General features: G+C 61.5%; 98 protein-coding genes and 6 pseudogenes (2 of these 104 running past the window's edge). 53 read left to right on the top strand and 51 right to left on the bottom strand.

The window, feature by feature from the left end:
* Together putA and ACWHXD_RS02225 are read left to right on the top strand one after the other, a co-directional pair.
* A protein-coding gene (gene putA / locus ACWHXD_RS02230) for a trifunctional transcriptional regulator/proline dehydrogenase/L-glutamate gamma-semialdehyde dehydrogenase (protein WP_499083508.1) crosses the window boundary here: on the top strand, positions 1 to 859 show its 3' portion. It extends 3,095 nt beyond the left edge of the window; only the last 859 of its 3,954 coding nucleotides appear in the window; its start codon lies beyond the left edge, outside the window; its stop codon occupies positions 857 to 859.
* Positions 860 to 1,486: 627 nt separating this feature from the next.
* Positions 1,487 to 3,289 carry an acyl-CoA dehydrogenase gene (locus ACWHXD_RS02225; protein ID WP_138761703.1) on the top strand — a complete coding sequence of 601 codons (1,803 nt, stop codon included), beginning with the start codon at positions 1,487 to 1,489 and terminating at the stop codon, positions 3,287 to 3,289.
* A gap of 3 nt (positions 3,290 to 3,292) precedes the next feature.
* On the opposite strand, the gene ACWHXD_RS02220 is transcribed toward ACWHXD_RS02225, so the two are convergent.
* Both ACWHXD_RS02220 and ACWHXD_RS02215 read right to left on the bottom strand, forming a co-directional pair.
* A complete protein-coding gene (locus ACWHXD_RS02220; protein WP_003187971.1) occupies positions 3,293 to 3,586 on the bottom strand; it encodes a cell division protein ZapA in 294 nt (97 codons plus the stop codon).
* Complete coding sequence (locus tag ACWHXD_RS02215; protein WP_044270846.1) at positions 3,583 to 3,813, bottom strand: hypothetical protein; 231 nt, start codon at positions 3,811 to 3,813, stop codon at positions 3,583 to 3,585. The genes ACWHXD_RS02220 and ACWHXD_RS02215 overlap by 4 nt, the downstream gene beginning before the upstream one ends.
* A gap of 277 nt (positions 3,814 to 4,090) precedes the next feature.
* Between ACWHXD_RS02215 and ACWHXD_RS02210 the strand changes: the two are divergent.
* The 5 genes and pseudogenes from ACWHXD_RS02210 to selO form a co-directional block, all read left to right on the top strand.
* Positions 4,091 to 4,861: pseudogene (locus ACWHXD_RS02210) on the top strand (MCP four helix bundle domain-containing protein); the annotation flags it as partial.
* Positions 4,844 to 5,716: a methyl-accepting chemotaxis protein gene (locus ACWHXD_RS02205; protein ID WP_370694794.1), complete on the top strand. Its 873-nt coding sequence runs from the start codon at positions 4,844 to 4,846 to the stop codon at positions 5,714 to 5,716. The pseudogene ACWHXD_RS02210 and the gene ACWHXD_RS02205, both read left to right, overlap by 18 nt.
* Before the next feature lie 266 nt (positions 5,717 to 5,982).
* Positions 5,983 to 7,725, top strand: a complete 1,743-nt coding sequence (locus tag ACWHXD_RS02200; RefSeq protein ID WP_003187967.1) for a potassium/proton antiporter — start codon at positions 5,983 to 5,985, stop codon at positions 7,723 to 7,725.
* 49 nt (positions 7,726 to 7,774) lie between these two features.
* Positions 7,775 to 11,158: a mechanosensitive channel MscK gene (mscK, locus tag ACWHXD_RS02195; RefSeq protein ID WP_138761704.1), complete on the top strand. Its 3,384-nt coding sequence runs from the start codon at positions 7,775 to 7,777 to the stop codon at positions 11,156 to 11,158.
* A gap of 48 nt (positions 11,159 to 11,206) precedes the next feature.
* Entirely contained in the window at positions 11,207 to 12,670 is a 1,464-nt protein-coding gene (gene selO, locus ACWHXD_RS02190; RefSeq protein WP_138761705.1) for a protein adenylyltransferase SelO, read from the top strand.
* Between the two features lie 4 nt (positions 12,671 to 12,674).
* Here selO and ACWHXD_RS02185 read toward each other — a convergent pair whose 3' ends face one another.
* Together ACWHXD_RS02185 and ACWHXD_RS02180 are read right to left on the bottom strand one after the other, a co-directional pair.
* Positions 12,675 to 13,076 carry a helix-turn-helix domain-containing protein gene (locus ACWHXD_RS02185; protein WP_078466506.1) on the bottom strand — a complete coding sequence of 134 codons (402 nt, stop codon included), beginning with the start codon at positions 13,074 to 13,076 and terminating at the stop codon, positions 12,675 to 12,677.
* Positions 13,073 to 13,369: a type II toxin-antitoxin system HigB family toxin gene (locus tag ACWHXD_RS02180; protein ID WP_138761706.1), complete on the bottom strand. Its 297-nt coding sequence runs from the start codon at positions 13,367 to 13,369 to the stop codon at positions 13,073 to 13,075. Before ACWHXD_RS02180 ends, ACWHXD_RS02185 begins: the two co-directional genes overlap by 4 nt.
* A 216-nt stretch (positions 13,370 to 13,585) precedes the next feature.
* Here ACWHXD_RS02180 and trxC point away from each other — a divergent pair, with 216 nt between their 5' ends.
* Positions 13,586 to 14,020, top strand: coding sequence for a thioredoxin TrxC (trxC, locus tag ACWHXD_RS02175; RefSeq protein ID WP_032893915.1), 435 nt, complete (start codon positions 13,586 to 13,588; stop codon positions 14,018 to 14,020).
* 137 nt (positions 14,021 to 14,157) lie between these two features.
* Here the strand turns inward: trxC and ACWHXD_RS02170 are convergent, their stop codons facing one another.
* The 3 genes from ACWHXD_RS02170 to ACWHXD_RS02160 form a co-directional block, all read right to left on the bottom strand.
* Positions 14,158 to 14,376, bottom strand: a complete 219-nt coding sequence (locus ACWHXD_RS02170) for a DUF6124 family protein (RefSeq protein ID WP_014716607.1) — start codon at positions 14,374 to 14,376, stop codon at positions 14,158 to 14,160.
* A gap of 475 nt (positions 14,377 to 14,851) precedes the next feature.
* Positions 14,852 to 15,064: a DUF6124 family protein gene (locus ACWHXD_RS02165; protein ID WP_032893916.1), complete on the bottom strand. Its 213-nt coding sequence runs from the start codon at positions 15,062 to 15,064 to the stop codon at positions 14,852 to 14,854.
* Between the two features lie 881 nt (positions 15,065 to 15,945).
* The gene (locus ACWHXD_RS02160; protein WP_003187956.1) at positions 15,946 to 16,716 is read right to left on the bottom strand and encodes a ParA family protein; all 771 of its coding nucleotides are present in this window, start codon (positions 16,714 to 16,716) and stop codon (positions 15,946 to 15,948) included.
* A 315-nt stretch (positions 16,717 to 17,031) separates the two neighbouring features.
* On the opposite strand from ACWHXD_RS02160, the gene ACWHXD_RS02155 reads away from it, so the two are divergent.
* The 20 genes from ACWHXD_RS02155 (at position 17,032) to ACWHXD_RS02060 (ending at position 34,500) form a co-directional block, all read left to right on the top strand.
* Complete coding sequence (locus ACWHXD_RS02155; protein WP_032893917.1) at positions 17,032 to 17,751, top strand: beta-ketoacyl synthase chain length factor; 720 nt, start codon at positions 17,032 to 17,034, stop codon at positions 17,749 to 17,751.
* A complete protein-coding gene (locus ACWHXD_RS02150) occupies positions 17,727 to 18,539 on the top strand; it encodes a lysophospholipid acyltransferase family protein (RefSeq protein WP_032893918.1) in 813 nt (270 codons plus the stop codon). The genes ACWHXD_RS02155 and ACWHXD_RS02150 overlap by 25 nt, the downstream gene beginning before the upstream one ends.
* Positions 18,517 to 18,786: a phosphopantetheine-binding protein gene (locus tag ACWHXD_RS02145; protein ID WP_032893919.1), complete on the top strand. Its 270-nt coding sequence runs from the start codon at positions 18,517 to 18,519 to the stop codon at positions 18,784 to 18,786. Before ACWHXD_RS02150 ends, ACWHXD_RS02145 begins: the two co-directional genes overlap by 23 nt.
* Positions 18,787 to 18,795: 9 nt before the next feature.
* Positions 18,796 to 19,050, top strand: a complete 255-nt coding sequence (locus ACWHXD_RS02140) for an acyl carrier protein (RefSeq protein WP_003187949.1) — start codon at positions 18,796 to 18,798, stop codon at positions 19,048 to 19,050.
* Positions 19,047 to 19,592, top strand: coding sequence for a COG4648 family protein (locus ACWHXD_RS02135; RefSeq protein ID WP_032893920.1), 546 nt, complete (start codon positions 19,047 to 19,049; stop codon positions 19,590 to 19,592). The genes ACWHXD_RS02140 and ACWHXD_RS02135 overlap by 4 nt, the downstream gene beginning before the upstream one ends.
* Positions 19,589 to 21,259: an acyl-CoA synthetase family protein gene (locus tag ACWHXD_RS02130; RefSeq protein WP_138761708.1), complete on the top strand. Its 1,671-nt coding sequence runs from the start codon at positions 19,589 to 19,591 to the stop codon at positions 21,257 to 21,259. Before ACWHXD_RS02135 ends, ACWHXD_RS02130 begins: the two co-directional genes overlap by 4 nt.
* 149 nt (positions 21,260 to 21,408) lie before the next feature.
* Positions 21,409 to 22,143: a glycosyltransferase family 2 protein gene (locus tag ACWHXD_RS02125; RefSeq protein WP_138761709.1), complete on the top strand. Its 735-nt coding sequence runs from the start codon at positions 21,409 to 21,411 to the stop codon at positions 22,141 to 22,143.
* Positions 22,140 to 23,075: a lysophospholipid acyltransferase family protein gene (locus ACWHXD_RS02120; protein WP_138761710.1), complete on the top strand. Its 936-nt coding sequence runs from the start codon at positions 22,140 to 22,142 to the stop codon at positions 23,073 to 23,075. Before ACWHXD_RS02125 ends, ACWHXD_RS02120 begins: the two co-directional genes overlap by 4 nt.
* A complete protein-coding gene (locus tag ACWHXD_RS02115) occupies positions 23,059 to 24,600 on the top strand; it encodes an HAL/PAL/TAL family ammonia-lyase (protein ID WP_138761711.1) in 1,542 nt (513 codons plus the stop codon). Before ACWHXD_RS02120 ends, ACWHXD_RS02115 begins: the two co-directional genes overlap by 17 nt.
* Complete coding sequence (locus ACWHXD_RS02110; RefSeq protein WP_054896218.1) at positions 24,593 to 25,018, top strand: acyl-CoA thioesterase; 426 nt, start codon at positions 24,593 to 24,595, stop codon at positions 25,016 to 25,018. Before ACWHXD_RS02115 ends, ACWHXD_RS02110 begins: the two co-directional genes overlap by 8 nt.
* Positions 25,015 to 25,698 (top strand): outer membrane lipoprotein carrier protein LolA, encoded by a 684-nt coding sequence (locus ACWHXD_RS02105; RefSeq protein ID WP_138761712.1) that lies wholly within the window; start codon positions 25,015 to 25,017, stop codon positions 25,696 to 25,698. Before ACWHXD_RS02110 ends, ACWHXD_RS02105 begins: the two co-directional genes overlap by 4 nt.
* Positions 25,670 to 28,000 (top strand): MMPL family transporter, encoded by a 2,331-nt coding sequence (locus ACWHXD_RS02100; RefSeq protein ID WP_032893925.1) that lies wholly within the window; start codon positions 25,670 to 25,672, stop codon positions 27,998 to 28,000. The genes ACWHXD_RS02105 and ACWHXD_RS02100 overlap by 29 nt, the downstream gene beginning before the upstream one ends.
* A gap of 33 nt (positions 28,001 to 28,033) precedes the next feature.
* A complete protein-coding gene (locus tag ACWHXD_RS02095; protein WP_044270746.1) occupies positions 28,034 to 29,281 on the top strand; it encodes an NAD(P)/FAD-dependent oxidoreductase in 1,248 nt (415 codons plus the stop codon).
* A complete protein-coding gene (locus tag ACWHXD_RS02090) occupies positions 29,278 to 30,027 on the top strand; it encodes a class I SAM-dependent methyltransferase (RefSeq protein ID WP_138761713.1) in 750 nt (249 codons plus the stop codon). Before ACWHXD_RS02095 ends, ACWHXD_RS02090 begins: the two co-directional genes overlap by 4 nt.
* On the top strand, positions 30,024 to 30,506 hold the full coding sequence (locus ACWHXD_RS02085; RefSeq protein ID WP_138761714.1) for a hypothetical protein: 483 nt from the start codon (positions 30,024 to 30,026) through the stop codon (positions 30,504 to 30,506). Before ACWHXD_RS02090 ends, ACWHXD_RS02085 begins: the two co-directional genes overlap by 4 nt.
* Positions 30,503 to 31,669, top strand: a complete 1,167-nt coding sequence (locus tag ACWHXD_RS02080; protein ID WP_098949770.1) for a beta-ketoacyl-[acyl-carrier-protein] synthase family protein — start codon at positions 30,503 to 30,505, stop codon at positions 31,667 to 31,669. Before ACWHXD_RS02085 ends, ACWHXD_RS02080 begins: the two co-directional genes overlap by 4 nt.
* Positions 31,666 to 32,127, top strand: a complete 462-nt coding sequence (locus tag ACWHXD_RS02075) for a hotdog family protein (protein ID WP_044270738.1) — start codon at positions 31,666 to 31,668, stop codon at positions 32,125 to 32,127. The genes ACWHXD_RS02080 and ACWHXD_RS02075 overlap by 4 nt, the downstream gene beginning before the upstream one ends.
* Complete coding sequence (gene fabG, locus ACWHXD_RS02070) at positions 32,124 to 32,852, top strand: 3-oxoacyl-ACP reductase FabG (protein ID WP_032893932.1); 729 nt, start codon at positions 32,124 to 32,126, stop codon at positions 32,850 to 32,852. The genes ACWHXD_RS02075 and fabG overlap by 4 nt, the downstream gene beginning before the upstream one ends.
* The gene (locus ACWHXD_RS02065; RefSeq protein WP_032893933.1) at positions 32,852 to 34,078 is read left to right on the top strand and encodes a beta-ketoacyl-ACP synthase; all 1,227 of its coding nucleotides are present in this window, start codon (positions 32,852 to 32,854) and stop codon (positions 34,076 to 34,078) included. Before fabG ends, ACWHXD_RS02065 begins: the two co-directional genes overlap by 1 nt.
* A 26-nt stretch (positions 34,079 to 34,104) precedes the next feature.
* Positions 34,105 to 34,500: a hypothetical protein gene (locus ACWHXD_RS02060; RefSeq protein WP_032893934.1), complete on the top strand. Its 396-nt coding sequence runs from the start codon at positions 34,105 to 34,107 to the stop codon at positions 34,498 to 34,500.
* 202 nt (positions 34,501 to 34,702) lie between these two features.
* Here ACWHXD_RS02060 and ACWHXD_RS02055 read toward each other — a convergent pair whose 3' ends face one another.
* Both ACWHXD_RS02055 and ACWHXD_RS02050 read right to left on the bottom strand, forming a co-directional pair.
* Positions 34,703 to 35,089: a type II toxin-antitoxin system PemK/MazF family toxin gene (locus ACWHXD_RS02055; RefSeq protein ID WP_032893936.1), complete on the bottom strand. Its 387-nt coding sequence runs from the start codon at positions 35,087 to 35,089 to the stop codon at positions 34,703 to 34,705.
* A gap of 87 nt (positions 35,090 to 35,176) precedes the next feature.
* Positions 35,177 to 36,070 (bottom strand): LysR family transcriptional regulator, encoded by an 894-nt coding sequence (locus ACWHXD_RS02050; protein WP_032893938.1) that lies wholly within the window; start codon positions 36,068 to 36,070, stop codon positions 35,177 to 35,179.
* Positions 36,071 to 36,251: 181 nt separating this feature from the next.
* Between ACWHXD_RS02050 and ACWHXD_RS02045 the strand changes: the two genes are divergently transcribed.
* Positions 36,252 to 37,469, top strand: coding sequence for an MFS transporter (locus ACWHXD_RS02045; RefSeq protein ID WP_414478932.1), 1,218 nt, complete (start codon positions 36,252 to 36,254; stop codon positions 37,467 to 37,469).
* A 155-nt stretch (positions 37,470 to 37,624) separates the two neighbouring features.
* Here ACWHXD_RS02045 and hemE read toward each other — a convergent pair whose 3' ends face one another.
* From hemE to pilM, 10 genes and pseudogenes are all read right to left on the bottom strand, one after another.
* The gene (gene hemE, locus ACWHXD_RS02040; protein ID WP_499083494.1) at positions 37,625 to 38,689 is read right to left on the bottom strand and encodes a uroporphyrinogen decarboxylase; all 1,065 of its coding nucleotides are present in this window, start codon (positions 38,687 to 38,689) and stop codon (positions 37,625 to 37,627) included.
* A 244-nt stretch (positions 38,690 to 38,933) separates the two neighbouring features.
* Positions 38,934 to 40,352, bottom strand: coding sequence for an FAD-dependent oxidoreductase (locus tag ACWHXD_RS02035; RefSeq protein ID WP_003187920.1), 1,419 nt, complete (start codon positions 40,350 to 40,352; stop codon positions 38,934 to 38,936).
* A 32-nt stretch (positions 40,353 to 40,384) separates the two neighbouring features.
* Positions 40,385 to 44,830 carry a glutamate synthase large subunit gene (gltB, locus tag ACWHXD_RS02030; RefSeq protein WP_032893942.1) on the bottom strand — a complete coding sequence of 1,482 codons (4,446 nt, stop codon included), beginning with the start codon at positions 44,828 to 44,830 and terminating at the stop codon, positions 40,385 to 40,387.
* Positions 44,831 to 45,182: 352 nt separating this feature from the next.
* Complete coding sequence (locus ACWHXD_RS02025) at positions 45,183 to 46,799, bottom strand: SPOR domain-containing protein (RefSeq protein WP_138761717.1); 1,617 nt, start codon at positions 46,797 to 46,799, stop codon at positions 45,183 to 45,185.
* A 9-nt stretch (positions 46,800 to 46,808) separates the two neighbouring features.
* Positions 46,809 to 47,909, bottom strand: coding sequence for a 3-dehydroquinate synthase (gene aroB, locus ACWHXD_RS02020; RefSeq protein ID WP_032893944.1), 1,101 nt, complete (start codon positions 47,907 to 47,909; stop codon positions 46,809 to 46,811).
* 126 nt (positions 47,910 to 48,035) lie between these two features.
* Positions 48,036 to 48,554, bottom strand: coding sequence for a shikimate kinase AroK (aroK, locus tag ACWHXD_RS02015; RefSeq protein ID WP_003187914.1), 519 nt, complete (start codon positions 48,552 to 48,554; stop codon positions 48,036 to 48,038).
* Between the two features lie 4 nt (positions 48,555 to 48,558).
* Positions 48,559 to 49,812: pseudogene (locus tag ACWHXD_RS02010) on the bottom strand (type IV pilus secretin PilQ); the annotation flags it as partial.
* A gap of 141 nt (positions 49,813 to 49,953) precedes the next feature.
* A pseudogene (locus ACWHXD_RS02005) lies at positions 49,954 to 50,924 on the bottom strand (pilus assembly protein PilP).
* Complete coding sequence (locus ACWHXD_RS02000; protein ID WP_056782692.1) at positions 50,921 to 51,472, bottom strand: PilN domain-containing protein; 552 nt, start codon at positions 51,470 to 51,472, stop codon at positions 50,921 to 50,923. Before ACWHXD_RS02000 ends, ACWHXD_RS02005 begins: the two are co-directional and overlap by 4 nt.
* Complete coding sequence (gene pilM / locus ACWHXD_RS01995; RefSeq protein WP_032893951.1) at positions 51,469 to 52,125, bottom strand: type IV pilus assembly protein PilM; 657 nt, start codon at positions 52,123 to 52,125, stop codon at positions 51,469 to 51,471. Before pilM ends, ACWHXD_RS02000 begins: the two co-directional genes overlap by 4 nt.
* A 233-nt stretch (positions 52,126 to 52,358) precedes the next feature.
* Here pilM and ACWHXD_RS01990 point away from each other — a divergent pair, with 233 nt between their 5' ends.
* Positions 52,359 to 54,821 (top strand): penicillin-binding protein 1A, encoded by a 2,463-nt coding sequence (locus tag ACWHXD_RS01990; RefSeq protein ID WP_371861810.1) that lies wholly within the window; start codon positions 52,359 to 52,361, stop codon positions 54,819 to 54,821.
* Positions 54,822 to 55,003: 182 nt separating this feature from the next.
* Here ACWHXD_RS01990 and ACWHXD_RS01985 read toward each other — a convergent pair whose 3' ends face one another.
* The 3 genes from ACWHXD_RS01985 to rpmE form a co-directional block, all read right to left on the bottom strand.
* Entirely contained in the window at positions 55,004 to 56,272 is a 1,269-nt protein-coding gene (locus tag ACWHXD_RS01985; protein WP_098949779.1) for a malic enzyme-like NAD(P)-binding protein, read from the bottom strand.
* A 182-nt stretch (positions 56,273 to 56,454) separates the two neighbouring features.
* Positions 56,455 to 57,261 carry a thermonuclease family protein gene (locus ACWHXD_RS01980; protein WP_138761718.1) on the bottom strand — a complete coding sequence of 269 codons (807 nt, stop codon included), beginning with the start codon at positions 57,259 to 57,261 and terminating at the stop codon, positions 56,455 to 56,457.
* 14 nt (positions 57,262 to 57,275) lie between these two features.
* On the bottom strand, positions 57,276 to 57,509 hold the full coding sequence (gene rpmE, locus ACWHXD_RS01975; protein WP_138761719.1) for a 50S ribosomal protein L31: 234 nt from the start codon (positions 57,507 to 57,509) through the stop codon (positions 57,276 to 57,278).
* Positions 57,510 to 57,932: 423 nt separating this feature from the next.
* Here rpmE and ACWHXD_RS01970 point away from each other — a divergent pair, with 423 nt between their 5' ends.
* Positions 57,933 to 60,152: a primosomal protein N' gene (locus ACWHXD_RS01970; protein ID WP_032893961.1), complete on the top strand. Its 2,220-nt coding sequence runs from the start codon at positions 57,933 to 57,935 to the stop codon at positions 60,150 to 60,152.
* Positions 60,153 to 60,206: 54 nt separating this feature from the next.
* Here the strand turns inward: ACWHXD_RS01970 and ACWHXD_RS01965 are convergent, their stop codons facing one another.
* Positions 60,207 to 60,404 carry a hypothetical protein gene (locus tag ACWHXD_RS01965; protein ID WP_138761720.1) on the bottom strand — a complete coding sequence of 66 codons (198 nt, stop codon included), beginning with the start codon at positions 60,402 to 60,404 and terminating at the stop codon, positions 60,207 to 60,209.
* Between ACWHXD_RS01965 and argS the strand changes: the two genes are divergently transcribed.
* The 9 genes from argS (at position 60,375) to ACWHXD_RS01920 (ending at position 71,400) form a co-directional block, all read left to right on the top strand.
* A complete protein-coding gene (gene argS, locus ACWHXD_RS01960) occupies positions 60,375 to 62,111 on the top strand; it encodes an arginine--tRNA ligase (protein ID WP_138761721.1) in 1,737 nt (578 codons plus the stop codon). The genes ACWHXD_RS01965 and argS overlap by 30 nt on opposite strands.
* Position 62,112: 1 nt before the next feature.
* On the top strand, positions 62,113 to 62,814 hold the full coding sequence (locus ACWHXD_RS01955; protein WP_003187899.1) for an SPOR domain-containing protein: 702 nt from the start codon (positions 62,113 to 62,115) through the stop codon (positions 62,812 to 62,814).
* Positions 62,815 to 63,605: 791 nt separating this feature from the next.
* Entirely contained in the window at positions 63,606 to 64,136 is a 531-nt protein-coding gene (hslV, locus tag ACWHXD_RS01950) for an ATP-dependent protease subunit HslV (protein ID WP_003171209.1), read from the top strand.
* A gap of 37 nt (positions 64,137 to 64,173) precedes the next feature.
* Positions 64,174 to 65,511 (top strand): ATP-dependent protease ATPase subunit HslU, encoded by a 1,338-nt coding sequence (gene hslU, locus ACWHXD_RS01945; protein ID WP_032893966.1) that lies wholly within the window; start codon positions 64,174 to 64,176, stop codon positions 65,509 to 65,511.
* A 149-nt stretch (positions 65,512 to 65,660) separates the two neighbouring features.
* Complete coding sequence (locus ACWHXD_RS01940; RefSeq protein WP_032893968.1) at positions 65,661 to 66,038, top strand: gamma-butyrobetaine hydroxylase family protein; 378 nt, start codon at positions 65,661 to 65,663, stop codon at positions 66,036 to 66,038.
* Between the two features lie 249 nt (positions 66,039 to 66,287).
* The gene (gene phaC, locus ACWHXD_RS01935; RefSeq protein ID WP_032893970.1) at positions 66,288 to 67,967 is read left to right on the top strand and encodes a class II poly(R)-hydroxyalkanoic acid synthase; all 1,680 of its coding nucleotides are present in this window, start codon (positions 66,288 to 66,290) and stop codon (positions 67,965 to 67,967) included.
* A 165-nt stretch (positions 67,968 to 68,132) separates the two neighbouring features.
* A complete protein-coding gene (gene phaZ, locus ACWHXD_RS01930; RefSeq protein WP_003171205.1) occupies positions 68,133 to 68,978 on the top strand; it encodes a poly(3-hydroxyalkanoate) depolymerase in 846 nt (281 codons plus the stop codon).
* Between the two features lie 90 nt (positions 68,979 to 69,068).
* Entirely contained in the window at positions 69,069 to 70,751 is a 1,683-nt protein-coding gene (gene phaC, locus ACWHXD_RS01925; RefSeq protein ID WP_138761722.1) for a class II poly(R)-hydroxyalkanoic acid synthase, read from the top strand.
* A 28-nt stretch (positions 70,752 to 70,779) separates the two neighbouring features.
* Positions 70,780 to 71,400 carry a TetR/AcrR family transcriptional regulator gene (locus ACWHXD_RS01920; protein WP_138761723.1) on the top strand — a complete coding sequence of 207 codons (621 nt, stop codon included), beginning with the start codon at positions 70,780 to 70,782 and terminating at the stop codon, positions 71,398 to 71,400.
* Between the two features lie 187 nt (positions 71,401 to 71,587).
* Here ACWHXD_RS01920 and ACWHXD_RS01915 read toward each other — a convergent pair whose 3' ends face one another.
* From ACWHXD_RS01915 to ACWHXD_RS01905, 3 genes are all read right to left on the bottom strand, one after another.
* Positions 71,588 to 72,523, bottom strand: coding sequence for a phasin family protein (locus ACWHXD_RS01915; RefSeq protein WP_138761724.1), 936 nt, complete (start codon positions 72,521 to 72,523; stop codon positions 71,588 to 71,590).
* A 12-nt stretch (positions 72,524 to 72,535) separates the two neighbouring features.
* A complete protein-coding gene (locus ACWHXD_RS01910) occupies positions 72,536 to 72,958 on the bottom strand; it encodes a phasin family protein (RefSeq protein WP_032893974.1) in 423 nt (140 codons plus the stop codon).
* Between the two features lie 104 nt (positions 72,959 to 73,062).
* Positions 73,063 to 73,338, bottom strand: a complete 276-nt coding sequence (locus tag ACWHXD_RS01905) for a polyhydroxyalkanoic acid system family protein (RefSeq protein WP_032893975.1) — start codon at positions 73,336 to 73,338, stop codon at positions 73,063 to 73,065.
* 145 nt (positions 73,339 to 73,483) lie between these two features.
* On the opposite strand from ACWHXD_RS01905, the gene ubiE reads away from it, so the two are divergent.
* The 12 genes and pseudogenes from ubiE (at position 73,484) to ACWHXD_RS01845 (ending at position 83,637) form a co-directional block, all read left to right on the top strand.
* A complete protein-coding gene (gene ubiE / locus ACWHXD_RS01900; protein WP_003171186.1) occupies positions 73,484 to 74,254 on the top strand; it encodes a bifunctional demethylmenaquinone methyltransferase/2-methoxy-6-polyprenyl-1,4-benzoquinol methylase UbiE in 771 nt (256 codons plus the stop codon).
* Positions 74,254 to 74,877, top strand: a complete 624-nt coding sequence (locus ACWHXD_RS01895) for a ubiquinone biosynthesis accessory factor UbiJ (RefSeq protein ID WP_019820017.1) — start codon at positions 74,254 to 74,256, stop codon at positions 74,875 to 74,877. Before ubiE ends, ACWHXD_RS01895 begins: the two co-directional genes overlap by 1 nt.
* Positions 74,874 to 76,478, top strand: coding sequence for a ubiquinone biosynthesis regulatory protein kinase UbiB (gene ubiB, locus ACWHXD_RS01890; protein WP_032893976.1), 1,605 nt, complete (start codon positions 74,874 to 74,876; stop codon positions 76,476 to 76,478). The genes ACWHXD_RS01895 and ubiB overlap by 4 nt, the downstream gene beginning before the upstream one ends.
* A 41-nt stretch (positions 76,479 to 76,519) precedes the next feature.
* Positions 76,520 to 76,912: a phosphoribosyl-AMP cyclohydrolase gene (gene hisI, locus ACWHXD_RS01885; protein WP_032893977.1), complete on the top strand. Its 393-nt coding sequence runs from the start codon at positions 76,520 to 76,522 to the stop codon at positions 76,910 to 76,912.
* 2 nt (positions 76,913 to 76,914) lie between these two features.
* The gene (locus ACWHXD_RS01880) at positions 76,915 to 77,247 is read left to right on the top strand and encodes a phosphoribosyl-ATP diphosphatase (RefSeq protein ID WP_003187881.1); all 333 of its coding nucleotides are present in this window, start codon (positions 76,915 to 76,917) and stop codon (positions 77,245 to 77,247) included.
* 26 nt (positions 77,248 to 77,273) lie between these two features.
* Positions 77,274 to 77,552: a twin-arginine translocase TatA/TatE family subunit gene (locus ACWHXD_RS01875; RefSeq protein WP_003187877.1), complete on the top strand. Its 279-nt coding sequence runs from the start codon at positions 77,274 to 77,276 to the stop codon at positions 77,550 to 77,552.
* A gap of 10 nt (positions 77,553 to 77,562) precedes the next feature.
* Positions 77,563 to 77,970, top strand: coding sequence for a Sec-independent protein translocase protein TatB (gene tatB, locus ACWHXD_RS01870; RefSeq protein WP_032893978.1), 408 nt, complete (start codon positions 77,563 to 77,565; stop codon positions 77,968 to 77,970).
* Positions 77,967 to 78,758 (top strand): twin-arginine translocase subunit TatC, encoded by a 792-nt coding sequence (tatC, locus tag ACWHXD_RS01865; RefSeq protein ID WP_003187874.1) that lies wholly within the window; start codon positions 77,967 to 77,969, stop codon positions 78,756 to 78,758. The genes tatB and tatC overlap by 4 nt, the downstream gene beginning before the upstream one ends.
* Complete coding sequence (locus ACWHXD_RS01860; protein WP_138761725.1) at positions 78,755 to 79,462, top strand: 16S rRNA (uracil(1498)-N(3))-methyltransferase; 708 nt, start codon at positions 78,755 to 78,757, stop codon at positions 79,460 to 79,462. The genes tatC and ACWHXD_RS01860 overlap by 4 nt, the downstream gene beginning before the upstream one ends.
* Positions 79,463 to 79,677: 215 nt before the next feature.
* Positions 79,678 to 80,736: pseudogene (locus tag ACWHXD_RS01855) on the top strand (methyl-accepting chemotaxis protein); the annotation flags it as partial.
* Entirely contained in the window at positions 80,722 to 81,594 is an 873-nt protein-coding gene (locus ACWHXD_RS01850; protein ID WP_370694792.1) for a methyl-accepting chemotaxis protein, read from the top strand. The pseudogene ACWHXD_RS01855 and the gene ACWHXD_RS01850, both read left to right, overlap by 15 nt.
* A 135-nt stretch (positions 81,595 to 81,729) precedes the next feature.
* Positions 81,730 to 83,637, top strand: a complete 1,908-nt coding sequence (locus ACWHXD_RS01845; RefSeq protein ID WP_138761727.1) for a HAMP domain-containing methyl-accepting chemotaxis protein — start codon at positions 81,730 to 81,732, stop codon at positions 83,635 to 83,637.
* Between the two features lie 113 nt (positions 83,638 to 83,750).
* On the opposite strand, the gene ACWHXD_RS01840 is transcribed toward ACWHXD_RS01845, so the two are convergent.
* The 21 genes and pseudogenes from ACWHXD_RS01840 to hutC form a co-directional block, all read right to left on the bottom strand.
* Positions 83,751 to 84,485 carry an amino acid ABC transporter ATP-binding protein gene (locus ACWHXD_RS01840; RefSeq protein ID WP_138761728.1) on the bottom strand — a complete coding sequence of 245 codons (735 nt, stop codon included), beginning with the start codon at positions 84,483 to 84,485 and terminating at the stop codon, positions 83,751 to 83,753.
* Complete coding sequence (locus ACWHXD_RS01835; RefSeq protein WP_034134699.1) at positions 84,478 to 85,437, bottom strand: amino acid ABC transporter permease; 960 nt, start codon at positions 85,435 to 85,437, stop codon at positions 84,478 to 84,480. The genes ACWHXD_RS01840 and ACWHXD_RS01835 overlap by 8 nt, the downstream gene beginning before the upstream one ends.
* 135 nt (positions 85,438 to 85,572) lie before the next feature.
* On the bottom strand, positions 85,573 to 86,370 hold the full coding sequence (locus tag ACWHXD_RS01830; RefSeq protein WP_032893985.1) for a transporter substrate-binding domain-containing protein: 798 nt from the start codon (positions 86,368 to 86,370) through the stop codon (positions 85,573 to 85,575).
* Positions 86,371 to 86,589: 219 nt separating this feature from the next.
* Entirely contained in the window at positions 86,590 to 87,390 is an 801-nt protein-coding gene (locus tag ACWHXD_RS01825; RefSeq protein WP_032893987.1) for a transporter substrate-binding domain-containing protein, read from the bottom strand.
* A 179-nt stretch (positions 87,391 to 87,569) separates the two neighbouring features.
* Positions 87,570 to 90,148, bottom strand: a pseudogene (gene mdoH / locus ACWHXD_RS01820) (glucans biosynthesis glucosyltransferase MdoH); the annotation flags it as partial.
* The gene (locus tag ACWHXD_RS01815; RefSeq protein WP_032897635.1) at positions 90,141 to 91,877 is read right to left on the bottom strand and encodes a glucan biosynthesis protein G; all 1,737 of its coding nucleotides are present in this window, start codon (positions 91,875 to 91,877) and stop codon (positions 90,141 to 90,143) included. The pseudogene mdoH and the gene ACWHXD_RS01815, both read right to left, overlap by 8 nt.
* Before the next feature lie 267 nt (positions 91,878 to 92,144).
* Positions 92,145 to 92,582: a D-aminoacyl-tRNA deacylase gene (gene dtd, locus ACWHXD_RS01810; protein WP_032893990.1), complete on the bottom strand. Its 438-nt coding sequence runs from the start codon at positions 92,580 to 92,582 to the stop codon at positions 92,145 to 92,147.
* Positions 92,579 to 93,550, bottom strand: a complete 972-nt coding sequence (pip, locus tag ACWHXD_RS01805) for a prolyl aminopeptidase (protein WP_014716544.1) — start codon at positions 93,548 to 93,550, stop codon at positions 92,579 to 92,581. The genes dtd and pip overlap by 4 nt, the downstream gene beginning before the upstream one ends.
* 103 nt (positions 93,551 to 93,653) lie before the next feature.
* Positions 93,654 to 93,773, bottom strand: a pseudogene (locus tag ACWHXD_RS01800) (alpha/beta hydrolase); the annotation flags it as partial.
* 146 nt (positions 93,774 to 93,919) lie between these two features.
* Complete coding sequence (gene hutG, locus ACWHXD_RS01795) at positions 93,920 to 94,720, bottom strand: N-formylglutamate deformylase (RefSeq protein WP_138761730.1); 801 nt, start codon at positions 94,718 to 94,720, stop codon at positions 93,920 to 93,922.
* Positions 94,721 to 94,732: 12 nt separating this feature from the next.
* A complete protein-coding gene (hutI, locus tag ACWHXD_RS01790) occupies positions 94,733 to 95,938 on the bottom strand; it encodes an imidazolonepropionase (RefSeq protein WP_499083485.1) in 1,206 nt (401 codons plus the stop codon).
* A gap of 15 nt (positions 95,939 to 95,953) precedes the next feature.
* Positions 95,954 to 97,363 (bottom strand): amino acid permease, encoded by a 1,410-nt coding sequence (locus ACWHXD_RS01785; RefSeq protein ID WP_014716540.1) that lies wholly within the window; start codon positions 97,361 to 97,363, stop codon positions 95,954 to 95,956.
* Positions 97,364 to 97,527: 164 nt separating this feature from the next.
* The gene (gene hutH / locus ACWHXD_RS01780; RefSeq protein WP_102047763.1) at positions 97,528 to 99,066 is read right to left on the bottom strand and encodes a histidine ammonia-lyase; all 1,539 of its coding nucleotides are present in this window, start codon (positions 99,064 to 99,066) and stop codon (positions 97,528 to 97,530) included.
* A 26-nt stretch (positions 99,067 to 99,092) separates the two neighbouring features.
* Entirely contained in the window at positions 99,093 to 100,601 is a 1,509-nt protein-coding gene (locus ACWHXD_RS01775) for an HAL/PAL/TAL family ammonia-lyase (protein ID WP_138761732.1), read from the bottom strand.
* A 137-nt stretch (positions 100,602 to 100,738) separates the two neighbouring features.
* Positions 100,739 to 101,563, bottom strand: a complete 825-nt coding sequence (locus ACWHXD_RS01770) for a quaternary amine ABC transporter ATP-binding protein (RefSeq protein WP_003187840.1) — start codon at positions 101,561 to 101,563, stop codon at positions 100,739 to 100,741.
* Positions 101,560 to 102,411 (bottom strand): ABC transporter permease, encoded by an 852-nt coding sequence (locus ACWHXD_RS01765; protein ID WP_003187838.1) that lies wholly within the window; start codon positions 102,409 to 102,411, stop codon positions 101,560 to 101,562. Before ACWHXD_RS01765 ends, ACWHXD_RS01770 begins: the two co-directional genes overlap by 4 nt.
* 71 nt (positions 102,412 to 102,482) lie before the next feature.
* Positions 102,483 to 103,448, bottom strand: coding sequence for an ABC transporter substrate-binding protein (locus ACWHXD_RS01760; protein ID WP_032893997.1), 966 nt, complete (start codon positions 103,446 to 103,448; stop codon positions 102,483 to 102,485).
* A gap of 69 nt (positions 103,449 to 103,517) precedes the next feature.
* Positions 103,518 to 104,963 carry a purine-cytosine permease family protein gene (locus ACWHXD_RS01755; protein ID WP_138761733.1) on the bottom strand — a complete coding sequence of 482 codons (1,446 nt, stop codon included), beginning with the start codon at positions 104,961 to 104,963 and terminating at the stop codon, positions 103,518 to 103,520.
* A 130-nt stretch (positions 104,964 to 105,093) separates the two neighbouring features.
* Positions 105,094 to 106,767, bottom strand: a complete 1,674-nt coding sequence (gene hutU / locus ACWHXD_RS01750) for a urocanate hydratase (protein WP_078466532.1) — start codon at positions 106,765 to 106,767, stop codon at positions 105,094 to 105,096.
* A gap of 937 nt (positions 106,768 to 107,704) precedes the next feature.
* Positions 107,705 to 108,265 (bottom strand): HutD/Ves family protein, encoded by a 561-nt coding sequence (locus ACWHXD_RS01745; protein WP_032894002.1) that lies wholly within the window; start codon positions 108,263 to 108,265, stop codon positions 107,705 to 107,707.
* Positions 108,262 to 108,972 (bottom strand): histidine utilization transcriptional repressor HutC, encoded by a 711-nt coding sequence (gene hutC, locus ACWHXD_RS01740; protein ID WP_224796965.1) that lies wholly within the window; start codon positions 108,970 to 108,972, stop codon positions 108,262 to 108,264. The genes ACWHXD_RS01745 and hutC overlap by 4 nt, the downstream gene beginning before the upstream one ends.
* A 147-nt stretch (positions 108,973 to 109,119) precedes the next feature.
* Between hutC and ACWHXD_RS01735 the strand changes: the two genes are divergently transcribed.
* Positions 109,120 to 110,484, top strand: a complete 1,365-nt coding sequence (locus tag ACWHXD_RS01735; RefSeq protein ID WP_138761734.1) for a formimidoylglutamate deiminase — start codon at positions 109,120 to 109,122, stop codon at positions 110,482 to 110,484.
* A 126-nt stretch (positions 110,485 to 110,610) separates the two neighbouring features.
* On the opposite strand, the gene ACWHXD_RS01730 is transcribed toward ACWHXD_RS01735, so the two are convergent.
* The 4 genes from ACWHXD_RS01730 to ACWHXD_RS01715 form a co-directional block, all read right to left on the bottom strand.
* Positions 110,611 to 111,180, bottom strand: a complete 570-nt coding sequence (locus tag ACWHXD_RS01730; RefSeq protein ID WP_003187825.1) for a lipocalin family protein — start codon at positions 111,178 to 111,180, stop codon at positions 110,611 to 110,613.
* A 30-nt stretch (positions 111,181 to 111,210) separates the two neighbouring features.
* Entirely contained in the window at positions 111,211 to 111,465 is a 255-nt protein-coding gene (locus tag ACWHXD_RS01725) for a hypothetical protein (protein WP_003187823.1), read from the bottom strand.
* Positions 111,466 to 111,688: 223 nt separating this feature from the next.
* Positions 111,689 to 112,696: a class 1 fructose-bisphosphatase gene (locus ACWHXD_RS01720; protein WP_032894007.1), complete on the bottom strand. Its 1,008-nt coding sequence runs from the start codon at positions 112,694 to 112,696 to the stop codon at positions 111,689 to 111,691.
* Positions 112,697 to 112,929: 233 nt separating this feature from the next.
* A protein-coding gene (locus tag ACWHXD_RS01715; protein WP_032894008.1) for a glycogen/starch/alpha-glucan phosphorylase crosses the window boundary here: on the bottom strand, positions 112,930 to 115,343 show its 3' portion. It continues 37 nt past the right edge of the window; 2,414 of the gene's 2,451 nt are visible here — the last part of the coding sequence; its start codon lies off the right edge, out of view; the stop codon is at positions 112,930 to 112,932.

The raw sequence follows: 115,343 nt of genomic DNA, 5'->3' as shown, positions 1-115,343 counted from the left end.
CATCGGCCAGATCAACGCTTCCGGCTACGGCCTGACCCTGGGCGTGCACACGCGCATCGACGAGACCATCGCCAAGGTGATCGATAACGTCAACGCCGGTAACGTCTACGTCAACCGCAACATTGTGGGTGCCGTGGTCGGCGTGCAACCGTTCGGCGGCGAAGGCCTGTCGGGTACTGGCCCGAAAGCCGGTGGCCCGCTGTACCTGTACCGTTTGCTGTCGACTCGTCCTACCGATGCGATCGAGCAATCCTTCGTACGCGGCGACAAGTTGGCCGCGCCGGACGTACGCCTGCGTGATGCCATGAGCCAATCGCTGACCGCCCTGAAAACCTGGGCCGACGGCAATAAGTTCAGCGAACTGAGCGCCCTGTGCACGCAGTTCGCCGCCCAGTCGCAAAGCGGTATCACCCGCCAACTGGCCGGCCCGACCGGCGAGCGCAACAGCTATGCCATCCTGCCGCGCGAGCACGTACTGTGCCTGGCCGAGGTGGAAGGCGACCTGCTGACCCAACTGGCGGCGGTATTGGCCGTCGGTGGTTCGGCGGTATGGCCGGAAACCGAGCTGACCAAGGCCTTGTTCCCACGCCTGCCGAAGGAGATTCAGGCGAAGATCAAGCGCGTGGCCGACTGGACCAAGGATGACGTGGTGTTTGACGCCGTGCTGCATCATGGTGATTCCGACCAACTGCGTGCGGTGTGCCAGCAAGTGGCGCAGCGCGGTGGGGCGATTGTTGGGGTGCATGGTATGTCGCAAGGCGAAACGGCGATTGCGCTGGAGCGTCTGGTGATTGAGCGTGCGTTGAGCGTTAACACTGCTGCAGCGGGTGGTAACGCCAGCCTGATGACCATCGGCTAACTGACACAACGCGGTAAAAGTGTGGGAGCTGGCTTGCCTGCGATAGCGGTGAGCCAGTCACCGGATGAGTTGGCAGAGAGTCCGCCATCGCAGCATAGGTATCTACACAACTTTGTGGGCTGTAGCAGCAGACGGTAACCACGATGCGAAGCGAGCCGCTCTTGATCTTGATCTGCTTTTGATCTTGATCTCAGGCGCCCCGTTAAACCACGCTGGCCGGAATTCGACAGGGATTTGGGGGGTAAACCGGCAGGGATGCCGGTTTAGCCGCCCCGCGCCATGGATGGCGCGTGGCGGCGGCCCCCCAAATCACTGGCGGATTACGGGCACACCGAGCCTAGGCGAGGTGCCGAGTGGTGGGGCAAGAGCGTTTTGCTTACTTTTGCGCTTTTCAAAAGTGAGCCGCCGTCAGGGCGGAACCCTAAGTGGCCGTTACCGCAGGAATGGATATGTACCCGGTCCAACTGTGTTGACTGTTAGGCCGCCTTCGCAGGCAAGCCAGCTCCCACACTGATCGTGCTCCACCTTGCGCCAGCGTTCTGCCCTTCTATCACTTAAATCAATCTTGCTATCCAGCCTCCATTCGCGCACTTAGACTCAGGCCAATTCCTTCCAAGGTACGCCGCCATGTCCGAGACGCTGCTCAGTTCCCGCAATCTGGCTTTCGAGCTGTATGAAGTCCTCGATGCCGAGGGCCTGACCCAGCGCGAGCGGTTTGCCGAGCACAACCGCGAAACCTTCGATGCCGCCATCAGCACGGCCAGCACCATCGCAGAAAAATACTTCGCCCCGCACAACCGCAAGAACGACGAAAACGAACCGCGCTATGAGAACGGCCAGGCGATCCTGATTCCGGAGGTCAAGCCGGCGGTGGACGCCTTCCTTGAAGCCGGCTTCCTCAACGCAGCCCGCAGCTTTGAAGCAGGTGGTATGCAACTGCCGACGCTATTGTCCCAGGCCTGCTTCGCGCATTTCCAATCGGCCAACGCCGCGTCGACGTCCTACCCGTTCCTGACCATGGGCGCCGCCAACCTCATTGAGAGCTTCGGCACCGAGGAGCAGAAACAACGCTTCCTGCAGCCAATGATCGACGGGCGCTTCTTCGGCACCATGGCCCTGACCGAGCCCCATGCCGGTTCGTCCTTGTCGGATATTCGTACCCGTGCAGAACCAGCGGCTGACGGCAGTTATCGGCTCAAGGGCAACAAGATCTTTATCTCCGGTGGCGACCATTCGCTGTCGGAAAACATCGTGCACATGGTGCTGGCCAAGTTGCCGGACGCTCCCGCAGGCGTGAAGGGCATTTCGCTGTTTATCGTGCCCAAGTTCCTGGTCAACGATGACGGCAGCCTGGGCGCTCGCAACGATGTGCTGCTGGCGGGGCTGTTCCACAAGATGGGCTGGCGCGGCACCACGTCTACGGCGCTTAACTTCGGCGATAACGGCAACTGCGTCGGCTATCTGGTGGGCAAACCGCACCAGGGCCTGAGCTGCATGTTCCAGATGATGAACGAGGCACGCATCGGCGTGGGCATGGGCGCGGTGATGCTCGGTTACGCCGGCTACCTTTATTCCCTGGACTACGCCCGCGAACGGCCCCAGGGGCGCCTGCCCGATAGCAAAGACCCAAGCACCGCCCCGGTGGCGATCATCCAGCACGCCGACATCAAGCGCATGCTGCTGACCCAGAAAGCCTATGTGGAAGGCGCCTTTGACCTAGGCCTGTACGCGGCGCGGCTGTTCGATGACACCACCACCCTGGCAACCGACACCGAGCGCAAGCACGCCCACGAACTGCTGGACCTGCTCACGCCGATCGTCAAATCCTGGCCGTCGGAGTTCTGCCTCAAGGCCAACGAGTTGGCGATCCAGATTCTTGGCGGCCACGGCTACACCCGCGAATACCCGGTGGAGCAGTACTACCGCGACAACCGCCTGAACCCCATCCATGAAGGCACCCACGGCATCCAGTCCCTGGACCTGCTCGGGCGCAAATTGGCGCAGAACGGTGGTGCCGGCTTGAAGCAACTGATTCGCCTGATCGCCGAAACCGGAGCCCGGGCGCAAAAGCACCCTTCACTCACGGCATTGCGAGAGCCCCTGGAGCAACTGGTAAACCGGCTGCAAAGCGTCACGATTGGCCTGCTCACCGATCTCGCCCAAGGCAAGGTCAACAGCAGCCTGGCGAACTCGGCGCTGTACTTGAAAGTGTTCGGGCACACGGTGATTGGCTGGCGCTGGCTGGAACAGGCGATCCGCGCCGAAGAAGGGCTGGCCAAGGGCAACGCGGCCGATGCGGCCTTTTATAAGGGCAAGCTCCAGGCCGCCCGGTACTTCCTGACCTGGGAAGTACCGAGCTGCCATCATGAACTGGCGATTCTGGAGGCACGCGACGATACGTGCCTGGGCATGCAAGACGAGTGGTTCTAGCCCTCAGGGCTGACCGATCACCTTGGAAATCACATCGACCGTGGCGCTGACTTGCTCTTGGTAACGGTCGAGTTCCTGCTGGTGCGCCTGTTGCATTTCAATCTGCTCAGCGCACAGGTTCAGCGCGGCCAGTACCAATAGCTTGTCACCGATCAGGGTCGGGTACTTTTTCTTGGTAACGGCCAGGGAGGCCTTGAGCATGGTCACGGCATGCATCAGGGTCTGATCTTCGCCGGCCGGTGCCTTGATCGAGTAATCCTCTCCGAGAATCGAAACGACCTTTATGCCCTCACTCATGCGCTGACAGGCCCTGCACTCACACGCTCAACCAGCGCCTGGATGCGGGCGGCGGTGGCGCCGTGCTTTTCTTCCTGTTCCATCAGGTTCAGTTGCAGGCTTTCGTTTTCGTCCTTGGCGCGAGCCAGCTCGGCCTTGAGGGATTCGTTGCTGCCCAGCAGTTCTTGATTCTGCTGTACGAGGTCGCTGACCAGTTGTTCCAATTGGCTGAGGGATGCTTCTAACATTTTGATTTCTCGGGCGTTTAAAAAGGGCGGTGACGATAAAGAAAATTCACCTCGGATGCCAGGGTTATCCCTGGCCGCGCAGCCCGATGTTGCAAGGCCGGGCCGCACTTTCGAGCCTTAGTGACTGCATTTACCCGATCTGGTTCCTGAACTCACCCAACCCCTGGTCCGATGCGACAAAAGCGCGCGCCCCCTTAAGACTTTAGTCGCAGGGCCGATAAGGCGGGCACACCTCGTCTCATGGCCGCATGGATAGCGCCTCCCCCAGGACTCCAGCATGTCTCTTCGTAATATGAATATCGCCCCGAGGGCCTTCCTCGGCTTCGCGTTTATTGGCGCCTTGATGTTGTTGCTCGGTGTGTTCGCCCTGAACCAGATGAGCAAAATTCGTGCAGCCACCGAAGACATCACCTCGGCCAGCGTGCCCAGCATTCGCGCCTTGGATGAATTCACCCAACTCACCTTGCGCCTGCGCGTGCTGTCGTACCGCTTGCTGACCAACCGCGAGCCGGACGTACAGCAAAAGACCCTAGAAGCCTTTGAACTGCGCAATCAGCAGATTCGTACAGCCCAGGGCATCTATGAAAAACTGATTTCCAGCACCGAAGAGCGCAACGCCTACAACGAGTACGTGCGCTTGCTGGGCCAGTACCGCCAGATTGAAGAGCGCATGAAGAGCCTGTCTCGCGCCAATCAGGTCAACGAGCTGCGCACCCTGCTCAACACCGAGTTGCTGGACAACTCCGAGCAGGTCAACGCCGTGTTGACCCGCTTGCTGGATATCAATAACGACGACGCCAACGCCACCAACCAGCGCGCCAAAGACCAATACGACATGGCCTTTGACCTGGTGGTAGGCCTGCTGGTGGTTGCCACGGCGCTGACCTTGCTGTTCGCCTGGTTGCTGACCCGCAGCATCACCCTGCCCATCGCCCAGGCGCTCGAAGCCGCCGAAGAAGTCGCCGAAGGCAACCTGACGCGCCCGATCACCGTGGACGGCAGCGACGAAGCCGGGCGCCTGCTCGCGGCCATGGCCAAGATGCAGCACAAACTGCGCGACACCCTGCAACGTATCGCCGGCTCCGCCACCCAGCTGGCGTCTGCCGCTGAAGAGCTCAATGCGGTCACCGATGAAAGCGCCCGTGGCCTGACCCAGCAGAACAACGAAATCGAACAGGCCGCCACTGCCGTCAACGAGATGACCAGCGCGGTGGAAGAAGTCGCACGCAATGCGGTGAGCACGTCCGAAGCCTCGCGCAACGCCACTACGTCTGCCGGTGACGGCCGCGACCTGGTGCAGGAAACTGTCAGCGCCATCGAACGCATGAGTACCGACGTGCAGGCCACCGCTTCCCTGATTGGCGACCTGGCCAATGAGTCGCGGGATATTGGCAAAGTGCTGGACGTGATCCGCGGCCTGGCCGACCAGACCAACCTGCTGGCCCTGAACGCCGCAATTGAAGCAGCCCGAGCTGGGGAAGCCGGGCGTGGTTTCGCCGTGGTGGCCGATGAAGTGCGGGCGCTGGCCCATCGCACCCAGCAGTCCACCAGCGAAATCGAGCGCATGATCGGCAGCATCCAGACAGGCACCGAACACGCGGTAGATTCGATGCGCAACAGCACCGAGCGCGCCGAATCGACACTTAACATCGCCCGCGGCGCGGGCCTGTCGCTGGACACCATCAACACGGCGATTGTGGAGATCAACGAGCGCAACCTGGTGATCGCCAGCGCGGCGGAAGAACAGGCCCAAGTGGCGCGGGAAGTGGACCGCAACCTGGTGAACATCCGTGACCTGTCGGTGCAATCGGCCACGGGTGCCAGCCAGACCAGTGCGGCGAGCGGGGAGTTGTCGCGCTTGGCGGTGGACTTGAATGGGATGGTCGGCCGCTTCCGCCTCTAACCCTAAAACCCGCCCCACCCTTGTAGGAGCGAGCTTGCTCGCGAAAAACGCCAACGATAACGCGCGCTTGCTGAATGAACGTGGCGCCTGGGAGTTTTTCGCGAGCAAGCTCGCTCCTACAGAGGCAAGCCCTCTGCCACATTTACTTGTGCGCGAATCAGAAAAAGCTTTTTGACAGCGCAGCAATTCAACAGGTTAGAATCCCTGGCACGCAGACTGCATGGTCAGTTTGCGTCCTGTCCCCCCCCTGCCCTGGAGTACTGCCTTTGAATGCGACGACCATCAACAGCCTGTTCTTGATCGGCGCGTTGCTGGTGACTGCGAGCATTCTGGTGAGTTCGCTTTCGTCACGCCTGGGTATCCCCATTCTGGTGATTATCCTGGCCGTGGGCATGACCGCCGGGGTCGACGGCGGTGGCATCATTTTCGATAACTACCCCACCGCCTATCTGGTGGGCAACCTCGCCCTCGCCGTGATCCTGCTCGACGGCGGTTTGCGCACCCGGGTGGCGAGTTTCCGCGTGGCGCTGTGGCCGGCCTTGTCCCTGGCCACGGTGGGGGTGTTGATTACCACCGGCCTCACGGGCATGGCCGCGGCCTGGCTGTTTAACCTCAACATCATCCAAGGCTTGCTGATCGGCGCCATCGTCGGCTCCACGGATGCCGCGGCGGTGTTCTCACTGCTGGGCGGCAAGGGCCTCAACGAGCGGGTCAGCGCCAGCCTGGAAATCGAATCGGGCAGTAACGATCCGATGGCGGTGTTCCTCACCGTCACCTTGATCGACATGCTCGCCAGCGGCCAGACCGGCCTGCACTGGAGCCTGCTCACCCACCTGATCCGCGAATTCGGCATCGGCGGCCTGGTAGGCCTCGGCGGCGGTTGGTTGATGTTGCAACTGGTCAACCGCATCAACCTGGCCAACGGCCTGTACCCGATCCTGGTGATCGCCGGTGGCCTGTTCGTATTCGCCCTGACCAACGCCTTGCACGGCAGCGGCTTCCTCGCCGTGTACCTGTGCGGGCTGGTGATCGGCAACCGCCCGGTGCGCAGCCGCCATGGCATTTTGCATATGCTCGACGGCATGGCCTGGCTGGCGCAGATCGGGATGTTCTTGGTGCTGGGCCTGCTGGTCACGCCCCATGACCTGTTGCCCATCGCCGTGCCCGCCCTGGGCCTGGCGCTGTGGATGATCCTGTTTGCGCGGCCGCTGTCGGTGATGGTTGGCCTGCTGCCATTCAAGGCGTTCCACGGCCGCGAAAAGGCATTTATCGCCTGGGTCGGCCTGCGCGGCGCGGTACCGATCATCCTCGCGGTGTTCCCGCTGATGGCCGGCCTGCCCCATGCACAGCTGTACTTCAACCTGGCGTTCTTTATCGTGCTGGTCTCGCTGTTGGTGCAGGGCACCAGCCTGCCGTGGGTAGCCAAGTTGCTCAAAGTCACCGTACCGCCAGACCCGGCGCCGATCTCCCGCGCTGCCCTGGAAGTGCACGTCACCAGCGAGTGGGAGTTGTTCGTCTACCGCCTGGGCGCAGAAAAATGGTGCATCGGCGCGGCGCTGCGCGAGCTGAAAATGCCCGAAGGCACGCGCATCGCCGCGCTGTTTCGTGGCCAGCAACTGCTCCATCCGTCGGGTAGTACAGTGCTGGAAGTCGGCGATTTGCTCTGTGTGATCGGCCACGAACACAACCTGCCGGCCCTGGGCAAACTGTTCAGTCAGGCGCCGCAACGGGGCCTCGATTTGCGCTTCTTCGGTGACTTCGTACTCGAAGGCGACGCCCAGCTGGGCGCGGTTTCGGCCTTGTACGGGCTCAAGCTTGAAGGTATCGACCCGGACATGCCATTGAGCCGCTTCATTACCCAGAAGGTGGGCGGTGCACCGGTAGTCGGCGACCAGGTGGAATGGAACAACACTATCTGGACCGTCGCCGTCATGGACGGGAACAAGATTGGCAAAGTCGGCGTCAGATTCCCCGAAGGAAGTCGCCCGGGCCCCGGACTCTTCCTCTAAACTGCGGGACAACGACGCCCCGATTCTTCACTCTGCAAGACCGGTCTCTATGCCAACCCTGCGTACTTTTCTCGCCACTGCCCTGCTGGGCCTGACCCTTTGTGTTGGCAGCGTATACGCCGCCGACCCGCCCAGCGCCGAATCCGTCCAGCAAAGCCTGGATAAACTGCCCGACCGCAAGCTGCCTGACGCCGACATGAAGGCGCTGCAGGCGACCCTGCAACAGACCCTGACCTACCTGGGCAATCAGCAGGACTACGAGCAGCGCCTGGCCGACCTCAAGCGCCAGCTGGAAGAGGCCCCGCGCCAGACCAACGAGAACCAGCGTGAGCTGGCGCGCCTCAAGGCCACCAAAATCATCCCGGTGGCCCAACGCTACGCCAGCCTGCCGGTGCCGCAGCTTGAGCAATTATTGGTGCAACGCAGCACCCAGCAAGGCGATCTGCAAAAAGAACTGGCCGACGCCAACAGCCTGACCATCGCCGCCCAGACCCGCCCCGAGCGCGCCCAGACCGAAATCAGCAGCAGCCAGACGCGCATCCAGCAAATCAACGCGACGCTCAAGCTCGGCAAAGACAACGGCAAGCCCCTCAGCAGCGACCAGCGCAACCAGCTCAACGCTGAACTGGCGGCCCTGAATGCCTTGATTCCCCTGCGCCGCCAGGAATTGGCCGGCAACAGCCAGCTGCAAGATTTGGGCAACAGCCAGCACGACCTGATCCAGGAAAAAACCGCACGCCTGGAGCAAGAAATCCAAGACTTGCAAACCCTGATCAACCAGAAACGCCTGGCCCAGTCCCAGCAGACGGTGACCCAACAGTCCATCGAAGCGCAGAAAGCCGGTGGCAGTAGCATCCTGGCCAAGGAAAGCGCAGACAACCTCAAGCTGTCCGACTACCTGCTCAAAAGCACCGACCGCCTCAACGACCTGACCCAGAAAAACCTGCAGACCAAGCAGCAACTGGACACCGTGACCCAAAGCGATTCGGCCCTGGACGAGCAGATCAACGTGCTCAAGGGCAGCCTGCTGCTGTCCAAGATTCTCTATAAACAAAAGCAGGCCCTGCCGCGTCTGACCGTGGACAAAGACCTGGCCGACGACATCGCCAACATTCGCCTGTACCAGTTCGAGGTCAACCAACAGCGTGAGCTGATCACCTCCCCCAGCGCCTATGTGGACAACCTGCTGGCCAACCAGCCGCCAGATGAAGTCACCCCGCAACTGCGCCGCACCCTGCTGGAAGTGGCGATCACCCGCAGCGACCTGCTGGAACGCCTGAGCCGCGAACTGAGCGCACTGCTCAACGAATCCATCACCCTGCAACTGAACCAGAAACAACTGCTCAGCACCGCCAGCACCCTGCGCGCCACGCTCGACGAGCAAATGTTCTGGATCCCCAGCAACAAGCCGCTGGACACCGAATGGCTGGAAACCGTGCCGGCGCACCTGAGCAAGCAGGTCACCACCCTGCCCTGGGCGTCCAGCGTCAGCGAGTTGTATGACGGCCTGACCCAACGCCCGCTGCTGTTCCTGCCGTTGCTGTTGCTGATCGGCGCGCTGCTGTGGCGGCGCAATGCGCTGTATGTGCGCCTGAAAAAGGTTCACCAGGACATCGGCCACTTCAAGCGCGACAGCCAGTGGCACACGCCGCAGGCCATCCTGATCAACATCCTTTTGGCAATGCCCGTGGCCCTGGGCCTGGCGCTGTGCGGCTATGCCTTGCAGATCGACGCCCGCGGGCAAAACGCCAACCTGGGCGCGGCCTTGTTGCAGATCGCCCAGGCCTGGCTGGTGTTCTACACCGCCTACCGCATCCTCGCGCCGGGCGGCGTGGCGGAGCTGCACTTTCGCTGGGAAAGGCCCCAGGTCGAATTCCTCCAAGGCTGGATACGCAAGCTCGGGCTGGTGGTACTGGCGCTGGTGGCCGTGGTCGCGATTGCCGAACACCAGCCGGCGGCACTGGCTGACGACGTGCTGGGTATCGCCGTGGTACTGACCTGCTACGGGCTGATGGCCTGGTTGCTGGGCCGCCTGCTGCTGAACAGCCCAACCCACGAAAAGGCCTCGCTGTTTCGCAAAGCGATCGGCGTGGTGTTCACCGCCCTGCCCATCGCGCTGTTTATTGCCGTGTGCTTTGGCTATTACTACACCGCGCTGAAACTCAGCGACCGGCTGATCAACACTTTGTACCTGCTGATGTTCTGGCTGGTGATCGAAGCCACCTTTGTGCGCGGCCTGGGTGTTGCCGCACGGCGCCTGGCCTATGCCCGCGCCCTGGCCAAACGCCAGGCTGCCAAGGAGGCCGGTGACGGCGAAGCGGTGATCGAAGAGCCAACCCTGGACATCGAGCAGGTCAACGAACAGTCCATGCGCCTGATCCGCCTGGCCTTGCTCGGCGGCTTTATCGCGGCGCTGTACTGGGTATGGTCAGACCTGATCTCGGTATTTTCCTACCTGGACAACGTCACCCTGTACGAATACACCAGCGGCACGGGTACGAATATCAGCATGGTGCCGATCAGCATCGGCGACCTGCTGGGCGCGTCGATCATCATCGGCATCACCTTCGCCCTGGCGCGCAACCTGCCCGGCCTGCTGGAAGTCCTGGTACTGTCCAAGCTCGACCTGGCCCAAGGCAGCGCCTACGCCACCACCACCTTGCTGTCCTACATCATTGCCGGCGTGGGCTTTGTCACCACGCTCTCCACCCTCGGCGTGAGCTGGGACAAACTGCAATGGCTGGTCGCCGCGCTGTCGGTGGGCTTGGGTTTCGGCATGCAGGAGATCTTCGCCAACTTCATCTCCGGCATCATGATTTTGTTCGAACGCCCGGTGCGCATTGGCGACACCATCACCATCGGCAACCTGTCGGGTACGGTGAGCAAGATCCGCATTCGCGCCACCACCATCACCGACTTCGACAACAAGGACATCATCGTCCCCAACAAAACCTTCATCACCGGGCAACTGATCAACTGGTCGCTGACCGACACCATCACCCGCGTCACCCTGAAACTGGGCGTGGACTACGGCTCCGACCTGGACCTGGTGAAGGAATTGCTCCTCAAGGCGGCGCGCGAAAACCCACGGGTACTCAAAGAGCCGGAACCCCACGTGTACTTCCTCAACTTCGGCGAAAGCACCCTCGACCACGAACTGCGCATGCATGTTCGCGACCTGGGCGACCGCAACCCGGTGCTGGACGAGGTCAACCGCTACATCAACCGTGAGTTCAAGAAACAGCACATCAACATCTCGTTCCGGCAGATGGAGATCTACCTGAAGAACCTTCACGGCCAGGAATACAAATTGGTGCCGGCCGAAGACGAGCGCAAGACCATTGCCACGCCCCTCGACAAGCCCGACGCCCCCGAGCCTCCTGCAGGCAAAGTAGTGGATGCGCCGGAGCCGCCACCCAGCAAACTCGACTAAACGCCCTATCCCCAGCAGAATGCTCGGACATTCTGCTGGAGATGGCCGGTGAAAGCCCTCGACGAACTGACCTTCGACAACCGCTTCGCACGCCTGGGCGATGCATTCTCGACCCACGTACTACCAGAGCCCCTCGACGAGCCAAGCTTGGTCGTCGCGAGCAAGGCCGCCATGGCCCTGCTCGACCTCGACCCGGCCGTGGCCCAAACGCCGGTATTTGCCGAGCTGTTCGGCGGCCACAAGCTGTGGGCCGAGGCAGAACCACGGGCGATGGTGTATTCCGGGCATCAATTCGGCGGCTATACCCCGCAGTTGGGCGATGGCCGCGGATTATTGCTGGGCGAGGTCTATAACGAAGCCGGCGAGCATTGGGATTTGCACCTCAAGGGCGCCGGGATGACGCCTTACTCACGCATGGGCGACGGGCGGGCGGTGTTGCGCTCTTCGATTCGTGAATTCCTCGCCTCCGAGGCTCTGCATGCGCTGGGCATCCCCACCAGCCGCGCCCTGTGCGTGATCGGCTCCAGCACGCCGGTATGGCGGGAGAAACAGGAACGCGGCGCCATGGTTTTGCGCCTGGCCCACAGCCACATCCGCTTCGGGCACTTCGAATACTTTTACTACACCAAGAAACCCGAGCAGCAGGCCGAACTGGCCGAACATGTGCTGAACCTGCACTACACCGAGTGCCGCGAGCAGCCCGAACCTTACCTGGCAATGTTCCGCGAAATCGTCGAGCGCAACGCCGAAATGATCGCCAAGTGGCAGGCCTATGGCTTTTGCCACGGCGTGATGAACACCGACAACATGTCGATCCTGGGCATTACCTTCGACTTCGGGCCCTTCGCGTTTCTCGATGATTTTGACGCGCACTTCATCTGCAACCATTCCGACCATGAAGGGCGCTACTCCTTCAGCAACCAGGTGCCGATCGGGCAGTGGAACCTCAGCGCCCTGGCCCAGGCGCTCACGCCGTTCATCAGCGTTGACGCGCTGAAGGAAGCCCTCGGCCTGTACCTGCCGCTGTACCAGGCGCACTACCTGGACCTGATGCGCCGCCGCCTGGGCCTGACCACCGCCGAAGACGACGACCAGCAGTTGGTGGAGCGCTTGCTCAAGCTGATGCAGAACAGCGGCGTGGACTACACACTGTTCTTCCGACGCCTGGGCGATGAACCCGCTGCACTGGCCGTGACGCGGCTGCGTGATGACTTTGTCGACATGGCCGGGTTCGACGCCTGGGCCGAGCAGTACAAAGCCCGCGTTGCGCGGGATGGGGATTACACCCAGGAACAGCGCCGCGAGCGCATGCACGCGGTCAACCCGCTCTACATCCTGCGCAACTACCTGGCGCAAAACGCCATCGCCGCCGCCGAATCCGGCGACTACAGCGAAGTGCGGCGGCTGCATGAAGTGCTGGCCAGGCCGTTTGAGGAACAAGCGGGGATGGAGCAGTACGCGCAACGGCCGCCGGATTGGGGCAAGCATTTGGAGATTAGTTGTTCGTCTTGACCTCTTAGATAAAGGTCTCCACCGACACCCCGAAACGCTCGGCCAGCCAACGAATCTGGCGCACGTTGAGCTGGCGTTTTCCGCTCAGTATCTCCGAGACAACTGATTGCGCCCCAACGCCAGGAAGGTCACTCTGGGTGAGGTTGTGCTCGCGCATCATGTAGCGCAGCACATCGACCCCGCTGGCGACGGGCATTGGGCGATGCTCACGATCATAAGCTTCGATCCAGTCGCTCAGAATGTCGACCAGGCTCATCAGCGGGCTGTCCTCGTCTTCACCCACCAGGCTCAATAGCTCATCCAAACCGCATACCAGTGCGTCGTAGTCTGCCTCGCTTTCCGGCTTGCGCAGCACAGGCGAAACGAACGGCCAGTGCTCTGCCGCAACGTGTATAAGTGCGCTCATCTGATTTTTTCCTTCCATTTGCCCTTCTCATAATCGCGATGTTCAAGCAGGTGCTTGATATAAACGCGCTGCATTCGATACTGCACCGACGCAATCAACCTCAGCTTGTTACCGCCAATATCAAACACATGAAATTCACCCACCTTGTCCGTGGCGGGAAACATGGCTTTCATCGCAGCGAAGTCCTTGGGGGCGTTGCGCTTGATCACGCGATACCACTGATCCAAAGCCGTTGCCGAGCGCGGCCATTTTCCCTTTGCTTCCCAGATCCTGCTTTCACTGATGACTCGCATGCAACGTCCTTATCGCATCTTGCTATGGAGGTTAAACCTGAATTCGAACTATCGCAATTTGCTATAGCCGCAAACAGACCGGTGGCGCACAACAAAAAGCCTAGCCACACCGTTCACGCTGGCGAGGACGAAAATGTGAGCGGATAAGTATCTATATCCTTGATAAACCTCTGTCTCGACACCAAATACCCAACTGGCCAAACCCAGGAGCCCCCGATGTCCGAACCTCTTGTAATCCCCTGCCCACATTGCAACGGCCTCAACCGCATCCCCGGCGAACGCCTGGGTGACGCGCCCAAGTGCGGGCGTTGCAAGCAGCCGGTGTTGCTGAACAAACCCTTTGATTTGAAACAGGGCGACTATGCCAGCCAGATCAAGGGCGACCTGCCGCTTTTGGTCGATGTGTGGGCCGACTGGTGCGGGCCGTGCAAGTCGTTTGCGCCGGTATTCGAACAAGCCGCCGGGCAGTTGGAAGGCAAGTGCCGGCTGGCGAAGCTGGACAGCGAGGCTAACCAGCAACTGTCGGCTCAGTTGGGGATTCGCTCGATTCCCAGTTTGATCCTGTTCAAGAACGGCCGCGAAGTGGCGCGCCAGAGCGGGGCATTCCCGTTGCCGCAGTTGATGAGTTGGTTGCGTAGCCAGGGGGTATAACTGGATCTACAAAACAACACAGGCCACATGTGGGAGCGGGCTTGCTCGCGAAAGGGGTGGGTCAGTCAGCTTGTACGGCGACTGGCACGGCGCATTCGCGAACAAGCCCGCTCCCACATTTGGATCGCGCTTTACCTTTAGGTCAGCGGGGCTTCACGGTCCATCATCTGGCTGACCAGCATGACGCCCAGTTCGCTTAACTGGTGGATGGCCAGCGCTACGTCGCGGTGTTCGCCGGTGAGGTCGTTGGACAGGTTGAGCAGCAAGGTGCGCACCGAGGAAAAGGTTTCGTAGCTGTTGAGCACGAGGGTTTCGGTGGGGAGGTTGGGTGAAACATTGAAAAGACGGATAGACATGCATTTGTTCCCTGATAGGGCCACTACCGTTTCGCTACTAAACGAAGGGTGGCAGCTGTACGCAGGTTAGTAGACCGGGGAACAAAGCAAAGACCGGCGCACCCGAAGGTGCCCTGCGCACAGCCACCATCAGATAGGCGATAACGCCATGCTTTTGGAGCAGGTGCACATGCTTTGGTCGGTCGGGCTACTAAACCCGATCACTGAACATTCAGCGACCGGTAAACCTTAGTGACGCCCATCCAGACGCACAAGCCGGCGGATTCTGGCGTAGCTGTAGGCAAGGTTACAAGGCACAAGCCCAATTGCCAGACCCGTCCTACAGACCCTGTGGGACAAATCCAACTCACCTGCCGAAATGCAATCCAGACTGTGGGAGCTGGCTTGCCTGCGATGCGGGCGACTCGGCCTGTCTGATACACCGAGGCGATGCCATCGCAGGCAAGCCAGCTCCCACATTGAATGCATTTCAGCTTTAGGTCAGCGGGGCTTCGCGGTCCATCATCTGGCTGACCAGCATGACGCCCAGTTCGCTTAACTGGTGGATGGCCAGCGCTACGTCGCGGTGTTCGCCGGTGAGGTCGTTGGACAGGTTGAGCAGCAAGGTGCGCACCGAAGAGAAGGTTTCGTAGCTGTTGAGCACGAGGGTTTCGGTGGGGAGGTTGGGTGAAACGGTGAATAAATTCATATTTTCGTTCTCTGCTGGGGCCATCGCCTGCTTGCTACTAAACAAGGGGCGGTGGCTGTACGCAGGTTAGTAGACCGGTAGAACGAAAGCAAAACCCGGCGCACCCTAAGGCGCCCTGCGCACAGCCACCATCAGATAGGCAAGAAACGCCATGCTTTGGGAGCGGTGCACATGCTTTCGTCTGAGTGGGCTACTAAACCCGATCACTGAACATTCAGCGACCGGCAAACCTTAGAGACGCCCATCCAGACGCACAAGCCGGCGGATTCTGGCGTAGCTGTAGGCAAGGTTACAAGGCACAAGCCCAATTGCCAGACCCGTCCTACAGACCCTGTGGGACAAATCCAACTCACCTGCCGAAATGCAGCCCCCACAACACGATGCGAAGCGAGTCGCTCTTGAGCTTGCTTTTGATCTCAGGCGCCCCGTTAAACCACGCTGGCCGGAATTCGACAGGGATTTGGGGGGTAAACCGGCAGGGATGCCGGTTTAGCCGCCCCGCGCCATGGATGGCGCGTGGCGGCGACCCCCCAAATCACTGGCGGATTACGGGCACACCGAGCCTAAGCGAGGTGCCGAGTGGTGGGGCAAGAGCCCTTTTGGTTACTTTTGGGGCTCTTTTCCAAAAGTGACCCGCTGTCAGAGCGGAACCCTAAGCGGCCGTTACCGCAGCAATGGATATGTACACAATCCAGCTGTGTTGAATCCCAGGCCGCCTTCGCGAGCAAGCCCGCACAGTTTGACCGCGGGGTGTGAGGGAGATAGGTGTCGGCTGTTGGGCCGTCTTCGCAGGCAAGCCAGCTCCCACATTTGGATCGCGGTGCCTCAGCTAGATCAGCGTCGGCTGTCACGGGCAAGCCCGGCCCCCACAGTGTTCGAGGTCAGGCGTTTTCCAGCAAGTTATGCAGCTCCACAAACTGCTGCGTCAGCTTATGCCGCGGATCCAGATGAATCAGCGGCTTACTCTCCTGGTGCGACTCACGCATACGCACCGAGCTGGCCAGGTACACCGGCAATACCGGCAACCCTTCGGCAATCAACTCATCGAGAATCTGCTGCGGCAAACTTGCACGAGCCTGGAACTGGTTGACCACAATACCTTCCACTTCCAAGCCTTCGTTATGGTCATCCTTCAACTCTTCGATCTCAGCCAGCAGGCCATACAAAGCCTGGCGCGAAAAGCTGTCGCAATCGAAAGGGATCAGCACCCGGTCAGCCGCAATCAGCGCCGAAACCGCATAAAAATTCAGCGCTGGCGGCGTATCCAGGTAAATCCGGTCGTAATCCTCGCTCAATTCATCCAGCAGCTTTCGCAGCTTGTTGATCTTGTGCTTGGCCTCAAGCTTGGGCTGCAGGTCAGCCAGTTCCGGGGTGGCGGTGATCACATGCAGGTTGTCGAAGGGCGTTTCGTAGATATCCACCCTGTTCTTCTTCGAAAACGGCCCCGTAGACAAAGTTTGCTTGAAAAAATCCGCGATCCCCATAGGGATGTCGTCACCCGTCAGCCCGGTGAGGTACTGGGTGGAGTTGGCCTGTGCATCGAGGTCCACCAACAGGGTTCGATAACCTTCGCTGGCGCTGACCGCCGCCAGGTTGCAGGCGATGCTGGACTTGCCCACACCGCCTTTTTGATTGAACACCACGCGCCGCATGGAAAAACCTCCGTGTATCAATGAATGCCCGAGTGTAGAGCGCAAAAGCGCCCATTAGCTACCTCGTTCATCCGGGCGCCGCATCTGGCTAACAAACAAATAGGAGTGCGCCTATTCCACGGTCGATCAGCCATGACCAACAATCTGTAAGTTCTTCCAACTTAATTTGTGATCAATAGTGAACAAATTTTCACCACTATTTGCTAGAACCCCACGGCACCGGGATAATGCGCGCCATTCGGCCATTGCTCCCTGTCCCGGCATCCGGGGCCACTGGCCGCACATGGAAGCCCGCAGGGGCGGGATAACTTCTCAGTGATCAACTTCAACATCGCCCAATGGCGCGCCTGGGCTCCTGGCCTTGAGAGTGCGGACGACTGGCACGCCTGGTGCCGGGACCCGGTGTTGCCGCCTGCCAGCGAAGCGTCCCCCGATGTGTCATTTTTGCCAGCGATGCAGCGCCGCCGCTTGAGCCGGCTGGCGCGCATGGCGTTCAGCGTCGGCTGGCCGCTGGCCGAGGGCCTGGAAGACCTGCCGCTGGTGTTCATTTCCCGCCACGGCGAAACCCCGCGCACCCTGGACATCCTCAGCGACCTGGCCAACGAGCAGCCGCTGTCGCCCACTCAGTTCAGCCTGTCGGTGCATAACGCGGTGATCGGCCTGTGGTCGATCCTGCGCAATGAAACCAGCGAGATGACCGCCCTCGCCGCCGCCGGCGATGGCCTCGAACACGGCCTGCTCGAAGCCGCCGCGTTGCTCAACGAAGGCGCCCCCGCCGTGTTGCTGGTGATCACCGAAGAACAGCCGCCCCAAGCCTATGCCAGCTGGATCACGGATGTGCCCTTCCCCTACGCCCTCGGCCTGTTGCTCACGCCGGGCGACGAGTGGCAACTGGAACTCACCACTGGCACTGTCCAACTCACTCAAACCCAGTGGCCCCACGCCCTGAACCTGCTGCGCACCCTGCTGACCGATCAGGGCGCCTGCCAACATGCCTGGAAGAACCGAGTATGGAACTGGCAACGCAAGCCCTGACCCACAAGCCACGGCAGGCCTATTACTGGCGCCTGTTCGCCACGGCCCTCAGCTTTTGCCTGTTTGGCATCGGCGGGCTGTGCCTGCGTTTGCTGGTGTTTCCGCTGCTCAGTTGCCTGCCGGGCGATGCCAGCCAGCATCAACGGCGCGCACGCCACACCATCAGTTGCCTGTTCTGGTTTTTTATTCGCTTGATGAAGGGCCTGGGCATTCTCACCTACAGCGTCGAGGGTGCCGAAAAGCTTGGCCGCCCTGGCCAGATGATCGTCGCCAACCACCCGTCGCTGATCGACGTGGTGTTCCTGATCGGCCTGATGCGCCAGACCAACTGCGTGGTCAAGCAGAGCCTGTTCCGGAACCCGTTCACCCGCAGCCCGGTGCGCGATGCCGGCTACATCAGCAACGACGGCAGCGCCGACATGCTCGATGCCGCAGCCGACGCCCTGCGCGCCGGCCAAACGCTGATCATCTTTCCCGAAGGCACCCGCACCACGCCCGGCGCGGCGCCGGCCTTTCATCGCGGCGGTGCAGCCATTGCGCTGCGCGGTGCGACAATCATCACGCCAGTGGTGATCAAGGTCAGCCCCACCACCTTGACCAAGGCCGAACCCTGGTATCGCATCCCCCACCGTCGATTTCACTTCAGTTTGCGCGTGGGCGCCGATATAGAACCACAGGCGTTCGCCGCGCTCGGCGCCGCGCCCCAGGCTTCACGCAAGCTCAACGATCACCTGCATCACTATTTCATTAAGGAGCTCGCCGAAGATGAGCGACCAACACCGCCTTGAGCACGACATAAAGCTGCTGATCATCGAGGCCCTGGGCCTGGAAGACATCAGCGCCGAGGATATTGGCAGCGACCAGACCCTGTTTGGCGAAGGCCTGGGCCTGGACTCGGTCGATGCCCTGGAATTGGGCCTGGCGATCCAGAAAACCTACGGCATCAAAATTGATGCCGACGCCAAGGACACCCGCAATCACTTCACCAACGTGGCCAGCCTTGCGGCGTTCGTCACGGCCCGACAGGCAGCTTGAGACCGTACCATGCAAACTCGTGACGATATTTTCAACACCCTGCGCGACGCCTTGGTGGAACTGTTTGAACTGCCCCCGGAACGCGTCACCTTGGACGCCAACCTGTACCAGGACCTGGAAATCGACAGCATCGACGCCGTGGACCTGATCGACCACATCAAGCGCCAGACCGGCAAGAAGATCGCCGCAGAGGAATTCAAGGCAGTGCGCACGGTGAACGACGTGGTAGAGGCGGTGTACCGTCTGGTCCAGCCCGCCGCATGAGCCGGCTGATCGGCCTTGGCCTGTTATTGGCGGGGCTGCTGTACCCCTTCGCGGTGTATTACGGCACCGAGCACTTTGCACCGTGGCAGTTTGGCTTATTGCTGGGCAGCCTGTGGCTGTTGCGCGCGCTCACCGCTGCGCAGCGCCCGGGCAGCCGTTGGATGGCGGTGGTGGTGATCGTGTTTTGCCTGGCGCTGGCCTGGTTCGATAACCCGCAGTGGCTGCGCTGGTACCCGAGCCTGGTCAGCGGGTTCATGCTGGCGTTGTTTGGCCTGAGCCTGAAATACGGCCCGCCGATGGTCGAGCGCCTGGCGCGCATGACCGACCCGCACCTGCCGCCCCACGCGGTGGTGTATACCCGCCAGGTCACCCTGGTGTGGAGTGTGTTTTTTCTCTGTAATGGCCTGCTCGCCGCCGCGCTCACTTTGTGGGCGCCGCTGAGCTGGTGGACGTTGTACAACGGCCTGATCGCCTACGGCTTGATGGGCCTGTTGTTTGCCGTGGAATGGCTGGTACGACAAAGGGTTCGAGGCCGCGTATGAAAGGGTTGAAACTTGAGCACTTGCTGCTTGAGCCACTGCAAGATCGCGGGGTGACCACCGAGCCCGCCATGAATCACGCGCAACTGTGCGAGCGCTCCTTGAGCCTCGCCGCAGGCTTGCAGGCCCGGGGCATCCGGCGCCTGGCCGTGCACCTGGAAGACGCCGGGCTGCTGGCGATTGCGCTGCTGGGCGCCTGGCGGGCCGGTGCGAGCGTGCTGCTGCCCGCCGACCTGCAACCCCAGACGCGCCAACGCTGGGCCGCTGCCGTGGATGCTTGGCTGGTGGACGCCAGCGATCTGGACGCGCTGTATCAAGCACCCTTGAGCGCCGCCGCCCTCGACCTGGACAGCTGCCAACTGAGCCTGTGCACCTCCGGTTCCAGCGGCGAGCCCAAGCGCATCGACAAAACACTGCGCCAACTGGCCAACGAAGTGCAGGCCCTGGAAGCGCTGTGGGGCGCAGACCTCAAAGGCGCCTGCATCATCGGCAGCGTCGCTACCCAGCATATCTACGGCTTGCTGTTTCGCGTGTTGTGGCCGCTGTGCGCCGGCCGCACCTTTGTGCGCAAGCAACTGGCGTTCCCTGAAGACATGCAGCGCGCCAGCCGTGAGCACCCACAGTTTGCCTGGGTGGCCAGCCCCGCACTGCTCAAGCGCATGGGCGACAACCTCGACTGGCCGGCACTGAGCCAGGTGGCACGGGTATTTTCCTCCGGTGGCGCGTTGCCGGTTGATGCGGCCGGCAGCCTCTACGACCGCTTGCAGCAATGGCCCACAGAAATCCTCGGCAGCTCGGAAACCGGCGGTATCGCCTGGCGTCAGGGCGCGCAACCCTGGCAGCCGTTTGCCGATGTGCAACTGAGCCAGGATGCTGAAGGAGCACTGCGCATCGCCTCGCCATACCTGCCCGCAGGGCATATCGAACAAACCGCCGACGCCGCACGCATCCATGCCGATGGCCGGTTTGAACTGCTGGGCCGCCTGGACCGTATCGTCAAGCTGGAAGAAAAACGTATCTCCCTGCCGATGCTGGAACAGGCGCTGATCGCCCATGAATGGGTGGCCGACACCCGCCTGGGCGTGGTGCAGGAAAACCGTGCGTCCCTGGGCGCCGTGGTGGTGCTCAGCGACGCGGGGCTGCATGCCCTGCGCAACCAGGGGCGCCGCACCCTCACCCAAACCCTGCGCCAGCACTTGAGCCAACATTGCGAAGCCCTGGCCCTGCCGCGCCGCTGGCGTGTGCTTCGCCAATTGCCGCTGAACAGCCAGGGCAAGCTGCCCCAGGCCGATATCGAAGCCTTGTTGCTGGCACCTCGCCCCAAAAGCCCGGAGGTGTTGGCGCAAGTCGAAACCGAAGGTGAATGGACCTTGCAACTGAGCATCCCACCGGACCTGGCCTATTTCAGCGGGCACTTCCCGGCCACCCCGGTTTTGCCGGGGGTGGTGCAGGTGGAATGGGCGTTCAACCTGGGCCAACAACTGCTTGAACTGCCAACCCGGTTCGCCGGCATGGAAGTGCTCAAGTTCCAGCAACTGGTGCGCCCCGGCGATCAGATCGAACTGCACCTGCGCTTTGATCGGGAGCGTAGCAAGCTGTACTTCGCCTATCGCAATGGGGTTGCTGCCTGCTCAAGTGGGCGGATAGTGCTGGAGGCCGCGCATGCATAAGCCGGGTGAGCACTTCGTGCTCAATCGCGGGCAAGCCCGCTCCCACACTGGTTCGGTGTCGGCCAACAATCTTGTGTGCACAGCAAGTCCAATGTGGGAGCTGGCTTGCCTGCGATGCAGGCGGCCCGGTGTATCAGGTGCCCCCCATCATGCATAACCCCTGCGCTTTAATCCCGGTGTACAACCACGAAGCCGCCGTGCCAGCCGTGGTCCACAGTGTGCTGAAAAGCGGCCTGCCCTGCCTCTTGGTCGACGATGGCAGCAGCCCCGCCTGCGCAGCAGTGCTGGCACACCTGGCGACGTTGGACAACGTCACCCTGCTGACCCTGCCCAGCAACCAGGGCAAGGGCGGTGCCGTGATGGCCGGTTTCCGCGAGGCAGCACGCCTGGGCTATACCCACGCCCTGCAAGTGGACGCCGATGGCCAGCACGACCTGCGCGAAGTCGAGACCTTTATCCACACCTCACGCCAGCACCCCGACGCCGTCATCTGCGGCTACCCCGAATACGACGACAGCGTGCCCAAGGGCCGCCTGTACGCACGTTACCTGACCCACGTGTGGGTGTGGATCAACACCCTGTCGCTTGAGATTCGCGACTCGATGTGCGGCTTTCGCGTATACCCGCTGGCGCCGACCCTAGCGCTGATGGACTCGGCCTACATCGGCACGCGCATGGATTTCGACTCGGACATCCTGGTGCGCCTGGCCTGGCGCAACCAGCCTATGCGCTGGCTGCCCACCCAGGTGCATTACCCCGCCGATGGCCTGTCGCACTTTCGCTTGTTGCGCGACAACCTGCGCATCAGCGCCATGCACACGCGGTTGTTCTTCGGCATGCTGGTGCGCGCGCCGATGATCCTGTGGCGACGGTGGCAAGCATGAACGACAGCACCAAGCATTGGGCCGACCGCGAGGAACGCGGCAGCTTCTGGCTGATGAAATTCACTGCGGTCGCGGTCAAAGTCCTCGGCCGTCGACTGTTGAGCCCGTTGCTCTACAGCATCGTGTTTTACTTCTTTCTGTTCGGCCGCACCGCGCGCCACAGCGCCTGGCAATACCAGCAGCGCCTGGCGCAGTGGAGCGGGCGCGATGACTTGCTGCCGAGCCACCGCACCGTCTTTGCCCAGTTCATGGCCTTCGCCGACTCGCTGCTGGACAAGCTCGACGTGTGGAACGGCAAGCTGCGCCTGGAGCAAATCGAGATCAACGACCCGGCGCAGTTGCGCAGCCAACTGCGTGGCGAGCGCGGGCAGATGCTGGTGGGTGCGCACTTGGGCAACCTGGAAGTGTGCCGCGCCCTGGCGGAGATTGGTGAACAGGTCACCATGAATGTACTGGTGCACACCAAGCACGCCGAGCGTTTCAACCGCCTGCTGGGCGAGGCCGGCGCGACCCATTTGCGCCTGATCCAGGTCAGCGAACTGGACCCGGCCACCATGCTGCTGCTCAGCCAGCGCCTGGACGATGGCGAGTGGCTGGCGATTGCCGGCGACCGCATCCCGTTGCACGGCGGGCGCACAGTGCGGGTGGATTTCCTCGGCCATACGGCGGCGTTCCCCCAAGGCCCATGGCTGCTGGCGGGCTTGCTCAAATGCCCGGTCAATCTGCTGATGTGCCTCAAGCACCAGGGTCGCTATCGCCTGACTATCGAGCCCTTTGCCGATTTGATCGAATGGAAACGCAGCACCCGCGAGCAGGTCATCGCTGTGTGGGCCGCCCGCTACGCCGCACGCCTGGGCCAGTTCTGCCTGCAAGCGCCCCAACAATGGTTCAACTTTTACCCTTTCTGGAAGACCGATGACGACGCCTCTTGAGCCCATCACCTTTGGTGAACGCCCCCTGCGCATCGAAGACGTGCTGGCCCTGGCCAACCGCCAGGTGCCCACTCGCCTGCAGGACGATGCCGCGTACCGCCAGCGCATCGCCAAGGGCGCGCAGTTCCTCGACTCGCTGCTGGACAAGGAAGGCGTGATCTACGGCGTGACCACCGGCTACGGCGACTCCTGCGTGGTGGCGGTGCCACTGGAACACGTCGAAGCGTTGCCGCGTCACCTGTACACCTTTCACGGTTGCGGCCTGGGCAAGTTGCTTGACGCTCAAGCCACCCGCGCCGTGTTGGCGGCGCGTTTGCAGTCGCTGTGCCATGGCGTGTCGGGCGTTCGCGTGGAGCTGCTGGAACGCCTGCACGCCTTCCTCGAAAACGATGTGTTGCCACTGATCCCGGAAGAAGGCTCGGTGGGTGCCAGTGGTGATCTGACGCCGCTGTCTTATGTGGCTGCGACCTTGTCCGGCGAACGTGAAGTGCTGTTCCGTGGCGAACGCCGCCAGTCGGCCGATGTACACCGCGAACTGGGCTGGGAACCGCTGGTACTGCGGCCCAAGGAAGCCCTGGCACTGATGAACGGCACCGCCGTGATGACCGGCCTGGCCTGCCTGGCCTTTGCCCGCGCCGACTACCTGTTGCAACTGGCCACGCGCATCACCGCCCTCAATGTGGTGGCGCTGCAAGGCAACCCGGAACACTTCGACGAACGCCTGTTCGCCGCCAAGCCGCACCCTGGGCAGATGCAAGTCGCCGCATGGCTGCGCAAGGACCTGGCCATCGACGCGCCTACCGCACCGCTGCACCGCCTGCAAGACCGCTATTCGCTGCGCTGCGCACCCCATGTGCTCGGCGTATTGGCAGACAGCCTGAACTGGCTGCGCTCGTTCATCGAGATCGAACTGAACAGCGCCAACGACAACCCGATCATCGATGCCGAGGAAGAACGTGTGCTGCACGGCGGGCATTTCTACGGCGGGCATATCGCCTTCGCCATGGACAGCCTCAAGACCCTGGTCGCCAACGTGGCCGACCTGCTCGACCGCCAGCTCGCACTGCTGGTGGACGTGCGCTACAACCATGGCCTGCCGAGCAACCTCTCAGGCGCACCGGCTGACCGCGCGATGATCAACCACGGCTTTAAGGCCGTGCAGATCGGCACCAGCGCCTGGACCGCCGAAGCACTGAAAAACACCATGCCCGCCAGCGTGTTCTCGCGCTCCACCGAGTGCCACAACCAGGACAAGGTGAGCATGGGCACCATCGCTGCCCGCGATGCGATCCGCGTGCTGGAGCTGACCGAACAGGTCGCCGCCGCGACCCTGCTCGCCGCCAACCAGGGCGTGTGGCTGCGCGCCCAGGCCGAGGATGCCCGCCCACTGCCACCGGCGCTGGCCGCGATGCATGCAGAGCTGGCCCAGGACTTTGCGCCGGTCATCGAAGACCGCGCCTTGGAAGGCGAACTGCGCCTGTGCCTGCAACGCATCGCCGCGCAACACTGGAGGCTGCATGCGTAGCCCCGGCGTGTTGCACAGCGACACTGAAATCCTCGTGCCGTTTTTCGACATCGACACCATGAACGTGGTGTGGCACGGGCATTACGTGAAGTACCTGGAAGTGGCGCGCTGTGCGTTACTGGACAAGATCGGCCATAACTACACGGCGATGCTCGAAGCCGGCTACGCGTGGCCGGTGATCGACATGCAGCTTCGTTATGTGCGCGGCGCGACCTTCGGCCAGACGATCAACGTGCGCGCCAGCCTGGTGGAATGGGAGAACCGTTTGAAGGTGAACTACCTGATTACCGACCTGGCCAGCGGCGAGCGCTTGACCCGCGCCAGCACCGTGCAAGTGGCGGTGCAAATCGCCAGCCGCGAGATGCAACTGGCCTCGCCCAAAGTCTTCACCGACGCCGTAGAGAGAGCCCTGAAATGAGCCCCCCTGTAGGAGCGAGCTTGCTCGCGAAGATCGCCAACGATAACGCTGGGTACCTGACAGCCCGTGGGGCCCTCAGGTTTTTCGCGAGCAAGCTCGCTCCTACAGTGGCGGCGTTGTTGCTGAGCTTCAGTGCCCACGCCTTCGACCTGCAGCAGTTGAGCGATCAGCTTGGCAAACCCTCCGTCATCCACGGCCACTTCACCCAGGAAAAACACCTGCGCGCCCTGCCCCAGCCGCTGGTGAGCAAAGGCACCTTCGTGCTCGCCAAGGATCACGGCCTGCTGTGGCTGTTGAAAACTCCGCTGCAACAGGACTACCGCATTACAGCTCAAGGCATTGCCCGCCGCGACGCCAATGGCTGGCAACTACTGCCAAACAAGAGTGCCGGCGCCGAACAGAATCGTTTGTTCCTGGCCGTACTGCAGGGCGACAGCAGCGGCCTGCAACGCGACTTCGAGCTGCAACTGCAAGGTGAGGCCCAACAGTGGAAGCTGACGCTGACCCCACGCTCGCTGCTGCTCAAGCAAGTGTTCACCCAGATCACTATCGACGGCGGCGCGCTGGTGCACAGCATTGAATTGCTGGAAACTCAAGGCGACAGCACGTTGTTGCGCATGCAGGACAGCACGGCCGACCAGCCCCTGAGCGATGCGGAGCAACACGACTTTGCCCAGTGAGCGCCTGCTGCCGCGCCTGTTCCTGACCCTGCTGGTGGCCGTGCTGGCCCTGGCCGGCTGGCAGTGGCGCGATGGCGCGCCGTTGTCGGCCAACCTGATGGAGCTGGTGCCTGGCAGCACGCCGGACGCCTTGGAGCTGCAAGCCGAACAGCGCATGCAAGAGCCGCTCAACCGCGAAATGCTGGTGCTGGTGGGGCATGCCGACCGCCAGCAAGCGGTGGCTGTGGCGCAGCAACTGGGTGAGCGCTGGCAGGCCAGCGGCCTGTTTGAAAAGGTGCAGTGGAACCTGCAAGCCGACTTGCCAGCGTTGCGCGAGCAACTGCTGCGTGGGCGCTTGTCGATGCTCTCGGCCAAGGACCGCGAGCAACTGATCCAACAGCCGGACGCATTCATCCAGCAACGCGTGCAATCGCTGTTCGACCCCTTCACCGGCTTCAGCCTGGTGCCCAGCCAGGACGATTGGCTCGGCCTCACCGGGCGCATCCAGAACAGCCAGCCGCAACACGGTGCGGTGCAAATGGACATCGGCAGCGGCGCCTTGATCGCCGATGCCGACGGCAAGAGCTGGGTGCTGCTGCGGGCGCGCACCACCGGCAACGCCTTCGACATGAAGCTGCCGCTGCAGGTGGCAGACTTGCTAAAAGCCAGCCGCGAGCAAGCCGGCGCACACGGCGCGCAACTGCTCGCCGCCAGCGGTTTGCTGTATGCGGCCAACGGGCAACAGCAGGCCACGCGGGAAATGACCTGGGTCGGCGGCGGCGCCACCCTGGGCATCCTGTTGTTGCTGCTGCTGGCGTTCCGGCGCTGGCGGGTGTTGCTGGCGTTCGTGCCGGTGCTGGTGGGTATGCTGTTTGGCGCGGTGGCGTGTGTGGCGCTGTTTGGGCATATGCATGTGATGACCCTGGTACTGGGTTCCAGCCTGATCGGCGTGGCGGTGGATTACCCACTGCATTACCTGTCCAAAAGCTGGAGCCTGCAACCGTGGCGCAGTTGGCCGGCACTGCGCCTGACCCTGCCGGGGCTGAGCCTGAGCCTGGCCACCAGCGCTATCGGTTATCTGGCGCTGGCCTGGACGCCGTTCCCGGCGCTGACCCAAATTGCGGTGTTCTCCGCCGCCGGCCTTGTAGGTGCCTATTTGTGCGCCGTGTGCCTGTTGCCCGCGCTGCTCAAGGGCGTGGAACTGCGCCCGGCGCAATGGCCGCTGCGTGTCGCCCAAAGCTTATGGCAGCTACGCACAGCCCTGCTCAAACGCGTGCCCAGTTCGGTGCTGCTGGTGTGGGTGCTGCTGTTCTGCGCGGCGGGCCTGTGGCAACTGAACACTAAAAACGATATCCGCCAATGGATCGGTGCGCCGCCGCAGTTGCTGCACGAAGCCCAGGCCGTGGCGCGCATCACCGGGTTCCAGCCCACCAGCCAGTTTTTCCTGGTGCGGGCGAGCAATCAGCAACAGTTGCTGGAACGCCAGGCCGCCCTGGGCAAACGCTTGGATCAATTGGTGCAGATGGACAAGCTCCAGGGCTACCTGGCGCTCAATCAACTGGTCAGCCTCCCCGACGAACAACAACAACTGCGCGAAGCGCTGAACAACCTGGCGCCACACTGGCAACCGCTACTGGACCTCGGCGTGCCCCTCACTGCCCTGCAAGCCGAAGTGGCGCAGTTGCAGGCTCTGCCCACCGCAGACATCGACGCCGCACTGCAAGGCCCACTGGCCGAGCCCTGGCGCACGCTGTGGCTCGGCCCGGTGGACGGCGGCGTGGCGGCCATGGTCAGCCTGCAAGGCTTGAACAACCCGGCGCTGCTGCGGGTGCAGGCGCTGGACTTGCCCGGTGTGCAACTGGTGGATCGCCTGGGTGACTTGAACCGGGTGTTTGCCGACACGCAGATCAGCGCTGCCGAATTGAAGTTGCTGTCGTGCGTGCTGATCGTGCTGTTGCTGATTGCGCCCTTCGGCTTTGGCGGAGCCCTGCGTATCGTCGCCCTGCCGCTGCTGGCCGCGCTGTGCAGCCTGGCCAGCCTCGGTTGGCTGGGCCAGCCGTTGACCTTGTTCAGCCTGTTTGGACTGTTGCTGGTCACGGCCATCAGCGTCGACTATGCGATTTTGATGCGCGAGCAGATCGGCGGCCCCGCCGTCAGCCTGTTGGGAACACTGCTGGCGGCGCTGACGACCTGGTTGTCGTTCGGCCTGCTGGCGGTCTCCAGTACACCGGCCGTGAGCAATTTCGGCTTGTCGGTCAGCCTGGGCCTGGCGTTCAGCTTTATGCTGGCGCCCTGGGCCGGCCGGCAGAAACACGCCTTATGAATGTGATTAGCGCCCATGCGGCAAGGAGCCCTCGTGCCCACAGTTGAAATGGAACGTCGCCAGGTGGTGGTGATCGGTGCCGGGCCTTCCGGTGCCATCGCGGCCGCGCTGTTAAAGCGCAAAGGGCATGATGTATTGATCATCGAGCGCGAGCATTTCCCGCGCTTCTCGATTGGCGAAAGCCTGCTGTCACACTGCATCGATTTTATCGAAGAAGCCGGCATGCTCGACGCGGTGCAAGCGGCAGGCTTCCAGGTAAAAACCGGCGCGGCCTTCGCCTGGGGCGAGCGCTACAGTGCTTTTGATTTCAGCGACACCTTCAGCAACGGCAAGCCCACCACCTTCCAGGTGCAGCGCGGCGAGTTCGACAAGTTGCTGGCCGACCAGGCCGCGTTGCAAGGCGTGGAAATCCGCTATGGCCAAACCATCGTCGGCGTGGATTTTTCTGCCGAGAGCCGGTACCTGCATGTGCGCCGCGAGAATGGCAGCGAGTACCACCTCAAGGCCAGGTTCGTGCTCGATGCCAGCGGCTATGGCCGTGTGTTGCCACGCCTGCTGGACCTGGAAGCACCGTCGAATTTCCCGCTGCGCCAGGCCGTGTTCACCCACGTCGAAGACCGTATCGAACACCCAGGCTTTGACCGCAGCAAAATCCTGGTGACCACTCACCCGACCAAGCGCGACATCTGGTTCTGGACCATCCCGTTCAGTAACGGCCGCTGCTCGGTGGGCGTGGTCGCGGCCAAGGAGCATTTCGAGGGCGCGGGCAGCGACCTCGACGCCTGCCTGCGCGGCTTTATCGAGCAAACCCCAAGCCTGTCCGGCGTGCTGCAAAATGCCGTGTGGGACACCCCGGCGCGCACCATCGGCGGCTACTCGGCCAACGTCAAAACCCTGCACGGCCCAGGCTTTGCGCTGCTGGGCAATGCGGCAGAATTCCTCGACCCGGTGTTCTCCTCCGGCGTGACCATTGCCATGCGCTCAGCGAGCATGGCCGCAGGGGTGCTGCACCGCCAATTGAGCGGCGAAACGGTGGACTGGCAAACCGAGTTTGCCGAACCGCTCAAGCGCGGTGTCGATACCTTCCGTTGCTACGTCGAAGGCTGGTACGCGGGCACGTTCCAGGACGTGATTTTCCATCCTGGCAGCTCAGCCGAGATTCGCCGCATGATCAGCTCGATCCTGGCCGGTTACGCCTGGGATGAACGCAACCCGTTTGTCAGCGAGCCCAAGCGGCGCTTGCGGATGCTGTCTGAAATTTGTGCGAGTGAGCCGGTATGAACAGCCCAGGCGTTGAAAAAAACTACCTGAGTCAAAACTACGTCGAAGAAACCAAGTTCGGCTTCTGGTTCCTGCGCAGCCACACCTGGCAGCACCACGTGTTGCGCGTGGCGATCAATGACCTGCGCAGCCTGTTCAGCGAGCCGCTGCCGGTAGCGCCGGTGTTGTTGGATGCCGGTTGCGGCCAGGGCAAATCCTTCCAGTTGCTGCATCAGGTGTTTGCGCCTTCGCGCCTGATCGGCCTGGATGCCGACCCCCACAGCCTGGCACTGAGCCGCGAAGAAGCTGCGCGCCTGGGGCTGGACGTCGAGCTGATCGGCAGCGACTGCGCGACCCTCAACGTGCCGGATGCCAGTGTCGACATCCTGTTCTGCCACCAGACCTTCCACCATCTGGTGGAGCAACATCGCGCACTCAAGGAGTTCTATCGGGTGCTCAAGCCGGGCGGCTATTTGCTGTTTGCCGAATCCACCGAAGCCTACATCGACACCTGGGTGATTCGCTGGTTGTTCCGCCACCCGATGCATGTGCAGAAAAGCGCCGAAGAGTACCTGGAGATGCTGCGCGAGCAGGGCTTTGAATTCGACTCGCAGAATGTCTCGTACCCCTATCTGTGGTGGAGCCGTTCCAGTGACTTCGGCCTGCTGGAACGTTGGGGCCTGCGCAAGGCGCCGCCGGTGGGCCAGCGCGAGGAAACCCTGGTCAACTGCGTAGCGCGTAAACCTGTGGAGAATGCGGCCCCATGATGCGCCTGCTGTTGATAAGTTGCCTGTTGCTGCTCGGCGCCTGCGCCAGCCAGGCACCGCTGCCGGAGAAAATGCCGGCCCTGGCCTTGCCGATGCAATTGCATGTGCAGCGCCTGGCGGACGGCCAGAGCCAGGACTGGCTGCTGGTGATCCAGCGCGAAGGCCAAGCGCTTCGCTGGTCGATGATGGATCCGCTGGGCATTCCCCTGGCCCGGCAAAAACTGCTCGATGGGCAGTGGCAGGCAGACGGCTTGCTGCCGCCCAATCCACAAGCGCGCACGCTGTTTGCCGCGCTGCTGTTTGCCCTGACCGCGCCCGGTGACGTACCGGCGTTGTATCCGACTGCCCAGGCGATGGACCTGACGCGCACGCTGCCGGGCCACTGGCAGATTGTTTATCAGTCTTCCGAGGTGTTCCGCGTGAACATGGCCGACCCGCCGTTGAGTTACCGCATCACCCCGCTGGGTGTGAACCGATGACCGCCCACCTCAATGCCCTTGGCATAATCTGCGCCCTGGGCCGTGGCCAGGCGCAAGTCAGCCGCAACCTGTTTGCCGGCGACTGTTCGGGCATGCGTGCCGAAAGCGGCTGGGTGCCGGAGCGCGCGGTGCCTGTGGCCGCCGTACAGGGTGAACTGGCGAGCCTGCCCCCGGAGCTGGCTGAGCAAAGCAGCCGCAATAACCAGTTGCTGCTGGAAGCGGCGCTGCAGATCGAGGATGAGATTCGTCAGGCCATCCAGACCTACGGCCCTGGCCGGGTCGGGGTTGTGCTCGGCACCAGCACCTCGGGCATTGACGAAGCCAGCCGTGGCATTGCCCATTACCTGCAGAACACGCAGTTCCCCGCCGACTACGACTACCAGCAACAGGAACTCAGCGCCCCGGCCAACTTCCTCGCCGACTGGTTGAAGGTGAGCGGCCCGGCTTATGTCATTTCCACCGCCTGCACCTCCAGCGCCCGTGCATTGATGAGCGCCCAGCGCCTGTTGGACCTGGGGGTGTGCGATGCAGTGATCTGCGGCGGCGTGGACAGCCTGTGCAAGCTGACGCTGAACGGGTTTACCGCGCTGGAAGCGGTGTCTGCCGAGCGCTGTAATCCGTTTTCGGTGAACCGCAACGGCATCAACATCGGTGAAGCGGCGGTGCTGTTCCTGATGAGCCGCGAGCCGGCGCCCATCGCCTTGCTGGGCAGCGGCGCCAGTTGCGACGCACACCATATCTCCGCGCCCGAACCCAGTGGCAAGGGCGCGGTGCTGGCCATGCGCAAGGCCCTGGCCAGTGCAAAACTTTCGCCCGAGCAGATCGGCTACCTGAACCTGCACGGCACCGCAACCCAACACAACGACGCCATGGAAAGCCTGGCCGTCGCCAGTCTGTTTCCCGGCGGCGTCGCTTGCTCATCGACCAAGCCCATGACCGGCCACACCCTCGGCGCGGCCGGGGCCCTGGAAGCCGCGTTCTGCTGGCTGAGCCTGACCCATCGCCTGCTGCCACCCCACGTATGGGACGGCCACCCCGACCCGGCGCTGCCCGCGCTGCAATGGGTGCGCAGCGGCGATACCCTGAAAAAGCCCTGCCTGATGAGCAACTCGTTTGCCTTCGGCGGTAACAATGTCAGCCTGATAATCGCAGAGGCCCCATGATCGATTGGCCACTTGCCGAACTGCTGCCCCATGCGGGCGACATGATCCTGATCGACCAGGTGCTGTCGTTCGATGAAGAGCAGATTCACACCCGCGTCACCGTCAAGCCCGGTGGCCTGTTCAACCGCGCTGACGGCAGCCTGCCGGCCTGGGTCGGCATCGAGCTGATGGCGCAAAGCGTCGCCGCGTATGCCGGTTGCCATGCACGCCAACAAGGCAAGGCGGTGGAGCTGGGTTTCCTGTTGGGCACGCGTAAGTTCGAGTGCAACGTGGAGCACTTTGCGGCCGGCGCCGAGCTGCATATCCACGGCCTGCGCTCCCTGGAAGACGACAACGGCATGGGTGTGTTCGAATGCCACCTCACCGGCGACGGTATCCAGGCCAGCGCACGCTTGAACGTATTTCGACCGCCCCAGGCGGCCAACTATTTAGCTGAATCGAAGGACGAAACGCCATGACTGAATCCGTACTGGTCACCGGCTCCAGCCGTGGCATCGGCCGCGCCATTGCCCTGCGCCTGGCCCAGGCCGGCCATGACATCGTGCTGCATTGCCGCAGCGGCCGTGCCGAAGCCGACGCGGTACAGCTCGAGGTCCAAGCCCTGGGGCGCAAGGCGCGGGTGCTGCAGTTCGACGTGGCGGATCGCGCTGCGTGCAAAGAGATCCTTGAGGCCGATGTGGAGCAGCATGGCGCCTATTACGGTGTGGTGCTCAATGCCGGCCTGACCCGCGACGGCGCCTTTCCTGCCCTGTCGGAAGACGATTGGGATGTGGTGATGCGCACCAACCTGGATGGGTTCTACAACGTGCTGCACCCGGTGATGATGCCGATGATTCGGCGCCGCGCCGCCGGGCGTATCGTGTGCATCACCTCGGTGTCCGGGCTGATCGGCAACCGCGGCCAGGTCAACTACAGCGCGTCCAAAGCCGGCTTGATCGGCGCGGCCAAGGCACTGGCCATTGAATTGGGCAAGCGCAAGATCACCGTCAACTGCGTGGCGCCGGGCCTGATCGACACCGCGATGCTGGATGAAAACGTGCCGGTAGAAGAACTGATGAAAATGATCCCGGCCCAACGCATGGGCACGCCGGAAGAAGTCGCTGGCGCAGTGAATTTCCTGATGTCCGCCGAAGCCGGCTATATCACGCGCCAGGTGCTGGCCGTGAACGGGGGCCTGTGCTGATGAAGCGCGTTGTCGTTACCGGCATGGCCGGCGTGACCTCCCTGGGCAGCGACTGGGACACCATCGCCGCCAACTTTCGCGCCAACCGCAGCGGCATCCGGCGCATGGACGAGTGGGACCGTTTCACCGAATTGAATACGCGCCTGGCCGGCCCTATCGACGATTTCGTCGTGCCCGCGCACTGGACGCGCAAGCAGCTGCGCAGCATGGGCCGCGTCTCGCGCCTGGCCGTGTGGGCGGCGGAGCAGGCCTTGCAGGACGCCGGCCTGCTGGGTGACGAGTCGATCAAGGACGGGCGGATGGGCGTGGCCTGTGGCTCGTCCACCGGCAGCACCGATGAGATCAAGGCGTTCGGCAATATGCTGCTCAACTCGGTGGCCGAGGGGCTCAATGCCAACTCCTATGTGCGCATGATGCCCCACACCACGGCAGCGAATATCAGCATCTTCTTTGGCCTCACGGGCCGGCTGATTCCCACCTCCAGCGCCTGCACCAGCGGCAGCCAGGGCATTGGCTACGCCTATGAGGCGATCAAGTTCGGGCGCCTGCCGTTGATGCTCGCAGGCGGCGCGGAAGAACTGTGCCCCACCGAAGCCATGGTGTTCGATGCGTTGTACGCCACCAGCCTGAAAAACGATGCGCCGCAAACCAGCCCGCGCCCCTACGACAGCGGCCGCGATGGCCTGGTGATCGGTGAAGGTGGCGGCATGTTGGTGCTCGAAGAGTTGGAGCACGCACTCGCGCGAGGCGCGCATATTCACGCGGAGCTGGTTGGCTTCGGCAGCAACGCCGACGGCCAGCACACCACCCGCCCGGAACAGAAAACCATGCGCCGCGCCATGGAGCTGGCCCTGGAAGACGCAGGTCTTGAACCGTCCGCCATCGGCTACGTGAACGGCCACGGCACGGCTACCGATCAGGGCGACATTGCCGAAACCCTGGCCACCAGCAGCCTGTTTGGCAGCCGCATGCCGATCAGTTCGCAGAAGAGTTTCCTGGGGCACACCCTGGGTGCGTGCGGGGCGCTGGAATCGTGGTTCAGCATCGAGATGATGAACCGCGACCAGTACGTGCACACCTTCAACCTGGACGCGGTCGACCCGCAATGCGGCGAGCTGGACTACCTGCAAGGTGGCTTTCGCCAGATGCATAACGACTACGTGATGAACAACAACTTTGCCTTCGGCGGCGTCAACACCTCGTTGATCTTCCGCCGCTGGAGCTGACTTTTTAATCGACTGGAGAAAACGGAATGTCTTCCCTGCTACGCGCTACCCTGATCACCCTGGCCCTGCTGACCACGGCTGGCTGCACCAGCAAACCCGTGCTCAACACCCAGCACGAGTTGCCGGCCACAAGCCAGGTCAGCGAAGAAAAGATGAAACAGGTGATCGTCGCCGCCCTGCAAAAACGCGAGTGGACGGTGCAACGCCTGAGCCCGCAACTGGTGCAGGCCGAGATCACCGTACGCGGCCAGTTCTACGCCGCCATCGACATCCGCTACACCCGCAACAGCTACGCCATCACCTACCGCGACAGCCGCGACCTGGGCTACAAGGACGGCAAGATCCATCGCAACTACAACCGTTGGGTGAGCATGCTGGATCGGGATATTCTGGCGGGGTTGCGCTCGGCCGGAATGCAGTAAGGCCAGAAACGACAAAGGGCGCCTTTCGGCGCCCTCTTCACAAACAGGTTGGCTTGTCATCGCCGCTTCCTGCCTGGCTCTGCGATGGCTGGTTACCCAGGATCCTCAGAGTCTCACAAGCCCCTTTCGGGAACTCGGGCAGTATGCCTGAAAACGGGTTACCTGCAATCAGTGGCAAAACGCCGCCCACTCGTATCCCGCTTTATCGCAACCCAAGCGCACTGCGCACCGCCGCTTTTATCGCCGAAAACTGGTCATGGGTAAGTTCGGCGATTTTGTAAGTTCGTTTGCCATGACGATCTTTACTTTTGATTCGGTCTAATCGGCCCAAGCTGACTGTCGCGACAATATCGCATTTAGCCCAGCAGATCGGGTTCGCTCCGTGAAGGTGGCTATCAAGCTGCAAATGATGCTCCAACACCTGCTGTGGAGCAGTAGTACTCAGGGGTACCACCGTTACGAGCAGCTTATTAGTTCGGTGTTTGCGTATCACAATAACGGGTCGAATCTTGATGATTTCCGGAACCTCATAGCCACGAAAATCACAAATCAACACGCTGCCCTCCTTGGGCTGATAGAGAAGTGCCATCCATATCCACTCGCCTGAAAAAAGCGATTTTGCGCAAAATCCCGGCAAATAACTAAGCTGGTTGCGTTACCTGATATGTGACCCGGCCTACACCGATGCCCTACGCGTCAACAACTCCACAAACCCCTTCGCCATCGGTGTTTGCGCGCCCTTGCGTTGCACCAGCCACACTGCCGTCACTGCCTGCGGGTCGAGCAGGGTGCGATAGACCACACCATCGATGCGGATGCGCTGGTAGGACGCCGGCAGCACCGATACGCCCAACCCCGCCGCCACCAGCCCAATGATGGTCATTGCTTCCCCTGCCTCTTGGGCAAAGTGCGGGCTGAACCCGGCATCGCGGGCCAGGTTGAGCAATTGCGCGTACAGGCCGCTGCCGTAACTGCGCGGGAAGAACACAAAAGGCTCCTCGGCCAATTGCTCCAGGTGCAAGCCGCGCTCGCTGCCTTGGGCCAAAGGATGGCCGGCGCTCAGTACCGCGACTAATGGCTCGCGCATCAACTCGATCACGTTCAGTGAGTCGGGCAGGGGCAAGGGCCGCATCAGCCCCACCTGAATCGACTCATCCACCAGCGACTCGGCCACTTGGGTGCTGCTCATTTCTTGCAAGTTCAGATGCACCGCCGGGAATGCCTGGCGGAAGGCAAAGATCGCCTGGGGAATGCTGGCGTTGAACGGCGCAGACGAGGTGAAGCCGATCTTCAACTCACCCAGCTCGCCCAACTGCGCACGCCGCGCCACATCTGCCGCCTTGTCGACTTGGGCCAGCACCAGCCGTGCCTCTTGCAAGAACAAGCGCCCTGCCTCGCTCAGCTCGACCCGACGATTGGTGCGCTCGAACAAGCGTGCGCCCAGCTCGTGTTCCAGCGCCTGGATCTGCTGGCTCAGGGGTGGCTGCGAGATGCCCAGTACCTGCGCGGCGCGGCCGAAGTGCAGTTCTTCAGCGACGGCGATGAAGTACCGCAGGTGACGTAATTCCATGCATACCTCATTAGGTCGTAAAACCTATCAAACAGGTCGAACAATATATTGGAAAGAATCATTAGCCAGCTATATTCTTTTTTGCATTGTCAGTCCTGGCAGACTTTCCTCCCCGAGGTCCCCCGTGAATCCTGCTGTTGCTCCACTTGCCCAACACACCCCGCCCTCAGCCCTCGATGAGGTGGTGGCGCAGCTCAACGACGCGTACATCGAAAAAGGCACGCCGATGTTCATGCGCACGGTGCTGGCGCTGTTCTCCGGTGGCTTTGCTACTTTTGCCTTGTTGTATTGCGTGCAGCCGATGATGCCGGCGCTGTCCCACGAGTTCTCCATCAATGCCGCGCAAAGCAGCCTGATTCTTTCCGTTGCGACGGCAATGCTCGCCTGCGGCCTGCTGATCACCGGGCCGATCTCCGACAGGCTGGGGCGCAAGCCGGTGATGGTTGCCGCGTTGTTCTGTGCGGCGCTGGCCACCATCGCCAGCGGCTTGATGCCGAGCTGGGAAGGCATTCTGTTGATGCGCGCACTGGTGGGCCTGTCCTTGAGCGGCCTGGCCGCCGTGGCCATGACCTACCTCAGCGAAGAGATCCACCCGCAGCACATCGGCCTGGCCATGGGCCTGTACATCGGCGGCAACGCGATTGGCGGCATGAGCGGGCGCCTGATCATCGGCGTGTTGATCGATTCTGTCAGCTGGCACACCGCAATGCTGATCATCGGCGCTCTGGCGTTGATCGCAGCCACGGTGTTCTGGAAGATCCTCCCCGAATCGCGCAACTTCCGCGCCAGCAGCCTCAAGCCGCGCAGCCTGGTGGACGGCTTTGTCATGCACTTCAAGGACGCCGGCCTGCCGTGGCTGTTTCTCGAAGCCTTCCTGCTGATGGGCGCCTTCGTGACGATGTTCAACTACATCGGCTATCGCCTGCTGGCCTCACCCTATGAGCTGAGCCAGGCGGTGGTGGGCCTGCTGTCGCTGGTGTACCTCTCGGGCATCTACAGCTCGGCCAAGATCGGCTCCCTGGCCGACCGCCTCGGCCGCCGCCGCGTGCTGTGGGGCACCATCGTGCTGATGCTCGCCGGCATGGCCCTGACGCTATTCACGCCTTTGTGGCTGGTGGTGCCGGGCATGCTGGTGTTCACCTTCGGGTTCTTCGGCGCCCACTCGGTCGCCAGCAGCTGGATCGGCCGCCGTGCGGTGAAAGCCAAGGGGCAGGCGTCGTCGCTGTACCTGTTCTGCTACTACGTGGGATCGAGCATTGCCGGGACGGCGGGTGGGTTCTTCTGGCACTTTGCCGGGTGGAACGGGATTGGCGGGTTTATCGTCGCGCTGCTGATTGGCGCGTTGCTGGTGGCATTGAAGCTGGCGAAGTTGCCGCCACTGGGAAATATGCGGACCTGACGCAATTTGCTTTATGTGGGAGCGGGCTTGCTCGCGAATGCGGTGGTCCAGTGACGAATTTGTCGACTGACACTGCGCATTCGCGAGCAAGCTCGCTCCCACATTTGTTTTGTGTTCATCCATGAAAAAGCCCGGCTTCAAACCGGGCTTTTTCGTCATTCGTGGTATTGCGCCGACAGTTCGTGCACTGCGCGCAGGAACGCACCGGCATGCTCCGGGTTCACTTCCGGGGTGATGCCGTGGCCGAGGTTGAACACGTGCCCGGTGCCCTTGCCATAGCTGGCGAGGATGCGACCTACCTCGGTACGGATCGCTTCTGGCTTGGCGTACAGCACGGTCGGGTCCATGTTGCCTTGCAGGGCCACCTGGTTGCCGACGCGGCGGCGCGCTTCACCAAGGTCGCAGGTCCAGTCCAGACCCAATGCATCGGCACCAGCATCGGCGATGCTTTCCAGCCACAGGCCGCCTTTGGTGAACATGATCACCGGAACCTTGCGGCCTTCGTGTTCACGGATCAGGCCGCTGACGATCTTGCGCATGTAGGCCAGGGAGAACTCCTGGTACGCCGCCGCCGACAGGTTGCCACCCCAGGTGTCGAAAATCTGTACCGCTTGGGCGCCCGCCATGATCTGGCCGTTGAGGTAGGACGTGACCGACTGCGCCAGCTTGTCCAGCAAAAGGTGCATGGCTTGCGGGTTGTCGTAGAGCATGGCCTTGGTCTTGCGGAAGTCTTTCGACGAGCCGCCTTCGACCATGTAGGTGGCCAGGGTCCATGGGCTGCCGGAGAAGCCGATCAGCGGCACGCGGCCGTTGAGCTCGCGGCGGATGGTGCTGACAGCGTCCATCACGTAGCCCAGGTCTTTGTGTGGATCAGGGATCGGCAGGGCTTCGATATCGGCCAGGGTGCTGACGACTTTCTTGAAACGCGGGCCTTCGCCGGTTTCGAAGTACAGGCCTTGGCCCATGGCGTCGGGGATGGTGAGGATATCGGAGAAGAGGATGGCCGCGTCCAGTTGTGGGTAGCGGTCCAGCGGCTGCATCGTGACTTCGCAGGCGAACTCCGGGTTCATGCACAGGCTCATGAAATCGCCCGCATTGGCGCGACTGGCGCGGTATTCCGGCAGGTAGCGACCAGCTTGACGCATCATCCACACCGGGGTGACGTCTACGGGTTGCTTGAGCAGGGCACGAAGGAAACGGTCGTTCTTGAGGGCAGTCATGTCGGCATCCGCAAAAAAAGTGCGGGCATTTTCTCAGAGCGCGACGCAAAAGGCACGGAATGCACCGTGCCTTTTGTCTATCGGGTCAATTTGTCGCGGACATGAACACAACGCAAAACCAATGTGGGAGCGGGCTTGCTCGCGAAAGCGGTGGCCCAGTCGAAACATCTGGTGACTGATATACCGCATTCGCGAGCAAGCCCGCTCCCACATTGTTGATCCCCATTTCAACTGGGGATCGGGATCAGACTTGCAGGTAGTCCAGGATACCTTCGGCGGCGTTACGGCCTTCGAAGATCGCGGTTACTACCAGGTCAGACCCGCGCACCATGTCGCCACCGGCGAAGATTTTCGGGTTGCTGGTCTGGTGCTTGTACTGGCCTTGTTCCGGGGCTACAACGCGGCCCTGGCTGTCGGTCTGGATTTCGAACTGCTCGAACCACGGCGCCGGGCTTGGGCGGAAGCCGAAGGCGATGACCACGGCGTCGGCCGGGATGATCTCTTCGGAACCCGGAATCGGCTCGGGGCTGCGACGCCCACGGGCATCCGGTTCGCCAAGACGAGTCTCGACCACCTTCACGCCTTCCACACGGTCTTCACCGACAATGGCGATCGGCTGGCGGTTGTAGAGGAACTTCACGCCTTCTTCCTTGGCGTTCTTCACCTCTTTGCGCGAGCCGGGCATGTTGGCTTCGTCACGGCGATAAGCACAGGTCACCGACTTGGCGCCCTGGCGGATCGACGTGCGGTTGCAGTCCATCGCGGTGTCGCCACCGCCCAGTACCACGACCTTCTTGCCCTTCATGTCGACGAAATCTTCCGGCGACTTTTCAAAGCCCAGGTTGCGGTTGACGTTGGCGATCAGGAAGTCGAGCGCGTCATACACGCCCGGCAAGTCCTCACCGGCAAAGCCGCCCTTCATGTAGGTGTAGGTGCCCATGCCCATGAACACGGCATCGTATTCAGCGAGCAATTGCTCCATGGTGATGTCTTTGCCGATTTCGGTATTGAGGCGGAACTCGATACCCATGCCGGTGAACACTTCACGACGGTGGCTCAGTACGGTTTTTTCCAGCTTGAACTCAGGAATACCGAAGGTCAGCAGGCCACCGATTTCCGGATTTTTGTCGAACACCACCGGGGTCACGCCGCCACGCACCAACACGTCGGCACACCCAAGGCCTGCCGGGCCCGCGCCGATGATCGCGACGCGCTTGCCGGTCGGCTTGACCTTGGACATGTCCGGGCGCCAGCCCATGGCGAACGCGGTGTCGGTGATGTACTTCTCCACCGAACCGATGGTTACCGCGCCAAAACCGTCGTTGAGGGTGCACGCCCCTTCACACAAGCGGTCTTGCGGGCACACCCGGCCGCAGACTTCCGGCAGGGTGTTGGTCTGGTGCGACAGCTCGGCGGCGGCGAGGATGTTGCCCTCGGCCACCAGTTTGAGCCAGTTGGGAATGAAGTTGTGCACCGGGCACTTCCATTCGCAATACGGGTTACCGCACCCCAGGCAACGGTGGGCCTGGTCGGCCGAGTGCTGGGGTTTGAAGGGTTCGTAGATCTCCACGAACTCTTTCTTGCGTTGACGCAACAGTTTCTTCTTCGGATCTTTGCGCCCGACATCGATGAACTGGAAGTCGTTATTCAGACGTTCAGCCATGTTAAAACCTCATCAAACTGTTCAGGCGCATATCACTGCGGGTTGGCACGGATGCTGGAAAGCAACGATTTCAGGTTGGCAGCCTTGGGCTTGACCAGCCAGAAACGACGCAGGTAATCATCGAGGTTTTCGGCGAGGTTACGACCCCATTCGCTGCCGGTTTCCTCGACGTACTCGTCCAGCACGTGCTGCAAGTGGTTCCGGTAGGATTCCATGGCTTCGCCGCTGATGCGCTGGATCTCGACCAACTCGTGGTTGACCTTGTCGACGAAGGTGTTGTCCTGATCGAGCACGTAGGCGAAACCGCCGGTCATGCCCGAACCGAAGTTGTAACCGGTCTTGCCCAGTACCGCGACAAAGCCTCCGGTCATGTACTCGCAGCAGTGATCGCCAGTGCCTTCCACCACGGTGTGGGCACCGGAGTTACGCACGGCGAAACGCTCACCGGCGGTACCTGCGGCAAACAGCTTGCCACCGGTGGCGCCGTACAGGCAGGTGTTGCCGATGATGGCACTGTCCTGGGTCTTGTACACGCTACCAGCCGGCGGAACGATGACCAGCTTGCCGCCGGTCATGCCCTTGCCCACGTAGTCGTTGGCGTCGCCTTCCAGGTACATGTGCAGGCCACCGGCGTTCCACACGCCGAAGCTCTGGCCCGCAGTGCCCTTGAAGCGGAAGGTGATCGGCGCTTTCGCCATGCCCTGGTTGCCGTGCTTGCGCGCGATTTCGCCGGAGATGCGTGCGCCGATGGAGCGGTCGCAGTTGCAGATATCCAGGGCGAACTCGCCACCGCTGGCGTCGTTGATCGAGGCGCCGGCCATTTCGACCATTTTCTCGGCCAACAGGCCTTTGTCGAACGGTGGGTTGCGGTCCACCTGGCAGAATTGTGGCTTGTCTGCCGGGATGTGATCGCTGCCCAACAACGGCGTGAGGTCCAGATGTTGTTGCTTGGCAGTCTGGCCTTCGAGGATGTCCAACAGGTCGGTGCGACCAATCAGCTCTTCCAGCGAGCGCACGCCCAGCTTGGCCAGCCACTCACGGGTCTCTTCGGCGACGTAGGTGAAGAAATTCACCACCATGTCGACGGTGCCGATGTAGTGATCCTTGCGCAGTTTTTCGTTCTGAGTCGCCACGCCGGTGGCGCAGTTGTTCAGGTGGCAGATGCGCAGGTATTTGCAGCCCAGGGCGATCATGGGCGCGGTGCCGAAGCCGAAGCTTTCGGCGCCGAGGATTGCGGCCTTGATCACATCGAGGCCGGTTTTCAGGCCGCCGTCGGTCTGTACCCGCACCTTGCCGCGTAGGTCGTTGCCGCGCAGGGTCTGGTGGGTTTCGGCCAGGCCGAGCTCCCAGGGTGCACCGGCGTACTTGATCGAGGTCAGCGGCGAAGCGCCGGTGCCGCCGTCGTAGCCGGAGATGGTGATCAGGTCGGCATAGGCCTTGGCCACACCGGCGGCAATGGTGCCGACGCCGGCTTCTGCCACCAGTTTCACCGAGACCAGGGCCTGCGGGTTGACTTGTTTGAGGTCGAAGATCAGCTGCGACAAGTCTTCAATCGAGTAGATGTCATGGTGCGGCGGTGGCGAAATCAGGGTCACGCCCGGTACGGCGTAACGCAGCTTGGCGATCAGGCCGTTGACCTTGCCGCCTGGCAATTGCCCGCCCTCACCCGGCTTGGCGCCTTGGGCAACCTTGATCTGCAGCACCTCGGCATTGACCAGGTACTCCGGGGTCACACCGAAACGGCCGGTGGCCACCTGCTTGATCTTCGAGCTTTTGAGCGTGCCGTAGCGCGCCGGGTCTTCGCCGCCTTCGCCGGAGTTGGAACGCGCACCCAGGCGGTTCATGGCTTCGGCCAGGGCTTCGTGAGCTTCCGGCGACAAGGCGCCCAGGGAAATACCGGCGGAGTCAAAGCGCTTGAGGATCGACTCCAGCGGCTCGACCTGGCTGATGTCCATCGGCGTGTCCAGGGTTTTCACCTTGAACAGGTCACGGATCATCGACACCGGGCGGTTATCCACCAGGCTCGTGTATTCCTTGAACTTGGCGTAGTCGCCCTGCTGCACAGCGGCTTGCAGGGTGTTGACCACGTCCGGGTTGTAGGCGTGGTATTCGCCACCGTGCACGAACTTGAGCAGGCCACCTTGCTGGATCGGCTTGCGCGCGCTCCAGGCCTCCAAGGCCAGGGCTTTCTGTTCGGCTTCGATGTCGACGAAACGCGCACCCTTGATGCGGCTTGGCACGCCACGGAAACTCAGCTCGCAGACTTCTTCGGACAGGCCGATGGCTTCGAACAACTGCGCGCCACGGTACGAGGTGACCGTGGAGATGCCCATCTTCGACAGGATCTTCAGCAGGCCCTTGGTGATGCCCTTGCGGTAGTTCTTGAACACCTCGTAGAGGTCGCCCAGCACTTCACCGGTACGGATCAGGTCACCCAGCACTTCGTACGCGAGGAACGGGTACACCGCCGAAGCGCCGAAACCGATCAGCACCGCAAAGTGATGCGGGTCGCGGGCGGTGGCGGTTTCCACGAGGATGTTGGAGTCGCAGCGCAGGCCTTTTTCGGTCAAGCGGTGGTGCACCGCGCCGGTCGCCAGGGAGGCGTGGATCGGCAACTTGCCAGGCGCGATGTGGCGGTCGGTCAGTACGATCTGGGTACGACCGGCACGCACGGCCTCTTCAGCCTGGTCAGCAACGTTACGCACCGCGGCTTCAAGGCCCAGGCTTTCGTCGTAGTTCAGGTCGATGATCTGGCGGTCGAAGCCTGGACGCTCCAGGGTCATCAGCGAGCGCCACTTGGCCGGGGAAATGACCGGCGAGCTGAGGATCACGCGGGACGCATGCTCAGGCGATTCCTGGAAGATGTTGCGCTCGGCACCGAGGCACACTTCCAGGGACATCACGATGGCTTCACGCAGCGGGTCGATCGGCGGGTTGGTCACCTGCGCGAACTGCTGGCGGAAATAGTCGTACGGCGTGCGCACGCGCTGGGACAGCACGGCCATTGGCGTGTCATCGCCCATGGAGCCGACGGCCTCGTAGCCTTGCTCACCGAGCGGGCGCAGCACCTGGTCGCGCTCTTCGAACGTGACCTGGTACATCTTCATGTATTGCTTGAGCTGGTCGACGTCGTAGAAAGCCGAACCGTGGTCGTTGTCTTCCATGGTCGCCTGGATGCGCAGGGCGTTCTTGCGCAGCCATTGCTTGTATGGGTGACGCGACTTCAAACGGTTGTCGATGGCATCGGTGTCGAGGATCTGCCCGGTTTCGGTGTCTACCGCCAGGATCTGGCCAGGGCCGACACGGCCTTTGGCGATCACGTCTTCTGGCTTGTAGTCCCACACGCCGATTTCCGAGGCGAGGGTGATGAAACCGTTGGTGGTGGTCACCCAGCGCGCCGGGCGCAGGCCGTTACGGTCAAGCAGGCACACCGCGTAGCGGCCGTCGGTCATGACCACGCCGGCCGGGCCGTCCCACGGCTCCATGTGCATCGAGTTGTACTCGTAGAACGCACGCAGGTCCGGGTCCATGGTCTCGACGTTCTGCCACGCAGGCGGAATGATCATGCGCACGCCACGGAACAGGTCGATGCCGCCGGTGACCATCAGTTCGAGCATGTTGTCCATGCTGGAGGAGTCGGAACCCACGCGGTTGACCAGCGGGCCGAGCTCTTCGAGGTCCATCAAATCGTTGGCGAACTTGGTGCGACGGGCCTGGGCCCAGTTGCGGTTGCCGGTGATGGTGTTGATCTCGCCGTTGTGGGCGAGGAAGCGGAATGGCTGGGCCAGCGGCCATTTCGGCAGGGTATTGGTGGAGAAGCGCTGGTGGAACACGCAGATCGCGGTTTGCAGGCGCTCATCGCTCAGGTCTGGATAGAAGGCGGTGAGGTCCGCCGGCATCATCAGGCCTTTATAAATGATGGTCTTGTGGGAAAAGCTGCAGATGTAGTGGTCGGTGTCGGCGGCGTTGAGCACCGACGAACGACGACGGGACGTGAACAGCTTGATCGCCATGTCCTGGTCGCTCAGGCCATCGCCTGCGATGAACACTTGTTCGATCTGCGGCAGGCGCTCCAGGGCCAGGCGGCCGAGTACGCTGGTGTCGATGGGCACTTTGCGCCAGCCGACGATGTGCAGGCCGGCGGCGGCGATCTCGCGGTTCATGTTCTCGCGAGCGGCTTCGGCCTTTACCGGGTCCTGGTTGAAAAACACCATGCCCACGGCGTACTGCTTGGGCAGTTCGACCGCAAATTGCTCTTGGGCGACAGCGCGCAGGAACTGGTCGGGCTTTTGAATCAGCAAGCCACAGCCGTCACCGGTCTTGCCGTCGGCGTTGATCCCACCGCGGTGGGTCATGCAGGTCAGGGCCTCGATGGCCGTTTGCAAAAGGGTATGACTGGGTTCGCCCTGCATGTGGGCTATCAGGCCGAAACCGCAGTTATCCTTGAATTCATCGGGTTGGTACAGACCTGCTTTCATAGACACTTTCTCACCAGGCTGCCTCTTTTACCGAGGCAAATTTCTTTTCAATTCAACCGGTTACCTTCCACGCCGAACGTACGCCGGCTTAGCGGGGGCAAAAGGGAGGTCATTGTACACACCGACACAGACGCTCACAAATTTAGCGACGAAATGTCGCAAATCTATGTCGCATTTATGAAAGGTTTAAAGCGATATGCTGTGCTAGTCAAAACTTTTTTAATTTTGACCGCTACGACTCAAAAGCCACTGTGACGCAGACACCACAAAGCGCGCGGTCTCGGGAGACTGCACGCACTTGCGGATTTTTTTGAGGTGCCGGGAGGGCGGCCTGGGTAAGGCCGCCGGATCTTCAGCGAGTTGCTGCCAGTTCTTGTTGAACGCTGGCAACAGTGCGAGGCCAAGGTTTACCAGCCTGAACCTTCGCTGGCAAGGCTTTGATGGCAGAATCGGCTGCGGCGCGGCTTGGGAAGCTGCCGTAGGTGATCACGTAGAGAGGCTTGCCGTTGAGCACTTTCTTGAAATAACGGTACTGGCCGCCCTGCTCTTTGACGAACGCCTGGGCGTTGGCTTCGGAGCTGGTGCCGAGGATCTGTACCACAAAGTTGCCGGTAGGCTGGCTGCTGTACCAGCTGCTGCCAGCAGCGCCGGCCTTGGCGACGGTGGCGGCTGGTTTTTCCGCAGGCTTGGCGGCCGGGGCTGGTTTGGCGGCTGGCGCCGGTGCAACAGGCTTGGCCACCGGAGCAGGCTTGGCGGTAGCAACGGTCGGCGCCGGCGTCGGAGCAGGCTTGGCGGTAGCAACGGTCGGCGCCGGCGTCGGAGCAGGCTTGGCGACCGGTGCAACCGGCGTCGCTGGCACACCAGCCGGTACGCCCGCAGGTGGTGCGGTGGTGGTCACGGTTGGCGGCGTAGCGCTGGAGCCTTCCACCGGCACACCGTCGTCGCCTTCGGAGATGCCACCGGCTTCTTCGGCCAGAGGGCCGCGCATCACAGGTTGGCCGACCATCGGCAGGTTGGTCGGTTGGCCGGAGTTGGCAAATTCGACGTTTGGCGTGGGCTTGCCCAGTGGCAACTGCGCCTGTTCGGTTGGCGCGCCGGTGGTTGTCGGTGCTTTGTTGCGGCCCGGGATCAACCAGGCGGCGGCAACAGCGACCACGACAACGGCGGAAATAGCCAATACGTGCTTCTTAGGCATAGTGAACCCCATCTTTGGACGCTTGACCGCAGAGCGGCTGGCAATCATGGCTTCGATCATGGCATCGCGGGCAACCTGGTTGATGTTTCCAGGCCAGCCATCGGAGCTTTCGTGAATATCAGAGATCTGCGCAGCGGTGAAAAGTTCGATACCCGCCCCGGCGCCTTCAAGGCGTTGTGCCAGGTATTCGCGGGTTTCTTCCTCTTCGTACGGCTGCAACTCGATGACGTGGAACAGCTCCTGCTCACCACTGATCTGCTCCAGATCGGCGATCAGCGACGACTCACCGAACAGGAACACATGCGGGCGACCTTCCGGCGTACCCGCCGCCAGCGCCAGCAGCGCTTCCAGGGCGGACTCGTCGAGCTGCTCGGCGTCGTCTACCAGCAGGTAGACTTCCTGGCCGGTCAGGCCCAGTTGCACCACCTGCTTGAGAATCGCATTCGGCTCGGCATTGGAGACGTCCAACGCCTGCGCTACCTGGCGCAGTACGCCAGCCGCATCACCGGCACCGCGGGCCGATACCACCACGCTCTGCACCGATTGTTTGTTGGTGCTGGCCACCAGCGCCTGGCGCAGCAAGGTCTTGCCGCTGCCCAGAGGACCGGTGACCACCAGCAGCAACTGGCTGTAGCGCGCGAGGTGATGCAACTGCCCAAGCACCGGTTTGCGCTGGGCGGGGAAGAATTTGAAACCCGGCACCCGTGGAGCAAAGGGGTCGTGGCTCAAGTGGTAATGGCCGAGGAACGCCTCGTCGGCATGCAAACTAGTCATCGGGTCTTATTAACCTTTGAGCTGGGCCAGGGCGCGGTAATCCGCTCCCAGCGTGGCCTGTAGAATCTCTTTTGGATAATCGTCGGTCACCACGGCTTCGCCCATGTGGCGCAGCAGTACCAGTCGAAGTCGACCGTCGATCACTTTCTTGTCTATCGCCATATGTTCAAGGAAATCCGCCTCGGTCATCTCCGCAGGCGGAACAACCGGCAAACCGGCACGTTGGAATAGGCGGATACCGCGATCACGCTCTTGGGCGCTGATCCAGCCCAGGCGCTGCGACATCTCCAATGCCATCACGGTGCCAGCCGCTACGGCTTCCCCATGCAACCACACACCATAGCCCATGTGCGTTTCGATCGCATGGCCGAAGGTGTGGCCCAGGTTCAGCGTGGCCCGCACACCGGACTCGCGCTCGTCGGCGTTGACCACCAGCGCCTTGGCCGCGCAGGAGCGGGAAATCGCTTCGGTGAGCGCTACCTGATCGAGGCCGCGCAAGGCGTCCATGTGCTCTTCCAGCCAGGTCAGGAACGGCTCATCGCAGATCAGCCCGTACTTGATGACTTCCGCCAGGCCCGCCGACAACTCGCGCGGCGGCAAGGTGTTGAGGGTGGCCGTGTCGATCAACACAGCTTGGGGCTGGTAGAACGCGCCGACCATATTCTTGCCCAGCGGGTGGTTGATACCGGTCTTGCCGCCCACCGACGAGTCGACCTGGGACAGCAAGGTGGTCGGCACCTGGATAAAATCCACGCCGCGCTGGTAGCAGGCCGCGGCAAAACCGGCCATGTCGCCAATCACACCGCCGCCCAAGGCGACCACGGTGGTTCGACGGTCATGGCGCGCAGTCAGCAGGCCATCAAAGATCAGTTGCAGGGTTTCCCAGTTTTTGTGGGCTTCGCCGTCAGGCAACACCACGGAGATCACCGAGTATGCCGCCAGGCTGCGGCTCAAACGCTCAAGATACAGCGGCGCGACCGTTTCGTTGGAGATGATCGCCACCTGCCGGCCGGCAATATGCGGCGCAAGCAGTTCGGGCTGGTCCAACAGACCTGCGCCAATGTGGATCGGGTAGCTGCGCTCGCCTAGATCGACCTTAAGTGTCTGCATGTGTCCCCGCGTTGAAGATGGAGTGACGACCGGCACTGTCGATATCTCGACACCGCCTGGTGGCTCTACGCCATACCTTACAAGGTGATGGCGCGCCGCCGAGAATAGCGCATTTCGGGCCAGGCTTTAACGGGGTGGCAACCGTTGCAGGCGCTCAAGGATGTCGAGTACGACCATCCGAGGTGGCCGCTCATCGGTTTCTACCACCAGATCGGCGATTTCCCGATACAGCGGGTCGCGCAGCGCCAGCAGGTCCCGCAGGGTTTTGGCCGGGTCGGCAGTGCGCAGCAACGGGCGATTGCGATCACGGGCGGTACGGCCCACCTGCTGTTCGACCGATGCGTGCAAATACACCACGCGACCACCGGCATGCAGCGCCCGACGGTTTTCATCGCGCATGACAGCGCCACCGCCGGTCGCCAATACCACGCCATCGCAGCCGCACAGCTCGGCAATCATCGCCTGCTCGCGGTCACGAAAGCCCAGTTCGCCTTCTTTATCGAAGATCCATGGGATATTGGCACCCGTGCGCAATTCAATTTCCTTGTCGGAATCTTTGAACGGCAGGCGCAGCTCTTTGGCCAGCAAACGGCCGATGGTGCTTTTTCCAGCCCCCATCGGCCCTACAAGAATCAAATTTCGCACAGAATCAACGACTCACAGCAATCGCCTGGTTATTCATGATACGCGGAGTCAGGAATACCAGCAGCTCGGATTTTTTCTCCGCCAGCACATCGCGCCGGAAAAGGCGGCCAAGATACGGCACATCGCCCAAAAATGGCACTTTATCTACCACTTTGCTTTGGGTATTGGAGAAAACCCCGCCAATGACGATGGTCTCGCCATCCCTGACCAGAACCTTGGCGTTGACCTCGTTTTTCTTGATCGGCGGCACATCATTGAGCCGGTTCAGGTAATCGGGCTCATCCTTGGTGACCTTGACCGCCATGATCACATGGTCGTCGGGGGTGATTTGCGGCGTGACCTCCAGCGACAGCGAAGCCTCCTTGAACGACACCGAGGTGGCGCCCTGGGAGGTGGATTCCTGATAAGGAATTTCGGTGCCTTTGAGGATGCGCGCCGTCTCTTTGTCGGAGGTGACGACTTTGGGTTGCGAGACGATTTCACCGTTGCCGGTTTTTTCCATGGCGGTCAGCTCAAGGTCCAACAACAGGTTGTCGGTGATGTAGGCGATCCCCAGGCCGGAGGTTCCGGCCAGCGACCCCAAGTCGACAAAGGGTGAACTGGGCGGGTTTTGCGGCGGCTCGGCGCCGTCTGCCTGCGGCTTGGCAATACCGCCAACGCCGCCACTGCCACGGGTGAGCCGCCCACCCCAGCGCACACCCAGGCTTTTGTCGTAGTCGACATTGGCCTCCACAATCCGCGCCTCGATCATGACCTGGCGTACGGGGATATCCAGTTGCGCCACGATGCGCCGCAGTTCTTCGAGCCGCTCGCCAGTCTGGTAGGCAATGATGTTGTTGGTGCGGTCATCCACCGCCACCGAACCGCGCTCATCGGTGGCGCCCTCAAAGCCGGTCACCGACTGAAACAGCTTGGCCAGGTCGGCAGCCTTGGCGTAATTGACCTGCAGCAGCTCCCGCCGCAAGGGCGCCAGCTCAGCCATCTGCTTGCGCGACTCCAGTATCAACAGCTCGCGAGCAGCCAACTCATCGGCGGGCGCCACCAGCAACACGCCCGCCTTGACCCGCTTGTCCAAGCCCTTGGTTTGCAGCACCAGGTCCAGCGCCTGGTCCCAGGGCACATCCTTGAGCCGCAAGGTGATCGAGCCCTGCACCTCATCGCTGGTCACCAGGTTGAGCCCGGCGACATCGGCGATTTGCTGCAATACCGCGCGCAGGGCGATGTCCTGGAAGTTCAGAGTCAGTTTGGCGCCTGTATAGCTGACCGACGAGGCACTGTCGGGCGGCGGCAGCTGGATCAGCTCCAGGCGATTGGGCACAGCAGTAGCCATCGGTGCCGTGAACGCTATCCATAGCGCCACACCGAAGGACGAGAAGGTCCTTTTCATTGTTTGATTCCGTTATGAGTTGACGTTCAGCACAAGGGTTCGCGGGCGTTGCAACCAAGCGCCCTGTCCATCGGGAAACAGCTCCACCAGCTCGACAGCCGCGTCTTGAATGGCCGTGACCTGGCCATGATCCGGCCCCAGATAATCACCCACCGCCAGTCGATACACCCTGGCTCCAGCGCGCAGCAAGGCGAAAGCCTGCACACCCCTGGACAGAGTGCCGACCATTTCGAACTGCTCCAGCCGCATACCCTCCAACAGCCCACGTGGCCGGGTGAAATCCGGTGCAAGAGCGGGCCGGCCGGGCACATGGACTGCTTGCAAGGCAGGCGCCTTGAACGGGTCGCGCAGGGACGACGGGGCGTAGACAAATGGCGGCCCGAGATCGAGTACCTGACGGGCCTTGCCGTTTTGCTGGGCGCTGCGATAGGTCTTGGCGAGCATGTCCAGACGCAGCAAGGCGCCCTGATGCCCAAGCGTAACGTCCTGCACGGTGACTACCCGAGGCAACCCACCCAAGGCACTGACAAACGTCGCCAGGTCGTGGTAAGCCCCGGAGGCGCTATCTGCATGGGTTGTTCGACATAGAGCTGGCGAGGCATTTCATCCAGCACATTGATGCCTTCAACCCACACCCCATGGGCAGCCGCCAGCCGGGCCAGGTCTTCCAGCACGGCAGGCACCTCGGACTCGCCGGGCAATTGCCCGAGAAGGCTGGCAACGTTGTCTTCCATACTCCGCACCTGCTGGGTGCGCAGCTCAAGGCTGGCGGCCAAGCCGGTCTTTTCTGTGAGTTGCTGCTGCAGCGCCTGCTCCCGCGCCTCAAGCCCGTGCAATCGCTCCCGCTGCGGCCCGCCATGCGAAACCTCGCCTATCGCCAGCACCAGGCCGGCCAGCGCACAGCCAAGCAGCACCTTGCCCGGCAGGGACCATTTAGCAGCGTTGTCAGAGAGCGTGGAAAAATCGAGCCTGGGCAGGCTCATGGTTGCGCCTCGCTGGATTCCCCCTGGCGAACCATCAATTGGAATTCACTTTCGCCGCGCGCACCTTCGGCCTGCACGCGCTGCAGACGGGTCGAACTGGAGCCCTGGGCTGGCTTGAGCTGCTGCATCAAACGGGCGATATCCTGGTTGCTTTCAGCTGTGCCGCGGATGCTGATGGTGTCGCCGTTCGCAACCACCTCATGCAGATGAACACCTTCGGGCACCGCACGAGCCAATTGCTCGAACAATCGGGCCCCTGAAGAGCGGGCATCGTGCAGGTCCTGAACCACCTTCATGCGTTCGGCCAGTTGCTGGCTTCGCTCCTGAAGATCGTCGATGGTCTTGATGCGCGAGTCCTGGGTGGCGATGTGCTCTTCCAGGCGGCTGTTGCGGCTGACCTGCCGGTCTATCGCCTGGTCGATCACTTGATCAGCCAACCACAATGCCGCGAGCGCCACGCAGGCAAACGCCAGCAATAGCACCAACAGGTATTTGCGCCTGCGCTCCGCCAGCGCCTGGCGCCAAGGCAAAAGATTGATTCGTGTCATCCAGCGAAACTCCTCAGGGCCAGCCCGCAAGCTACTCCCATCCCTTGGGCATCCAAGGCCCATTGTGCACCATCGACTCTGTGACCCGGCGTGAAGCTGGCAAAATCCTGAAGGCAAGCGCGCTGCAATGCAAACCCTTCTACATCGACCACTCGCGGCACCAGCCCCGCCATGGCCAAAACCGCCTCGCGCGCTTCGACCTGCTCGCGCAGGCACGCCGCCAGCATCACCTCTACCCACTGCGGGCCTTGAACCGATGGCCCTTGAACCTGAAAGTCGATGGCCACTTCATCCAATGGATAAGGGATGAACTGGTCGGCTTCCATCTGGATCTTCCAGGCCATTTCCTCGTCGCTCAGGCCGGCGTCCATGTCAATCAGCCGGGTAATCACCGACGGGCCTGCAACCGCCACGGCGGCGTATCGGGCCGAGGAACCCAGGCGCGACAGTGCCTGTTGCAGCACGAGACCCACACACTCCAGGTCCAGCAGGGTGCCATCGACCACCGCGTGGGGCGGCAGCACTTGGGTGACGTAGCCCTGGACGCTGAAACCGCCGGATGAACGGCCCAGTTCGATCAGCTTGATACCGCTGTCATTGATATCGACCCCCAACACCGTGTCGACTTTTCGCCTGAAAAATCCCTTTCCCATAAAACTCCCCAAAACTTTCCCTGTCATACCGGCTGTCATCTCGCCTGACTGCTGCCAGGCACCTTGCATTCGGTCGGCTTGTTCAAGGCTCGCGAATGACGCCCCAAGCCGAAAAATGCTTTAATGCCCAGCGTTTTTTCCCGCTTTTTATCTGCTGCCCGGGTCGATCCATCGTTTGCCATGCATGCCCCGACGCGTAACTCTTTCTTTTCTCTGGAAATCCAAAAGCCTTGATTCGTCTGCTGAAGTTTTTCGGGTACTCCATTGTCGCCATCGTCTGCGGGCTGCTGCTCGTATTCAGCGGGGCCTACCTCTACCTTAGTCCGGGTTTGCCCTCCGTAGAGGCCCTCAGAAGTATCCAGTTGCAGATTCCTTTGCGGGTCTACAGCAGCGATGAAAAACTGATCGCGGAGTTCGGCGAAATGCGCCGCACACCGATCCGTTTTGCCGACATTCCGCCCAATTTCATCAGCGCTTTGCTGTCTGCCGAAGACGATAATTTTGCCAACCACTACGGCGTAGACCCCAGCAGCCTGGTGCGTGCAGCCACGCAATTGGTAAAAAGCGGACACATTCAATCCGGCGGCAGCACCATCACCATGCAGGTGGCGAAGAACTTCTTCCTTACCAGCGAGCGCAGCTTTTCCCGCAAGGCCACCGAAATCCTGCTGGCGCTGCAGATCGAACGCCAGCTGACCAAGGATGAAATCCTCGAGCTGTACGTCAACAAGATCTACTTGGGCAACCGCGCCTACGGCATCGAGGCCGCGTCCCAGGTCTACTACGGCAAGTCGATTCGTGACGCCAGCCTGGCGCAGATGGCCATGATTGCTGGCCTGCCCAAGGCGCCGTCGCGCTTCAACCCGCTGGCCAACCCGGCGCGCAGTAAAGAACGCCGCGACTGGATCCTGGGCCGCATGTACAAGCTGGGCAAGATCGACCAGGCCGCTTATGAAAGCGCCGTGGCCGAGCCATTGAACGCCAGCTATCACGTGCCGACGCCGGAAGTGAATGCACCCTATATCGCCGAAATGGCCCGCGCCGAGATGGTGGGCCGTTATGGCAGCGAGGCCTACACCGAAGGTTTCCGCGTCACCACGACGGTGCCGAGCAACTTGCAGGAAATCGCCAACCATTCGGTACATGAAGGCCTGATCACTTACGACCAGCGTCACGGCTACCGCGGCCCCGAGTCGCGCCTGCCAGGCAAGACCCTGAGTGCCTGGACCACCGAGTTGGGCAAACAGCGCTCGATCAGCGGCCTGGACCCGGCCATCGTTACCCAGGTATCCAAAGACGGTATCCAAGTGCTGACCCGCTCTGGCGAAGCCCATGTAGCCTGGGACAGCATGAAGTGGGCGCGTCCGTTCCTGAACACCAACAGCATGGGCCCGATGCCCAAGCAGCCCTCCGACGTGGCCCAGGTGGGTGACTTGATCCGCGTGCAACGCCAGAAGGATGACAGCCTCAAATTCAGCCAGGTGCCGCTCGCCCAGGGCGCGCTGGTGTCCCTGGACCCGCAGAACGGTGCAATTCGCGCGCTGGTCGGCGGCTTTGCCTTCGAGCAGAGCAACTACAACCGCGCTACCCAGGCCAAGCGCCAGCCGGGCTCCAGCTTCAAGCCATTCGTCTACAGTGCCGCGCTGGACAACGGCTACACCGCTGCCAGCCTGGTGAACGACGCGCCCATCGTGTTTGTCGATGAATACCTGGACAAGGTCTGGCGCCCGAAGAACGACACCAACACTTTCCTTGGCCCGATCCGTATCCGCGAGGCGCTGTACAAGTCGCGTAACCTGGTGTCGATTCGCCTGTTGCAGGCGATGGGCGTAGGCAAGACCATCGATTACATGACGCGCTTTGGCTTTGCCAAGTCTGACCTGCCACCGAACCTGTCCCTGGCCCTGGGTACCGCGACCCTCACGCCGATGGAAATCGCCACCGGCTGGAGCACCTTTGCCAACGGCGGCTACAAGATCGCGCCGTACCTGATCGACAAGATCGAAAGCCGCAATGGCGATACCCTGTTCACCGCCAACCCGCCACGGGTACCTGGCGATGTGGTCAATGGCGTGGCCGCCACCGACGGGCTCGCAGCACCGAGCAACGGCGGTATCACCATCGAGCCGACGCCAGGCACGCCAGCGGCCGCAAACGCCGACGCACCCGCTGAGCCGCAAGCGCCAGCAGTTGCCGAACGCATCGTGGATGGCCGTACCACCTATATCCTCAACAGCATCCTGCAAGACGTGATCAAGAAGGGCACCGGCCGCCGCGCACTGGCCCTGGGCCGTGCGGATATCGCCGGCAAGACCGGTACCACCAACGAATCCAAGGACGCCTGGTTCTCCGGCTACAACGGCGACTACGTGACCACCGTGTGGACCGGCTATGACCAGCCTGAAAGCCTGGGCCGCCGCGAGTTTGGTGGCACCGTCGCCCTACCGATCTGGATGAGCTACATGGGCGCAGCGCTCAAGGACAAGCCGCTGCACACCCAGCCGGAACCGGAAGGCATCCTTAGCCTGCGCATCGACCCCATCAGTGGCCGTGCGGCTTCGCCGAGCACGCCGAATGCGTACTTCGAGCTGTTCAAGAGCGAAGACACGCCGCCGTCGGTCAACGAACTGGGCAACGGCGTAGTGCCGGGCAGCCCGCTGCCGGCGGATGAAGGCGCGCCGATCGATTTGTTCTGACGGGTTTGATCGTTCCCACGCTCTGCGTGGGAATGCATCTTGTGACGCTCTGCGTCACGACCTTAAACGCAGACGCGGAGCGTCCAGGGCGGCATTCCCACGCAGAGCGTGGGAACGATCAGCCACAAAAAAGCCCCGACTGATCACTCAGCCGGGGCTTTTTGTTGGTGCGCTACAACAGCTTAGCCGTTGAACACATCATCCACGCTTTGCAGCGGGTAGTTCTTCGGATACGGCAGGGTGGCCACACCGGTCTCGATAGCGGCCTTGGCCACGGCATCGGAGATCAGGGTGATCAGGCGCTTGTCCATTGGTTTGGGAATGATGTACTCACGACCGAATTCCAGCTTGGCGCCACCGTAGGCGTCGCACACGTCCTGAGGTACCGGCAGCTTGGCCAGTTCACGCAGGGCGTTGGCAGCAGCCACTTTCATTTCTTCGTTGATGCGCTTGGCGCGAACGTCCAGGGCACCACGGAAGATGAATGGGAAGCCCAATACGTTGTTGACCTGGTTCGGGTAGTCCGAACGGCCGGTGGCCATGATCACGTCGCTGCGGGTGGCGTGGGCCAGCTCAGGCGCGATTTCCGGGTCCGGGTTGGAGCAGGCGAACACGATAGGGTTCGGCGCCATGGATTTGAGGCCTTCAGCGCTCAGCAGGTTCGGGCCGGACAGGCCAACGAACACGTCGGCACCGTCGAGGGCGTCAGCCAGGGTGCGCTTGGAGGATGGGTGGGCAAACATCGCCTTGTACTGGTTCAGGTCGGTACGCTCGGACTGGATCACGCCCTTGCTGTCGACCATGTAGATGTTTTCCAGCTTGGCGCCCATGCTGATGATCAGCTTCATGCAGGAAATGGCCGCGGCACCGGCGCCCAGGCAGACGATTTTCGCCTCGCTCAGGGTTTTGCCAGCGATTTCCAGGGCGTTGATCATGCCGGCTGCGGTAACGATCGCGGTGCCGTGCTGGTCATCGTGGAATACCGGAATGTCGCACTGCTCGATCAGGGCCTTTTCGATCTCGAAGCACTCAGGTGCCTTGATGTCTTCCAGGTTGATGCCACCGAACGTGATGGAAATGCGCTTGACGGTGTCGATGAAAGCCTGCGGGCTTTCGGAGTCGACTTCGATGTCGAACACGTCGATGCCGGCAAAGCGCTTGAACAGCACGCCCTTGCCTTCCATGACTGGCTTGGAAGCCAACGGGCCGAGGTTACCCAGGCCCAGAATCGCGGTGCCATCGGAAATCACTGCAACCAGGTTGCCTTTGCCGGTGTACTTGTACGCCAGCTCTGGGTCACGGGCGATTTCACGTACGGGTTCGGCAACACCAGGGCTGTAGGCCAGCGACAGGTCGCGGGCAGTGGCAGTGGCTTTGGTGAGCTCTACACTCAGCTTTCCTGGACGAGGATTGGCATGGTATTCGAGAGCGGCAGTTTTCAAATCAGACATATCGGCATTCCGCTTTTACTGTTGGTCGACGGACCGCCGAGGATACGCGTGTCGTAAAGTCCCTACAAGACTGGGCAGTCACAGGTGTCAAGGGCCCTGGGCTACGACTTTTGGCCAAGAGCCACGGGATACAAGGGCTCAACTGTTCACAATCGAAATAAAAAATGTCTACAATTTTTTATTCAAAGCGTCGATTTCAGCATGCCGGGGTCGGTTATTGGCAACAACCAGCGTGCTTGGCCTTTTTTCAGGCCGCCACGGCGGGAACGATCCTGCACCCAGCCACGCGCCTCCAGGGTACGGCCTTGCAGACCATTGAGCGTGGCCGTATCGAATTGGCTGATCAGCTCGGGCGCAATGCGTAATACCAGTGAACCCTGCAGTTCAATCCAGATTCCGCCACGATTTCGCTCAACCTTACTGACCCGACCAGCCACCAGCGCAAACCCGGAGCGCTTGAGATTCGCCACGCTTTGCACTGGCGATTGGCGCCACAGGCCGAGCCGTGCCTGGCGGGCGCTGTTTTCGGCGGCCTGCTGGCAGGCAACCAGGTCCACATTCGGCGCCACACCCACTTGGTACCCCAGGCCCTCGGCCAGCAGTTGCGCCTCCAGGTTCTCGCCATTGGCGCCGTAGAGGTGAGCCAGGGTGCGCCCGTAATGGTCTTTACCTTCGCGCCCCGGCACCAGGCCGACGCGCCCATCACTGGCCTTGACCAACGCCTGCAGGCGCTGGCGTGCGGCGACGGCAAATGGCTCGTCAGGGCGACCCTTCTTGCCGGTTTCCGGCGCATTGAAGCCGATCATGCGTACGCTGCGACCATCCTTGAGCCGCACCGTGTCGCCATCCACCACACGCTGCACCTCGACCCTGGCGATGGCCGCCGGGGCGGGGCAGAAGGCGTCGGCCTGAGCGGTCGCCAGCCAAATCCCAGGCACAAAAAAGGCGCCCACAAGGGACGCCTTTTTCAACAGCAGGTAAAAGCCCATAAGGCTCTTGAACCTTACTCTGCTGGAGTAGCAGCAGGCTTCTTGCCGAAAGCACCAAAGCGATCTGCGAAGCGCTGTACGCGGCCGCCGGTGTCCAGAGTTTTCTGCTTACCGGTGTAGAACGGGTGGCACTCGTTGCATACGTCAGTACCCAGTGGCTTGCACAGGTTCGAACGCGTTTCGAACTTGTTGCCGCAGCTGCAGGTAACTACGATGGTTTCGTACGCTGGATGGATATCGGCTTTCATGGCACTTCCTCAGGCTAGCGTGCCGCCACTCGACACTATTGTCGAATACCGCACGTAATTAGGCCGCGGATTCTACCAGACCTTTTTAATCGCGCAAGCGACGGCAATGGCCAAAAAACACCTTTCATCAGAAACTCACGGCACTGCGCCATCAATGTGGGAGCCGGGCTTGCCCCAATGCCAGTCAGTCAAGGGCTTGTTGTAGGAGCGAGCTTGCTCGCGAGAAACTCACAGGCGCTGCGTTGATTCAGGAAGCACGCGTTATCGTTGACGTTTTTCGCGAGCACGCTCGCTCCTACGGTAGGCGATTGCGGCAAGCCAGCTCCCACAAGATCCGAACCCAGTACTGGAGACGTGACACCCCCGGTCTGCTAGGCTCGCGCCCCTGCGCCACCGCTTGCCTATATAAATGAGACTCCTCGCGTGCCCGACGCCATTTTGCGCCTAGCCCTGCCCTCGCCCCTGCGCCGCCTGTTCGATTACCGGGCCCCGCCCGGCGTGTCGCGTGCACAGTTGCAGCCGGGCATGCGTGTGCGCGTGCCATTCGGGCGCCGGGAAATGATCGGTATTCTGGTGGAAGTCGCCGACCACAGCGAAGTGCCTGCCGAAAAGCTCAAGCCGGCAATTGCCCTGCTCGACGCCACGCCGCCGCTGCCGCCCGCACTGTTCAAGCTGTGCCTGTGGACCGCGCAGTATTACCAACACAGCCTGGGCGATACCTTGAGCTGGGCGCTGCCTGTGCTGCTGCGCCAGGGCGAACTGGCCGAAGCGCGCCAGGAGCGTTTCTGGTCGATGGTGCCCGGCGCACGCCTTGACGACCCGCGCATCGCCCGCGCCCCGCGCCAACGTGAGGCTCTGGCCACCTTGGCGCAGCACCCCCACGGCGTGGCCCATCAGCTATTAAGCAAGCTGATGCTGAGCAAAGACAGCCTCGACCTGCTGCTGGCCAAGGGCCTGGTGCAGGTGGAAATCCGCAAGCACGCCCCGGACCCGCGCCACGAACACTGGCTGGCCCAACCGGAGTTGCCGCTGAACGCCGAGCAACGCGCCGCGTATGAGGCGATTCGCGCCGGTTTCGACAGTTTTCACGCGTTCCTGTTGGCCGGCGTCACTGGCAGTGGCAAGACCGAAGTGTATTTGCAACTGATCCGCGAGACCCTGCAGGCCGGCAAGCAGGCACTGGTATTGATCCCGGAGATCAACCTGGGCCCGCAGACCGTGGCGCGGTTCGAGCAACGCTTCAATGCCCGCATCGCCCTGGTGCACTCGGCGGTCAATGACCGTGAACGCCTGGAGTCGTGGCTGGCAGCGCGGGACGGCGAGGCCGACATTATTATTGGCACGCGCTCGGCGCTGTTCACGCCGATGAAAAACCCCGGGCTGATCATCGTCGACGAGGAGCACGACGGCTCCTATAAACAGCAGGAAGGTTTGCGCTACCACGCCCGCGACCTGGCGCTGGTGCGCGCCCGCCAGGAAGACATCCCGATTGTGCTGGGCTCGGCCACACCTTCCCTGGAAAGCCTGCACAACGCCTATACCGGCCGTTACGGGCTGCTGCGCTTGAACGAGCGCGCCGGTGGCGCCAAACAACCGCGCTTCCTGCGCCTGGACGTGAAAAGCCGCCCGCTGGACAGCGGCATTTCCGGCCCGATGCAACAGGCTATCGGCCAAACCCTCGCCGCCGGCCAGCAGGTATTGGTGTTTCTCAACCGCCGCGGCTTTGCCCCCACGCTGCTGTGCCATGACTGCGGCTGGATGTCTGGCTGCGAGCGCTGCGATGCGCGCATGACCGTGCACCAGCGCCACGGCGAGTTGCGCTGCCATCACTGCGGCCATGTGGAGCGGGTACCGCGCCATTGCCCGCAGTGCGGCAAGGTGGACCTGCGGCCCGTGGGCGCCGGCACCGAGCGCGCCGAAGAACGCCTGGGCATTCTGTTCCCGGACTACCCGGTGCTGCGGGTCGACCGCGACAGCACGTCGCGCAAAGACGCTATGAACCAACTGTTCACCACCATCCACAAAGGCCAACCGTGCATCCTGGTGGGTACGCAAATGCTTGCCAAAGGGCATCACTTCCCAAGGGTGACCCTGGTGTCGATCCTGGATGCCGATGGCGGGCTGTTCTCCGGGGATTTTCGCGCCAGCGAGCGCATGGCGCAGTTGATCGTGCAGGTGGCGGGGCGCGCCGGGCGGGCCGAAGAGCCAGGCCGGGTGATTATCCAGACGCACCTGGCCGACCACCCGCTGCTGATTCAACTGACGGAACAAGGCTACTTTGCCTTCGCCGAGCAAGCCTTGAGCGAACGCCGCGCCGCCGGCCTGCCGCCTTTTGCACACCTGGCGCTGCTGCGTGCCGAAGCCCACAAGCCCGGTCAGGCCGAAGGCTTTCTTGATGAGGCGTGCAGCGCCGCCGAACGTTTACTGGGCGAACTCGCCCTCAGTGGCATCGAATTACTCGGCCCGGTGCCAGCGCCCATGGAGCGACGCGCCGGGCGTTATCGCGCTCAGCTACTCTTGCAGGCAACCTCCCGCGCGCCGCTGCATCGGCTATTAAGTCGCTGGATGCTTGAGCTGGAGCAACTGCCCAGCGGCCGGCAGGTGCGATGGTCGTTGGATGTAGACCCGGTAGATTTGTATTGATCCACCCACCACTGTAGGAGCGAGCTTGCTCGCGAAAAACTCAAGAACACCGCGTTAAATCAGGAAGCCCGCGTTATCGTTGACGATTTTCGCGAGCACGCTCGCTCCTACAAAATGCTCCACAGGTCCGGAACGGTTGGCAAGCCCGCCCTCGCCACGGATAATGCCCAGTTTTTCCACCTGCGCATCGCGCGCCGCCGCTTGCGGTCGAAAGAGAACACCATGAAAGACACCATTCGCCAGCTGATCCAACAAGCCCTCACCCAACTCGTCAACGAAGGTGTGTTGCCTGAAGGCCTGTCGCCGGCGATCCAGGTGGAGAACACCCGCGACAAGACCCACGGCGACTTCGCCAGCAACATCGCGATGATGCTGTCCAAGCCGGCCGGCATGAAACCGCGCGACCTGGCCGAAAAAATCATCGCCGCCCTGCCGGCTGACGCCAGTGTCACCAAGGCCGAAATTGCCGGCCCAGGCTTTATCAACTTCTTCCAGAACACCCAGGCCCTGGCGTCACGCCTGGATGCCGCCCTGGCCGATGCCCGCATCGGTGCACGCAAGGCCGGCGACAGCCAGCGCGTGGTCATTGACCTGTCGGCGCCGAACCTGGCCAAGGAAATGCACGTGGGCCATCTGCGCTCCACCATCATTGGCGACGGCGTGGCACGGGTGCTGGAATTTCTCGGCGACACCGTGATCCGCCAGAACCACGTGGGCGACTGGGGCACCCAGTTCGGCATGCTGATGGCCTACCTGCAAGAAAACCCGATCACCAGCAACGAGCTGGCCGACCTGGAAAACTTCTATCGGGCCGCCAAAAAGCGGTTTGACGAGTCTGAAGAATTCGCCGACCGCGCCCGTGGCCTGGTGGTCAAACTGCAGGCCGGCGACGAAGAGTGCCTGGCGCTGTGGAACCGCTTCCGTGAGATTTCCCTCTCCCATTGCCAGGAAATCTACGAGCTGCTCAACGTGAAACTGACCATGGCCGACGTGATGGGCGAAAGCGCCTATAACGACGACCTGATCAACGTGGTCAACGACCTCAAGGCCAAGGGCCTGCTGGTCGAGAGCAACGGCGCCCAGTGCGTGTTCCTCGAAGAGTTCAAGACCGCCGACGGCGAGCCGCTGCCGGTGATCATCGTCAAGGCCGATGGCGGCTACCTCTACGCCACCACCGACCTGGCCGCCGTGCGCTACCGCAGTGGCGTGCTCAAGGCTGACCGTGCGCTGTACTTCGTCGACCAGCGCCAGGCCCTGCACTTCCAGCAGGTGTTCGAAGTGGCGCGCCGCGCTGGTTTCGTCACCCACCCGATGCACATGGAGCACATGGGCTTTGGCACCATGAACGGCGCCGATGGCCGCCCGTTCAAGACCCGTGACGGCGGCACCGTGAAGCTGATCGACCTGCTGACCGAAGCCCAGGAACGGGCTTACAACCTGGTGAAGGAAAAGAACCCGGAGCTGGCCGAGGCCGACCTGCGCAACATCGCCCGCGTGGTGGGCATTGGCGCGGTGAAATACGCCGACCTGTCCAAGCACCGCACCAGCGACTACAGCTTCAACTTCGACCTGATGCTCAACTTCGAAGGCAACACCGCACCGTACCTGCTGTACGCCTACACCCGCGTGGCCGGGGTATTTCGCAAACTGGGCAAGGACTTCAGCGAAGTCGATGGCCAGATCGCGCTGGACGCCGCCCATGAACAGGAACTGGCGGCCAAGCTCGCGCAATTTGGCGAAGTGCTCAACAGCGTTGGCGAAAAAGGCACGCCGCACATCCTGTGCACCTATTTGTACGAAGTGGCCGGCCTGTTCTCCAGCTTCTACGAGAACTGCCCGATCCTGACCGCCGACGACGAAGCCCAGAAACAAAGTCGCCTGCGCCTTGCCGCATTGGCTGGACGCACCCTCAAGCAAGGCCTGGAACTCTTGGGCCTGGAAACTCTGGAGCGTATGTAAGTTGGCTGCCAAGAAAAAACCTGCACCCAAGCGCGGCGCCAGCCGCTACCAGGCCCCGGCGAAGCAACCGATTCCGGGTTGGCTGTGGATGGCCATCGGCCTTACGGTCGGCGCATTTATCGTGTTTCTGATGAAGCTGGAGCCCGGCCAGGGCGATGACGTCAAGCGCGTCAAACAGGAGCAGCAAAAAGCCACGAAAATCGCCGAAGCCAACAAGACCGCGCCGAGCCCGACTGCACCGGTAAAGCCCAAGTACGACTTCTACACGCTGCTGCCGGAATCGGAAGTGATCGTGCCGCCTGACGCCGTGCCGGAAAAAACCCTGCCGACGCCACAAGTGCCAACCACGCCGGTAACCCCAGCAGAAGCGGCGAAAATCGATACCGCCCGCGCCCAGGCCGCGCTGGCCGGCATCACGCCGCCGCCAGCACCGCCAGTGGCAGCCACCAAGGCCGCGCCGGTGACCAAGTTCTTCCTGCAAGCGGGTTCGTTCCCGAAACAGGCGGATGCGGACCGTGTACGTGCGCAGATCATTCTGTTGGGCCAGTCGGTATCGGTTGAGTCTGGCACGGTGAAGGACGCGACCTGGTATCGCGTATTGGTGGGGCCGTTCAGCAACCGTGAACAGCTGACCGTGGCGCAAAAGCAATTGGCCGGCGCAGGGTTTAGCAACCTGTTGTTACAACAACGCCAGAGCCGCTGATTCAGCAGCCAACGCGGTTTTAATGTGGGAGCTGGCTTGCCTGCGGTAGCCATAGGTATCTACACAACGTTGTAGGCTGTCGCAGCAAACGGTAACCACGATGCGAAGCGAGCCGCTCTTGATCTTGATCTGGCTTTTGATCTTAGGCGCCCCGTCAAACCACGCTGGCCGTAATTCGCCAGTGATTTGGGGGGTAAACCGGCAGGGATGCCGGTTTAGCCGCCCCGCGCCATGGATGGCGCGTGGCGGCGGCCCCCCAAATCACTGGCGGATTACGGGCACACCGAGCCCAAGCGAGGTGCCGAGTGGTGGGGCAAGAGCCCTTTTGGTTACTTTTGGGGCTCTTTTCCAAAAGTGACCCGCTGTCAGAGCGGAACCCTAAGTGGCCGTTACCTAAATAACGGATATGTACCCGGTCCAACTGTGTTGACTGTCAGGCCGCCATCGCAGGCAAGCCAGCTCCCACATTTGGATCCTGGGGTGCCAGGGAGATAGGCGCCGGCTGTCAGTCCGTCACGAGAGCAAGCTCCCTCGCCACAAATCCAGCGTCACACCAAAGTTGTGTAGATACCTATGCTGCGATAGCAGTGTAACAGTCAATGTTTCAGTGACTGACACGCCGCTTTCGCAGGCAAGCCAGCTCCCACATTGGTTTGCAGTGTGCTCAAGCAGGTGCCGAAACCATAAACACCACTCGTCCGCCCTGCCTTCCTACGGTTGAAATCCCCCTCGCCACCCCCATATGAGTTTCCATCAGGGCATTTTCGCCCCGCTGCGTGGAGACTCTCCCCTTGACCACCATCGTTTCAGTACGTCGCCACGGCAAAGTTGTCATGGGCGGCGACGGCCAGGTTTCCCTGGGCAACACCGTGATGAAAGGCAACGCCAAGAAAGTGCGCCGCCTGTACCACGGCCAGGTGCTTGCCGGCTTCGCAGGCGCTACCGCCGACGCCTTTACCCTGTTCGAGCGTTTCGAAGGCCAGCTTGAGAAACACCAGGGCCACCTGGTGCGCGCCGCTGTGGAACTCGCCAAAGAATGGCGCACCGACCGCTCCCTCAGCCGCCTGGAGGCCATGCTCGCGGTTGCGAACAAAGACGCTTCCCTGATCATCACCGGCAACGGCGACGTGGTTGAACCCGAGCATGGCCTGATCGCCATGGGTTCCGGCGGCGGCTACGCCCAGGCTGCGGCCAGCGCGCTGCTGAAGAAAACCGACCTGTCGGCCCGTGAAATCGTCGAGACCGCCCTGGGTATCGCTGGCGATATCTGCGTGTTCACCAACCACAACCAGACCATTGAGGAGCAGGACCTCGCCGAGTAAGCCCTGGGCTTATTCAGGCTTGAGGCCGCCAAACACTATGTCCATGACTCCCCGCGAAATCGTCCATGAACTCAACCGCCATATCATCGGCCAGGACGATGCCAAGCGCGCCGTTGCCATTGCGCTGCGTAACCGCTGGCGCCGGATGCAATTGCCGGAAGAACTGCGCGTTGAAGTAACGCCCAAGAACATCCTGATGATCGGCCCCACCGGCGTGGGTAAAACCGAGATCGCCCGGCGTCTGGCCAAACTGGCCAATGCCCCGTTCATCAAGGTCGAAGCGACCAAGTTCACCGAAGTCGGCTATGTGGGCCGCGATGTCGAGTCGATCATTCGTGACCTGGCTGACGCCGCCCTGAAGATGCTGCGCGAACAGGAAGTGACCAAGGTCAGCCACCGCGCCGAAGACGCCGCTGAAGAGCGCATCCTCGACGCCCTGTTGCCACCGGCACGCATGGGTTTCAACGAAGACGCCCAACCTGCTACCGACTCCAACACCCGCCAGCTGTTCCGCAAGCGCCTGCGTGAAGGCCAGCTGGATGACAAGGAAATCGAGATCGAAGTGGCTGAAGTGTCCGGCGTGGATATCTCTGCCCCGCCTGGCATGGAAGAAATGACCAGCCAGTTGCAGAACCTGTTCGCCAACATGGGCAAGGGCAAGAAGAAAAGCCGCAAGCTCAAAGTGAAAGAAGCGCTCAAGCTGGTGCGCGACGAAGAAGCCGGGCGCCTGGTCAATGAGGAAGAACTCAAGGCCAAGGCCCTGGAAGCGGTCGAGCAACATGGCATCGTGTTTATCGATGAGATCGACAAGGTGGCCAAGCGCGGCAACTCCGGCGGCGTGGATGTGTCCCGCGAAGGCGTGCAGCGCGATTTGCTGCCGCTGATCGAGGGCTGCACGGTCAACACCAAGCTGGGCATGGTCAAGACTGACCACATCCTGTTTATCGCCTCCGGTGCCTTCCACCTGAGCAAGCCAAGCGACCTGGTGCCCGAGCTGCAAGGCCGTTTGCCGATTCGGGTGGAGCTCAAGGCGCTAACGCCGGGCGACTTTGAGCGCATCCTCAGCGAGCCGCATGCCTCGCTCACCGAGCAGTACCGCGAGCTGCTGAAAACCGAAGGGCTGGGTATCGAATTCCAGGCAGACGGCATCAAGCGCCTGGCGGAGATCGCCTGGCAGGTCAACGAGAAGACCGAGAACATCGGTGCCCGTCGCCTGCATACCTTGCTTGAGCGTCTTCTGGAGGAAGTGTCCTTCAGTGCCGGCGACATGGCCGGTGCGCAGAATGGCGAAGCGATCAAGATCGATGCTGATTACGTCAACAGCCACCTGGGCGAATTGGCGCAGAACGAAGATCTGTCTCGTTATATCCTGTAAGCCTTAACGCGCAACCGCGTTGCTTCAATGTGGGAGCGGGCTTGCTCGCGAAGGCGGTATATCAGTACCAGATGTGCTGGCTGACACACCGCCTTCGCGAGCAAGCCCGCTCCCACAGGTTGAAGCCGGTTCCTTCAGGATTATCTCCAATGGCCAAGTTTCCGACTGCTGTAAACCTGCACAAAACCTCCAACACCCTCGGCCTGACCTACGGGCCGGATGAAACCTATCAGTTGCCCGCCGAATTCCTGCGGGTGCACTCGCCTTCCGCCGAGGTCCAGGGCCACGGCAAACCCATCCTGCAATTCGGCAAGCTCAACGTCCGGTTGATCAAGCTGGAACCCGCCGGCCAGTACGCACTGAAATTGACCTTCGACGATGGTCATGACAGCGGACTGTTCACTTGGGACTACCTCTATCAGTTGGCCGTACGTCAGGACGCTTTGTGGGCCGACTACCTGGCCGAGCTCAAAGCCGCTGGAAAAACCCGCGATCCGAGTGAGTCGGTCGTGCGGCTGATGCTCTAGCCCAAGGGTCTTGCTGTTTAGAGCGCATTTTCTAATTTCATCTGCTTGAATGCCCTGTCGCGTGGCCAACGATTGGCCCGCTTGCGAAAAAAAATAAACTCGGGTAACCAATGGAGCTGGCAAGTTCCCTGCATTTGACGATGCGGTATCAACGGTCACCCGAGTCGCAGTACCAGGCTGGTGTCGTGTATCGAAATTGGGTGCGCAGCAATCGCCGGTACTCGTCTTTCGGACAATGGAGCGTCGTAGATGAGTAACAAGAATAACGATGACTTGAAACGCCAGGCCTCGGAAAACACCCTGGGGTTGAACCCGATCATCGCGTTACGCAAAAAGGATTTATTGGCCTCGGCCAAGATGGTGCTGACCCAAGCCATCAAGCAACCGTTGCACAGCGTCAAGCACGTCGCCCACTTTGGCGTTGAATTGAAGAACGTGATGTTCGGCAAATCCGCACTGGTGCCCGAGGGCGACGACCGTCGCTTCAACGACCCGGCCTGGAGCCAGAACCCGCTCTACAAACGTTATTTGCAGACTTACCTGGCGTGGCGCAAGGAACTTCACGACTGGATCGACGACAGCAACCTGTCGGCACAAGACATCAGCCGCGGCCACTTCGTGATCAACCTGATGACCGAAGCCATGGCCCCCACCAACAGCGCGGCCAACCCGGCGGCGGTCAAACGCTTCTTTGAGACCGGCGGTAAAAGCCTGCTCGACGGCCTGTCCCACCTGGCCAAGGACATGGTGCATAACGGCGGCATGCCCAGCCAGGTCAACATGGGCGCCTTCGAAGTCGGCAAAACCCTGGGCACCAGCGAAGGCGCGGTGGTGTTTCGCAACGATGTACTGGAGCTGATCCAGTACAAGCCCATCACCGAACAGGTACACGAACGCCCGCTGCTGGTGGTGCCGCCGCAGATCAACAAATTCTACGTCTTCGACCTGTGCCCGGATAAAAGCCTGGCGCGCTTCTGCCTGCGCAATGGCCAGCAGACCTTTATCGTCAGTTGGCGCAACCCCACCAAGGCCCAGCGCGAATGGGGGCTGTCCACCTATATCGAGGCGCTGAAGGAAGCGGTGGATGTGGTCACGGCGATTACCGGCAGCAAAGACGTGAATATGCTCGGCGCCTGCTCCGGCGGCATCACCTGCACCGCGCTGTTGGGCCACTACGCGGCGCTGGGGCAGAAGAAGGTCAACGCCCTGACCCTGCTGGTGAGCGTGCTGGATACCACTCTGGACACCCAGGTGGCGCTGTTTGTGGATGAGCAGACCCTGGAAGCGGCCAAGCGCCACTCTTACCAGGCCGGCGTACTGGAAGGCCGCGACATGGCCAAGGTCTTTGCCTGGATGCGCCCCAACGACCTGATCTGGAACTATTGGGTCAACAACTACCTGCTGGGCAACGAGCCGCCGGTGTTCGACATCCTGTTCTGGAACAACGACACCACCCGCTTGCCGGCGGCGTTCCATGGCGACCTGATCGAACTGTTCAAAAACAACCCATTGGTACGCCCCAACGCTCTGGAAGTGTGCGGCACGCCTATCGACCTCAAGCAGGTCACCGCCGATATCTACTCCTTGGCCGGCACCAACGACCACATCACGCCGTGGCAGTCCTGCTACAAGTCAGCGCAGTTGTTCGGTGGCAAGGTCGAGTTTGTGCTGTCCAGCAGTGGGCATATCCAGAGCATCCTCAACCCGCCGGGCAACCCCAAGGCGCGCTACCAGACCAGCGAGGGCCTGGCCGGCAGTGCGCTGGAGTGGCAGGAGAATGCGACCAAGCACACTGACTCGTGGTGGCTGCATTGGCAGGTGTGGCAGGCGGAACGGGCAGGGAAACTGAAAAAAGCCCCGACGACATTAGGCAATAAAACCTATGCCGCCGCCGAAGCGGCGCCGGGTACCTATGTACATGAACGCTAGGCATTTTTTGTAATTGAAATGAGATCAATGTGGGAGCTGGCTTGCCTGCGATAGCGATGGGCCTGCTAACTAATCGCTGACTGACAGAATGCAATCGCAGGCAAGCCAGCTCCCACACTGACCGAGTTCCTACAGTCCAATAGCACCATTTCACAGGGCTTGAGCATGCCGCAACCGTTCATCTTCCGTACCATCGACCTGGATGGCCAGACCATCCGCACGGCGGTGCGTCCGGGCAAGCCGCACTTGACGCCGCTGCTGATCTTCAACGGCATCGGCGCCAACCTTGAGCTGGTGTTTCCGTTCGTCCAGGCCCTGGACCCGGACCTGGAAGTGATCGCTTTCGACGTGCCCGGCGTGGGCGGTTCCTCGACGCCGAACCGGCCCTACCGCTTTCCCGGCCTGGCCAAGCTCACCGCGCGCATGCTCGATTACCTGGACTACGGCCAAGTGAACGCCGTGGGCGTGTCCTGGGGCGGAGCGCTGGCCCAGCAATTTGCCTATGACTATCCCGAGCGCTGCAAGAAATTGATCCTGGCGGCCACGGCGGCCGGGGCCTTCATGGTGCCGGGCAAACCGAAAGTCTTGTGGCTGATGGCAAGCCCCAGGCGTTATATCCAACCGTCCCACGTGGTGCGCATTGCACCGATGATTTATGGCGGCTCGTTCCGCCGTGATTCCAAACTGGCCGCCGAGCACGCGAGCAAAGTGCGCTCGGCCGGCAAGCTAGGCTACTACTGGCAGCTGTTCGCGGGGCTGGGCTGGACCAGCATTCACTGGCTGCACAAGATCCGTCAGCCCACCCTGGTGCTGGCCGGGGACGATGACCCGCTGATCCCGCTGGTCAACATGCGCATGCTCGCCTGGCGCATCCCCAATGCACAGTTGCACATCATCGATGACGGCCACCTGTTCCTGATCACCCGGGCCGAAGCCGTGGCGCCGATCATTATGAAGTTTCTGGAGGAGGAGCGCCTGCGCGCCGTGATACATCCGCGACCGGCGGTGTGAAGGAACACACCACCGCGCAACTTGCCAGGAACCGACTATGGTTCTGGATTGGCGTGCCTGCTTGATGTCTTGACGAAGGAGTGTTGGCTCATGCGAGAAAGACCCGTGACGAACCCGGCGCCCACCCCCGCTACGTTCATCAACGCACAAAATGCGATCACCGGCCTGCGTGGCCGGGACTTGCTGTCGACCCTGCGTACCGTGGCCGCACATGGCCTGCGCAACCCGGTGCACACCGCCCGCCACGCCCTGGCGCTGGGCGGCCAGCTGGGCCGCGTGCTGCTGGGTGAGACCGTGCACGAACCCAACCCCAGGGACCATCGCTTCAGCGACCCCACCTGGAAGCTCAACCCGCTGTACCGGCGCAGCTTGCAAGCCTATCTGAGCTGGCAAAAACAGACACGGCACTGGATCGATGACAGCGCCCTCAGTGACGATGATCGCGCCCGCGCGCAGTTCGCCTTCGCCCTGCTCAACGATGCCGTGTCCCCTTCCAACACCCTGCTCAACCCGCTGGCGATCAAGGAGTTGCTCAACTCCGGCGGCAACAGCGTAGTGCGCGGCGTAAGTAATTTGTTCGAAGACCTGCTGCACAACAACGGTTTGCCGCGCCAGGTCAGCAAGCACGCCTTTGAAGTGGGCCAAACCGTGGCGACCACGCCCGGTTCGGTGGTGTTTCGCAATGAGCTGCTGGAGCTGATCCAATACAAGCCCATGAGCGAAAAGCAGTACGCCAAGCCACTGCTGGTGGTGCCGCCGCAAATCAACAAGTACTACATTTTCGACCTGAGCCCGGCCAACAGCTTTGTGCAATACGCGCTCAAAAACGGCCTGCAGACCTTTATGGTCAGCTGGCGTAACCCGGACGTGCGGCATCGCGAATGGGGCCTGTCCACCTACGTGGCGGCGTTGGAAGAAGCGCTCAACGTGTGCCGGGCCATCACCGGCGCCCGCGAGGTCAACCTGATGGGCGCCTGCGCCGGCGGCCTGACCATCGCCGCGCTGCAAGGCCACCTGCAAGCCAAGCGCCAGCTGCGGCGCATCTCCAGCGCCAGTTACCTGGTGAGCCTGCTGGACAGCCAGATCGACAGCCCCGCGACGTTATTCGCCGATGAACAAACCCTGGAAGCCGCCAAGCGCCGCTCCTACCAGCAAGGCGTGCTGGACGGTCGCGACATGGCCAAGGTGTTTGCCTGGATGCGCCCCAACGACCTGATCTGGAACTACTGGATCAACAACTACCTGCTGGGCAAGGAACCGCCGGCGTTCGACATCCTGTACTGGAACAACGACAACACGCGCCTGCCCGCGGCCTTGCACGGCGATCTGCTGGATTTTTTCAAGCACAACCCCCTGAGCCATCCCGGTGGGCTGGAGGTATGCGGCACGCCCATCGACTTGCGCAAGGTCGCGGTGGACAGCTTCAGCGTGGCCGGCATCAACGACCACATCACCCCGTGGGATGCGGTGTACCGCTCCACGCAACTGCTGGGTGGCGAGCGGCGCTTTGTGCTGTCCAACAGCGGGCATATCCAGAGCATCCTCAACCCACCGGGCAACCCCAAGGCCAACTACGTCGAGAACCCCAAGCTGAGCAGCGACCCGCGCGCCTGGTATTACGACGCCCAGCACGTCGAAGGCAGTTGGTGGCCGCAGTGGCTGGAGTGGGTGCAAAAACGCTCCGGTGTACAACGCGAAACCCTCACCGCCCTGGGCAACCAGAATTACCCACCGATGGAAGCGGCGCCGGGCACTTACGTGCGGGTGCGCTGAGCTCAGCGATCAACATTAAGAAGACTGGATGAAGACCCGCGACCGTATCCTTGAATGTGCCTTGCAGTTGTTCAACCAAAAGGGCGAACCGAACGTGTCGACCATGGAGGTGGCCAATGAAATGGGGATCAGCCCCGGCAACCTCTACTACCACTTCCACGGCAAGGAGCCCTTGGTGCTGGGGCTGTTCGAGCGTTTTCAATCTGAGCTGGCGCCACTGCTGGACCCTCCCGCCGACGCGCAACTGGAGGCCGAGGATTACTGGCTGTTCCTGCACCTGATTGTCGAGCGCATGGCCCACTACCGGTTCCTGTTCCAGGACCTGTCGAACCTGGCCGGGCGCTTGCCAAAGCTGGCCAAGGGGATCCGTCACCTGCTCACGGCGCTCAAGCGCACCTTGGCGTCACTGCTGGCGCGGTTGAAGGCGGCAGGGCAACTGGTCAGCGATACCCAGGCGTTGGGGCAACTGGTGGAGCAGATCACCCTGACCTTGCTGTTTTCGTTGGATTACCAGCGGATTCTGGACCGTGAAGGCGAGGTGCGGGTGGTGGTGTACCAGATCATGATGCTGGTGGCGCCGCATCTGCTGCCGACGGCGCGGCAGGCGACCGAGCGGTTCGCCTTGAAGTACCTGGATGACGCCGATTAAACATGTAGGAGCGAGCTTGCTCGCGAAAAACGTCAACGATAACGGGGGCTTCCTGAATAAACGCGGCGTCTTTGAGTTTTTCGCGAGCAAGCTCGCTCCTACAAAATTGGGCCATGCGGCGTTTTTCAGGTTTGCATAAAAAACGCCCGATCTTCGCAGACCGGGCGTTTTTTGTGTCCCGTAGAAATCAGGACTGACTGGATGGCGTCGGGGTGGCCGGCGCTGTAGTCGGGGTAGCTGCCGCGTGCGTCGGTGCGGACACCGAATTGGCGGTAGAAGCAGCCGGTGCTGGCGCCGTGGCTGGCTTGGCCGTTGCGGCGGGCTTTGCGGCTGCCGGTTTTTTCGCTACCGCAGGCTTTTTGGCCGCAGCAGGCTTGGCCGCAGGTTTCGCAGCGGCGGGCTTGGCAGCAGGTTTAGCAGCAGCGGTTTTAGCCGCAGGTTTGGCAGCCGGTTTCGCCGCAGGTTTGGCGGCGGCTTTAGCGGCCACTGGCTTAGCGGCAGGCTTGGTAGCCGGTTTGGCCGCAGCGGTTTTAGCCGCTGGCTTGGCCGCAGGTTTTGCAGCAGCTTTGGCTGGCGCTTTTGCAGCAGGTTTTGCAGCCGGCTTGGCGGCAGCTTTAACCAGAGGCTTGGCGGCAGTTTTGGCGGCGGGTTTTGCGGCGGCGGTTTTAGCTGCTGGTTTGGCCGCCGGTTTTGCTGCAGGCTTGGCGGCGGCGGTCTTGGCGGGAGCCGCTTTGGCGCCGGTGAGTTTTTCGATTTGCTTGGTCAAGGTATCGACCTTGCTGTGCAGCGCCTTCAACTCCGCCTTGCTCGGTACGCCCAGTCGCGAAATAGCACTGTTGAGGCGTTTGTCGAAAGTCTCTTCCAACTTGCCCCAGGTATCCGAAATGCTCGACTTGGCGGAACCCGCGCTCGCCTTGGCAGCGTCGACTTTTTTACCAACCGTGCTCTTGGTCAACTTCTCGGCTTTCTCGCCGTCTTTAACCAGGGTCTCGAAGAGTTTGCTGCCGTCACTGTCGATCTTCGAGTACACGCCTAAACCAGCGAGCCAGATTTTGCGGGAATATTCTTCAACTTTCCCGACCCACGAGCTGCCTTCTTTCTGAGTAGTCTTTTTAACAGCCATCCCGATGTCTCCTTAGTGTTTACGCGCGACACGTTCGAGCAATGCCGTCAGCTCTTCGAGCTTAGCAGAGAGTGTCTCCACGTCATGTTTAGACGCAATGCCGATCCGATTCAAGGCACTGGCGACACGAGTATCAAAAGCTTTTTCAACTTTATCCAGTTGAACTTCAACCAGGCCTTTGACGCCGGAGACATTACTCTTTACTTGATCAATCTGACTGTTGGCGGCATCAAGTTGTTCAACTACAACTTTTTTACCTTTACTTTCAACACGTTGACCGCTTCTAACGAGTTCCTTGAAGTACTCGCCGCCCTCGCTGCCGACCTTGGCGTAGGCACCAAGACCCGCCAGCCAGATCTTGCGGGCATAGCTTTTAACCTCACTCAGAGGGGTGGTCTGAACGTCGATTTTTTTCTTCAAAATAACTTTGGCCATGGTGCACCTCACACAGAATTGGGTGGCGGACGGCCCGCAAGAGTTGAGGGCTTGGGCACAAAGTAGGGTTTAAAATTAGAATCGGCACCCTAAGCACAGCCGTATCAGGCCAGGGCCTTATCCAGGGCTTTTTCGATTTCGGACTTGATCGTGCCACTCATGGCCGACATCAACAGGCCAAGTTCCACATCAATGCGCAGCGAATCATCGGCCACCCACACCGTGCCTTTAACCCCGGAGCGCTTGAGCTTCAGGGTGTCGCCAGCCCATGAAGACTCCACGCCATATTTATCCTCGAGTTTGCGCGCCAATTGCTCAGCCTTGGCCCGCGCCTGTTCTTTTCCCAGGGTATGTTCACGCTCAACGGTAATACGGGCCATTGCAATGACTCCTCTTTATAACGACTCAGAACACCCGCCATGCGGCAAAAGGTCTCGATGAGCGCCTATCTTACCTGCAGCCTTGCCAAGACAAAGCAGGCCTTGGGGATTATCATGTCCCGCATTCTCTTTTGGTGACAGCGATATGACTGATCAGCGCAAAGGCAGCGATGCCGAACCCACCACTCACTTCGGCTTCAAGAACGTCCCGGAAAGCCAAAAGGCGGAAAAAGTCGCTGAGGTGTTCCACTCCGTGGCAGCCAAGTACGACCTGATGAACGATGTGCTCTCCGGCGGCATGCACCGCCTGTGGAAGCGCTTCACCATCGAGTTGTCGGGCGTACGCACCGGCAACCGGGTGCTGGACATCGCCGGTGGCACCGGCGATCTGGCGGCCAAGTTCTCCAAGTTGGTTGGCCCGACCGGCCAGGTGGTATTGGCCGATATCAACGGCTCGATGCTCAAGGTTGGCCGCGACCGCCTGCTCGACAAAGGCGTGGCCGGCAATATCGAATTCGTCCAGGCCGACGCTGAAAAGCTGCCGTTCCCCGACAACCATTTCGACTGCGTGACCATCGCCTTCGGCCTGCGTAACGTGACCCACAAGGAAGACGCGATCCGCTCGATGCTGCGCGTGCTTAAGCCGGGTGGCCGCCTGCTGGTGCTGGAGTTCTCCAAACCGACCAACGCGCTGATGTCCAAGGTCTACGACACGTACTCCTTCGCCTTCATGCCGTTGATGGGCAAGTTGATCACCAACGATGCCGAGAGCTACCGCTACCTGGCCGAGTCGATCCGCATGCACCCGGATCAGGAAACCCTGAAGTCGATGATGGTGGAGGCCGGTTTCGACCGCGTGACCTACCACAACATGACGTCCGGCATCGTCGCCCTGCACCGCGGCATCAAGCCCTGATGCTGCTGCAAGGTCTTCTCGCCAGCGTCGAGCACGGCCTCAACCGTGTACTGCGCCTGGACAGCACCGCCCTGGCGCGGCTCGCGCACCTGACCGGCAAAGTCATCGCCGTCGACTGCCGCAGCCCCGCCTTGCAGCTGTTTATCCTGCCCAGCGATGAAGGCCTGCTGCTCGCCACCCAATGGGCCGCTGAAGCCGATTGCACCTTGCGTGCGCCGGCCTCCAGCCTGTTGCACCTGGCGCTGAGCCGCAACAAGACTGCCATCCTCCACAGCCCCGAGGTGGAACTGGAAGGCGACAGCGCGGTGCTGATGGACCTGGCCGCCGTGCTGCAAGACCTGGAGCTGGACTGGGAATACGAACTGTCGCGCTGGATCGGCCCCGTCGCCACCCAGTTGATCAGCGGGCACCTGCGCAGCCGCTCGCGCTGGTACCAGCAAGGGTTCGCCAGCCTCAACCAGAACCTTGCCGAATACCTGAGCGAAGAATCGCGCACCCTGGTCGGGCAACGGGAAGCGCAAGCGCGCTTTCGCGAGCTCGACAAGGCCAAAATCGACCTGGAACGCCTCGAGGCCCGCTTCGAGCGCTTGAGCCGTTCCCTTGATCCAAGCGATAACGCATGAAGCTGCTCGCCGTCCGCCGTTTGTTTCGTATCCAGCGCGTCGTAATCCGCTACCGTCTCGATGACCTGCTGTTTGCCCTGCCCTTGCCGTGGTTTTTGCTGGCGGTGCGTTATGTGCTGCCGTGGCGCTGGTTGCCGCGCAAGCCGTCGCCGTTGAGCCGTGGTGCCAGCCTGCGCCTGGCGTTGCAGGACTTGGGGCCTATCTTCATCAAGTTCGGGCAGATCCTCTCCACCCGCCGCGACCTGTTGCCCGAAGACATCGCCGACGAGCTGATGCTGCTGCAAGACCGCGTGCCGCCGTTCGATTCGCAGCAGTCGATGGCGCTGATCGAAGAACAGCTGGGCCAGAAGATCAGCGAGGTGTTCAGCCGCTTCGACGTCGAGCCCCTGGCCTCGGCGTCGGTGGCACAAGTGCACGCCGCGCAGCTCAAGACCGGCGAAGAAGTGGTGGTGAAAGTCATTCGCCCAGGCCTCAAGCCGATCATCGGCCAGGACCTGGCGTGGCTGTTTGTCCTCGCCCGCGCGGCCGAACGCTTCTCTGCCGATGCGCGCCTGCTGCACCCGGTGGATGTGGTCGCCGACTACGAAAAAACCATCTACGACGAACTCGACCTGTTGCGCGAAGCGGCCAACGCCAGCCAATTGCGACGCAACTTCGAAGGCTCGCAACTGCTGTACGTGCCGCAGGTGTATTGGGACTGGTGCCGGCCCAAAGTGCTGGTGATGGAGCGTATCTACGGCGTGCAGGTCACCGACCTTGCGACCCTGGCCGACCAGCGCACCGACATGAAGATGCTGGCCGAGCGCGGCGTGGAGATTTTCTTCACCCAGGTGTTCCGCGACAGTTTCTTCCACGCCGACATGCACCCGGGCAATATCTTCGTCAGCACCGTCAACCCGTGGAGCCCGCAGTACATCGCCATCGACTGCGGCATCGTCGGCAGCCTCACCCCCGAAGACCAGGATTACCTGGCGCGCAACCTGTTTGCCTTCTTCAAGCGCGACTACCGTCGTGTGGCGCAGTTGCACATTGATTCGGGTTGGGTGCCGGCGGAAACCAAACTCAATGAATTCGAAGCGGCGATCCGCACGGTGTGTGAGCCGATCTTTGAAAAACCGTTAAAAGATATTTCCTTCGGCCAGGTGCTGATGCGCCTGTTCCAGACCGCGCGGCGCTTCAATATGGAAGTGCAGCCGCAACTGGTGCTGTTGCAAAAAACCCTGCTGAACATCGAAGGCCTGGGCCGCCAGCTGTACCCGGACCTCGATTTGTGGAACACCGCGCAACCCTTCCTGGAACGCTGGATGCGCGAGCGCATGAGCCCCAAAACCATGCTGGGCAACCTGCACAGCCAGTTCGAACAGCTGCCGCACCTGGCCAACATGACCCGCGACCTGCTGGAGCGCATGTCCCAGCCCCATGCCAAGGACCCTGAGCCACCGTGGCGCAAGCGCAAGGACGATTGGTTCCTGCGCCTGCTCGGCGCCGCGCACCTGGTGGGCGGCGTGATGCTGGCGATTGGTGGGCCATTGAACCAACTGGGCCACTGGCCAGCCGGCATTATGGTCGCCGTGGGTGTTTATCTGATCGTGCGTCGATAGCCAATCCGGTTATACACTGTCGCAAATTGCCGGAGCCGAACATGAAAGACTGGCTGGATGAGATCAAATGGGACAGTGACGGCCTGGTGCCGGCCATTGCCCAGGACTACAAGACCGGGCGCGTGCTGATGATGGCCTGGATGAACCGCGAGGCCCTGAGCCTCACCGCCGCCGAGCAGCGCGCCATCTACTGGTCACGTTCGCGTGGCAAACTGTGGCGCAAGGGCGAAGAGTCCGGGCACGTGCAAACCCTGCACGAGCTGCGCCTGGACTGCGATGCCGACGTGGTGATCCTCAAGGTCGAACAGATCGGCGGCATTGCCTGCCACACTGGCCGCCACAGTTGCTTCTATCGCGTGTTCGAGAATGGCGAATGGAAGATTGTGGAGCCGGTGCTCAAAGACCCGCACGCCATCTACCCAGCAGGACACTGAACATGAGCGATACCCTGAACCGTGTGGCCCAGGTGCTGGAAGACCGCAAAGGCGCGGACGCCGACAGCTCCTACGTCGCCAGCCTGTACCACAAGGGCCTGAACAAGATTCTGGAAAAACTCGGCGAAGAATCCGTCGAGACCATCATTGCGGCCAAGGACGCGCAAATCAGCGGTGATTACAGCGATGTAATCTATGAGACCGCAGACTTGTGGTTCCATAGCCTGGTGATGCTCGCCCAACTGGGGCAGCACCCACAGGCCGTGCTGGATGAACTGGACCGTCGCTTCGGCTTGTCCGGGCACGCCGAGAAGGCCTCGCGCCCGTCCGCCTGAATAACTAAGACTTGAGGATTTGAAGCATGGGCATTTTTGACTGGAAACACTGGATCGTCATTCTGGTGGTGGTGGTATTGGTGTTCGGTACCAAGAAACTCAAGAACCTGGGCACCGATGTGGGCGAGTCGATCAAGGGCTTTCGCAAAGCCATGAACGATGATGAAAAGCCAGCCGAGCCAAGCGCCAACCCGGTGCCACCGGCCCAGCCTGTTCACCCGCAGGCCACCCAGCCGATCACCGAGCGCCGTACCTTCGACGTGCAGGCTGAAAAGGTCCAAGAGCCGACCCGCAAAGACTCGTGAGCACTGACTAATGTTTGGTATCAGCTTCTCTGAACTGCTGCTCGTCGGCCTGGTGGCCTTGCTGGTACTGGGGCCGGAACGCCTGCCCGGTGCCGCACGCACCGCCGGCTTGTGGATCGGGCGCCTCAAGCGCAGTTTCAACGCGATCAAACAGGAAGTTGAACGGGAAATCGGTGCCGACGAAATCCGCCGGCAATTGCACAACGAACATATCCTCTCGTTGGAGCAGGAAGCCCGCAAGATTCTTTCCCCGGTGCAAGAGCCGGCCAAGCCGGTAACACCGGTGGCCGAGCACAGCATCGCGCCAGCCCCTGTGGCCGACGCCGCACCGGCTGCGCCCGCCTCTACAACGCCTGCGCCGACGCCCGTTGCGTCGCCCGCGCCCCATGACCCTACATTGCCGCCGCGAGCCCCATGAGCGCTGATAAACCGGAAAACGACCAGCATATGCCGCTGGTCTCGCACCTCACCGAGCTGCGTACCCGCCTGCTGCGTTGCGTGGCGGCGATCTTCATCATCTTTGCCGGGCTGTTCGCCTTTACCCAGCAGATCTACACCTTCGTCTCGACGCCCCTGCGCCAGTACCTGCCGGCCGGCGCGACGATGATTGCCACCGATGTGTCGTCGCCGTTCCTGACGCCCTTGAAGCTGACCATGATGGTCTCGCTGTTCCTGGCGATCCCGGTGATCCTGCATCAGATCTGGGGCTTTATCGCGCCGGGCCTGTACAAGCATGAGAAGCGCATCGCCGTGCCATTGCTGGTGTCGAGCATCCTGCTGTTCTACACCGGCATGGCCTTCGCCTACTTCCTGGTGTTCCCGCTGATCTTCAAGTTCTTTGCCGCTGCCACCCCAGCCGGCGTGGAAATGATGACCGATATCACCAGCTACCTCGATTTCGTGATGACGCTGTTCTTCGCCTTCGGCGTGGCATTCGAAATCCCGGTGGCGGTGGTGTTGCTGGTGTGGATCGGCGTGGTCGACGTCAAGTACCTGAAGAAGATCCGCCCGTACGTGATCATCGGCTGCTTCGTGGTCGGCATGATCCTCACACCGCCGGACATCTTCTCCCAGACCTTGTTGGCGGTGCCGATGTGGATGCTGTTCGAAGTGGGCATCCTGTTCAGCGGCTTGATCAGCAAGCGTGGCGAACACCCGGATGACGCGCCTGTCGACGACGACCAGCCACCAGCGACCCAGCCGTGAACCTGCTGCTGCTCGAAGAGGCCGACTTTATCGCGGCCGACCGCGTGGTGCTGCGTGACCGGCGCCTGGTGCATATGCAGGAGGTTCACCGCGCCGCCGTCGGTGACTCCCTGCGCGTGGGCCGCATTGGCGGGCTGATGGGCAATGCCCAATTGCTGCGCCTGGAAGCCGCCGAAGCCGAACTGCAAGTGAGCTTCGACCAACCGCCGCCGAGCAAACTGCCCGTGACCTTGCTGCTGGCCCTGCCCCGCCCGAAGATGCTGCGCCGGGTGCTGCAAACAGTGGCGGCCATGGGCGTGCCCAAGGTGGTGCTGGTCAACAGCTACCGGGTGGAAAAAAGCTTCTGGCAAACCCCGTTCCTGGAGCCTGAAGCGGTGCGCGAGCAACTGATCCTCGGCCTGGAACAAGCGCGGGACACGGTGCTGCCCGAGATCATTATCGAGAAACGCTTCAAGCCGTTTGTGGAAGACCGGCTGCCGGCCATGGCGACTGGCACCCTGGGCCTGATCGGCCATCCGGGCGATTACCCGGCCTGCCCCCGAGCCCTGGAAGAACCGGTGACCCTGGCGATCGGCCCGGAAGGCGGCTGGATTCCCTATGAAGTGGACCTGCTGGCCAAGGCCGGTTTGCAGCCGGTGCAGTTGGGTGCACGTATTTTGCGCGTCGAAACCGCCGTAACCGCCCTGCTCGCCCGCCTGTTCTAACCCCCGCAGATCAAGCGATCATCTCGCCTTCTGTAGGAGCGAGCTTGCTCGCGAAGACCTCACAGACGCCGCGTTTACCCAGAAAGCACGCGTTATCGTTGACGTTTTTCGCGAGCAAGCTCGCGCCTACATTAGATGTGCATCGCTACAGTATCCTGCCCCCGTGCCGATAGCCTGTGAATAAGTCCAAGCCTTGTTCCAGGGGAGTTCGCAGCATGTATCGTTGGTTAGCCGAGAAACTGGGGAATGTAAGCGTCAACCGCAAGCTGAGCGTGGGCTTTGGCCTGGTGTTGCTCCTGACGCTGTTGATCACCTTTACCGGCTGGACCGGCCTGGGGGATGTGATCAGTCGCGGTGACAAGCTGGGCTTTATTTCCAGCCTCAATGGCCTGACCAAAGACCTGCGCCTGGCACGCCTGGACTTCGACATGCGCCGTGGCGAGCAAGGCACGGACAAGGTCGACGGCCTGCTCAACCACCTCGACAGTGGCCTGAAGACCGCTGCCGAGCTGATCGAACAACCTGACGATAAAGCCCTGGTCGAGCAACAGCAGGAAGCCCTGAACCAATACAAAAAGGCCTTCGCCGCCATGGTCCAGGCGGGCCTCAAGCGTGAGGGCGCGCGCAGCAAACTCGGCGACACTGCCGACAATGCCGTCGCCAAGATCAACGAAATCGAAAAAGCCCTGCTGCAAGGTGACAGCGTTGCCCAGTTCAACAGCGTGGTCGAGCAGAGCAAGCTGATCCAGCAGTCGCGCTTCCAGGTACGCGGCTACACCTACAGCGGCAAGGTCGAAGCCGAGCAACCGGCCCTGGATGCCATCGACAACGCCCTGAAGAAAATCACTGAGCTGCAAGGCCAGTTGCCTGCGCAATACCAGGCCAACCTGCAAGAAGCCGGGGCATCACTGCAAGCCTACCGTGCCGCCGTCAGCCAGTATCGCGATTCCCAGGTCGCCAGCGCCGCAGCGCTGAAAACCATGATCGCCCAAGGCGACATCCTGCTGGGCCACAGTGAAAAACTCACCGTCTCCCAGACCGCCGTGCGTGACGCAGATGCCGCGCAGGCCAAATACCTGTTGCTGCTTGCCACCGTGCTGGCGCTGATCGTCGGCGTCTTCGCAGCCTGGGCCATTACCCGCCAGATCGTCATCCCGCTGAACCAGACCCTCAAAGTCGCCGAGCGCGTGGCCTCCGGCGACCTGAGCCACAACCTGGAATCGGGCCGCCAGGACGAACTGGGCCAATTGCAGCGCGCCATGCAAAGCATGACCGTGGGCCTGCGCGAGTTGATCGGCGGGATCAGCGACGGTGTCACCCAGATCGCCAGTGCCGCCGAACAGTTGTCGGCCGTGACCGAACAAACCAGCGCCGGGGTCAACAGCCAGAAGGTCGAGACCGACCAGGTGGCCACCGCCATGAACGAGATGGCCGCCACCGTGCAGGAAGTGGCGCGCAACGCCGAAGAGGCCTCGGAAGCCGCCGTGGCCGCCGACCAGCAAGCCCGTGAAGGCGACCAAGTGGTGGGTGAAGCCATCGCCCAGATCGAGCGCCTGGCCACCGAAGTGGGGAATTCCACAGTGGCCATGGGTGAGCTCAAGCGTGAAAGCGACAAGATCGGCAGCGTGCTCGACGTGATCAAATCCGTGGCCCAGCAAACCAACCTGCTGGCCCTTAACGCCGCCATCGAGGCCGCGCGTGCCGGTGAAGCCGGGCGTGGCTTCGCCGTGGTGGCCGACGAGGTGCGCAGCCTGGCCCAGCGCACGCAGAAGTCTACTGAAGAGATCGAAGAGCTGATCGTCGGCCTGCAAAGTGGTACCCAGCAGGTGGCAACCATCATGGACAACAGCCGCGGGCTGACCGAGAGCAGTGTTGAGCTGACGCGCCGCGCCGGTCACGCGCTGGGCAATATCACCCGCACAGTCTCGACCATCCAGGCGATGAACTCGCAGATCGCCACCGCCGCCGAGCAGCAAAGCGCCGTGGCTGAAGAGATCAACCGCAGCGTGTTGAATGTGCGCGATATCTCCGAGCAAACTTCGTCGGCCAGTGAAGAAACCGCGTCCTCCAGTGCCGAACTGGCGCGCCTGGGGATCTACCTGCAGACCTTGGTCGGGCGCTTCCGAGTCTGAATTACCCTACGCGGCGGCTTACCAAAGCCGCCGCATCTTGTGAAATTTCCTACGCAGTTATCAGCCCTCCACGGGCCCGAATCGAATTAGCGTTTCAGGTGTCGCCAAACGCTTTTTCTGATTCGGAGGTTCACCATGTTTCCTCGGCTGACCCGCGTGCTGGTCAATGCCAGCGTCCGCCTCAAGCTCGCCCTGGGTTTTGGCCAAGTGCTGATCCTCAGTTTCCTGATCGCCGCCACCGGCTGGCAAGCCTTGAACGCCGTGCTTTACCGATCCAACAGCCTGACGACCCTGGGGCAACTGGCGGTCGACGCCGAGGCCATGCGCGCCGACCGCATCGTGTACCGCACGCTGACAGACAGCGATAGCCTGGGCAAAATGGCCGCGAAAATCGAGCGGATCGACCAGCACCTGGCCGACCTTTCAAACCGCCTGAAAGAGCCAGCTGACCTGCAGCGACTTGAAGAAGCCAAGCGCCTTGCAAGCAACTTCAAGGCGGCACTGGCGCAACTGCCACCCTTGATCGAACAGCGCGAGCGCATCCGCCCGGCGCTGAAAAAAATCGCTCTGCAAGCCAGCGATACCCTCGCCCAATTTGCCAGTGACCTGCCTGACCAGAACGACGAGAAGGCCCTCGATGCCATCGAGCAACTGCGCCAGGCCATGGAGCTGGCCGAAGATCGCGCCCAGAGCCCCGCCTGGGCCGCGCAATCGCTGGCTATGTATGCAGAGGCCATCGGCAAGGCGCTGGACGCTCTGGAGATCGCGCAGCTGGCCGTCACAGCACTGCCGGTGGACTCAGCACTGCTCAAGACCGACCTGGCTAACTATCGCGAGCAGTTGGTCAAGCTCAAGGAAGCCCAGCTCGATGTGGAGACCGTGCAAAACCGCTTCGAACAGCAACTCAATGACCTGCGCGAAAACAGCAACCAGTTGAGCCAAAGCCAAAACACCAAGCGAAACGACGAGGCAGACCACACCCGTACGTTGCTGATCAGCGTGACAGTGGCCGCCCTGGCACTCGGCGCGCTGGCCGCCTGGTGGATCGCCCGGCAGATTGCGGCGCCATTGCGGGAGATCCTTAGCGCCGCGCACCGCGTTGCCGAGGGCGACCTCAGCCATGACATGGCGGTCGACCGTCGTGACGAACTTGGCCAGTTGCAGCAAAGCATCGGGCAAATGACCCGCAGCCTGCGTAGCCTGATCAGCAGTATCGGCGACAGCGCCCGGCAGATCGCCGGGGCGGCTACACAGTTATCCACGGTCACCGAGCAAACTCGCAGCGGTCTCAACGAGCAGAAAGACGAAACCGACCAGGTGGCGACGGCAATGAATGAAATGCTCGCCACTGCCCAGGAAGTGGCGCGCCATGCCGAACGCGCCTCGGTGGCAGCCAATGAAGCCGACCAGCAGGCCGGCGCCGGTGAGCAGGTGGTCACCCAGGCCGTGGAGCAGATTGGCAACCTGGCCAGTGAAATGGCGCTGTCGGGCCGTGCGATGCTCGCGTTGCAACAGGAGAGCCAGAAGATCGCCAGTGTGCTGGACGTGATCAAGTCCGTGTCTCAGCAGACCAACCTGCTAGCCCTGAACGCCGCCATTGAAGCGGCGCGTGCGGGCACTGCCGGCCAAGGCTTTGCGGTGGTCGCCGACGAAGTGCGCAGCCTGGCCCAACGCACTCAGGAATCGGCCGAGGAGATCGAAGGGCTGATCCTCGGCCTGCATAACGGCACCCAACAGGTGGCGGACATCATGGACAGCAGCCGCAGCCTGACCGACAACAGCGTCGCCCTGACCCGCGACGCCGGTGATGCCCTGATTGCCATTGCCCGCACGGTGACGATTATCCAGGAAATGAACCCGCAGATCGCCGCCGCAGCCGAACAGCAAAGCGCCGTGGCCGAGGAGATCAACCGCAGTGTGTTGAAGGTACGGGACGTGTCGGAACAGACCGCCGCCGCCAGCGAGGAAACGGCGGCGGCGAGTGTTCAGTTGACCAGGTTGAGCCTGGATTTGCAGACGCTGGTCGACAAATTCAAGCTCTGAAACACCACCCCTGTAGGAGCGAGCTTGCTCGCGAAAAACCCAAGGCCGCTGCGTTCATTCAGGGTGCGTGGCGTTATCGTTGACGTTTTTCGCGAGCAAGCTCGCTCCTACAGTCATAGGACCTGGCGCAGGAAGGCTTGGGCGCGGGGGTCTTTTGGCGCATTGAAGAACTCGGCCGGGGCGGCGTCTTCCAGCAATTTGCCGTGGTCGAAAAACAACACCCGGTCTGCCACTTCCCGGGCAAAGCCCATCTCGTGGGTGACACACACCATGGTCATGCCTTCCAGGGCCAGGGTCTTCATCACGTCCAGCACTTCACCGACCATTTCCGGGTCGAGGGCCGAGGTGGGCTCGTCAAACAGCATCACCTTGGGCTCCATTGCCAGGGCCCGGGCAATGGCGACCCGCTGCTGCTGGCCGCCAGACAGGCGCGATGGAAACTCGTGGGCTTTTTGCGCGATACCGACCTTTTCCAGCAGCGCCAGGGCCTTGGCCTCGCGCTCTTGCTTGCCGCGCTTGCGCACGACCTTTTGCGCCAGGCACAGGTTTTCCAGCACGGTCATATGGGGGAAGAGGTTGAAGTGCTGGAACACCATGCCGACTTCACGGCGGTAGGCATTCACGTCGGTCTTGGGGTCGGCCAGTTGCAGGCCGTCGATGCTCACCGAACCCGAGTCGAACTCCACCAAGCCGTTAAGGCAGCGCAGGAAAGTGGACTTGCCCGAACCCGAAGGGCCGATAACCACCAGCACCTCGCCCTTGGCCACTTGAGTGGTGACGTGATCCACCGCGCGCACCACCTGCCCACGGGTATCGAAGACTTTTACCAGATCGCGCACTTCAATCACTTTGGGCGAGCCTCCGCTCAAGCCGGCTGGCCATCTTCGACAGCGGCAGGTTGATCAGCAGGTACAAGCCCGCCACACAGAACAGGATCTCAAACGGCGAGAACGAGGTGGTGATCACCTCGCGGCCGCTCTTGAGCAACTCGGTAATCGCGATCACCGACACCAGGGAGGTGTCCTTGACCAGGCTGATAAATTGCCCGGCCAGGGGCGGCAGCACGCGCTTGAACGCCTGCGGCAGTACCACGTGGCGCATCGACTGGCTGGCGCTCAAGCCCAGGGAGCGCGCCGCTTCGTCCTGGCCACGGGTGATGGACTGCACGCCAGCGCGCACGATTTCTGCCACGTAGGCACCGGTGAACAACGACAGCGCGGCGATCCCGGCGAACTCCCGGGACAGGTTGAGCACCGTGCCGATAAAGAAATAGAAAATGAAGATCTGCACCAGCAACGGCGTACCGCGCACCAGCTCGACGTAGATCGTCGACAGGTCGCGCAAGGTGGGATTTTTCGACAGCCGGCACAGCCCGGTCGCCAAGCCAATCGCCAAACCCAAGATGCCGGACACCACCGACAGCCACAATGTGGTCCACAAGCCCCACATCAACGGCCCCAGTGCCCATTGCCGGGTCACGCCGACCACATCGCCTTCAGCCACGTCGTCGCCGCGCGCCACTTGCAGGCTGTTATCGGCAACCGTGAGCTTTTGCTCGACACCGGCGTCGTTACGCAGGGTGACTTCGGCCGTATCGCCGTTGCGCACCAACTCGACCACGGTGGAAATATCCGCGGCGCGCTGGGAAGTTTCGGCTTGATAAGCGAAGTACTGCGGGACGCGGTTCCAGCGCCATTCGTAGGACATCAACGAGGTGGCGTAATACAAGGCACCCGCCAGGCCGACCAGCACGACCACCGTCAGCAGGTGCCAGGGCCATTGGGCTTTTTTCTGTTTCATTTCACTTTCCGAATGTATTGCTCTTGTAGGAGCGAGCTTGCTCGCGAAAAACCCGAGAACCCCTCTGGGTGTCAGGATTGCCGCGTTACCGTTGACGATTTTCGCGAGCAAGCTCGCTCCTACACCATCAAGCTTTTATTCCATGTCCTTGAGCCACTCGGAGCTCTTGAACCACTTGTCATGGATGCGATCGTAGGTGCCGTCGTTACGGATCTGGTGCAGGAAGTTGTTGATGAAGTTGATGCTGTCGTAATCGCCTTTCTTCAAACCGAACGCCAGGGGTTCAAAGGTGAAGGGTTCGTCCAGGAACACCAGCTTGCCGTTACCGACTTTCTTCTCGGCCACCACGTTGTACGGTGCGTCGTAGACGAACGCATCAGCCTTGCCGTTGACCACGTCGAGCACGCCTTCCTGCTCGTTGTCGTAGCCGTGGTACTTGGCTTTGGAGATCAACTTCTTGGCCACCATCTCACCAGTGGTGCCGAGCTTGGAGGTCAGGCGGTATTTCTCGTCGTTCAGGTCTTTGTAGGACTTGATGGTGCCTTCCAGTTCCTTGCGGATCAGCAGCGTCTGGCCGACCACGATGAAGGGTTCGCTGAAGTTCAGACGCAGGTTGCGTTCCTGGGTCAGGGTCATGCCGCTGCCGATCATGTCGAACTTGCCGGTCAGGAAGGCCGGGATGATGCCGTCGTAGCCGGTGGACACCAGCTCCAGCTTGACGCCCATGGACTTGGCCATGGCCTTGAGGATATCGACTTCGAAACCGATGATTTCACCGCGCTTGTCGGTCATTTCGAACGGCATGTAGGTGGGGTCCATGCCGACTTTCAACGTGCCGCGCTTGACCGCCTCATCAATGGCGCCGGCCTGTGCCACGGTGGCAGCGACCAGCGCGGTGACGCCAAGCATCAGCATCGAAAGATACTTTTTCATCATCAAGACCCCTGAACGATTCTTATAAGGTGGGCGCACGAGAGGGCTGCGCCATTTCGGGGAGCGATCCTAACCCACTCGTTGTCCGCCACAAAGGTTTCACCGGTAAATGTTATCGGTGTGTGTCGGAAAACACTGACAGCGGCGCGCAGAAGCGCAGGCGCAGACGCTTCAGCGCGGCCTCTCGATCAGGGGTTGATGTGTAAGCAGTTATGACGATCAGTCGATCTCGGCGATCCAGGCCGTGTCCCTTAACCACTTGTCATGCAGGCGATCGTAGGTGCCGTCCTGGGCGATCTGATTGAGAAAGTGGTTGATCCAATTGAGGCTGTCGTAATCACCTTTTTTCAGGCCAAACGCCAAGGGCTCAAAGGTAAAGGGTTGCTCCAGTGCCAACAAGGCACTGTTCTGTGGCCGACTCATCGCGATCAGGTTGTAAGGCGCATCATGGATAAAAGCATCGGCCTTGCCTTCCACCACCTGCCGCACGCCCTCTTCCGGGTCAGCCACACTGCTGAGCCGAGCGGATACGAGAAAGCGCTGCGCAGCGGCTTCACCGGTGGTGCCTTGGGTGGTAACGACGCGGTAACTGGCGTCGTCCAGCTCTTCAATACTGGACACCTTCGCGCCCAGGCGCGGATGCAGCAGCACCGTCTGGCCCACCACGATAAACGAGTCACTGAAGTTGAGCTTGAGGTTGCGCTCCTGGGTGACCGTCATGCCGCTGCCAATCAGATCAAATTTGTTTGCCGTCAGCCCTGGCAGCAACTCCGTGTAGGGCACCGCCACCAACTCCAGCTCTACACCCAGCGCGCGACTCATGGCGTGGAGCAAGTCAATTTCAAAGCCGACGATGCGTCCCTGCCTATCGAGCATTTCGAACGGCACGTTATTGGGGGTGGTGCCGACTTTAAGTACGCCACGGCGCACAGCGTTGTCCAGCGCGCCCGCGTAAAGCAGGCCTGCGTGTCCCCCCAGCAAAAAGCCCATCAGCAATGCCAAACAATACCTTTTGATCATGAATGCCCCCGTGGCGAGTCCAATGTGGGGGGCGATCCTAACCCAGCCGCAGGCACGGCAATACGCTTCGAACAAAGGTCTTTTGTTTCGAAATAACAAGGAGTTAGGAATAAAAAGGAAGGGGCTAAAAACGCTGTAGGACCAACGTTTGAAACACCCCCGAAGTGAGCCTTCGGGGGTGCCTGAATCAGGCCGGTTGGGCCTGGGGCGACTGTGGTTGCAGGGGCAGCAATGGCGCGTGCGGATCGGCCTTGATCGAGGCACGCCAAGCGCCGAGCCACTCGGCATGACCTTCGCTCCACACCTGCTCATGCAGGCGAGCCAGGGCCACCGGGTCGCTGAGCAAGGCCAGGCGTTCGCTATTGTTGAGGCCGGCCGGGCCGACTTTCAACGCGTGGCGAACACGCTCCATGCGCAGGTACTCGATGGGCTCGGCCTCCCGGTGCCGCGAGGTCGCCAAGGCGCAGGCCAGGGCGTTCTGCTGCGGGTCGACCACCGAACGCACAAAGCCGTCGTTGAGGGCATGCCAACGGTTTTCGTGGGTGTACTGCTCGGTCGACAGCAGGGCTTGCGGCGGATTGTATTCCTCAGGGATCAGGAACAGGCTCTCGTCGCGGGACTTGAGGCCCAGCTTGACCCGGCTGGAAATCACCGACACCGGGATCGACAGCATCAGCGAACCGACGATCGGCACCAGCCACCACAGGAAGCTTGGGTTCAACCACACCACCAGCAGCGCCCATAAAAAGCCCAGCACGGTTTGCGGACCGTGGCGCTTGACCGCCTCGCTCCATGGCGTGGAGTCGTCGTCACGTTGTGGCGAGTTCCAGGTAGCGGCCCAGCCGAGGAACGCAGCGAGCACGAAACGGGTGTGGAAAATCATCCGCACCGGCGCCAGCAGCATGGAGAACAGCATCTCCAGCAGCATCGACAGGGTCACCTTGAACTTGCCACCAAACTCTTTCGCGCCTTTGGCCCAGATCAGGATGATGCTCAGCAGTTTAGGCAGGAACAACAGCACGATGGTGGTGGAGAACAGCGCCACCGCCTTGTCCGGGTGCCATTGTGGCCACAGCGGGTACAACTGGCGCGGAGCCATGAAGTACTGCGGCTCCATCAGCGTGTTCACCGCCAGCAACGCCGTGGACAGCACCAAAAAGAAGAACCACAACGGCGCCGACAGGTAGGACATCACGCCGGTGAGGAACACCGCACGGTGCACCGGGTGCATGCCTTTAACCAGGAACAGGCGGAAGTTCATCAGGTTACCGTGGCACCAGCGGCGGTCACGCTTGAGTTCATCCAGCAGGTTCGGCGGCAGTTCTTCGTAGCTGCCCGGCAGGTCGTAGGCAATCCACACGCCCCAGCCGGCACGGCGCATCAGCGCCGCTTCAACGAAGTCGTGGGAAAGAATCGCACCGGCAAACGCACCCTTACCTGGCAACGGCGCCAGGGCGCAGTGCTCGATAAACGGCTTCATACGGATAATGGCGTTGTGGCCCCAGTAGTGGGATTCACCCAACTGCCAGAAGTGCAGGCCGGCAGTAAACAGCGGGCCGTACACGCGAGTGGCGAACTGCTGCATGCGCGCATACAGGGTGTCCATGCCCGACGCACGCGGCGCGGTCTGGATAATCCCGGCATCCGGCGTGGCTTCCATCAGGCGCACCAGGCTGGTCAGGCACTCGCCGCTCATCACGCTGTCGGCGTCGAGAACGACCATGTACTTGTAGTCACCGCCCCAACGACGGCAGAAGTCGTCGAGGTTGCCGCTCTTGCGCTTAACGCGGCGGCGACGACGACGATAGAAGATCTTGCCGAAACCACCCGCTTCGCGGCAGACGTCGAGCCAGGCTTGCTGTTCGGCGATGCAGATGTCGGCGTCGTTACTGTCGCTGAGCACGAAGAAGTCGAAGCGATCCAGGTCACCGGTCGCGGCCACCGATTCGAACGTTGCACGCAAGCCGGCGAATACACGCGGCACGTCTTCGTTACAGATCGGCATCACCAGGGCGGTGCGCGCATCCTTGGGAATCGGCTCGTCGCCGGCACTTTTACCGGAGATACGGTATTTATCGTGCCCGGTCAGCAGTTCCAGGAAGCCCATGAGCGCGGTCCAGAAACCGGCCGACACCCAGCAGAACAGAATCCCGAACATGATCAGGATGCTGGTTTGCAGGGCGTAAGGCAGTACCTGGGTAGCGGTTTGCAGCAGGGTCTGGTTGCGAATTTCGTCGAAGTCCACCAGCGACCAGCCCTGGTACGGCATGATGCCTTTCATGTACCAGCCGGCCACGATGGTCTGGCCTAGCATCAGCACCAACAGGATGTAACGACGGATCGAGCCCACGGTACGCCAGCGCGCAGCCGGCAGTACCCGCTCGTCTTTGGGTGGCTTGGGCGGGTTGGTGCGACCGGTCATCCGGCGCCAACCGCGCACCAGGATGTTGGTGCGCCAAGGCTCGGGCACCACTTTGGTCCGACGGATCGGCGGCGTGGCCTTCAGGCACACGCGACCGCTGGCATCGAGCGCCAGCATCTCGGCGTCTTCCAGTTCTTCGGCGCTGTTGAGGGTCAAGCGGCGGCCAACCGACGCTTGGGCAGCGTCGGTGGGGGCGTCGAAGGTCTTGGACGACAAGCGCTCGTGCAACTCGCTGAAGGACGTGCAGCCCGCCAGCTCGGCGCGCTGCTCAGCCGTCATGGGTAGATGCGCCAGGTACTCGGACAGAGTCTCTGGCTTGACTTGAGAATTACTCATCGGCAGGCAACTGATAGCTCCAGGTTTCGGTCAGGACTTGCTCGGTCTTGATCGGCTCCGGTGTGGCTGGGGCAGCCTCAGGCTGTTTGGCTTCCTTGTCCTTGGCGTCTTTCTTGGCCTGCTTCTCATGCTGCTTGGCCACGACTTTGTCGGCCTTGAGCACATGGTTGGAAACCGACTCAGGCTCAGGCTGCACGATATCCTGCACCAGCGCCGCACGCATTTCGGTCGGCTTGCTTGCGTCCTTGATCTTCATACGCAGGGTCAGGCGCCAGCCTTTGGTGTGTTCGTTGTAACGCACGCTGTTTTCAACCAGTTCGGCGTTATCGCCCACGCTCACTTGGCTACGTACCGGCGCGTCCGGCAGCAGTTTCTTCAGGGACGGGCCCTCGAAGTCCACCAGGTAGGCCACGCTGCCATCGGGCTGACGGATGAGGTTGGATTGCTTCACGTCACCGGTGGAGCGCAGGGTCTGCTTGACCCAGGCACTGTCCGGCGAATGGAAAGCTGCGTCGTCCAATGTCCAGTGCAGACGGTAGGCTACGTCCAGCGGCTTGCCGACTTCCGGCAGTTCGGCCGGGCTCCAGAAGGCCACGATGTTGTCGTTGGTTTCATCGGCGGTCGGGATCTCGACCAGGTCGACGGAGCCTTTGCCCCAATCGCCTTCAGGTTCGATCCAGGCGCTTGGGCGCTTGTCGTAGTTGTCGTCCAGGTCTTCGTAGTGGCTGAAGTTGCGACCACGCTGCAACAGGCCGAACCCACGCGGGTTCTCGACGCTGAAGTTGCTGACAGACAGGTGTTTAGGGTTGTTCAGCGGGCGCCAGATCCACTCGCCATTGCCGGCGTGGATCGACAGGCCGCTGGAATCGTGGAGCTCGCGACGATAGTTGAGGACCTTGGACGGCTGGTTGGCGCCGAACAGGAACATCGAGGTCAACGGCGCAACGCCCAGCTTGCTGACCTTGTCACGCAGGAACATCTGGGATTTGACGTCCACCACGGTGTCGGTGCCAGGGCGCAGGATCAGACGATAAGCGCCAGTGGCGCGTGGCGAATCCAGCAGTGCAAAGATCACAAGGTGCTTGTCACCCGGCTTTGGACGCTCGATCCAGAACTCGGTGAAACGCGGGAATTCTTCGCCAGACGGCAATGCGGTGTCGATCGCCATGCCACGGGCAGACAGGCCATATACCTGGTCCTTGCCCACGACGCGGAAATAGCTGGCGCCGAGCATGGTCATGATTTCGTCTTGCTTGTCGGCCTTGTTGATCGGGAAAAGCACACGGAAACCGGCGTAACCCAGCTGTTCGGTGGCTTTAGGATCAAATTTCACATCGCCGAAATCGAAACGCGTCGGGTCGTACTTGATTTCATGCACGCTGTCGGCGGTGACTTCGTTGATTTTCACCGGGGTGTCGAAATGCATCCCCTGGTGATAGAAGGACAGCTTGAACGGGGTGTTCTGATCGGCCCACTCGGCTTTTTCATTGCGGAAACGAATTTTCTGGTAGTCAGCGAATTTCATTTCGCGGAATTCGTTCGGCAAATTGCTGCGCGGAGCTTCGTATTTCTGCCCAGCCAGCTCTTTTGCCTTGGCCGACACATCATCCAGACTGAACGCCCACAGTTGACCCGCGCCGAACAGGCAAAACAGGGCGGAGCCCGTCACCAGTGCGTTTCGTAACCGTTTGGCAGACAATTTTGGTGCATTACAGGGACTAACAATCACGAGCAACCCTCGCCGAAAACAGATCAAAAAACCAACTGCCAGCTATCTATATGCCAGGTTGGCGAGCAATGTTCCGACTCCTCTGGGGCAAAATGATTCCCCACGCGGTTGTCGGACAAGGCTCTACCTAAGTCAAAAATGGACCAAACAACGCTGATCCCCGTAGCGCGCGATTATCTAGTAGCCCGCGAGACAACGCATCAGGGGCAGCGAAGTATTTGTAGCGAAACCCTGCGTTTTTAGGCATTAACGTCGTTTTTCATACATTCATGTCTGTAAGAGGAAGGTCACAGGGCCATCATTGACCAAGTGCACCTGCATATCCGCGCCAAAACGCCCTGACGCCACCTTGCCATGCAATTGTTGCGCTTGTAACAACAAGTGATCAAAAAGCGCCGCTCCCAGGGCCGGTGGAGCCGCCGTGGAGAAGCTGGGCCGCAGCCCGCTTTTGGTATCCGCCGCCAGGGTGAACTGCGACACCAGCAGCAAACCGCCGCCGATGTCCTTGAGGGACAGGTTCATCTTGCCGTCCTCGTCACTGAACACCCGATAGTTAAGCAGCTTGTGCAGCAGTTTGTCGGCGCTTTCGGGCGTATCTGAAGGCTCGACGGCCACCAGTACCAGCAAACCCTGGTCGATCGAGCCTACCACCTCACCCGCGACCTCGACCCGGGCGCCACGCACCCGCTGCAACAGGCCCTTCATGCTTCTTCAGGCGGCAGGTCGAGCAAGCGCCGGGCCATTTCGCCGGTCGCACGTACCAGTGCGTCGGTGATACCCGGCTCGGATGCCGCATGCCCGGCCTCGCGGATCACCTGCAACTCGCTGTTGGGCCAGGCCTGATGCAGTTCCCAGGCGTTATCCAGCGTGCAGATCATATCGTAGCGGCCATGGATGATGACGCCAGGCAGATGGGCGATCTTGTGCATATCGCGAATCAGCTGGTTGGGCTCCAGGAAGGAGTTGTTAGTGAAGTAATGGCATTCGATACGTGCGATGGACAAGGCGCGCTGCGGCTCGGAAAACCGCTCCACATGCTGTGGGCTCGGGCACAGGCCCAACATGCGGCCTTCCCAGCCCGACCAGGCTTTGGCCGCGTGCATCTGGGCGATCTGGTCATTGCCGGTCAGGCGCTTGTGGTAAGCGGCGATCATGTCGTGGCGCTCCTCCACCGGGATCGGGGCCACGTAGTCCTGCCAGTAATCCGGGAACAGGCGGCTCGCGCCCTCCTGGTAGAACCAGCGAATATCCTGGGGGCGGGCGAGGAAGATGCCGCGCACGATCAGGCCGAGCACACGCTCGGGATGGGTTTGCGCGTAGGCCAGGGCCAGGGTCGAGCCCCAGGAGCCGCCGAACAGCACCCACTTGTCGATGCCCAGGTGTTCGCGGATGCGTTCAAGGTCGGCGACCAGATCCCAAGTGGTGTTGTTCTCCAGGCTCGCCCTTGGCGTGGAGCGGCCGCAGCCACGCTGGTCGAAGGTGACAATATGGTAGAGGTTCGGGTCGAAATAGCAGCGGCTCTGGGCGTCGCAACCGGAGCCGGGGCCGCCATGGATGAACACGACAGGCAAGCCTTCGGGGGAGCCACTTTCATCGACATACAGGGTGTGGGTGTCATCGACAGCCAGATCGTGCCGGGCGTAGGGTTTGATCTGCGGGTACCAAGTCTGCATTGCGTGCTCCGTAGGGTGTCGGGTTCATCCCTGGGGGGACGTCTATTATTTTGCCGTTTGGCATCATAAACCCGAATTGTGCAATGAGCATGTCCTTGAGCACTTAGACCTGTGTCAGCAGTTCGCGCCTCAGGTAACCAAGCAGATAGTCATACAGCCGATCCACCTCCGGCACCTGGCCGCGAGCCCGCAAACAACCGTGGGCCAGCCCTTTGCCGGGATGGCGGCGTGTCAGTTGATAAAAGTGTTGCTGAACCACCGTTATCGCAGGCAAGCCAGCTCCCACATTTGGAGCGCATTCTCATGATAGAGCGCGGTCAAGCGTGGGAGCGGGCTTGCTCGCGAAAGCTATTGCAGCAGCACCAACAATTACCGGTAGTGCTTCTGCCCCCAAGCCAACAGCCCTTCCAGCAACTGCCTCAACACCACCTGCGTCGGCTCGGCCAAATCATGGCGATAACGGAACGGCTCGAACTCCTCCATATAGGTGCTCTGGCACAACTCCAGCTGCACCGCATGGATATCCTGCGCCGGGTTGCCGTAGTGACGGGTGATATGGCCGCCCTTGAAGCGCCCGTTCAGCACATGGGTATATTGCGGATGCTGAGCGCAGATGGCTTCCAGCTGGCTGGCCAGCTGCGGGTCGCACGCAGCGCCGTTGAAGGTACCCAAATTGAAGTCCGGCAATTTGCCGTCAAACAGGTGCGGGATCACCGAGCGGATCGAGTGCGCGTCGAACAGCAACGCATAACCGAACTCGGCCTTGAGGCGTGCCAGTTCTTCTTGCAGTTGACGGTGGTACGGCCCCCAGATTTTTTGCAGGTAGCTGGCCCGTTCTTCGTCGGAGGGCGTTTGCCCTTCACGGAACAACGGTACGCCGTCGAACAGCGTCTCGGGGTACAGGCCGGTCGTAGCGCCGGCATACAGCGGCGTGTTGTCGGAAGGCCGGTTGAGGTCGATGACAAACCTCGAGTACTGCGCAGCCAGGGTGCTGGCGCCCAGCTCTTCGGCAAACTCATACAACAGGGGGATATGCCAGTCGGTGTCCGGCAGGCTTTGCGCCTCGGGGATCAACCCGGCCTCGACCGCAGGGGTGAGGCGCAGGCCCGCGTGGGGCATGCTGATCAGCAGCGGTACACGGCCTTGTTTGAACGTCAGAACCTTATCCACAACAGCATCCTCTCAAACAGTGACGTCGACGCCGTGGCGCACGACGCGTTTATCCAGTTCGCCACCCAGCCAGTAGGCCAGGTCGGCGGGGCGGTCGATCTGCCAGGCGACAAAGTCCGCGACCTTGCCCACTTCCAGGGAACCATGGGTATCACCCAGCCCCAACGCGGTGGCCGCGTGTTGCGTGGCGCCGGCCAGGGCTTCTTCCGGGGTCATGCGGAACAGGGTGCAGGCCATGTTCAGCATCAGCCGCACTGACAGCGCCGGTGAAGTGCCGGGGTTGAGGTCGCTGGCGATGGCGATCTTCACGCCGTGTTTGCGCAGGGCGTCCATGGGCGGCAACTGGGTTTCACGCAGGAAGTAGAACGCGCCCGGCAATAGCACGGCGACGGTACCGGCCGCAGCCATGGCGATGGCGTCTTCTTCAGTCATGAATTCCAGGTGGTCGGCCGACAACGCGTGGTAGCGCGCCGCCAGGCTTGAGCCATGCAACGACGAGAGTTGCTCGGCGTGCAGCTTCACCGGCAGGCCAAGTTGCTGAGCAACCTTGAACACCCGCTCGACCTGTTCAGTGGAAAACGCCAGGTACTCACAGAAGGCATCGACCGCATCCACCAACCCCTCGGCGGCCAGGGCCGGCAGCATCTGGCTGCAGATGTGCTCGATGTAGTCGTCGGCGCGGTCCTTGTACTCCGGCGGCAACGCATGGGCGGCCAGGCAGGTGGCGCGCACGCTGACCGGCAGTGCTTCACCCAGGCGCCGGGCCACGCGCAGCATCTTGCGTTCGTTGGCCAGGTCCAGGCCGTAGCCGGACTTGATTTCCACGGTGGTCACGCCGTCACGCAAAAGGCTGCGCAGACGCTTTTCAGCGCTCAGGAACAATTCATCTTCCGTCGCTGCACGCGTGGCACGCACAGTGCTGGCAATGCCGCCGCCCTTGGCCGCGATCTCGGCGTAGCTGACACCTTCGAGGCGCTGCTCGAATTCGCCGCTGCGATTACCACCAAACACCGCATGGGTGTGGCAGTCGATCAGCCCGGGGGTGACCCACGCGCCTTGCAAGTCGTGCACCTGGGCGTAATCCGCCGTCGGCGCCTGGCTGCGGGGGCCGACCCACTCGATGAGCGAGCCAGCAGTCACCATGGCGGCATCCTCGATGATCGAGTATTTGCCATTGGCCATGGTTGCGACGTGGCAGTGTTGCCAAAGCGTTTTCATCAACGCCTCCCTAAGTTATCGATGAGACAAAACCGGGTCGTAATCGACCTTGGCCGTTTGCCCGGCGGCAGGCTTGACCCACAGCCAGTAGGCGATGATCAGCAGCACGATCCACACGGCGCCCACCATCAACGCCGCCTGGGTGTCTGGGAAGTAACCGAGTACACCAAACACAAACAGCATGAACACAATGGCCGCTGCCGGCGCATAGGGCCAGAACGGCACCGGGAATTTCAGTTCGGCGACCTGCGCCTTGGTCATGGAGCGGCGCATGGCGACCTGGGTAAACAGGATCATCAGCCAGACCCACACGGTGGCGAAGGTGGCAATCGAGGCGATCAGCAGGAACACGTTTTCCGGGATCAGGTAGTTGAGCACCACACCGCCGAGCAAGGCGGCGCCCATGACCACCACGGTCATCCATGGCACGCCTTGTTTGGACAATTGCGCGAAGCCCTTGGGCGCCTGCCCTTGTTGAGCCAGGCCGTACATCATGCGGCCGGCGCCAAAGATGTCGCTGTTGATCGCCGACACTGCCGCCGAGATCACCACGATATTAAGGATAGTCGCCGCCGAGCCAATCCCCAGGTTGCTGAAGATCTGCACGAACGGGCTGCCCTGGCTGCCGATCTGCGGCCACGGGTAGATCGCCATCAACACGAACAGGGTCAGCACGTAGAACAGCAGGATACGCAGCGGCACCGCGTTGATTGCCTTGGGGATCACGCGCTGCGGGTCCTTGGCTTCACCGGCGGTGATGCCAATGATTTCGATGCCGCCAAAGGCGAACATCACCACCGCAAACGAGGCAATCAACCCGCCGATGCCGTTAGGCATGAAGCCACCGTGGGCCCACAGGTTGCTCAGGCCGCTGGCCTGGGTTTCGCCTGCCGAGTGAATGCCGAACAACATGATGCCGAAGCCGCCGAGGATCATCGCCACAATGGCGCCGACCTTGAGCAGCGACAGCCAGAACTCCATCTCGCCAAAGACTTTGACGTTGCACAGGTTCAGGCCGCCGATCAAAAACACGATGCCCAGCACCCAGACCCAACGGGCCACTTCGGGAAACCAGAAGCCCATGTAAATGCCGAACGCGGTAACGTCGGCAAGGCAGACGATGATCATTTCAAAGGCGTAGGTCCAGCCGAGGATAAACCCGGCCATCGGCCCCAGGTAGGTGCTGGCGTAGTGGCCGAAGGAGCCGGACACCGGGTTGTGCACAGCCATCTCGCCGAGGGCGCGCATCACCATGAAGACGGCGGCGCCGCCGATCAGGTAGGCCAGCAGCACGGCCGGGCCGGCCATCTGGATAGCGGAGGCAGAGCCATAGAACAGCCCGGTACCGATCGCGGAACCCAGGGCCATGAAGCGAATATGTCGGGCGTTGAGCCCGCGTTTCAAACCTTTTTCTGGCTGATGCATTTCTCGTCCCTAATTATTCTTATGAGGAGAAGATCGTTCCCACGCTCTGCGTGGGAACTCCGACCTGGACGCTCCGCGTCCGCTTTTAGAGCGGTGACGCAGAGCGTCACAGGATGCATTCCCACGCGGAGCGTGGGAATGATCAGACACAGACCGAGTCTCGGTCAGAGGCTTGGCAGCAACTTGGCCGGCACCAGCTCATTCAGGCAGCGGCTGGCGAGCAGTTCGCTGGCGGCGTTGATGTCCGGGGCGAAGAAACGGTCCTTGTCATAGAACGCCACTTTGCCGCGCAGGATGCCACGGGCTTTTTCCAGCTTGGGCGAGGTCTTCAGGCCGTCGCGCAGGTCCAGGCCCTGGCACGCCGCGAGCCATTCCACCGCGAGGATGCCCCGGGTGTTCTCGGCCATTTCCCACAAACGCTTGCCCGCAGCCGGGGCCATGGACACGTGGTCTTCCTGGTTGGCCGAGGTCGGCAAGCTGTCGACGCTATGGGGATGGGCCAGCGCCTTGTTCTCGCTGGCGAGCGCGGCGGCAGTCACCTGGGCAATCATGAAGCCCGAGTTCACCCCGCCATTGCCCACCAGAAACGGCGGCAGTTGCGACATGTGCTTGTCCATCATCAACGAGATCCGGCGCTCGCTCAGGGAGCCGATTTCGGCAATGGCCAGCGCCATATTGTCGGCAGCCATGGCCACGGGTTCGGCGTGGAAGTTGCCACCGGAAATCACATCGCCCTCGGCGGCAAAGACCAGCGGGTTATCCGACACCGCGTTGGCTTCTACCACCAGCACCTCGGCGGCCTGGCGCAATTGGGTCAGGCAGGCGCCCATGACCTGCGGCTGGCAACGCAGGGAATACGGGTCTTGCACCTTGTCGCAGTTCTGGTGCGATTGGGACACCTGGCTGCTCTCACCGAGCAGGTCGCGATAGGCCGCTGCCGAGTCGATCTGGCCGCGCTGGCCACGCGCCGCATGAATACGCGCATCGAACGGCGAGCGCGAACCCAGTACCGCTTCCACGGTGAGGCCGCCGCACGCGAGGGCACCGGCGAACAGGTCTTCGCCTTCGAACAGGCCACGCAGGGCATAGGCCGTGGACACCTGGGTGCCGTTGAGCAGGGCCAGGCCTTCTTTGGCGGCCAGGGTCAGCGGCGTGAGGCCGGCGACTTTCAGTGCCTCGGTGGCTTCCAGCCATTCGCCCTTGTGACGCGCTTTGCCTTCGCCAAGCAGTACCAAGGACATGTGTGCCAACGGCGCCAGGTCACCGGAGGCGCCGACCGAACCTTTAAGTGGAATGTGCGGGTACACCTCGGCGTTGATCAATGCGATCAGCGCGTCGATCACCTGGCGACGAATCCCGGAGAAGCCACGGCTCAGGCTGTTGACCTTGAGCACCATGACCAGTCGCACCAGCGCATCGCTGATCGGCTCACCGACGCCGGCAGCATGGGACAGCACCAGGGAGCGCTGGAGATTTTCCAGGTCTTCGCTGGCAATGCGGGTCGAGGCCAACAGGCCGAAACCGGTGTTGATGCCATAGGCGGTGCGGTTCTCGGCGAGAATCTGCTCCACACAGGCAACGCTGGCTTCGATCTGGGCCGAGGCGCTGTCATCCAGGCTGAGGGTTACTGGCTGCTGGTAGATGGCACGCAGTTGGGCGAGGCTCAGTTGGCCTGGAATCAGGTTTAGCGCAGTCACATTCATTCTCCTTGTGAATTGTTCTTAGGTGTTCAGTGCAAATTCGGTAATGCAGTGTCTTTAAGCAGCTGGGCAGCGGCGGCAATATCCGGCGCCAGCCAGCGGTCCTGCTCATAGGCGGGGACCACTTCGCGCAGCAGACGCCAGGCGCGGTCGGTACCGGCGCCGAAGCGTTGCTCCTTGAGAAACTCGAAAGCCTGGGCCGCCAGCAGGTACTCGATGGCAAGAATCTGGGTGACGTTGGCCAGCACCTGGTGCAGCTTGAGCGCGGCATTGGTGCCCATGCTCAAGTGGTCTTCCTGCAGGCCCGAGGTGACGAAATTGTCCAGCACCGCCGGTTGCGCCAACTGGCGGTTCTGCCCACACAACGACGCGGCGACGTACTGCACGATCATCATCCCGGAGTTGACGCCCGGGTTGCTCACCAGAAAGGCTGGCAGGCCGCTGACATGCGGGTTGACCAGGCGGTCCAGGCGGCGCTCGGCCACCGAGCCGATCTCGGCCATGGCGATGGCGAGCATATCGGCCGCCATCGCGACGGACTGCCCGTGGGGGTTAGCCTGGGACACCACGCGGTAATTGTCCGGCGTGCCCAGCACCAGCGGGTTGTCGGTGGCGCTGTTGAGTTCGGTCTCGATCTGGCGCGTGGCGTGTTCCACCTGGTCGCGGGCCGCGCCGTGAATCTGCGGGATCGAGCGAATGCTCAAGGCGTCCTGGGTGCGAATACCTTTACTGCTGGCAATCACCTCACTGCCGTCGAGCAGGGCACGCAGGTTGATACCTACATGCTGCATGCCCGGGTGCGGCTTGAGGGCGATGATGGCTTCGTCAAAGGCGTCGATCTGGCCGCGCTGGGCTTCGAAACTCATGGCACCGATCACGTCGGCCCATTGCAGCAAGTGATGCGCATCGGCCAGGGCCAGGCAGCTCAGGCCGGTCATGCACGGCGTGCCATTGACCAGGCATAGGCCGTCTTTGGCACCGAGTACCACCGACTGCAAACCTTCAGCGTGCAACGCGTGTTGCGCCGTGACGACCTGGCCGCGGTAGCTCACATTGCCGACGCCCAGCAGGGCCACGCCGATATGGGCCATGTGGGTCAAGTACCCCACCGAGCCTTGGGACGGCACTTGCGGGGTGATGCCATGGTTGAGCAGCGCCAGCAGCGCGTGCACCACCTGCGGATGCAGGCCGGACTTGCCGTGGCTGTAGTTGATGATCGCCGCGCAGATGATCGCGCGGGTCTGCTCATCGCTGAGCACCGGGCCGACGCCGCAGGCGTGGCTCAGCAGCGTGTTGCGCGACAGTTGGCTCAGTTGCTCGGTCTTGAGCGAGACGTTGCACAGCGCGCCCAGGCCGGTGTTGACGCCATAGGCGCGCTCGCCGCTGGTGACGATGCGCTGCACGATGGCTTGGGCATTGTCGATGCGCGCCCAGGCGTGGCCGGAGAGTTCGAGCACGGCGCCGTGACGGGCAACGGCGGTGACGTCCTGCCAGCGCATTGGGGTGTCGGCGATGATGATTGTTGTTGCCTGGGACATCTTTATACCTTCTTCAATTCTTAGGCAGCATTGCCGGCCTTTTCGCGAGCAAGCCCGCTCCCACAGGGGGAATGCATTCCAAATGTGGGAGCGGGCTTGCTCGCGAAAGCGCCAGCAGCCTCACCACACAGCCCGGATCAGACCACCGCCGCCCGCCGCTGAACAAAGCGGTCCACATACTCATCCGCCGGCGAGTGCAGAATCTCTCGCGGGGTGCCGACCTGGATCAGCTTGCCGTCCTTGAGGATCGCAATGCGGTTGCCGATGCGCACGGCCTCGTCGAGGTCGTGGGTGATGAATACGATGGTCTTGTGCAGGGTCTTTTGCAGCTCCAGCAACTGGTCTTGCATCTCGGCGCGGATCAACGGGTCGAGGGCGCTGAAGGCTTCGTCCATCAGGATGATGTCGGTGTCGGCCGCCAAGGCGCGAGCCAGGCCCACGCGCTGGCGCATGCCGCCGGACAACTGGTGCGGGTATTTGTTTTCGTAGCCTTTGAGGCCCACGGTTTCGATCCAGTGCAACGCACGTTCGGCGCAGACCTGCTTGGTCTCGCCACGCACTTTGAGGCCGTAGGCAACGTTGTCGAGCACGCTCTTGTGCGGCAGCAGGCCGAAGCTCTGGAACACCATGCTGATCTTGTGCCGACGGAATTGGCGCAGGGCTTCCATGTCCAGTTGCAGGATGTCTTCGCCGTCCACCAGGATCGCGCCGCTGGTGGGGTCGATCAGGCGGTTGAAGTGGCGCACCAGGGTGGATTTGCCCGAACCCGACAAGCCCATGATCACAAAGATCTCACCGGTGCCGATGCTCAGGGACAGGTCATTCACGCCGACCACGCAACCGGTCTCGGCCAGTACCTGGTCTTTGGTCTTGCCCTGGCCGACCATGGCCAGCGCATCCTGGGCGCGCGCGCCGAAAATCTTGAAGACGTTTTTGACTTCGATTTTGCTGACAGTCGTCATTTGCTCGCCTCATGCCGTGGGCGGCCATAAGCCTGGGTAATGCGGTCGATGACCACTGCAAGAATCACGATCGCCAGCCCGGCTTCAAGGCCACGGCCAACGTTGAGGGTCTGGATGCCGACGAGCACGTCTTCACCCAAGCCACGGGCACCGATCATCGAGGCGATCACCACCATCGACAGCGCCATCATGGTGGTCTGGTTGATACCGGCCATGATGCTTGGCAGCGCCAGCGGCAATTGCACGCCGAACAGTTGCTGCCAACGGTTGGCACCGAAGGCGTTGATAGCTTCCATGACTTCGCCATCGACCTGGCGTATGCCCAGGTCTGTGAGGCGAATCAGCGGCGGCGCGGCGTAGATCACCGTGGCGAAAATCGCCGGGACCTTGCCCAGGCCGAACAGCATCAGCACCGGGATCAGGTACACGAAGCTGGGCATGGTTTGCATGATGTCCAGCAGCGGCATCAGCACCGAGCGCAGGCGATTACTGCGCGCCGACAGGATGCCCAGGGGTATGCCGATCAACACCGAGATCACCGTGGCCACCATCATCAATGCCAGGGTTTGCATCAGCTTGTCCCACAGGCCAACCGCGCCCACCAGGAACAGCAAGCCGACAATCACCGCCGTGGTCACCACCTTGCGGGTGGCGTGCCAGGCAATACCGCCGACGATGGCCAGCATCAGCCACCAGGGCGCCGCGCGCAGCAGGCCTTCCAGGTTGACGATGGCCCACAGCAGCGTGTCGGAGATGTGCCGGAACACATCGCCGTAGTTGGTGACCAGTGCGTCCACCCAACCGTTGACCCAGTCGGCGATGGAAAAGGTAAAACTCTCAGGAAACATATCGTGCTCTCGATCCAGTGGGTTGTGGCCAGCCGCCCGGCCACCCTTGAGGGTAGCCGTGCACCCTTGACCTACAAGGCCGCGTCGATTTTCTTGGCTGCGTCTTCGCTCACCCAGGCGTGCCAGACTTCAGGATGTTCCTTGAGAAATATTTTCGCCAGTTTCGGCGACTCGATCCGCTCCTTGGCCATGCGGCCCAGGTTCTGGTTCAGCAGGTCGATGGGCAGGTTGACCTTTTCCAGCACGGCCACCAGTTCCGGGGCTTGCTCGTGGAAGGTCTTGGACAAGCCGACCTTGATGCTCACGGTTTTATCCACGCCGGGCTTTTCTTCCAGCTTGACCAGGTCGACCTGGCCCATCAGCGGCGTCGGTGACCAGTAGTAGAACAGGATCGGCTCGCCGCGTTTGTAGCTCGACAGCACCGCCGCATCCAGCGCCGGGCCGGTGCCCGGGCGGAAGTTGGTGTAGGTGCTTTCCAGGCCGTAGCTCTTGAGCATTTCGCTGTTATCCAGCTCGCAGGTCCAGCCGGCCGGGCAGTTGTAGAAGCGGCCTTTGGACGGCTCTTCCTGGTCCTTGAACACCGAGGCGTATTTGGCCAGGTCGGCAATGCTTTTTAGGTCCGGCGCCTTGGCTTCCAGCTTGCGCTTGGCGTCGCCTTCGATCACATAGCGCGGCACGTACCAGCCTTCGACCGCACCGACCACCGGAGCCCCGACGCCGACGACTTTGCCGGCCTTCTCGGCTTTGTTCCAGACCTCGCTGCGGCCTACCCACTCCTCGGCGAACACTTGGATGTCGTTACTGCCCAGGGCGTTTTCCATGGTGATGGAGTTACCCGGCAAGCTGTCGGTTTTGCAGTCGTAGCCTTTTTCCAGCACGGTTTGCAGGATGTCGGTGAGCAACATGCCGCTTTCCCAATTCAGGCCGGCGAATTTCACCGGCTTGCCGGATTCACACCAGCCGGCCGCCTGGGCGCCGGCGCTTGCCAGCACGCCAGCGGCGAACAACGTAGCCAGCAAGGTCTTATTCATAGTCATTGTTGTGACGCTCCCAATCATGAAATGGATTACGGCAGTCAGTAGGCGTCCTGCCCTGTCCACGTCCCATCAGGCTTGTGCAGCCAGCTCGTTTGTTATGGGTGAAGCGCCCTGCTCTTTTGGCAGGATCAGGTGATCGGGTACCGTGCCGTGCCATTTTTTCGCACACACGTAATACAGGGCCGCCGGCAGTACCAGGCCGATGATCCAGGAGATATCCACATCCCCCAGCGCGGCCACCAAGGGGCCGGTGTAGAACTTGGTGGAGATGAACGGCAACTGCACCAGCACGCCGAATACGTAGACGCTGATGCCCAGCAGGTTCCAGCGGCCGTAGCGACCGTTCGGGTCGGCCAGCGCCGGCACGTCATAACGCTCGCGGGTGATGCAGTAGTAATCCACCAGGTTGATCGCACTCCAGGGCGTAAAGAACGCCAGCAGGAATAAAATGAACGACTTGAATGCACCGAGGAATGAATGCTGGCCGAGCAACGCGATCAGCGTGGCCGTGCCGACGATCAACAGCACGAACACCAGACGCTGCAGACGCGTGACTTCCAGGCGCCCACGAAAGCCGCTGATGATAGTGGCGATGCACATGAAGCTGCCGTAGGAATTGAGCGTCGAGATGGTGACCTTGCCGAACGCGATGCTGAAATACAGCAACGCAGCGGTGGCCCCCGTGCCGCTCAAGCCCACGATGTACGCCACCTCGTGGCCGGCAAACTGCCCGTTGGACATGGCCGCGGCAAACACGCCGAGAACCATCGCCACTTGGGCACCGATGACCGAACCTGCGCCAGCAGCCAGAAAGGTTTTCACCGATGACGTGCGGCTCGGCAGATAACGCGAGTAGTCCGCCACGTAAGGGCCGAAGGCGATCTGCCAGGAGGCCGCAAGTGACACGGCCAAAAGGAAGCTGCTCCAGCTGAAGTGGCGGATTTGCAGGAGCGCGCCAACGTCGGTCTGGCTCATCAGGCGGCTGAACAGGTACACAAAAGCAACCACGCCAATCAGGCTGGCGACCCGGCCGATGAAGTGAATCACGCGGTAACCCAGCACCGTAACCAGCACGATGACACTGGCGAAGATCAGGATGCCGACGCTGTCGCTGACCCCGAACAACTGGCCCAGCGCCTGGCCCGACAGCACAGTACCGGTGGCGGTGAAGCCCAGGTACATCAAGCACACCAACACGATCGGAATCGCCGCCCCATACACGCCGAACTGCACCCGGCTGGAGATCATCTGCGGCAGGCCAAGCTTGGGCCCTTGCGCCGCATGCAGCGCCATGACGCCACCGCCGATCAGTTGACCGATGAGCAAGCCGATCAACGACCAGAACACATCACCGCCCAGCACCACGGCCAACGCCCCGGTGACAATCGCAGTGATCTGCAGGTTGGCACCCATCCACAGGGTGAACTGGCTGAATAGACGACCATGTCTTTCCGCTTCCGGGATGTAGTCGATCGAACGTCTCTCGATCAACGGGGTGGTGTCGTTTGCAGCCATGTTGTTCAACCTCTGATGGATTGTTCGGTGCTTTTCTGTAGGAGCGAGCTTGCTCGCGAAAAACGTACATTCAACGCAGCGATGCGCCTGGAATACCTTCGCGAGCAAGCTCGCTCCTACAGTGGGTGCGTCAGCCGTTGATCATCGGCAGGTTCAAGCCCTGCTCCTTGGCGCAGTCGATAGCAATCTGATAACCCGCATCGGCATGGCGCATCACCCCGGTGGCCGGGTCGTTGTGCAGCACGCGGGCAATCCGCTCGGCCGCTTCGTCAGTACCGTCGCAGACAATCACCATCCCAGAGTGCTGGGAGAAGCCCATGCCCACGCCACCCCCGTGGTGCAGCGAGACCCAGGTGGCGCCGCTCGCGGTGTTGAGCAAGGCGTTGAGCAGCGGCCAGTCGGACACAGCGTCGGAGCCGTCCTGCATGGCTTCGGTTTCGCGGTTGGGGCTGGCGACCGAGCCGGAGTCCAAGTGGTCACGGCCGATCACGACCGGCGCGGACAGCTCGCCGCTGCGCACCATTTCGTTGAACGCCAGGCCCAACTTGGCACGCTGGCCCAGGCCGACCCAGCAGATACGTGCCGGCAGGCCCTGGAAGCTGATGCGCTCGCGGGCCATGTCCAGCCAGTTGTGCAGGTGGGCGTCGTCCGGGATCAGTTCTTTGACTTTGGCGTCGGTCTTGTAGATGTCCTGCGGGTCACCAGACAGCGCCGCCCAGCGGAACGGGCCGATGCCACGGCAGAACAGTGGGCGGATGTAGGCCGGTACGAAACCTGGGAAGTCGAACGCGTTTTCCACGCCCTCTTCCTGGGCCATCTGGCGGATGTTGTTGCCGTAGTCGAAGGTCGGGATGCCTTGCTTCTGGAATTCGAGCATGGCTTTGACGTGTACGGCCATCGACTGCTTGGCGGCCTTGATCACGGCGGCTGGCTCGGTCTTGGCGCGAGCGCGGTATTCGTCCCAGGTCCAGCCGGCCGGCAGGTAACCGTTGAGTGGGTCGTGGGCGCTGGTCTGGTCGGTGACCATGTCCGGACGCACGCCACGCTTGACCAGTTCTGGCAGGATCTCTGCGGCGTTGCCCAGCAACGCAATGGAGATGGCCTTGCCTTCCTTGGTGTACTTGGCGATGCGCGCCAGGGCGTCGTCGAGGTCGGTGGCCTGCTCGTCGACGTAACGGCTGTTCAGGCGGAAGTCGATGCTGACTTGTTGGCACTCGATGTTCAGCGAGCAGGCGCCGGCCAGGGTCGCGGCCAATGGCTGCGCACCGCCCATGCCGCCGAGGCCGGCGGTGAGCACCCAACGACCGGTCAGGTCGCTGTTGTAGTGTTGGCGGCCGGCTTCGACGAAGGTTTCGTAGGTGCCTTGGACAATGCCCTGGCTACCGATGTAGATCCAGCTGCCGGCGGTCATCTGGCCGTACATGGCCAGGCCCTTGGCATCCAGTTCGTTGAAATGCTCCCAGCTGGCCCAGTGCGGCACCAGGTTGGAGTTGGCGATCAGCACGCGGGGGGCGTTGCTGTGGGTCTTGAACACGCCGACCGGCTTACCGGATTGCACCAGCAAGGTTTCGTCATCGTTCAGATTGGTGAGGCTCTCGACGATCTGGTCGTAGCACTCCCAGTTGCGCGCCGCGCGGCCGATACCGCCGTACACCACCAGCTCCTTGGGGTTCTCGGCCACTTGCGGGTCGAGGTTGTTCATCAGCATGCGCAGCGGCGCTTCGGTCAGCCAGCTTTTGGCGGTGAGCTTGTTACCGCGGGCGGCGCGGATTTCGACGTCACGGTATTTTGTAGGCTTGGTCACAGCTAGGACTCCTCGGCGATCGATGCGCGGACATGGATGGTGCGAGGTCTTACGCACACATCTTTACTTGTATGTACAAGCATATGCAATCAAGCGGCCAACTTTTGAAATGGGCTCTGCCGAATTTTTCCGAAGGTGCGCGCAAGCCTTGATAATCAAGGCCTGGAGAGTTGATGAAATTTCTTACGGAAATATTTTATGGCAAAGAGAATTTGTCACGACAGCGCGGCGTTGCGTCACGCTGGGGCATTCGGTAACAAATTGGTGCGCGGAGTGGAAACAGATTGTGTGAGTAATACAAAAACAATGTGGGAGCTGGCTTGCCTGCGATAGCGGTGTGTCAGCCAGCACATCCTAGGCTGATACACCGCTATCGCAGCATAGGTATCTACACAACTTTGTGGGCTGTAGCAGCAGACGGTAACCACGATGCGAAGCGAGTCGCTCTTGATCTTGCTCTTGATCTGCTTTTGATCTCTGGCGCCCCGTTAAACCACGCTGGCCGGAATTCGACAGGGATTTGGGGGGTAAACCGGCAGGGATGCCGGTTTAGCCGCCCCGCGCCATGGATGGCGCGTGGCGGCGGCCCCCCAAATCACTGGCGGATTACGGGCACACCGAGCCTAAGCGAGGTGCCGAGTGGTGGGGCAAGAGCGTTTTGCTTACTTTTGCGCTGTTCAAAAGTGAGCCGCCGTCAGGGCGGAACCCTAAGTAGCCGTTACCGCAGCAATGGATATGTACACAATCCAACTGTGTTGACTGCCAGGCCGCCTTCGCGAGCAAGCCCGCTCCCACATTTGGATCGCCGGGCGTCAGGTAAATATGCGCTGGCCGCCGGGGCCGTCACGGGAGCAAGCTTCCTCTCCACAGGTCATGCGTCGCATTAAAGTTGTGTAGATACCTATGGCTATCGCAGGCAAGCCAGCTCCCACAGTTTTTAACCGCGCGCGGTCAGTTCGATGATGCAGCAGCGGCCAGTGACGCAGATATCCAGCAGGCCCGTGTTACCGTCCACTTGCAGGCAATCATGGTGGCCGAGCTTCTCGCCCAGCACCTTCACTTCATCCGCCACGCTGAACACCAGCACCGTCTGCGCGGTGCTGAAAAACTGCTGCACGCCATCCACCCACTGCAAGCGTGCATGGTAACGCTGTGGCGAGTAGATCAGGTTGAAGTCGCGAATCGGCCCGGTGATCAAACGGCATGACACCTGGCTTTCGCCCTCGAACGCAAACGGCTGCAACGGTAACAAGCCGCGTTGCTCCTCACCGTCTACGGTCAGCACCATGCCAGCGCCTTTGATCACCGTGATCACGCGCTGATAGCCGGCGAAAGTGGAAAAGCCACCCGACTCGGCGATGTCGGCGATCGACAGGCGCCAGCCAAATCCATCCAGGCCGGTGCCCGCATCACGGGCGATTTCTTCAGTGCTGCCGCCACCGTTTTTCCACGGCATGCGCACGTAGTCGGCGGCGCGCCAGACTTTCACAGTACTCATTTGCTGAAACGTCCTTCCAGGCTATGACGGGAACCGGGGTGGATCAACCGCGCCGCCGTCACCGGCTGGCGACCCGACCAGGTACGCCGGCGAATCAACAGGCACGGCTCGCTCGGCTCGATCTGCAACAACTTGCACTCGGCGGCATCGGCGAGGATCGCCTCAACCACATGCTCACCCTCAGTCAACGGCGCGACCTGGTTCAAATAGGCGTAGGGGGTTTGCTGGGTGAAGTCTTGCTGCAGGTATTCCGGCGCAACCAGGGCGTTGACGAAACGGTCTTCGATTTGCACGGGAATGTCGTTCTCGTAATGCACGATCAACGAGTGGAACACCCGCCCGCCTTCGCGCATTTCCAAGGCGACGGCGCGCTCGGAACCGGCGGCCTCTTCGCCCAGGGTGATTACTTGGCAGGTGTGCCGATGCCCGCGGGAGGCGATTTCATCGGCGATGTTGTGCACTTCAAACAGGGCCGATTGGCTTTTAGGCTCAGCCACGAACGTACCAACGCCTTGCATGCGCACCAGCAAGCCTTCGGCGGTCAGCTCGCGCAGGGCGCGGTTGATGGTCATGCGGCTGAAGCCCAACTGGCTGACCAACTCGCTTTCCGACGGCACGCGGTAATGGGGCGGCCAGTTGCCGTTGAGGATCTGCTGGCTGATCATCTGTTTGACGCGGGCATACAAGGGCGCCGGACTTTCGTCCATGTGGGCAGCCAGCGAAGAGTTGGCGGGCGGAGTCGGCACAGGGAATCCTTGCGGGGGAAAAAGATGCATAGATTGCCGGAGTTTACCGAGCAGGCAAACGTCTGTATATGTATATACAAATAAACACACGACCGGGGTGCCTTGATCATGTCCGCTTTCTTTGCCGAACGCGCACTGCTGCCTAATGGATGGGCCAACGATGTACGTCTTGAAGTCAGCGCCGATGGCCTGCTGACAAAGGTTGAGCCCAATGCCAGTGCAGAAGGCGCCGAACGGCTCAGGGGCCCGGTGTTGGCGGGCATGCCGAACCTACACTCCCATGCCTTCCAGCGCGCCATGGCAGGCTTGGCCGAAGTGGCTGGCAACCCCAATGACAGCTTTTGGACTTGGCGCGATTTGATGTACCGCATGGTCGGCAAGATCAACCCCGAGCAGTTACAGGTCATCGCCCGTCAGCTGTATATCGAAATGCTCAAGGCCGGCTACACCTCAGTGGCCGAGTTTCATTATGTGCATCACGATCTCAGCGGCCAGCCCTATGCCGACCGTACGGAGCTGTCCCGCCAGATCAGCCAGGCGGCCGCCAGCAGCGGGATCGGCCTGACCTTGCTGCCGGTGCTCTACACCCACGCAGGCTTTGGTGGCCAGGCGCCAAATGAAGGCCAGCGACGGTTTATCAACAGCACTGAACACTACCTGGACCTGCAAGCCCGCTTGCAGCCCATTCTGGCGGCACAACCAGCGCAGCAACTGGGCCTGTGCTTCCATTCCCTGCGCGCCGTCACCCCCGAACAAATCCATACCGTGCTGGCCGCCAGTGACAAGGCCTGCCCGGTGCATATCCACATCGCTGAACAGCAAAAGGAAGTCGACGACTGCCTGGCCTGGAGCGGCAAGCGCCCGTTGCAGTGGCTGTATGACAATGTCGAGGTGGATGAGCGCTGGTGCCTGGTGCATGCCACCCATGCCGATGCCGATGAAGTCACCCGCATGGCCAACAGCCGAGCGATTGCCGGTTTGTGCCTGACCACCGAAGCCAACCTGGGCGATGGGATTTTTCCGGCGGTAGACTTCCTCGCCCAGGGCGGCCGCATGGGTATCGGCTCCGACAGCCATGTATCACTGAGCGTGGTGGAAGAATTGCGTTGGCTGGAATACGGCCAGCGCCTGCGTGATCAGCGGCGTAATCGGCTGTACCGCAGTGATCAACCGATGGTGGGTCGCACGCTGTTCGATGCTGCGCTGGACGGTGGCGCACAAGCGCTGGGCCAGCCGATTGGTCGGCTGCAAGTGGGCAAGCGTGCGGATTGGATTGTGCTGGACGGTAACGACCCGTACCTGGCGACGGCCAGTGAGGATGGGATTCTCAACCGCTGGCTATTTGCCGGTGGTGATCGGCAAGTGCGCGATGTACTGGTCAATGGCAAGTGGGTGGTGCGAGACGGGCATCATGCTGGCGAAGAAGACAGCCGCCAGGCATTCACCCAGGTCCTGAAGGACTTGCTGCACTAACGGCCAATCCATAACAACTGTGGGAGCTGGCTTACCTGCGATACAGACAACTCGGTGCATCAGTTACACCGGGTTGATGCTATCGCAGGCAAGCCAGCTCCCACATTGGATTGAGGCTACTCAGGATTACTGAGAGGACTTTGCCATCTGCTTGTCCGACGTACGCCAGATCAGCCGCGTGGTGTCATACCCTTGCTGTCGCGCCCTGCTCAGCAGGTCTTCGCGGGTCTCGGCACTCACCGTCGGCGTGCGCGACAGGATCCACATATAGCGCCGGCTCGGGCTGCCGACGATGGCGGTCTTGTAGTCATCGCTGACGTACAGCACCCAGTAGTCGCCCTTGGCAACGCCCGGCAACAGTGACGTAAACCAGTTATTGAATTCCACCCACAGCTTGTCGGTCTTGCCTGGCACCTGCGGCGTCGCCGTGCCTTTGGCCTCTTGCCACTTCCACTCAGGCGTCAGGCAGCGGTTGAACACCGACATGTCACCATCAGGCAGCAAGGTATAGCGGGCTTCGGATTGCGCACAGTTGCGCTGGAAGTACATCGGCAACCGGGCCAACTCATACCAGGTGCCCTGGTAACGTTTGAGGTTGACGTTGCTCGCCGTCTTGGGTTGCAGATCATCGCCAGAATGGCTGGCACAGCCCGCCAAAAACAGGCTGGCGCAAAGGAACAAAACAAAACGCATCATTCTTCTTCTCCCGCAGGCTCGCGCCCCGGTTTACTTCAGGCCTTGCCCGGAAAACATCAGAACTTTGTCACCGGCGTACTGCACGCTGATAAAGCTGTTTTTATCGCCCCAGGTGCAGCTGGACATGCCCAGTGCGCCGGAACAATCGGTTGGCTTGCCCAGCAACGACTCCACCTCGGCCTTGGCCATGCCGGCTGAGAGCTTTTGGTAGTTTTCTTGGGTGACCTTGCTGCAAGCGGCTAAGAGCACGCAAAAAGCCAGCAGGGCGAGACGGCGTATAGACATGGAAAAGCTCCTGGAGAGACAAAGCAGCTGGGGTATCTGCCAGAAGCTTAGAAGGGAAAAGGGGTGTCTGGTTCCCGACGAGCGAAAACAAAAAAGCCCCGAAAACGCTGAAACGTTTCGGGGCCCAGGGTAGGAGCGAGCTTGCTCGCGAAGAACGTTAATGATGACGCGGGCTGTCTGGATGCCCGCGTTGCCTGTCAGCTTTTCGCGAGCAAGCTCGCTCCTACTTGTGATAAGCCGTCACGCGCTCAACTTCTTCCTTCGAGCCCAGGAACACCGCCACACGCTGGTGCAGGCCTTCCGGCTGGATGTCGAGGATGCGCTGGTGTCCGTCGGTAGACGCACCGCCTGCCTGCTCAACCAGGAACGACATCGGGTTGGCTTCGTACATCAGGCGCAGCTTGCCTGGCTTGGAAGGCTCGCGGCTGTCGCGTGGGTACATGAACAGGCCACCACGGGTCAGGATGCGGTGCACGTCGGCAACCATCGCGGCCACCCAGCGCATGTTGAAGTTCTTCTTCAACGGGCCTTCTTCGCCTTCCATCAGCTCGTTTACGTAGCGCTTCACCGGTTCTTCCCAGTGGCGCTGGTTGGACATGTTGATGGCAAATTCCTGGGTAGAAGCAGGAATCGAAATGTCTTCGTGGGTGAGTACGAAGCTGCCCATTTCACGGTCCAGGGTAAAGCCTTTGACGCCATCGCCCAGGGTCAGCACCAGCATGGTCTGTGGGCCGTAGATTGCGTAGCCGGCAGCGACTTGCTCAGTGCCTGGCTGCAGGAAGGCCTTTTCGTTCAGGGCTTCGTTCTGGCTCAGGTATTCGTTGGGGCACCGCAGTACCGAGAAGATGGTGCCAACCGGTGCGTTGATGTCGATGTTGGACGAACCGTCCAGGGGGTCGAATACCAAGAGGTATGCGCCCTTCGGGTATTTGCCTGGGATCTGGTAGGCATTGTCCATTTCTTCGGACGCCATGCCGGCCAGGTGGCCGCCCCATTCGTTGGCTTCGAGCAGGATTTCGTTGGACAGCACGTCCAGCTTCTTCTGCACTTCGCCCTGCACGTTTTCAGTGCCCATGCTGCCCAGGACACCGCCCAGTGCGCCTTTGGAAACGGCGTGGCTGATTTCCTTGCAAGCACGCGCCACCACTTCGATAAGGAAGCGCAGATCGGCAGGCGTGTTGTTGCTGCGGGTCTGCTCGATCAAATAGCGACTCAAGGTAACGCGGGACATGGACGGCTCCGGAGAATGGGGGGCTAAAAACCCGCGCAGTTTAGCGCGAGTCGGGGCTGATTTCCTCTAATCAGAGGATTTAACGCCAATAGAGTTCACGCAACGGAGCAACGACACCTCTGTAGGAGCGAGCTTACTCGCGAAAAACTCATACGCGCCGCGCTCATTCAGGAAGCAAGCGTTATCGTTGAGGTTCTTCGCGAGCAAGCTCGCTCCTACAGTGGCATCAGGGGTCAGTCGAGGGCTTTCCAGATCTCGGTGGCGTACTCGCGGATGGTGCGGTCCGAGCTGAACCAACCCATGCGCGCCGTGTTGAGCACCGCCGAGCGCCACCAGGCCTTGGAGTCGTGCCAATGCGCTTCGACCCGCGCCTGGGCGTCCCAGTAGGCGTCAAAGTCGGCACACACCAGGAAGCGGTCGTAGTCGATCAGCCCATCGATCAGGCCCACATAACGCCCCGGGTCATCCGGCGAAAACACCCCGCCACGGATGGCTTGCAGCACGTCGTTCAAACGGTGGGACGCGGCGATGTCCGGCCCGGCGCTGAACTCGCCGGCATGCTTGCGAGCTTCCACCTGCTGGGCACTGAGGCCAAAGATAAACATGTGCTCGGCGCCGACACGCTCGTGCATTTCCACGTTCGCGCCGTCCATGGTGCCGATGGTCAGTGCACCGTTGAGGCCGAACTTCATATTGCTGGTACCCGACGCTTCAAAGCCGGCGGTGGAAATCTGCTCCGACAAATCCGCTGCCGGAATGATGCTTTCCGCCAGGCTGACGTTGTAGTTGGGCAGGAACACCACCTTGAGCAGACCGCGCACGGTCGGGTCGTTGTTGACGGTGCGGGCGATGTCGTTGGTCAGCTTGATGATCAGCTTGGCCTGGTGGTAGCTGGCCGCCGCCTTACCGGCAAAGATCTTCACCCGAGGCACCCAGTCGATGCCCGGCTCGGCACGGATCGCCTGGTACAGCGCCACGGTGTGCAGCAGGTTAAGCAGTTGGCGCTTGTACTCGTGAATACGCTTGACCTGCACGTCGAACATCGCCGCCGGGTTGATCGCAATGCCCAGGCGCTCATGGATGATCTGCGCCAGGGCGCGTTTGCTGTGCAGGCGCTGCTCAGCAAATGCTTTGCGAAAGGCCGGCTTCTCGGCAAAGGGTTCCAACTCGATCAGGCGCTGTTCGGGCTGGTCGAGAATGTCCGGGCCCAGCGCCTCCACCAGCATATCGGTCAGCTTGGGGTTGGCCTGGTACAGCCAGCGGCGGAAGGTAATGCCGTTTGTTTTGTTGTTGATGCGTTCGGGGTAGAGCTTGTGCAGTTCGGAGAACACCGTGCTGCGCATCAACTGGGTATGCAAACCGGACACGCCGTTGACGCTATGGGAGCCCAGGAACGCCAGGTTGCCCATGCGCACGCGGCGGCCGTTGTCCTCTTCGATCAGCGACACAGCGCGCAAAACATCAAAGTCGTGGATGCCTTTGGCACGCAGCGAGTCGATGTGCTGGGCGTTGATCAGGTAGATGATCTGCATGTGCCGCGGCAGCATGCGTTCCATCAAACCGACAGGCCAGGTTTCCAGCGCTTCGGGCAGCAGGGTGTGGTTGGTGTACGAAAGGGTCTCGACGGTGACATCCCACGCGGCTTCCCAGGGAATGTCATGTAGGTCGACCAACTGGCGCATCAACTCGGCCACGGCGATGGACGGGTGGGTGTCGTTGAGCTGGATGGCGGCGTGTTCGCCCAGGCTGAGTACCGACCCGTGCATGTTCTTGTGGCGGCGCAGCAAATCTTGCAGGGACGCGGAGACGAAGAAATATTCCTGGCGCAGGCGCAGTTCCTGCCCTGCTTCGGTGCTGTCGGCCGGGTAAAGCACGCGGGAGATGCTTTCGGCGCGGGCCACTTCGGCGACGGCGCCCAAATGGTCACCGGCGTTGAAGCGCTCCAGGTGCAGGTCTTCTACGGCCCGTGCACGCCAGAGGCGCAGGGTGTTGACGCTGGCGCCGCGCCAGCCGACGACCGGCGTGTCATAGGCAACGGCACGTACGGTTTCGTTGGGCGACCACACCTGGATCATCTTGCCGGAGGCGTCCGCCACGGTTTCGACACTGCCGCCAAAGCCAATCGGGTAAATCACTTCGGCGCGTTCGAATTCCCAAGGGTTACCGAAATCCAGCCAGCGTTCGGTCTGTTCCTGCTGCCAACCGTCGACAATCGCCTGGCGGAACAGGCCGTGTTCATAACGGATGCCATAGCCGTGGCCAGCAATGCCGAGGGTCGACATGCTTTCCATAAAGCACGCCGCCAGACGGCCCAGGCCACCATTGCCGAGCGCCGCGTCGGGCTCCAGCAGGCGGATGCGTTCCAGATCCACGCCCAGCTCCGACAGCGCTTCGCGAGCGATCTCCAGCACCCCCAGGTTGCTCAGGCTGTCGTAGAGCAGACGGCCGATGAGAAATTCCAGGGACAGGTAATAAACACGCTTCTGGCCTTTGCGATAGATACGCCGCGTGTGGTCCATCCAGTGATCGACCATCTGGTCGCGGGCGGCCAGGGCAATGGCTTCGAACCAGTCATGGTCGAAGGCGTGATCCGGGTCCTTGCCCACCGCGTAGGTGAGTTTGGTCAAGACAGCATCGCGGAATGCGG

The organism is Pseudomonas fjordensis (assembly GCF_976987115.1).
This window is presented reverse-complemented; position numbering and strand designations above follow the sequence as displayed.

What these genes read in the sequence shown, in the direction of transcription:
- ACWHXD_RS02050 (WP_032893938.1), bottom strand. Translation starts at nt 36,070, where the DNA reads ATGGAATTACGTCACCTGCGGTACTTCATCGCCGTCGCTGAAGAACTG.
- aroB (WP_032893944.1), bottom strand. Translation starts at nt 47,909, where the DNA reads ATGCAGACACTTAAGGTCGATCTAGGCGAGCGCAGCTACCCGATCCAC.
- tatC (WP_003187874.1), top strand. Translation starts at nt 77,967, where the DNA reads ATGAGCGCTGATAAACCGGAAAACGACCAGCATATGCCGCTGGTCTCG.
- ACWHXD_RS02140 (WP_003187949.1), top strand. Translation starts at nt 18,796, where the DNA reads ATGCAAACTCGTGACGATATTTTCAACACCCTGCGCGACGCCTTGGTG.
- ACWHXD_RS02165 (WP_032893916.1), bottom strand. Translation starts at nt 15,064, where the DNA reads ATGAATTTATTCACCGTTTCACCCAACCTCCCCACCGAAACCCTCGTG.
- ACWHXD_RS01730 (WP_003187825.1), bottom strand. Translation starts at nt 111,180, where the DNA reads ATGATGCGTTTTGTTTTGTTCCTTTGCGCCAGCCTGTTTTTGGCGGGC.
- ACWHXD_RS02150 (WP_032893918.1), top strand. Translation starts at nt 17,727, where the DNA reads ATGGAACTGGCAACGCAAGCCCTGACCCACAAGCCACGGCAGGCCTAT.
- ACWHXD_RS01875 (WP_003187877.1), top strand. Translation starts at nt 77,274, where the DNA reads ATGGGCATTTTTGACTGGAAACACTGGATCGTCATTCTGGTGGTGGTG.
- ACWHXD_RS02035 (WP_003187920.1), bottom strand. Translation starts at nt 40,352, where the DNA reads ATGGCTGAACGTCTGAATAACGACTTCCAGTTCATCGATGTCGGGCGC.
- ACWHXD_RS01850 (WP_370694792.1), top strand. Translation starts at nt 80,722, where the DNA reads ATGCAAAGCATGACCGTGGGCCTGCGCGAGTTGATCGGCGGGATCAGC.
- ACWHXD_RS01735 (WP_138761734.1), top strand. Translation starts at nt 109,120, where the DNA reads ATGTCCGCTTTCTTTGCCGAACGCGCACTGCTGCCTAATGGATGGGCC.
- phaC (WP_032893970.1), top strand. Translation starts at nt 66,288, where the DNA reads ATGAGTAACAAGAATAACGATGACTTGAAACGCCAGGCCTCGGAAAAC.
- ACWHXD_RS01905 (WP_032893975.1), bottom strand. Translation starts at nt 73,338, where the DNA reads ATGGCCCGTATTACCGTTGAGCGTGAACATACCCTGGGAAAAGAACAG.
- ACWHXD_RS02160 (WP_003187956.1), bottom strand. Translation starts at nt 16,716, where the DNA reads ATGCGGCGCGTGGTGTTCAATCAAAAAGGCGGTGTGGGCAAGTCCAGC.
- mscK (WP_138761704.1), top strand. Translation starts at nt 7,775, where the DNA reads ATGCCAACCCTGCGTACTTTTCTCGCCACTGCCCTGCTGGGCCTGACC.
- pilM (WP_032893951.1), bottom strand. Translation starts at nt 52,125, where the DNA reads ATGGGAAAGGGATTTTTCAGGCGAAAAGTCGACACGGTGTTGGGGGTC.
- ACWHXD_RS01720 (WP_032894007.1), bottom strand. Translation starts at nt 112,696, where the DNA reads ATGTCCCGCGTTACCTTGAGTCGCTATTTGATCGAGCAGACCCGCAGC.
- ACWHXD_RS02055 (WP_032893936.1), bottom strand. Translation starts at nt 35,089, where the DNA reads ATGGCACTTCTCTATCAGCCCAAGGAGGGCAGCGTGTTGATTTGTGAT.
- ACWHXD_RS01770 (WP_003187840.1), bottom strand. Translation starts at nt 101,563, where the DNA reads ATGACGACTGTCAGCAAAATCGAAGTCAAAAACGTCTTCAAGATTTTC.
- ACWHXD_RS02100 (WP_032893925.1), top strand. Translation starts at nt 25,670, where the DNA reads ATGCGGAGCAACACGACTTTGCCCAGTGAGCGCCTGCTGCCGCGCCTG.
- ACWHXD_RS01985 (WP_098949779.1), bottom strand. Translation starts at nt 56,272, where the DNA reads ATGTCTGATTTGAAAACTGCCGCTCTCGAATACCATGCCAATCCTCGT.
- fabG (WP_032893932.1), top strand. Translation starts at nt 32,124, where the DNA reads ATGACTGAATCCGTACTGGTCACCGGCTCCAGCCGTGGCATCGGCCGC.
- ACWHXD_RS01765 (WP_003187838.1), bottom strand. Translation starts at nt 102,411, where the DNA reads ATGTTTCCTGAGAGTTTTACCTTTTCCATCGCCGACTGGGTCAACGGT.
- ACWHXD_RS01835 (WP_034134699.1), bottom strand. Translation starts at nt 85,437, where the DNA reads ATGAAACAGAAAAAAGCCCAATGGCCCTGGCACCTGCTGACGGTGGTC.
- ACWHXD_RS02085 (WP_138761714.1), top strand. Translation starts at nt 30,024, where the DNA reads ATGATGCGCCTGCTGTTGATAAGTTGCCTGTTGCTGCTCGGCGCCTGC.
- ACWHXD_RS02135 (WP_032893920.1), top strand. Translation starts at nt 19,047, where the DNA reads ATGAGCCGGCTGATCGGCCTTGGCCTGTTATTGGCGGGGCTGCTGTAC.
- ubiB (WP_032893976.1), top strand. Translation starts at nt 74,874, where the DNA reads ATGAAGCTGCTCGCCGTCCGCCGTTTGTTTCGTATCCAGCGCGTCGTA.
- ACWHXD_RS01910 (WP_032893974.1), bottom strand. Translation starts at nt 72,958, where the DNA reads ATGGCCAAAGTTATTTTGAAGAAAAAAATCGACGTTCAGACCACCCCT.
- ACWHXD_RS02215 (WP_044270846.1), bottom strand. Translation starts at nt 3,813, where the DNA reads ATGTTAGAAGCATCCCTCAGCCAATTGGAACAACTGGTCAGCGACCTC.
- ubiE (WP_003171186.1), top strand. Translation starts at nt 73,484, where the DNA reads ATGACTGATCAGCGCAAAGGCAGCGATGCCGAACCCACCACTCACTTC.
- ACWHXD_RS02220 (WP_003187971.1), bottom strand. Translation starts at nt 3,586, where the DNA reads ATGAGTGAGGGCATAAAGGTCGTTTCGATTCTCGGAGAGGATTACTCG.
- ACWHXD_RS02065 (WP_032893933.1), top strand. Translation starts at nt 32,852, where the DNA reads ATGAAGCGCGTTGTCGTTACCGGCATGGCCGGCGTGACCTCCCTGGGC.
- argS (WP_138761721.1), top strand. Translation starts at nt 60,375, where the DNA reads ATGAAAGACACCATTCGCCAGCTGATCCAACAAGCCCTCACCCAACTC.
- ACWHXD_RS01845 (WP_138761727.1), top strand. Translation starts at nt 81,730, where the DNA reads ATGTTTCCTCGGCTGACCCGCGTGCTGGTCAATGCCAGCGTCCGCCTC.
- hisI (WP_032893977.1), top strand. Translation starts at nt 76,520, where the DNA reads ATGAAAGACTGGCTGGATGAGATCAAATGGGACAGTGACGGCCTGGTG.
- ACWHXD_RS01940 (WP_032893968.1), top strand. Translation starts at nt 65,661, where the DNA reads ATGGCCAAGTTTCCGACTGCTGTAAACCTGCACAAAACCTCCAACACC.
- ACWHXD_RS01895 (WP_019820017.1), top strand. Translation starts at nt 74,254, where the DNA reads ATGCTGCTGCAAGGTCTTCTCGCCAGCGTCGAGCACGGCCTCAACCGT.
- ACWHXD_RS02185 (WP_078466506.1), bottom strand. Translation starts at nt 13,076, where the DNA reads ATGAGCGCACTTATACACGTTGCGGCAGAGCACTGGCCGTTCGTTTCG.
- rpmE (WP_138761719.1), bottom strand. Translation starts at nt 57,509, where the DNA reads ATGAAAGCCGATATCCATCCAGCGTACGAAACCATCGTAGTTACCTGC.
- gltB (WP_032893942.1), bottom strand. Translation starts at nt 44,830, where the DNA reads ATGAAAGCAGGTCTGTACCAACCCGATGAATTCAAGGATAACTGCGGT.
- ACWHXD_RS02105 (WP_138761712.1), top strand. Translation starts at nt 25,015, where the DNA reads ATGAGCCCCCCTGTAGGAGCGAGCTTGCTCGCGAAGATCGCCAACGAT.
- pip (WP_014716544.1), bottom strand. Translation starts at nt 93,550, where the DNA reads ATGCAGACTTGGTACCCGCAGATCAAACCCTACGCCCGGCACGATCTG.
- ACWHXD_RS02145 (WP_032893919.1), top strand. Translation starts at nt 18,517, where the DNA reads ATGAGCGACCAACACCGCCTTGAGCACGACATAAAGCTGCTGATCATC.
- ACWHXD_RS01755 (WP_138761733.1), bottom strand. Translation starts at nt 104,963, where the DNA reads ATGGCTGCAAACGACACCACCCCGTTGATCGAGAGACGTTCGATCGAC.
- ACWHXD_RS02000 (WP_056782692.1), bottom strand. Translation starts at nt 51,472, where the DNA reads ATGACACGAATCAATCTTTTGCCTTGGCGCCAGGCGCTGGCGGAGCGC.
- ACWHXD_RS02060 (WP_032893934.1), top strand. Translation starts at nt 34,105, where the DNA reads ATGTCTTCCCTGCTACGCGCTACCCTGATCACCCTGGCCCTGCTGACC.
- trxC (WP_032893915.1), top strand. Translation starts at nt 13,586, where the DNA reads ATGTCCGAACCTCTTGTAATCCCCTGCCCACATTGCAACGGCCTCAAC.
- ACWHXD_RS01760 (WP_032893997.1), bottom strand. Translation starts at nt 103,448, where the DNA reads ATGACTATGAATAAGACCTTGCTGGCTACGTTGTTCGCCGCTGGCGTG.
- ACWHXD_RS02170 (WP_014716607.1), bottom strand. Translation starts at nt 14,376, where the DNA reads ATGTCTATCCGTCTTTTCAATGTTTCACCCAACCTCCCCACCGAAACC.
- ACWHXD_RS01880 (WP_003187881.1), top strand. Translation starts at nt 76,915, where the DNA reads ATGAGCGATACCCTGAACCGTGTGGCCCAGGTGCTGGAAGACCGCAAA.
- dtd (WP_032893990.1), bottom strand. Translation starts at nt 92,582, where the DNA reads ATGAAGGGCCTGTTGCAGCGGGTGCGTGGCGCCCGGGTCGAGGTCGCG.
- ACWHXD_RS02080 (WP_098949770.1), top strand. Translation starts at nt 30,503, where the DNA reads ATGACCGCCCACCTCAATGCCCTTGGCATAATCTGCGCCCTGGGCCGT.
- hutC (WP_224796965.1), bottom strand. Translation starts at nt 108,972, where the DNA reads ATGGACGAAAGTCCGGCGCCCTTGTATGCCCGCGTCAAACAGATGATC.
- phaZ (WP_003171205.1), top strand. Translation starts at nt 68,133, where the DNA reads ATGCCGCAACCGTTCATCTTCCGTACCATCGACCTGGATGGCCAGACC.
- ACWHXD_RS02125 (WP_138761709.1), top strand. Translation starts at nt 21,409, where the DNA reads ATGCATAACCCCTGCGCTTTAATCCCGGTGTACAACCACGAAGCCGCC.
- ACWHXD_RS01830 (WP_032893985.1), bottom strand. Translation starts at nt 86,370, where the DNA reads ATGAAAAAGTATCTTTCGATGCTGATGCTTGGCGTCACCGCGCTGGTC.
- ACWHXD_RS01775 (WP_138761732.1), bottom strand. Translation starts at nt 100,601, where the DNA reads ATGTCCCAGGCAACAACAATCATCATCGCCGACACCCCAATGCGCTGG.
- tatB (WP_032893978.1), top strand. Translation starts at nt 77,563, where the DNA reads ATGTTTGGTATCAGCTTCTCTGAACTGCTGCTCGTCGGCCTGGTGGCC.
- hutH (WP_102047763.1), bottom strand. Translation starts at nt 99,066, where the DNA reads ATGAATGTGACTGCGCTAAACCTGATTCCAGGCCAACTGAGCCTCGCC.
- ACWHXD_RS01725 (WP_003187823.1), bottom strand. Translation starts at nt 111,465, where the DNA reads ATGTCTATACGCCGTCTCGCCCTGCTGGCTTTTTGCGTGCTCTTAGCC.
- ACWHXD_RS02225 (WP_138761703.1), top strand. Translation starts at nt 1,487, where the DNA reads ATGTCCGAGACGCTGCTCAGTTCCCGCAATCTGGCTTTCGAGCTGTAT.
- ACWHXD_RS01745 (WP_032894002.1), bottom strand. Translation starts at nt 108,265, where the DNA reads ATGAGTACTGTGAAAGTCTGGCGCGCCGCCGACTACGTGCGCATGCCG.
- ACWHXD_RS02075 (WP_044270738.1), top strand. Translation starts at nt 31,666, where the DNA reads ATGATCGATTGGCCACTTGCCGAACTGCTGCCCCATGCGGGCGACATG.
- ACWHXD_RS02115 (WP_138761711.1), top strand. Translation starts at nt 23,059, where the DNA reads ATGACGACGCCTCTTGAGCCCATCACCTTTGGTGAACGCCCCCTGCGC.
- hemE (WP_499083494.1), bottom strand. Translation starts at nt 38,689, where the DNA reads ATGACTGCCCTCAAGAACGACCGTTTCCTTCGTGCCCTGCTCAAGCAA.
- hslU (WP_032893966.1), top strand. Translation starts at nt 64,174, where the DNA reads ATGTCCATGACTCCCCGCGAAATCGTCCATGAACTCAACCGCCATATC.
- ACWHXD_RS02205 (WP_370694794.1), top strand. Translation starts at nt 4,844, where the DNA reads ATGGCCAAGATGCAGCACAAACTGCGCGACACCCTGCAACGTATCGCC.
- phaC (WP_138761722.1), top strand. Translation starts at nt 69,069, where the DNA reads ATGCGAGAAAGACCCGTGACGAACCCGGCGCCCACCCCCGCTACGTTC.
- ACWHXD_RS02180 (WP_138761706.1), bottom strand. Translation starts at nt 13,369, where the DNA reads ATGCGAGTCATCAGTGAAAGCAGGATCTGGGAAGCAAAGGGAAAATGG.
- ACWHXD_RS02090 (WP_138761713.1), top strand. Translation starts at nt 29,278, where the DNA reads ATGAACAGCCCAGGCGTTGAAAAAAACTACCTGAGTCAAAACTACGTC.
- ACWHXD_RS01915 (WP_138761724.1), bottom strand. Translation starts at nt 72,523, where the DNA reads ATGGCTGTTAAAAAGACTACTCAGAAAGAAGGCAGCTCGTGGGTCGGG.
- ACWHXD_RS01825 (WP_032893987.1), bottom strand. Translation starts at nt 87,390, where the DNA reads ATGATCAAAAGGTATTGTTTGGCATTGCTGATGGGCTTTTTGCTGGGG.
- ACWHXD_RS02130 (WP_138761708.1), top strand. Translation starts at nt 19,589, where the DNA reads ATGAAAGGGTTGAAACTTGAGCACTTGCTGCTTGAGCCACTGCAAGAT.
- hutI (WP_499083485.1), bottom strand. Translation starts at nt 95,938, where the DNA reads ATGAAAACGCTTTGGCAACACTGCCACGTCGCAACCATGGCCAATGGC.
- ACWHXD_RS01785 (WP_014716540.1), bottom strand. Translation starts at nt 97,363, where the DNA reads ATGCATCAGCCAGAAAAAGGTTTGAAACGCGGGCTCAACGCCCGACAT.
- ACWHXD_RS02120 (WP_138761710.1), top strand. Translation starts at nt 22,140, where the DNA reads ATGAACGACAGCACCAAGCATTGGGCCGACCGCGAGGAACGCGGCAGC.
- ACWHXD_RS02025 (WP_138761717.1), bottom strand. Translation starts at nt 46,799, where the DNA reads ATGACTAGTTTGCATGCCGACGAGGCGTTCCTCGGCCATTACCACTTG.
- ACWHXD_RS01920 (WP_138761723.1), top strand. Translation starts at nt 70,780, where the DNA reads ATGAAGACCCGCGACCGTATCCTTGAATGTGCCTTGCAGTTGTTCAAC.
- ACWHXD_RS01980 (WP_138761718.1), bottom strand. Translation starts at nt 57,261, where the DNA reads ATGGGCTTTTACCTGCTGTTGAAAAAGGCGTCCCTTGTGGGCGCCTTT.
- ACWHXD_RS02110 (WP_054896218.1), top strand. Translation starts at nt 24,593, where the DNA reads ATGCGTAGCCCCGGCGTGTTGCACAGCGACACTGAAATCCTCGTGCCG.